We start from the raw sequence: 115343 nt of genomic DNA on the forward strand, positions 1-115343 counted from the left end.
AAATCAGTCCCTCACCGTTTCCGCCAGCTACCCCTACATCTGCTTCACGCGCTTCACCTGGCCCGTTCACGGCACAGCCCATAACGGCTACCTTGAGCGGTACTTTCAGCGTCGAAATCGCGTCCTCCACTTTGGTTGCCAAACCGATCAGATCGATGGCGCAGCGTCCGCAGGATGGGCAGGCAATCACGACAGGGTCGTTATTCACGATATCCAGGCTGCGCAGGATTTGCTTCGCGACCTTGATTTCTTCCACAGGATCAGCTGTGAGCGATACGCGAATCGTATCACCGATTCCCATCGACAGCACGGTCCCAATCCCAACTGAGGATTTAATACTTCCAGAAAACTGAGTACCCGCTTCTGTCACACCCACATGCAAGGGATAATTGCGTTTTTGTGCCATCAAGGAATACGTTTGGATCATCGTTGGCACGTCTGATGATTTTAGCGAAATGACAATGTTGTCATAGTTGAGATCTTCCAAAATTTCTACGTGATCTATCGCGCTTTCCACGATTGCTTCTGGAGACGGATATCCGTACTTCTCCAGCAAGCGCTTCTCTACAGAACCGGAGTTTACCCCGATTCGAATCGGCACGTTGCGTTCCCGGCATGCTTCCACGACGCGTTTCGTTTTTTCTTTGGAGCCGATGTTGCCGGGATTGATCCGAATCTTGTCAATCCCGCTTTCCAGAGCAATCAGAGCCAACTTGTGGTCGAAGTGAATGTCGGCCACAAGCGGCAATGGGGAGCGCTCTTTGATCTGTTTGATGGCGCGAGCCGCATCCTCGTTGATGACGGCCAGGCGTACAATCTGACAACCGACATCATGCAGCCGTTGAATCTGGGCAAGTGTGCTTTCTACATCGCGCGTATCTGCGGTCGTCATCGATTGGATGACCACACTTTTCTGTCCTCCGATCTGCACTCCTCCAACAAATACCGGTTTCGTCTCCTCGCGCTTGTACATTTTGCACCATCCTTTATATTTGTCTGTCATTCATCATCATGTATTACGTCGCTATGCAAACAATCGTTGCAAGTCATTCCAGGTTACAACCAAAATCAAGAGCATCAAAAAGGCGAAGCCAAGGAAGTGAACCATTCCTTCCTTCTGCGGGTCAATTGGACGCCCACGAAGAGCCTCCACAGCGAGGAAGGCAAGTCTCCCTCCATCTAATGCTGGTAGCGGCAATAGGTTAAACAGTCCCAGGTTAATGCTCAATACAGCAGCCCATTGCATCAAGACTGCCATCCCCTGTTGAGCAAACTCTCCCGTCATTTTAAAGATCCCTACTGGTCCACTCAAATCATCCAGACCTACGCCGCCCGTAAACAGCATACCGAGACCTTTCAAAATCATGACCGTAAATTTGTATGTCGAGGTAACTCCGTATTTCAATGCCTCACCAGGTGCAGAAGTCAGGGATTGGGTAACCATGATCTTCCCGATGTTGTTCTCATCTGAAGTCACTTTTAGTGGAACCTTTGAAACTTGACCCTCACGCTCGATTTCGAAAGTCAATTCCTTATTGGGCGACTTGCTGACAATCTCGACGACCTGCTGCCAGGTTTCTACCCGTGTCCCCTCGATAGAGAGCACCTTATCCCCTTTTAACAAACCAGCTGCAGCTGCTGGACCTCCTGCTTTTACCTCACCGATCAAAGGTGCATCATTGGGCACACCGTATGAAAGTCCCAGTGCGACAAACAAGACAAAGGCGAGCAGAAAATTGGCTGCAGGACCGGCAAAAATGGCCCAAAAACGCTGGGACACGCTTTTCCCTTTAAACTGTCTATTCAATGGCGCAATTTGAACCTCACGCCCATCCTTCACCAATTGCGCCTGTGGATGAATAGAGAAATTGCGTTGTTCTCCGTCCACTTCCATCGTCACCGTCAGCGCTTCTTCCAAGTCATAGCGGAGCACGGTACCCGTAATGGCTCTAGCTGAACCGCCACTCTGCGCGCCATCCAACAGAAAATGTGTGACCTTCCCGACAGCGTCGCGTTCGATCGCGATTTCCATATTGGGTTGTAGCATATCCATTTCTGGGTCTTCTCCGGCCATGCGCACCATCCCACCGATGGGCAACAATCGAAGCGTGTATTCCGTTTCTCCCCGTTTCACGCTGAAGATTTTGGGTCCCATACCTAGAGCAAATTCACGACACAAAATGCCCGCTCTTTTGGCTAAAAGAAAGTGACCCAGCTCGTGAAAGAATACAAGAGCACCAAACACGACTACGATCGCAAGAACCGATTCTACGGAATCCAGATTGGGTAAAGGCAATTGAACAGCCACCTTTCATACCAGTATCGTACTGCCTTAACCGTTATTTACGAACGCCCGTGCTTGCGAGCGAGCCCATTGGTCAGCAGCAAAAATCTCTTCCAATGTAGGATTTGCAATTCCTTTGTGAGCATCACAGATTTTCCGTACGATTTGTTCAATCGCCAGAAATCCGATAGAGCCTTTTAGAAACAGATCAACGGCAACCTCGTTGGCCGCATTCAATACAGCCGTGTAGGTACCGCCTGCTTTTCCACACTCATAGGCCAATTGTAACAGAGGATAACGCTCAAAATCCATGACAGCAAAATGAAGCGTACCCAGTTTTACCAAGTTAAGAGGCTCTGTTTGCAACGGCATGCGTGTCGGATAACTGAGCGCGTATTGGATCGGCACTCTCATGTCAGGAGTACCAAGCTGCGCCATGACTGCACTATCCTTGAATTCGACCATCGAATGGATGATGCTTTCATAATGCAGAATGGTATCGATCTGCTTGTACGGCAAATCGAACAGCCAATGTGCTTCAATCACTTCAAGCCCTTTGTTCATCATTGTTGCCGAATCGATGGTGATTTTTGCACCCATGTTCCAATTGGGATGTGCCAATGCTTGTTCAAGTGTTACGTTGGCCAACTCATCACGTGTCAAATGACGAAAGGATCCACCTGATGCTGTGATGATCACTTTCGATACATCTTCACGCCGCTCTCCTTGTAAGCATTGGAAAATAGCCGAATGCTCACTGTCTACTGGAATAATCTGAACACCTTTTTCCTTAGCGGCCTTCATCACTACAGGCCCTGCGCTCACCAGTGTTTCCTTGTTGGCAAGACCAATCGTTTTTCCCTCTTCGATGGCTGCCAAGGTAGGCGCAACCCCAACACTGCCAACTACCGCAGTCATCACAAAGTTGGCTTCTGGATGACGAGCGACCTGCTCCAATCCTTCCGCTCCCACGGCAATTTCTGGCTTGGCTTCAGATCCCAGTAACCCGCGCAGGGCAAACGCAGCTTCCTCCGTACCGACAGAAACAAGTTGTGGCCGAAACTTCTTCACCTGCTCCGCCAGCACCTCCACATTGGTCCCGGCTGCCAAAGCGACAACCGAGAAGCTCTCAGGGTGCTGTTCAACTACGTCTAGTGTGCTTGTTCCAATTGAGCCTGTGGAGCCCAAGAGCGCTATTCGTTTCACGCTACTCACCCTCTATATCTCTTTCTATATGCGTCCCATGTCAGACAATACCTAATAGATGCAACACCGGAAAAACAAGGAGCATGCTGTCGAATCGATCCAACACGCCACCATGGCCTGGAATGATATGCCCAGAGTCCTTTACCCCGTAATGACGCTTGAATGCAGATTCCACCAAATCCCCTAACTGTCCAACGATCCCCGTCACAAGAGCAACGAGTAGGGCGTCTGTGATTGAAATGGAGCCCGTAATAGCGTTGACTCCCATCACTACCACTAGAGCTGCGAGCAGTCCTCCCAGCGCTCCCTCAATTGTCTTGTTCGGACTAATCTCCGGCCAAAGCTTATGTCTCCCCATTGCTTTGCCGATAAAATAAGCTCCCGAATCCGTTGACCAGATGCCAAAAAAGACGAGGATCGTAATCATCAATCCGTCGGGAAGGTTTCGGGCTGCAGCCATGAATGTAAAACCGTAGCCTATGTATAACGCTCCTACAATGGTAAGAGCGATGTGTTCAATGTGAAACTGATTTTTCCGTAATACGGAGTATATCAACAGCATCAGGAAGACGGGCAGCATCAGATCCGGTATGCTGATGTCCACCCAGGCAGAAAAGGCAAGGGATGGCCAGACAATGCTGATCATCAACACATATCCCAAAATCTCTGCCGTCAAGTACTGTTGAAGCCCTGCCATCCTCATAAATTCAAACAGGCCCACAGCGGCCAAAGCTAGAACAAGCAGGGAGTACCACGCATTCCCCAAATAAATCAGGAAAAGAAATGCGATACCGCCAATCAAGCCTGTTAAGATTCGTTGCTTCAACTGATTCCACCTCTCGGCTATACCGCCCCGTAGCGACGAGCTCGGCCTTGGTATTCCACAATGGCTTGATAAAAATGATCTCGGGTAAAATCAGGCCAAAGGACATCCGTAAACCACATTTCTGTGTAGGCTAGTTGCCACAGCATAAAGTTACTTAGACGAATTTCTCCACTGGTTCGAATCAACAAATCAGGGTCTGGAATATCGCTAGTATACAGGTAGCGGGAAATATACTGTTCATTGATCTCTTTCGGGTCGAGTTCTCCTGTTTTGACAAGTTCAGCCAATTCAGCAAAGGCGTTGACGATTTCATCACGTCCCCCGTAATTGAGGGCAAAATTAAGTTGTAAGCCCGTGTTGTCCTTTGTTCTTTTTTCCGCTTCCAAAAGGGCGTCCAACGTATGACCTGGCAGCTTATCCTTGCTCCCAAGCATCCGAATTCGCACCCCCCGTTCAATCAATTCATCCAATTCTGTCGACAAAAATTCTTGTGGAAGCTTCATCAAAAAATCTACCTCGTCACGAGGCCGCTTCCAGTTTTCTGTTGAAAAAGCATACATGGTCATGTAGCGAACGCCGAGTTCGTCTGCTGCTTTGACGACGTCCTTTACCGTTTTCATTCCTGCTCGATGACCGGCCACTCTGGGAAGATTGCGCATATTGGCCCACCGACCGTTGCCGTCCATGATTACTGCTACATGCTCAGGAATCTTGCCGGAACGATCCAGTTCAGTCATATCCAGTTGTTTTTCCTTGCGGGTCCATTTACGCGCTAGATGTTCTAACATAAGTGTTCCCCCGTAATGAGAGATATAGACATACATCCCCCTCCATAGAGGGGGATTCTTCTTTCCTTACACTTCCAAGATATCTTTTTCTTTGTCTTTTACAATTTTGTCTACTTCGGCAATGAATTTATCCGTTGTCTTTTGAATGTTGTCCTGATGACGACGAGATTCGTCTTCAGAGATAGTCGCCGCTTTTTCCAGCTTTTTGATCTCGTCATTGGCATCACGACGAATGTTACGGATCGCTACTTTTGCATCTTCACCGCTTTTTCCAGCCAGTTTCACCAATTCCTTACGACGCTCTTCTGTAAGCGGAGGAATAGCGAGTCGGATAATCACACCGTCGTTGGATGGCGAAATTCCAAGATCAGATTGTTGAATCGCGCGATCGATTTCTTTCAAAGCTGCTTTGTCCCAAGGCTGAATGATAATCATGCGTGGTTCAGGCACGCTGATATTCGCCAGCTGGCTGATCGGTGTCGGTGAACCGTAGTAATCAACCACAACGCGATCCAGCATGGCTGGGTTTGCACGTCCAGCGCGCAGGGTATTGAGATCTTTCTTCAAACTTGCTATCGCTTTATTCATACGATCTTCCATGTCTTTCGTTACATTTTGTGGCATCATTATTCCCCCTTTACTAGAGTACCGATTTTCTCACCCATTACAGCACGGCGAATATTGCCTTCTTCCGAGATGTTGAAGACGATTAACGGAATACTGTTGTCCATGCACAAACTGGATGCTGTAGAGTCCATTACACCTAGTCCCTTATTGAGAACTTCCAGGAAGGTGAGCTTATCGTATTTTTCCGCATTTGGATCCAGGCTAGGATCAGCAGAGTATACGCCATCAACCTTGTTTTTCGCCATCAGGATTACTTCTGCCTCGATCTCAGCAGCCCGCAAAGCTGCAGTGGTATCCGTAGAGAAGTACGGATTGCCTGTACCCGCAGCAAAGATCACGACTCGCATTTTTTCCAGATGACGAATGGCACGTCGACGTATGTATGGCTCAGCTACTTGTCTCATCTCAATGGAGGTTTGTACGCGAGTTGGAACATCCACTTGCTCCAGTCCGTCCTGCAAGGCGAGCGAGTTCATGACTGTAGCCAGCATGCCCATGTAGTCAGCTGTAGCACGGTCCATGCCCTTGGAGCTTCCGGAAAGTCCGCGCCAGATATTGCCGCCACCGACTACGACAGCGACTTGTACTCCCAACTCTACAATTTCCTTGATCTGATTGGCGACGGAGAAAATAATTTTCGGGTCTATCCCGTATCCTAATTCTCCCGCCAGAGCTTCCCCACTTAATTTTAACACAACGCGTTTATAGGCAGGAATTGGCATATGAAACGGCCTCCATTCATGAGTCATTCTCTGTGTATTGCCGGATTCCTTCCGACACACGCGGGCACATCTGCTTTTTACGTGCAGGAGAGTTTCACATATGTGAAACTCTCAGTTCGAAAATAGGGAACACAAAGGTGTTCCCTATTCCCCTTCTTATTGCTTATTCACTTGCGCCATTACTTCAGCAGCGAAATCTTCTTGCTTCTTCTCGATCCCTTCGCCTACTTGGAAGCGAACGAATTCTTTCAAGGTAGCGCCAGCTTCTTTCAGCAGTGCAGCAACCTTCTTGTCTGGATCTTTAACGAATGGTTGTTCAACGAGTACGTACTCTTCGAAGAACTTGGACAGGCGGCCTTCCACCATTTTTTCTACGATATTCGCAGGTTTGCCTTCAGCCAGCGCTTGGTTTTTCAATACTTCGCGCTCGCGTTCGATCTCGTCTTGGGAAACCTCTTCACGGTTTGCAAAGCGTGGGTTGGACGCAGCTGCGTGCATACCCAGATCTCTGGCCAGCGTTTCGTCTTGGGTACCTTCCAGAGTAACCAGAACGCCGATTCTTCCGCCCATGTGCAGGTAAGCACCGAACGCACCAGCATCCGATTTTTCGCTTACGAAGAAGCGACGGAAGGAGATGTTTTCACCGATTGTGGAAATTTTTTCGTTGATAACGTGAGCGAGTGTTTCTCCAGCACCCTTGAAAGGTTGCTCCAAAGCTTCTTCAACCGTAGCAGGGCGTTGGCTAACCACGTGTTCTGCAATGTCTTTCACCAGAGCTTGGAACTCAGGGTTTTTTCCTACGAAGTCTGTTTCGCAGTTCACTTCAACGATTGCTGCAACGTTGCCAGCTACTGCAGTAGCAGTCAAGCCTTCTGCTGCAATACGTCCGGATTTTTTCGCTGCTTTTGCGATACCTTTTTCACGGAGCAAATCGATTGCTTTTTCCATATCGCCTGCTGTTTCTTCCAGCGCGCGTTTGCAATCCATCATACCTGCGCCTGTACGTTCACGCAGTTCTTTAACCGCTTGTGCACTAATTGCCATTGAGAGAAACCTCCTTGATAAGTTACCGTCTAAGTATAGCCTTTCTAACTACCGCTTGCAAAAGACTCATTCATTTCGTCAAAAAAGGGTGGACGGGGGGTTCTGACACCCTCAGTCCACCCTCTCACACATGCTTACGCAGTTGTTGTGGTTTGTTGCTCTGTGCCTTGGTTGCCTTCGAGAAGGGCATCAGCCATTTTCGCAGTAAGCAGTTTTACTGCGCGGATAGCATCGTCATTACCAGGGATCACATAGTCAATCTCGTCTGGATCGCAGTTGGTGTCAACGATCGCAACGATTGGGATACCCAGTTTGCGAGCTTCAGCAACAGCAATGCGCTCTTTGCGTGGGTCGATGACGAACAGAGCGTCCGGCAGTTGATCCATATGAGCGATACCGCCGAGGAATTTTTCCAGGCGATCCATTTCTTTACGAAGTACGATTACTTCTTTTTTAGGCAGAACTTCAAACGTGCCATCTTCTTCCATACGTTTCAGCTCAGCCAAGCGAGATGTACGTTTTTTGATGGTTGTGAAGTTAGTCAGCGTACCACCCAACCAGCGTTGGTTGATGAAGTAGTGACCTGTGCGTTCTGCTTCTTCCTTAACGGATTCTTGTGCTTGTTTCTTCGTACCAACGAAGAGAATTTTTCCGCCGTTTTGGGAGAGCTCACGTACGAAGTTGTAAGCTTCCTCAACTTTTTTAACCGTTTTTTGCAAGTCAATAATGTAGATACCGTTACGTTCGGTGAAGATATAGCGAGCCATTTTCGGGTTCCAACGACGAGTTTGGTGACCAAAGTGAACACCAGCCTCGAGCAATTGTTTCATCGAAATTACTGCCATATTTCACACCTCCTTCAAAATGGTTTTTGTGATGCTTCCCTCCGCCTCACCGCATTTCTCAGCAAAACTACCATATGGTAGCACCGTTACTGGGATTGGTGGACGTGCGAATTTCAACACCGTTAATGAATATATCATATGGGTGTTTCAATTGCAACAAACGAATTCCCTTTTTTTCGCAAAAAAAAAAGCCGCCTATCTCTTGGGCGGTGTAGTGATTAATTTAACGATCTCTTCCTCTGTTGCTGGAACCGAAAGCTCGTAGGTTCCAACGCGGATTCGATTCAGTTTGTTTTGTGACCGCAACTCATCCACAAATGAATTGTCAGCAGGCAAAATGTTTTCTGCAACCAAAATTTGTGCTACCTTTTCAGCCGTAGCCTTGTAAGGGACGGTAAAGGAAGCAGTCTGGGGCGCTGTCGGTGCGTCTGCTACCTGTGGGGGAGCCGTTTCGGTCGCGGATTGTGCCGCTGGTACTTCAACAGGCGAAGAAGCTTCTGGCTCGGGTACAGAAGGAGTCTCAACGTTGTTGACCTGTGGTGGGGTTACCTGATTCACCTCAGGCTTGTCAGGGGAAGAGGGAGGAGTCGCAGCTGGCTTGACGTTTACTTTCTTTTCACCTTGCCACTGCTCGTACTCTTCCTTGTTCAGTACGACCATCTCCATTGCCTTTGCTGCTTCTTTTATCTGATCTTCGGTCATGGCACCAGGTGCTGAAACGGAAACCGGCTTGGGCGCAGTAAGTCCAATGATTGCGGTGGCAACCAGAATCCCTGCACCAAAGCCTGTCAACAATTCTCGTTTACGCATGGGCTTGACCCCTCTCATGCTTTGCTGCCAGCATAAAGATCAGATCAATCTCACCGCGCCCAGCTCCTAGGCGCTTGGCTATCTCATCGGGTGACAAACCCTCTTTTTCCAACTCAAATACTCGGCGATAACGTTCCTTCAAGGCAAGCATATCCACATCCGCTTGTTCCTTCTTTGTACTGCCTGACTCAACAGATACGGACTTGGGCTCTTCTCCTTGGGGGGGATTGCCAAGCCGTTCCAATTCATCAATACGCTTTCGCAATAGTGCCATCTCTTGCAAGAGATCAGAACGAGTCTGCTGTAATTCCGCAGTCGCCATCTCTTGCTGATGCTTGATTTGTTTGCCGAATCGTTGCAAACCACGTTCCAGCTCTGCCTTGTCCGTCGTGCGCTGTGTCAGTAATTCAGGATTGACATCATTTGTCTCTTTTTGCTTGATGATCAAGGCAAGCAGCATGATGACGATCCCTGCTCCGATCAAGATGATATACACTACGTCCATCCTAGCCACCCTTATCTTGGCATGTCTTGATTATTTATCTTCTATAATATACATGGATTATAACGAAATATCGATAAAACGCCCGCGTAAAGGATCACGCATGTCAACGGCTTCTGCCGTTTTCTCCTCGGTCGTCGAGTCTGAACCCGTAGTTGTCAGAATCGCTGCAGGCTCGTCTTTTTTTTCTGCCTTTGTTCGCGTTCACGGATCATGCCTTTTTCCGTATGCTCCACATCTATAGGTCTCTGGCGATTGTGCTCATCCAGTTGCTTACGCTCATCATGTAACAGCACTTGTTCATGAGTGGGGCGTTGGAGTTGTTGCTCCTGAATTCGTCCTACTTCTGTCATGCGAGGAATGGCCACCTGCAATTCAACTGCTTTCAGACTCATTGTGCGTAAGCCCCCTTCTCTCCCTGCAAGATTCACCAGAAGTTACGTAGCGCAGGTTCCCTACATTAGTGTGGCTCCGGTAATCTCCCCGTTTAATACCATGAAGCGAGTTCTGGCATACTCATGCTTGATAAAATGGACCAGCTTCCCAAACGTCATCTTGATACCTGGATACATACAGGTATACACTTCGATAGCGGCTGGCACTTCTCCTACCAATTCCGCTTCTACTTCTTTTTTGCGTGACTCCAAATTCTTTACTTCTTTTTCCAGGACTAAGCGTGTATTCGCAAGCTTGACCTGCATCAGGCGCTTGTCAGCTGGCAATTCGCCACTCACCTGGAGAATCTGATTGATAACCCCTAAGCCTTGATCTGTTTTGCGCAAATTTTCATATACATTTTGCAAATCTTTTTGAATCGAAGCCAATTCCTGGCGAAGCTCCGGCTTCACTCCGACCTCAAGAATAGTAGGTGTCGCGCTTGTATTTCCGTACACACGAGCTGCAATCTTTTCGCCGGCTTGCAAAACGCCACCAATAATGATTCCTTTGGCGCCATTGCACAAAATTTGTTTGCCAGCGCGAACAGTTGAGAACATGATGCTTTGCGAAACAATGACCTGATTTCCAGCAGTCACATTAGCATTTTGAATAAAGGAGGTTTGCACATTGTGTCCCGCTTTGATCGAGCCTTTATCCTGAGCGACAATGCCACTCTTGATTTCAATCGATCCTTGCGCTTCCAGCTCCGCACCTTCAACACTTCCGAGGACACGGATATCGCCAGAAGCTTTTACACGAAAACCATTCAGGACGTTCCCGCGAATGACCACCGTTCCCACAAAATCAATATTGCCGACTCCAAAATCGACATCCCCATTCACTTCAAAAATGGGGAATACGTTCATCTTGTCCCGATCAGTGAAAGAAACCTGTCCGTCTATGGCAGCATAAATCATCGTCCGCTCTTGATTTTGCACGACGTTTTTTCCAGGCTTGAGTACGGGTTCCTTTCCGGCTTTGGGCGCGATGGGCTCTCCGGTAACGGAAGTACCTGGTTTGCCAGCGGTAGCTGGTTTTTTTCTAGCCAAAAGTTGACCCTTCGCCACATTGGGAATACTGGTGAGATTGTAGAAATCGACACGCCCATCTTCCATTTCCTTGGGTCCATCTTCTTCTTGAACCGAAGCCAAGTAAGGGTACTCGATCGAACCATCTACACCATTGACAGGGGGCTCTCCGCTTGCCACGTTCAACAGCACATTCAGAAATTTTTGAGGCATCATACACAAGTTGCTTACAGCATCTTTACGGATTCCATAGGACACTCGATGCTGCTGCAGCGCTTTGTATACATCGGTTTCGGTAATGAGGATATGTTCCAGCTCTGTTTCTTCCGCTCTTAGAATGATTCCGGCTTCCAATTTGTCGGGTGATATTTTTACCTCTAATTGATATTGCCTTGTCCCTTCCATCATTCTACCCCCCTCTTAAATCTTTGGGATTGTTAGGATTGCCGTCGTACGTGTTCCCTCAGAATTTAGATCAACTGAGACTTCCACCTGGATAATGTAGAGCGCAGTCGGAATAACGCCTTGGAGTGAAGTTGAGAAATTCGGGATGGTGACAAGCTCATGATTTCAGCGATCTCTGATAATGTCATTTCTTCGAAGTAAAACAACGAAACCACTATTCTTTCTTTCTCAGGGAGCTTGTCAATTACATTTACCAAGACTTCTTTTAAACTGGAAACTTCTGCAACGGTTTCTGGTCGAGGAGTTGCTTCATCCACGATGTATGAATGTCTGGCTGTTTTTTGTTCTTCCTCGTCTCCCACCGCTTCATCGATCGAGACCATCGTCGCGAGGGACGTCTCATAAAATACTTGCTGCAATTCTTTTTCGCTGATCCCCAAATGTTTGGATACTTCTTCATCGCTCGGCATCCGCAGTGACTGTTGTTCCAAATAGGTATATGCTTCTTCTATTTTTTTTGCCTTGTCTCGAACTGTGCGTGGAATCCAATCATTCTCACGCAATCCATCGATCATGGCACCCCGAATCCGCCACATAGCGTAAGTCTCAAACTGAAGACCACGGGTATGATCAAATTTTGCCAGGGCATCCAGAAGGCCAAAGCGACCGTAGCTGATCAAGTCGTCCTTGTCGACATTCGCAGGCAGGTTGATTGCTACCCGATTTGCCACCTTGTCTACCAATGGCAAGAATTGAGTAACGAGATCCACTTCTGCCTCGCGACTGCCTTCTTGTTTCCACATAACCCATTTATCAAATTCTTTAGCTTTTTCCTGACTGGTTAGCCGTGCCACGAATTAGTCACCAACCTTTACTCATCTGATAAGCGCCTAATAACCTCTGCAACGGTGGTGGGATCCTCAGTTAAGGGATTGCGTTCCGGTTGTGCAAAAGTGAGCGGTGTAAATGAATCCTGCTCATCAGAATCCTCGACCTGCTCACCGGTTGGATGAGTCGATCCAGGAGACTCTGCACTCCCTGCTCCGTCGGCATCGACTGCTGTAGATGCAGGTTCAGAAGGTTGTGCAATCAAACCGAAAAGCCAACGGATTGGGAAAGCAGCAAGGAAAAATAGGAGAAATGCGACGCCGGCACGCTCCAGGGAGACAAGCCAGACGTTACTAACCCATGCGACACCAAATGTTACGACAAAAGCGAGAAGGGCTAATCCTGTATTTATCCAAATAGTTCCCAGCATCACTATACTTCCTTCACACCTTGATTTACGGTTCGGATTTGCAGCACGCCATTGGTAGAGTCAAGCTCGATCGTACGTCCGCAGTTTCCTCCCGTATCTTCCGCCACAATCTTTATTTGTGCTCCCTTTAGCGCCAATTTGCATGCTTCCACATTTCGAGGACCAATCCGCATCATATCGTTGGTGCCTAGAAAAGCAAACATCTGTGCCCCTCCGGCTAATTTCGCAACCATATGGCGAATAGACGCTCCCTCTTTTTGCATTTGCTGGATGAGGTAGGGGATCGCTGTATCTGCATACTTTCCAACAGTAGGCTCCCCGTTTTTTGCAAGAGTAGACTCCGGGAGCATGACGTGGGCCATGCCAGCAACCTTATGAACCTCGTCGTACAGAACAACCCCCACACATGACCCCAAGCCCGTGGTACGTAACCGACTCGGTGGTTTTGCTACACCGAGATCAGCCATACCTATCTTAATAATCTCCATCGAACGGAACTCCTAGTGAACGAAATAGTATCGGTAACGAATCTGGATCTGGTATCAGGAAAAAGTTGCCTTTCACTTGATCATTTCCTTCAAAGAAAGCCGTATCAATCGTGAGTGCGAAATCGCCCGTCTGCCCCAGTGCATACAAGCCATAGCTCAAGATAGCGCCCGCCATATCCACTGCAAGTCCAGGCACAGACGGCTGCAGGTTCAACTGCGTAAAGTCGGCTAATGAAGAAAGATAGGATCCTGTCAGGATATTTCCAATCTCGTGCAATGCGGAGACTTCCATCTCTTCCCATTCCTGAACCGTTTTGCTGATTCCCGTAACCTGGTGTAGCAAATGCGTGGCAGAATCCATATCCAGTATGAAAAACATGTTGCCTGGACTGTCTCCCTCCACTCGGAGGAAAACAGTCACTACTACGTTCTCCGCTCCGCCCACACAATCTGCCACTTCATCAAAGGGGATAATTCGCACTTGCGGTACTTTCATATCGATTTCCTTCTGCATGAGCTTGGAAAGAGCGGTTGCAGCATGTCCGGCTCCGATATTTCCGATTTCGCGCAAGACGTCGAACTGAAAATCCCCAAACTTTGTAAAATTGGCCATTATCCTTATCCCTCAAATGCATCCAATTGATTGATTTCCTCCGTGCTCAGCACCTTGTCCAGGTTGAGCAGGATGAGGAGACGCTTGTCCAGCTTCGCCACTCCTCTCAAATAGGCAGCTTCCACTCCACCAACCACTTCAGGTGGAGGTTCTATCGCATCTACTGGGATATCGATTACGTCGTTGGCGGCATCCACGATTAGGCCAACTTCCAGGTCATTCACTGCAACAATAATAATTCTGGTTGACTCGGAATACTCACTTTCTTCCAAATCAAATCGCTTTCTCAAGTCAATGATCGGCGTCACGACCCCGCGCAGATTGATGACCCCTTTGACGAATTTTGGTGTACGGGGAACCCGGGTGATATGTTCCAATTTCTCAATGGATCTCACCTGCTGTACTTCGACGCCGTACTCCTCGTCCTTTAACCGAAAGACAATCACTTTCACTTCGCCTACGATCTCTTTTTGCTCGAGCATGTGGCTGCCCCTCCTCTACTTGATCAGTGCGTTACAGTCGATAATGAGTGCTACTTGTCCGTCACCCAAAATGGTTGCGCCGGAAATGGCGAAGACATTTACCATGTATTTACCCAGGGATTTCAAGACGATTTCCTGTTGGCCGATAAACGAATCCACAACCAGTCCTGCCATTTTCTCCCCTTTGCGAACAATAACCACTGCTACCTCATCGTCGGTTTCAATCTGGTCGCTAGGTATTTGGAAAATCTCTTGCAGGGAGACGAGAGGAACGACACGACCTCTGAAATCAATGACCTTTTGGCGGTGAGCCATCATGATTTGATCTTTCTTAAAGACTGCGGTTTCGATGATCGAACTGAGAGGAACCGCAAATTTTTCATTTTTCACTTGAACCAGCATAGCGGAGATGATCGAGAGCGTCAGTGGCAATTGCACCAGGAATGTGGTTCCTTTGCCGCGTATGGAATCAACGCCGACACTTCCACCCAGAGACTCGATTTTGGTTTTTACTACATCGAGACCAACGCCACGGCCTGAGATATCGGAAATTACCTCGGCAGTACTGAAGCCGGAAGCAAACAGCAATTCGTGAATTTGCTTATCTGTCATCGTGTCTGCAACTGCCTGAGTAACAATTCCGCGTTCCAGTGCTTTTTTCAACACCTTGTCCTTGTTTATGCCTGCACCATCGTCCTTGACTTCGATAAAGACGTGGTTGCCGCTGTGAAACGCGCGAAGTTCAATCGTTCCTTCTTCCGATTTTCCAGCTTTCTTGCGGTCTATGACGGATTCAATACCGTGGTCAAGCGAGTTTCTAAGCAAGTGGACCAATGGATCCCCAATCTCGTCGATGACAGTGCGGTCCAGCTCTGTTTCAGCTCCGAAGATCTCCAGATTCACTTTTTTGTTCAGGTCCTTTGCCAAATCGCGAATCATCCGCGGGAAGCGGTTGAATACCTGTTCGACTGGAACCATGCGCATAGTCAGGATAATACTTTGCAAATCACCGCTGATACGGCTCATATGTTCAACCGTTTCCTGGAGTTCGGTTTTACCGATCTCACGTGCCAGCTGCTCCAATCGGCCACGATCGATAACCAGTTCGCTAAACAGGTTCATCAGGATATCCAGACGCTCGATATCGACGCGAATGGTTTTTCCTCCAGCAGCAGGTTTACGGCCTGCAGCAGGTTGTGCCGTCTCCTGCTTTTTCGTTTCATTCACTACAGGAGCTGTCGTCTTGGCTACCGGCGTCTCCTGGTCTGTTTTCTTAACCGAAATGACTTCAATCAGAACCTCGTGAATTTCCGAGATATTCTGAATCGCAGTCTTCACTTTTTCCAGTGGATGCATCGTGACGAACACGACTTCAAACGATTGATCGAAACGCTCATTCTCAATCTCCTGAACTGCCGGAGTCGTTTTGATCACATCACCCAAGGATTCGAGCTGGTCGAATACCATATAGGCACGCGCTGCTTTGAGCAAGCAATTGTCATTGAGCGTAACTTTGATCCAGAAAAGATTGTTACCAGCGTCCTTGGATTGCTTCAAAACAGTCTGAGCGTAATCATCCAGCCCGTAATCCCGATCCGAGGATTCAACCGTCGCTTCGATTGCCACAGCTTCAGGCTCTGCAACGGCAGATGCGGCTGCAACCTCTTGCTGTGCTGAAAAATCACCAGAAACAATCGCACGCAGCTGACGTACCGGATTGGATACATCGGCGGATCCATCTCCGCCTTCCGTAATATGGATCACCATGCCCTCAATCAAATCTACGCTTTGAAAAATGACGTCCATAATTTCGCTATTGATAGTCAATTTGTCATTACGGATCAGATCGAGCACATTTTCCGCTTCGTGCGTCAGGCTAGCCATATCTTCAAATCCCATTGTGGCAGACATGCCTTTTAGCGTATGTGCAGATCGGAAAATTTCATTGACAATCTGGATGTTCGTAGGATCGTTTTCTAAAATAAGAAGATTTGCGTTAATCGCTTGCAAGTGCTCTTTTGATTCTTCGATAAACATGTCCAAATACTGATTCATATCCATAGGTGATCCACCTCCCAAAATCAGTGCAAGAGCTTGCACAACAGCTCAGGAATCTTGTCCAAAGGAGCTACGTTGTCGGCTAGACCCGCTTGAACAGCGGATCTTGGCATGCCGTAGACGACACATGTCGATTCGTCTTCAATAATGCTCGTCACGACACCCTTTTCCTTCATAAGTTGCAGACCTTTTGTACCATCATTTCCCATGCCTGTCATGATAATTGCCCATTTGTCGACATTTGTCAATCTGCTGACAGATTCAAATAATACGTCTACGGAAGGGCGATGACCAGCACGAGGCTCCTGTTGGTTTAACCGTGCTTGCAAGCGTCCGTTGTTACTGTGAACTTCAAAATGATAGCCGCCCGGAGCGATATACGCCGTACCTGGCTCCAAGAATTCTCCATCCTGCACCTCTGTTACCTGGATGTTGGATAAAGAATTCAGTCTTTGGGCAAGCGATTTTGTAAAGCCTGCAGGCATGTGCTGCACGATCGCAATCGGCGCTGGGAATTGTGCCGGCAAAGAAGTCAGCACAGTCTGTAGGGCTTTCGGTCCTCCTGTGGATGTACCCAATACAACAAGCTTGGTACCCGCTCCTACGTGTTGACTCAGGCTGACAGGATTCGGCGGTACGACTGGTCGTAAGGGAGGACGAGGTTCAAATCGCGCTGTTGTTTGTGGTACAGGCGGTGTTTCTATGATCTTCTCCACCACGGATGTTCTTCTTCCGCGAAGATTTGACGTGGCGGCAGCTTTTACTCGCTCTATTAAACGGTCTGCTACTTTATGGATATCAAGAGAAATGGGGCCAGAAGGTTTTGTCACAAAATCAAAAGCGCCAAGCTCCAACGCGCGAATCGTGGCATCCGCCCCTTCACGCGTCAAGCTGCTGATCATGACAGTCGGTACCGGATGTTCACTCATCAGTTTCTCTAGTGCTTCCAGTCCGTTCATAATCGGCATCTCGATGTCCAAAGTCAGGACATCGGGTTGCAGCTTTTGGCATTTTTCAATACATTCCAGTCCATTCCTAGCTCGATCGATTACTTCAATATCCGAATCTGTGGATAGAATATCGGAAATCACTTTTCGCATAAACGCTGAATCGTCGGTGACGAGCACTCGAATCTTACTCATAAGCTGTCGCTCCCTTCCAACCTCCTGTTGCCTTATCGAATGAAGTGTTTCAGCTTCGCAATAAATCCTTTCAAACCACTCGGATGAGCCTCTGCTTCCGTGGAACTTTGCAAATACTGCCCCACCAGTCTTCGAATGCTTCGGGATGCTTGCGATTCTGGATATGTAAGGAGAAAAGGACGTTGTTGTTTCACTGCCTTAGAGACATAGGGATCATCAGAGACGTATCCGAGCGAGTGAATGTCCATATTCAGAAAGCGTTTGGCAACCATCGCCAGCTTGTCAGAAGTCATCTTGCCCTCTCGTTCCGACGTTACCCGATTGATCACCAAGCGTATCTTGATATCAGGATTTCGGGAGTGTAGCATTTTAATGACTGCATAGGCATCTGTGATCGCTGGAGGTTCCGGTGTAGTGACGAGAATAACCTCGTCAGATGAGAGCATAAAGCGGATGGATTCTTTGGAAAGTCCAGCTCCAGTATCAAAAATAATCGTATCGGCATACCCATGAAGGGGTTGTAGCTGGTTAAACAAGCGATCTAGCTTGGAATCCTCCAGTTGCATGATCTGTGTAAAGCCTGATCCACCTGCGATGAATTCCAGATCCCCTGGACCCTGCTCCAAAATATCCCATACTGACGTATCTGGCTCCAGTAGATGAAAGAGATGCTTCTTCGGAGAAATCCCCATCAAGACATCTAGATTGGCTAAGCCTAGATCTACATCAAACAAGATGGTTTTATGCCCTTTTTCGATCAAGCCAAGACCGAAATTCAAGCTGAAATTCGACTTGCCTACGCCACCCTTACCACTGGTCACTGTGACCAGTTTCGTTGGGCGTGGCTGATTCGTTCGCTGCATCCGTTCGCGGAGTTGTTCTGCTTGATCGCTCATCCATTTCAATCTCCCATAATCATGGTGGACACCATTCCCGGTTGGGCCACCATAATGTCATCAGGCACGTTTTGTCCTGTCGTGATGTAAGAGAGGGCAAGCCCTGTTTCCGTGGAAACATTCAACATGCTTCCGTAGCTGTGTGTTTCATCCGCTTTGGTAAAGATAATCTGACTGACCGGTACTTCGGAAAAATTTTGGATAATAGCTTTCATGTCACTGTACTTGGATGTCAGACTGAGCACCAGGTAATTCACACTGTTCTTTCCGTGCTGGACGAGCTCGCGAATGCCTTCCACATATTCGTCATTTCGAAAATTACGCCCTGCGGTGTCTACAAAGATCAGGTCGCAATCACTTAAGCGTTCCATCGCTTGGGCCATCTCTTTCGGAGAAAATACAACTTCCAACGGAACATTCAAGATGTTGGCATACGTTTTCAACTGCTCGATGGCTGCCATGCGATAGGTATCCGCTGTGATAAAGCCGATTTTGCGCTTGTCCTGCAGCATACTGTTCGCTGCAAGCTTGGCAATCGTCGTCGTTTTCCCTACACCGGTTGGTCCAAAGAAAAAGGCATATTCGATATTGCGCTCCAGCTTTTGTGACGGTGGCAAATTTGCCGAGAACATAGCAGAGATTTTTTCTCTCGCTGCTCTGAAGGCTTCTTCTTTCGTCCACTCTTGCCCGGGCCTGGAAGAATCCATCAAGGAACGAATGATCTCTGCGGAGATTTCATCGGAAACCTCTTGCTCCATCAATCGATTTCTTACCAATTGGACCGCTTCTGGCAACTGCTGGCTCAAATCGTTCACCAGCAGCTTTTCAAACATCTTGCGCATGTCCCGAACTTCATTTGCCAACAGCTCATTTCCACCATTGGCCGCAGACTGACTTCCTCCATCAATTCGCGAAAGGGTGTTCGTTACGGGTTGGGCTTCTACTGCCGTGATATCCTGTCTCTTTAATTCTGACGATCCCACAGCCTCATCAGTGGAAGGCGTTCGTCCCAGAGCATGCTCATCCTGCGTTCTGGAAGCGACTGCGGTCGTAGCTGCGGTCGCTTCCAAAGGAGCTGCGGTCGGCCTGCGATACGCTTGCTGTGCTGTGTAAGTACCAGCTGTGTTGCGAGACGGTACATCCAATTGCCGATCCGATGCGGTAGGTTTGTTTTCTTCTGATGCTTTTTCGTCAATCGCTGCGATCACTTCGATTCGCTGTTTGCCGAACATACCGAACACACCACCTGTTTTGATCGGTTTGGAGTTCAATATGACCGCATCGCTACCCAGATCCGTTTTGATTCTTTCCAAAGCTTGTGGCATGGAATCGACTATGTACCGTTTCACTCTCACGAAATGTTCACCATCCCTACACTTTGCACTTCAACATGTGGTTCTAATTCGCTGTAAGACAATACCGGAACATCAGGCATCATCCGATCCAGCAGTTGACGAAGATACATCCGAATTGCTGGTGAAGACAAAATAATCGGTTGCTGTCCGGAGTTTACCATCTTGCTCACCTCAGACGACATGACATGGTAGATTCTCTGGGAGGTTTCCGGGTCCATGGCAAGATAGCTTCCCTGCTCAGATTGCTCGATTCGTTCGGAAATCGCCTTTTCCAGACCTGCACCTGCAGTCAATACGCGCAAAGGTTGTCCGGTCTCTGTGTATTGCAAGGTGATCTGGCGAGACATCGCTTGTCTGACGTATTCAGTCAATACCTCTGGATCTTTCGTGTAGACAGCGTGGTCAGCCAACGCTTCCAAAATAACGGGCAGATTGCGGATGGAAACTTTTTCTCGCAAGAGCTTTTGCAGGACCTTTTGCACGTCACCAATCGACAGAGATCCTGGAATCAACTCATCTACCAGTACTGGAGCGGTTTCTCTCACATTGTCAATTAAAGCACGCGTTTCTTGACGGCCAAGTAATTCATGCGCATAGCGTTTTACAATTTCCGTCAAATGCGTCGCTACAACAGATGGAGGATCAACTACCGTGTAACCGGACATCTCAGCTATTTCCTTATTCTCTTCTGTTACCCATAATGCAGGCAATCCAAACGCAGGTTCAACGGTTTCTATTCCGACAATCGAATCATCTTCAATTCCCGGGCTCATGGCCAGATAGTGGTCCAGCATGATTTCCCCTTTGGCTACCTGGTTGCCTTTAATTTTGATCATGTATTCGTTAGGTCGCAGCTGAATATTGTCGCGGATCCGAATGACTGGTACCACAATCCCCATTTCCAACGCGATTTGACGCCGGATCATGATGACACGATCCAGGAGGTCGCCCCCCTGCTTCACGTCTGCGAGAGGAATCAGTCCGTAACCAAACTCGAACTCGATCGGGTCTACCTGCAGGAGATTGACAACGCTCTCTGGGCTTCGGACTTCTTCGATCTGCTGCTCTTCCACCAGATCTGCCGATTCTTGCATATCGACTTTTTGTTTCTGTGCCAGCTTCCATCCTGCAAACGTAAGGATCCCCACAACCGGTATTACGGGCAAAAGACCGATTGGAGTAAACAAACCGAGCATCAGGATACAACCCGAAACGATGTACAGCAGTTTAGGAAAGCTAAACATTTGCTTGGCAATATCTTCTCCCAAGCCCTCGCCTGTTGTGGAGCGTGTGACGATGATACCGGCAGCTGTGGAGATCAGCAACGCTGGAATTTGGCTGACGAGCGCATCCCCGACAGACATGGTCGTGAAGTGAGAGGCAGATTCTGCAAAGCCCATTCCGTGAATTAACATCCCGATGATGAAACCACCGATAATGTTGACGATGAAGATGATAATCCCGGCGATGGCGTCCCCTTTTACAAATTTACTGGCACCATCCATCGAACCGTAAAAATCTGCCTCATTTTCGATTTTTTTGCGTCGCGCTCTCGCATCTGCTTCGGTTATCATTCCTGCGTTCAGGTCAGCGTCAATACTCATCTGTTTACCTGGCATCGCGTCCAAGGTAAAGCGGGCTGCAACTTCGGCTACGCGCTCGGAACCTTTCGTGATAACGATAAACTGAATAATGATCAGGATCAGGAACACTACGAAACCTACCACTTGGTTCCCCCCGACGACAAAGCTTCCGAAGGTCTCAATTACCTTACCACCCTCTCCTTCCGAGAGAATGTTTCGCGTCGTAGATACGTTCAGTGCTAGGCGAAAGAGTGTTGTAATGAGCAATACGGTAGGAAAAATCGAAAATTCCAGAACTTCTTTGGTGTACATCGAGACAAGCAAAATCGTTAACGCAAGGGAGATGTTCAGAATAAGCAGCAAATCGAGCAGTTCTGAAGGGAGTGGGATCACCATCATGACCACAATGCTTATTACAAATAAGACGGTTCCTAGCTCTTTATATTTAAATCCCACTGTAGATCCTCCTTCCACCTATTTCACTTTCCCCTGCAGCTTGTATACGTACGCGAGAATCTCCGCGACCGCTTTAAACAACTCTTCGGGAATTTGTTGTCCTACTTCAACCTGACTATAGAGAGCCCTGGCCAAGGGCTTGTTTTCCATTGTAATGATACGGTGCTTTTTGGCCACCTCCCTGATTTTCAAAGCAAGGTAGTCTTGTCCTTTGGCCACCACCGTTGGAGCACTCATATCGTTCGCATCGTAGCGAATAGCTACAGCGAAGTGAGTGGGGTTGGTAATGATAACATCCGCGTTGGGTACATCCTGCATCATCCGTCGCAATGCCATGCTGCGCTGCCGTTCGCGAATCTTGCCTTTGATTAAAGGATCACCTTCAGCTTGCTTGTGTTCATCTTTCAGGTCCTGCTTGGACATGCGCAGATTTTTTTCGTGCTCATATCGTTGATACACATAATCTAGCACCGCAAAAATAAATAATAGTAAGCCTATGTACACACCGAGCTTGATAACTAGCCCACCCGCGAAGGTAAGTACTGCTCCCAACGAGAGCATCGATAGCTGCACCAATTGTTCCTTCGCGTCCCACAGGATCAAATAAGCTACAAAAATTCCTGCACTAATTTTTAATAAGGATTTAAAAAGTTCTACTAATGAGCGCAGTGAGAAAAGTTTCTTTGCCCCTTTGATCGGATCGATTTTCTCCAGTTTCATTTCCAACGTTTTGGTAGTAAACAACCAACCCACTTGCATGTAATTGACAACCAACGCGACCAGAAACGAGAGCGCCATAACAGGAGCTACGATTTTTACCGCCTCAAAAATAAACTGCATGATGATCACTTTCAGATTTTCCTCATTTACCTGCCATCCTGTGTAGGTGACAAGTGACTCTCTCATGATTCCCTGAAAGGTATCGAGCATCGAAGCACCTAACATAAGAAGAAGGACAAAGAAAGCCGTTAAAGCTATGGAAGGAGAGAGATCAGAGCTTTTCGCTACTTGCCCTTTTTTTCGAGCATCATCCCGCTTTTTTGGCGTAGCTTTTTCTGTCTTTTCTCCATTGAAATACTGCAAGTCAACAGGATAGGCAAATTGTATACGTTTCATGCTTATCCTCCGAGCCATTTCATCATTTCTCCAAGTCCACGGAACATTTTTTCAAACAAAGCATTCAACGTTAGCAGGAAAGCTGGCATCAGCACAATCAAAAGCAAGAAACCGGCAAGCAGCTTCAGTGGCAATCCCACGACAAAGATGTTGAATTGCGGTACTGATTTCGCCACAATCCCTAAGGAAACATCAACAAGGAAAAGGGCAACGACCAATGGTGCAGCTATCATAAATGCACTCAAGAACATCTGAGAAAATACTTTTACAGCTGTCATCATCACTTGCTCACTGCCAAAGGGTGCCCACATTCGATCCACCGGAATAATCTGATAGCTACTAATAATTCCGCGAATCAGCATGTGATGTCCGTCAATACTAAAGAAGTATAGTGTGGCTAAAATGTTTTTAAAGTTCCCTGTTACGGGTATGTAAGCCCCTGTACGTGGGTCTATCACGTTTGCCATCGCTAAACCCATTTGCATATCCATCATCCCGCCCGCTACCTGTACAGCCGTATACATGATTTCACAAATCAAACCTAAAATGACTCCGACAAGCACTTCCTTGAGGACGTGAATGATAAAGGTGAGATCCATCGGTACTTGCTCGACAGGCGGAACATATTGGTAACTGACCAACGCCACGATAAACCCCAGAGCAATTTTAAACTGACTTGGAACGTTACGTATGTTAAAGAACGGTGCTGCGACAAAAAAAGCAGTCATACGGACAAATACAAGCAAAAAAACGGGTAATTGCATTAGAATCAGATTCATACGCTACCCTACAAATCGATGGAGGTTGCCAAGAATCCCCATCGCAAAATCCAACATCGTTTGCAGCATCCAAGGTCCCACCACGAGGATAATGATAAAAACGCCAACGATCTTTGGTACAAAAGCCAGCGTCTGTTCCTGAATCTGAGTCGTTGCCTGAAAAATGCTCACCATCAAACCGATCAAGAGGGCGATCCCGAGTGCAGGTGCTGCCACTATAAGGATGGTATAAACAGCGCTTTGGGCAATTTGCATCAGCAGTTCTTGTGTCATGCCTCTACCTCCTTGTGCGTGCCCTTCGGAATTAGCCAAAACTGGTAAGCAGTGATTTTACGACGAGATACCAGCCATCCACCATGATGAAGAGAAGAATCTTGAACGGCAATGAAATCATGACTGGCGGAAGCATCATCATCCCCATCCCCATTAAAATGCTGGAAATGATCAAATCGATCATAAGAAAAGGGATGAAGATCATAAATCCGATTTGAAACGCTGTCTTCAATTCACTGATGGCATACGCCGGAACGAGTGCGGTGAGCGGAATATCCTCGATCGTTGTCGGCCTTTCCGCCTTCGCATACTCCAGGAAGAGAATCAAATCCTTTTCCCGTGTTTGCTTGGCCATGAATTCTTTAAAAGGAATAATCGCAGCATTTAGTGCCTGATCCTGTGTAAGCTGCCCCTGCATAAAGGGCTGTACAGCCGTTTCATTGACCTGTGCAAACGTAGGAGCCATGATGAAAAAGGTCATGAACAAAGCCAGTGCAATCAACACCTGGTTGGGTGGCATTTGTTGCGTCGCCAATGCATTGCGAACAAATGACAGGACGATGACAATCCGGGTAAAGCTGGTCATCAGTAGCAATATAGCGGGTGCAACGGATAGGACTGTCAATATCAGCAACAGTTGTATTGCCGAGGATGTCTCCTGTGGAGTGCCAGTCCCACCGCCTATTTGCAAATCAATGGTTGGAATAAGCGGTGTGCCCACTGGAGCTGCCAAGACCATATTTGGTATCGCCAGCAACATGAAGGCCATCACCAGCAGCTGCCAAAAAAGTTTCATCGTGTGTCCCCTCTGTCTTGTGCTTCCTCTTTCCCCCACTCATCCTTTTGAGCAAGGTTTTGATTGCTTGCTTTCAATTGCGCGTTCATCAATTGCTGAAAGGTCTTGCCATCTACTTCAGAAGAGAAGTAAAGCTCCTCGTCTGCTTCTTTTTTCTTACCAAATGGCCACCAGGAAAACTGCTTATTTAATGGAGGAATTTCAGCGTCTGCTAAAATGACGTCTGCTTCCTCACCTGGTGGAATTTCCTTGAGCAACTGGACATTTTCACCAACGCCCACGATGTAGAGCCGCTCCCCAATCAAGATGACTTGCAGTGTTTTCCCGTTTCCGAGAGGTGCGGCACTTATGATTTTAATCGGTCCTTGTGTCTGGCCAATCTGTCTTTTACCCAGGAATCGCAGCAAGAAATAGATCAGGACAATAATAAAGCCGAGTGAAAAGATAACTTGTACAAAATATCCCAACATATTTCCTGAATCATTACCGGGAATGGCCGCCGGCTGTTCTTCACCGGCGGGCGCATCACTCGATGTTGACTTTCCACTGTTGATCCCATCGAATACAGAGCCGCCTTCAGCTGTTGCCAAAGTCGGGAGGGAGGCGACAAGCAGCATGGTGAGACAGCAAACCCAGAAGAGTCGCGTCCCTGCATTCCAGATCTTTTTCATTAGCTCAAGGTTTTTTTGATCGCTTCCAAGACGCGATCCGCCTGGAATGGCTTCACGATGAAATCTTTTGCGCCCGCCTGAATCGCATCAATAACCATTGCTTGTTGACCCATCGCGGAACACATGATCACACGCGCATTTGGATCCATTTTTTTGATTTCTTTCAGTGCAGCGATACCGTCCATCTCAGGCATTGTAATATCCATCGTGACGAGGTCAGGACCCAGCTCCTTGTATTTTTCCACTGCCTGTGCACCATCGCTCGCTTCACCCACAATGGTGTAGCCGTTTTTCGACAGAATTTCCTTGATCATCATGCGCATGAATGCAGCGTCATCTACGATTAGTACCTTGTTAGACATGGATAGCTTCCTCCCAATGCTTGGCAATTAATTTTGTTTTATTGCAATTTTTGAACACGATCGAACTGACTGATGATATCGGTCACACGTACACCAAAGTTCTCATCAATAACGACAACTTCGCCTTTGGCAATTAACTTGTTATTTACCAAAATATCGACATGTTCACCTGCCAGCTTGTCCAACTGTATGATGGAACCTGCTGATAAGTCAAGAATTTCTCGAATCAACTTTTTCGTGCGTCCAAGTTCAACTGTAACTTGAAGTGGAATGTCCAAAAGCAAGTTTAAATTCTGCTCTTCTCCCAGTCCCATATGACCACCTCCGAGAGGCGCAAATTGCGCTGGCTTGACGTTTGCCTGATTAACCATCGGATTACCATAGTGCTGTGGTGTTGGTGCCACAGGAGCTGCCTGATATTGTGGTGGATACGGTGCGTAACCAGGTGGTACTGCATAAGCGTCCGGGTATGCAGGCTGTCCTGGATATCCCATTGGCGGTTGTGCGTAGCCCATCGGTGGTTGCTGATACATTGGCTCTGGTTGTGCCGGAGCAACAGGTGGCGCCGCTGGTGGTGCTTGCGTTGGTGCCGCTTGTACGTGTGCAGTAGGCAATGGAAGTGGAATCGCTGGCATTTCCATTTCGGCTACTGCAGCTGCAGCCGCTTCCTCATCTCCACCCACCAGCCGATCGATCATCTTTTTCGCAAAGGCTAGCGGTAGCAATTGCATGATGTTCGAATCGATGAGCTCCCCGTGTTCCCCTACTTTTAAACGGAAGGATACCTTGACGAGTGGACTGTCGTCTTCTGAGAATGTATCTCCGCCTTTTCCTTGCGCCAGATCCATCACATCAATTCCAGGAGGCGTGATGTTGATGAATTGGTTGAACATTGTCGACATGGAGGTGGCAGCAGAACCCATCATTTGGTTCATCGCTTCCTGAACGGCACTGATGTGAAGTTCCGACAGCTCCGTATTATCCGGACGTCCTTCACCGCCCATCATCAGATCAGCAATCACGGCTGCGTCTTCCATACGAATCACAAGCAGGTTGATGCCTTTGAACCCGTCCGTGTATTCAACATGCACAGCGACATGAGGTATCGGAAACTCGTTTTCCAGCTCATTCACACTAACCACGCTTACGGATGGTGTGGTGATGTCTACTTTTTTGCTAAGCAAGGTAGACAATGCTGTCGCTGCACTCCCAAAGGATATGTTTCCGATTTCACCCAGTGCATCCTGCTCGAACGGGGAAAGGTAATCCGTAACGTCTTGGTTAGCGACGACTGCTGTTTCTTCTTCATCATCCTCAACCAAGTTGTTAGCACGCAGCAGCGCGTCAATCTCGTCTTGAGAAAGCATGTCTCTACTCATTGTGTTCCTCCCCCTCCTCTATGACTTCATCAATCTGAACGGCGATCCGACCTTTTTGCGTCCCTGGTTGTCCCAGGAATTTCAATTGCTCGCCCACCTTAATTTTCAGCTTGTTGTCTACCGATTGATCTAGCTGAATGACATCACCTTTTTGCAGCTGCAGGAAATCACCGACCGAGATCGTCGCAGTACCCATTTCAGCAATAATAGGCAGCTTCGCAGTCTTCACTCGCTCTTCCACACGAAGGCGTTCTTCTTCATCTCGTGTTTTCTTCTGTTTGGAGAACCAGTATTGACCAGAGAGCTTCGACATGATCGGCTCTAGTACCACGTGAGGCAAGCACAGGTTGATCATCCCGGTTGTATCACCGATCTTGGTGCTGAAAGAGATAACGGCAACGATTTCGTTGGGAGATACGATCTGCATGAACTGCGGATTCATCTCCAAGCCTTCCAAGTAAGGATCCAGTTCAATAATTTGCTTCCATGCCTCGTGGAATGTGTCAAGTGCTTTTCCGAACACTCTCTCCATCACCGTTGTTTCAATCTCCGTAAGTGCCCCCAGTTTTTCCGGAATGGCACCTTGCCCACCTAATAGTCGGTCGAGCATGGTGTAGGCGATGTTTGGATTCACTTCCAAAACCATGCGACCTTCCAGGGGTGGAGCTTCAAAAATGTTCAGGATGGTCATTTTCGGGATGGAGCGAATAAACTCGTCATACGGCAATTGATCGACGGAGGCAACCGTAATTTGCACGAAGGTACGGAGCTGAGCAGAAAAATAAGTCGTCAACAGCCTCGCGTAGTTTTCATGGATCCGCGTCAAACCGCGAATCTGATCTTTGGAAAATCGCAGGGCGCGCTTAAAGTCATATGCTTTTACCTTGCGCTCAGTCTCTTCTTTTTTCAGCTCATTGGCATCCATTTCTCCAGAAGAAAGGGCAGCCAATAACGCATCAATCTCACTTTGTGAGAGAACCTCGGCCATCTATCGTCACCTCCTTGCTATGTATGCGTACATGTCTTCTAGGACAACACTCGTTTGGTCGTGATTACTTGAATGATCTTGCCTTCTTGCATGACAGAACTGATTTCGTTCATGATTTTGGCTTCCAGCTTGTTGACGCCTTCTGTCCCTTTGATATCCTCTGGTGTCAGACCAGCGAGTGCTTTAATGATCACCTGATTGACTTGAGGGAGACGCTGTTCGAGTTCGGCCTTAGCTTTCGAATCTTCTGCAGTAATGGTAAAACGAACGATGATGTAATTGTTTGTCAAAAGATTGGTCGTAATTTCTCCGGTATCCACCGAGTATTCCTGCATTTCCTTCGCTGATAAGACTTTTACTTCTTTTACATCCTTGCTAGCTGTTTGCGAGGTTGGCGATAAAAAAGTCTGCCAGAGTACGAAGGAAATTACACCTAACAGAGAAATCGCGATGATAATAATTAGTGCCATGTTAAACAATCGATTTTGGAACATCGCAATGCCTCCCGCTATTCATTTAAATCGTCCGGTAATCTGGGTGCTCCCGTCGCCGGATGAACATTTTGATAAAAGGCTTGGACATGCTTAGCGACAGACTCCGCTGATTCCTTGACGATGTATTTTCTGTCGTTGAAAAGAGTAATTACGGTATCCGGTGTAGCCTCTACCGTTTCAATATGTGTAGCATTCAGGTAAAAGGTTGCCCCATTAAAACGTGTCAATTTGATCACTTCAACGTAATCTCCTTTCGCGTGGGAGTTGGGGAAGAGGTTCTACTCCTCCCCTTACTCAGCCACTATGCGATTAACGCTTGAGGTTTACCAACTCTTCCAATACAGTGTCGGAAGTCGTAATGATACGGGAGTTCGCTTGGAATCCACGTTGTGCCACGATCATCTCCGTAAATTCTTCAGACAGGTCTACGTTGGACATTTCCAGCTGACCAGAAATGACGCTTACACGTGCTTCAGCAGCTGTAGTTGGGGTCATCGGATCTTCGTCACGAGGACCAGCGTTCACAGTATTTTCATACAGGGAGTTTCCGATCTTTTTCAGACCACCTGGGTTGTTGAATGTCATCAGACCGATGGTATAAGGCGTATCCAGCGCACCTGTATCATCAACAGTGGTAATCGAGCCATCTTTACCGATGGAATAGGAGATGATTCCATCCGCTTGGTTGATTTGAATGGCTCCGCCACCGGAATCCATCAGTTTTAATCCTTGAGGGTTAACCAAGAAGCCTTGCGAATCGCGTGTAAAGTTACCAGCACGCGTGTAGTACATGGTTTCGCCATCATCAGGGCTGACCATGAAGAAGGCATCCCCCTCGATGGAGAGGTCTGTTGGCAGGTTGGTCGTCATCGGGCTACCTGCATTGAATACAGTGTCAATGGAGGCGATGGATGCTCCCAAACCGATTTGCGTTGGGTTTGTCCCCCCTTTACCGCCATCTTCAGCTGGAGCGCTTGCACCTTGAACGTTTTGGCTCAGGATGTCCTGAAACATCACGCGACCTTTTTTAAAGCCTACGGTATTTACGTTTGCGATGTTGTTACCAATGACATCTAGTTTCGTTTGAAATCCGCGAAGTCCGGAAATACCGGAGTACATGGAACGCAACATGATTTGTTTCCTCCTCTGCTTTTTCTGTGAAAAACGTCTCGACGTTTTTCATTAAAGCTGATGTGACCGCTTGCGGTTAAACACAACAGTCATGACGTTGTGTTTGGCTACCTCTGTCGATCGGTAACCGTAGGCCTCCTCCTTGAAGGTCCAGCCTATCTTACAGTTAGCTAAACAAATATGGCGCTATCGATATTGGTAAACACGTTGTCCCTCATGCTTCCATCATCTACAGCGGTGATGATCTTCCGATTCACGATGCTCACGACATAGGCCACATTGTCCATCAAGATCAACGATTCTTTGGCTCCTTTAGAAGCTGCCTTCTGCACGGCCGTTTCCAGACGTTCGATCTGCGGGGCTTCAAGCGTAATGCCCCGGTCTCGCAGTCGATTGACAGCGTGCTGGCTGAACGTAAGAGGTTTTCCTTTTACCGTTTGACCGAGCGACTCTGTCAGGTACTGTTGAAAAGTGGAGCCATTTCCAGTCGCCGATTGAGGAGCAGCCTTGGCTACGTGATTCGTTGTCGGTGGAAAGTAGGGTTGCGCCACTCGAAATTGGTTCATGGTGCCTCCTCCTTATTTCCAAGCCTAAACGATGTCATCGATCTCACGTGATGTGTCCCCTGGACGGTTCCATTGGCTCGCATTTTCACTTTCGTCCACCAATGTGTCTAGTGAAAATTCTGCTTGATCATCCTGCTGTTTTTGCTCTGATTGTTGTTCCTGCTGCTGTTTTGCCTGCTCTCGTTGCTGTTGGAAGCTGAAGCTATCCGCTTGTTGCTGTTGGGTTACCTCCAAGCGATCCACTTGCAGACCTTGTTGGCTCAATGCTGCTCGCAGCTGTACGAGCTGGTTGTCCAAGATTTCCTTACCTGCTCTTGTTTCAGCAGCAAAGTGCGCGGTAATAACGCCGTTATTCGACGTAATTGTCACGTCCACTTGTCCAAGAGACTGTGGATTCAGGATCAGCTTTGCTGTGTGGATGCCGTTTACCTGTGTCAGATTCATCTGCTTCACAAAGATCTGAGTGACTTGCTCAGGCAGCTGATTGGCTGCTACATGCTGAGCCGGCATTTCTGCACGCTGGAAGCTTTGAGCCACAGGAGCTGGATTTGCCGCCACCACAGGAGCCTGTCCACCAAATTGGGGAAGATTTCCAGCCTCGCTGTTTTCCTGATTGAACAATCCGGAAGACTGTGCGGACAGTTGGACGGTTTGTGACTGGATCCCCGCTTCAGCCTTGTAAGCAGACAACCCTTGGTTGATGCGCAATGGCTGAATGGACTTGTACATGTCCTCTTGACCAACACCTTTAAGTGGCAGGGCGTCGTTTCGAACCAATTGTTGATTTCGCTTTGGATCATTCACAGCCTGTTCACCGTTCAGCTTGGCGAGAAGTGTAGCTAGCTGCTTCATTTCATCGGTCGCTGGCTCGTTTTGAGTCAATTTTGTCAGAAGCTGTTTCAGATCCTCGCCCACTTGCGGGAAGGGCACTTGAACTTTTTGCCCCAGTTGCTCAATCACCTTGCCATTATTGGCAATAAACGCTTCCAGCTCCTGATTGCCTTGGTCATTCACAGCAAGCATTTGTTGGAGGAGAGCCATCAATTCTTCAAGAGCCTTCATCTCTTCCTCACTCAACCCCTGACCGAGTAAAGCGCCTTCCTCTTCGGCCTGCATATTCTGCAGGGCAAAACCCATTTGCAGAGAGAAAAGCTCCCCTAGACCAGATACACCTGGGCTTCCGCTCGTTCCTGCTTGCGCATTAATCGTACCAGAAGCACCGTTTGGCAGCGAAGTATTGGCTACAATCATCTCATTCACCTCCTTGTTTGTTTAAAATTTGTTGCTTATGATAACGACTCGAGTGACACGTGGACACTCTATTGTCGCAGCAACTCCTCCGAGATCCGCGCTGCCAGATTGTCATTGCTTTTCTTGTCTTCCTTGGCAATCGCAGAAAGAGTCTGTGCTCGTCTCGCCTCAGGCATCGACGATAACAGAGTCAATGCTTTGGTCTTGTTCGTCTGCATCATTGCGCGAATCACAGCTGCTGAATCCTCTGCAGGCATCTGCGCGAACGTATTGGCAAACGTATCGTCGACATTGCTTGACGATCCTTCGCGTGTTTCGCTCAGGGCTTTGGTTAGCACCTGCACACGTTCTTGCAAGGCAGCAATGTCATCGTCCTTGTTGACGACAGAGTCTTTCAACAGAATGGATATGTCAGCCGCCAGCTTTGGTTCCATCTTGGCCAAAATTTCTGCTCGCTGGTTTGGCTTCATTTTAGTCATAACGGTGACCGACTCTTCCAAACTAAGATTTCCGATGATTGCTGCTGCATTTTTAGCGGACATCGTCGTATACACCTTGGCTAAATCCTGGTATTGCTGTTGACGCTCAGCTTCAGTGGCTTGCTTGTCTTCCAGCATTTTGTTTAAATCCTGCACCTGTTTTTCCAGCGATTGTATCGTGACGTCTTTTTTTGCCGTTTCACTTTGCAAGGCAGTGATCGCTTGCTGATTGTTTGTCTGCTCGGTTTGTAGAGCTACAACCTGTTGATTCAGATCCTGTTTCTCCTCTGTCTTAGGAGCAGCCACGTAATCGTCCGGGACAATCTTTTCCACGTACGGTATCGTGTTTGCCCACTGGAGTACGTTCCCCAGTACATTCACGCCTAGAAAGCTGAGGAGTACACCACCAAGGAGGCTGGCAAACAGAGCTGGAATGACAATCATGTAAAAGAACCATTCCCACCTGCTGTACTCCCGTTCTTCTTGGATCTCTTCCATTTGGTACCTCCTCAGTTGCTTCGCCGAAGGTAGAGCTGTGTGCCGATTTCGTCCAACTCTTTTTGTTCCTTCAGCTTTTGTGCGTCGAGAAATTGAGTGAGAGAACGCTCCCGCATGCGCTGCCAGAGCTGTGATTCCTTCATCCGCTCAGTCAAACTGGATTGGCAACGCTCCACCTCTTGCTCACAACCTCGCAGCGTTCTTTTCTGGTTGGAAATGGAGCGCTCTACGGATTGTCGATACTGCGTAAGCATGATGAGGTCGGCCGCACTGCACTGCTGCGCCTGGACCTCTTCCAGCTTGAGGGTCATATCGTCATGGTGCTCGTGCAATCGTACCAGCTTCCACTCTTCCTCGTTCTTGCGCTGAAGCGATTTACCGAAAGCCCACTCCGCCTGCTCCTTCTCCTTTTCTTTCAGATCAAGAACTTTTTGGAGATGAAAGGTAAAACTTTTCACGCTAGTTCACTCCTCCAAAATGGGCTGTTAATGCTTTTATGGTTCCTGCTAGATCTGATGGCTCGTGGGTACCTTGCGCTGTAAAATCCCGTATGATGTCCCGATAGCGGATCGCAGCATCAATTTCTCGATTCGTACCTGGTTTGTAGGCGCCAATGTTGATCAAATCTTCCGCTTCCCGAAAGGTTGCCATGTGCCGCTTTAGCTGGCGGGCTGCCTCCTGGTGGGAATCACTCGCGATCTCCGTCATGACACGACTCACGCTTTGCAGCACATCGATCGCAGGAAATTGACCTTTTTGAGCAATTTTCCGATCCAATACGATATGTCCATCCAAAATCCCGCGAACAGCATCCGCGATCGGATCGTTCATGTCGTCTGAGTCAACCAGTACCGTGTAAAAGGCCGTAATGCTTCCCCGATCTGCTGTACCAGCACGCTCCAACAGCTTAGGCAGTAGAGCAAATACAGAAGGCGTATATCCTCTCGTCGCGGGCGGCTCACCGATGGCAAGTCCGATCTCGCGCTGTGCCATCGCAAAACGTGTCACAGAGTCCATCATCAGCATCACATTCATGCCGCGATCGCGAAAGTATTCCGCGATGGAAGTAGCGATCATGGCACCCTTGATCCGAATCATAGCGGGTTGATCGGAGGTAGCGACTATCACAACCGAGCGTTTTAAGCCTTCTTCTCCGAGGTCTCGCTCGATAAATTCCATGACCTCGCGTCCACGTTCACCAATCAGGGCAATGACGTTGATATCAGCCGTCGTATTTCGGGCGATCATCCCCATCAGTGTACTCTTCCCTACCCCGGATCCGGCGAAAATACCCACCCGCTGACCTTTACCAATCGTCAGCAGTCCGTCGATCGCTCGGACACCTACGCTCAAAGGTTCTTTGATACGCGGTCTGAGGATGGGATTAGGCGGCATGTTGTTGGTTGGATAGGAAGCCAATCCAAATGGCAAAGACCCTTGATATGGCCTTCCCAGACCGTCCAGAATGCTCCCTAGAATCTCCGGACCGACTTTGACATCCAGCGAGCGACCCGTCGCTACAACATCACAGCCTGGCCCAATCTCCGTCAGTTCACCCAGAGGCATAAGCAATACCTTGTTATCCCTAAAACCTACTACCTCAGCGATGATCGGTTCCTGCCTGTGGTGCGGGGTAATATGACAGATCTCACCGAGTCTGACTTCTGGCCCTTCGGATTCGATGGTCAAACCAACGACCTGTGTGACCTTGCCATTCACACGCATGGTATCCATTGCTTGCAATGCTTGTCGGTACCGAGATAGATCTAGGATGGTCATGCATGGTCACTTCCTTGGGCAATCTCCAGCAAAACGCGTTTGATTTCACTTAGCTGTGTGTCGACACGAGCATCTACGCTGCCGAGCTGTGTACGGATGACACATCCTCCGTCTTGAACGGTGTAGTCAGGGTAGATGGAGAGTTCAGCTTGTCCATCCAACAAGGCGAGCAGCTGAGCGCGGTTCTCCTGCACGCTTTCGAAGTATTTGTGGTTCACACATACCGTGATGTTTCCATGTACACGCGATCGTCTCAAAACCTTTTTCGCCATTTCGAGCACGAGTTCGGGCTGCTGCTCCAGCTCGATACCGATTACTTTTTGTGCAACCTCCAAGCTAAGCTCTACGAGGAACGGTTCTGCTTCTGCCACGATCTGTTCTTTGTTGGTATACGCTTGCTCCAGGATTGATCGCGCCTGCGTAACGGCATCGGTCTCTTCCTCATACGCTTGACGGTGACCTTCCGAGCGTCCCTCTTCAAAACCTGACTGATAGGCGCTCTCTCTCACCTCTTGAAACAAGGTGTCTGCTTCCTCACGTTTTTGTTGCCACCAAAGCTCGATCTCTTGCATGGCTTGTTGCTTAAGTTGTTCTCCTTGCTCTGAAGCCTGTCTCAATATCGTTTGAGCGGTTTCTTCCGCATCCTGAACAATCGTTTTTGCTTCGATTTCGGCTTGATTTAAAATTTCTTGATTTTTTTGCAACCTTTCAGGATCCACTTCCGTCTGTAGGATTACAGGCGTCACCGAGAGGAGGAAAGAATCGTCTGAGGGCTTGTAATTCGCGCTCTTGATGATCCTAGACAATGATATCATCTCCTCCACCGCGTGCGATGATGATTTCACCCGCCTCTTCTAGGCGACGGATAATCGCAACGATACGAGATTGAGCCTCTTCGACGTCGCGAAGTCGGACAGGTCCCATGAACTCCATTTCTTCTTTGAACGTGTCGGCCATCCGTTTGGACATGTTGCGGAAAATAACTTCACGCACTTCTTCGCTCGAAACCTTGAGTGAAAGCTGCAGGTCTGCATTTTCCACATCGCGAATGACACGCTGAATGGAACGATTGTCCAAAGTTGCAATATCTTCGAAGACGAACATGCGCTTCTTGATTTCCTCGGCCAACTCCGGGTCCTGAATTTCCAGGGAATCGAGAATCGTGCGCTCGGTTCCGCGGTCTACGCCGTTGAGTACTGCAACGATGGATTCGATGCCCCCTGCTTGCGTATAGTCCTGTGTAACTGTTGCAGATAGCTTTTGCTCCAGAACCTGCTCTACCTGTGCAATCACTTCTGGAGAGGTGCTGTCCATCATCGCAATGCGTTTGGCTACCTCTGCCTGACGTTCTTGCGGCAACGCAGAGAGGATCATAGCAGCCTGCTGCGCCTCAAGGTAAGAGAGTACCAATGCAATCGTCTGTGGATGCTCATTCTGAATAAAGTTTAAAATCTGACCCGGATCTGCCTTTCTGGCAAAATCAAATGGTCTGACCTGCAGGTTTGCCGTCAAGCGATTGATGATATCCATCGCTTTGGTTTCACCCAGCGCTTTTTGCAGAATTTCTTTGGCGTAGGTAATACCGCCTTGGGCAATCACTTCTTTTGCTACTGCAATCTGATGAAACTCGGATAAGATCTTGTCTTTTTCGTCGGTATCCACTTTACGGACATTGGCAATTTCCAATGTCAGTTGCTCAATCTCATCTTCACGTAAGTGTTTGAACACCTGTGCTGAGATTTCGGGCCCCAGCGAGATGAGCAGGATAGCCGCCTTCTGTCGTCCAGTCAACTCTTTAGCGCCGCGAGCCATACCCTTTCACTCCTTAATCTTCTGCTAACCATGTACGAAGCAGTACGACGAATTCATCTGGCTTGCTTCGCGCCAATTTTTCAAGTTGCTTTCTGACGACAACCTGATCGTTATCCTCTTGATACATCAAGTCAGGGATTTCCATCGGTTGTGTATCTGCCAACAGTTCAGAATCTTCCTCTTTCATCATTTGAGACTGACGACGTCTGCGATAGAGCAGGAACGCAACGGCTGCAAGTGCCAGTGCTGCGATACCACCTACAGTCCAAAGCAAAGCAGGATCGAGTGAAGTAGAGTCCGCTACATTGACTTTACCCGAGAATTCTCGTGGCAAAACAGAAATGTGCTGATCTAGCTCTTCCTGAGTAAGTTCGATTCCGTTATTACTCAAGGTTACGCGTACAACATTGCGAAGAACCTGTTTGATGCTTTCGATGGTCGCATCGTCCAACTGACCGCCTGCCGGTGGTTCTACACCTACGTTGATGGTCATATCCTCAATCTTGTACGGGCTCATGACCACATTGCGCGTTATCCGATTCACTTCACGATTGATCGTATCGTTCAATTCCTCATATTGGCTGTTCGTGCCTTGAGGATTGTTGCCTGGGTAACTTGGTACAGCATTATCCCCTGTCCCGGCAATACCGCCTGGAGGGTTTCCTTGTCCTGAAAAAGCTTTCGATAAACGTTGAGAAGAAATGATAAGTCCTTCGTTATTTTCTTTGTCAGGTGCTTCCACGAGATTTTCTACGCGGTTTTCCTTGTCAAAGTTCATTTTGATAAACGTATGGACGATCACTTTGTCTCTGCCCATAATCGTACCAAGCAAATTGTACAGGTTTTGCTGGATTTTCTTTTCGACTTCCGCCCTGATCTCTTCTTGCTGTTTAAAACTGCTCAAAGAAGTTTCGTTTTCATTTCCATCTGTGCGTTCCAATGGATTGGAGTATTGGTCCATGATTGCAATTGCTTCCATTGGCAATTTCGGAACGCTTCGAGATACGAGTAGGTAGAGCGAGTTGATTTGCTTTTGATCCAGAGTCATCCCTGGTTCGACGTCTACAATAACAGAAGCGGTTGCCGTGTCAGCTGTCTGTGTGACCCACAAGCTTTCTTGTGGCAATGTCACCATCACCTGTGCACTTCTAACCCCTTTGACACGTTCTAGCAATTTTCGCAGTTCTTGTTGTAGTGCCTCTTTTTTCATCACATCGAATTGACGGTCCGTCATACCCAATGTACTTGAAAACAATTCGGTGTTAAATCCGGCTTGACTCGGTATGCCTTGGGCAGCCAAATCCACGATGACATCCTGCGCCATCTTCTCCGGCACTTCAATGCCAGTACCGCCACCCGTAATTTTGTATGGGATCTGCTTGCTCTCCAGTTCTTGCTTGATCGCTCCGATTTCTTTTTCGCTCAGCTGTTGATTATAGAGTGGCTTGTAAACCGGTTGAGAAGCGATGAATATGTATAGGCCAAGTGATGCGAGCAAGAAAAAGGATATCCCGACGATCATCCATTTTTGTTTCTTTGAAAACTGGCTCCATTTAGCACTAAGCTTTTCTCTGTATAAAGCTATACGTTCGTTCATGATTCACCTCTCGAAGGATACCAACAACTCTTAGATAGACATCCGCATGATCTCTTGATAGGATTCGATAACCTTGTTTCTTACCTGCATGGTCAGATCGAGCATGACGGATGCTTTTTGGCTAGCAATCGTAACCTGATGAAGCTCCACATTACCAGTGGCATATGCGTCTTGCATTCTGGAGGACGCTACTTGTGCTTGATTTACATCATTCAAAGCGTCTGAAAGAAATGAAGAAAAACCTTTGGTTACCTCAGCAGGTGTTTGTACACTCTGCACATTTTGTGTCCGAATAGGACTCAGTTGTGAGATCGCATTGATGTCCATACTCTATTTTCACCTACCTTATCTGATTTCAAGTGCTTTCATCAGCATGCTTTTCGTTGCATTTTGAACAGTCACATTCGCCTCGTAGGATCTGGAGGCGGAAATCAAGTCCACCATTTCTTTCATGTAGTCCACGTTTGGTTTCAGAACATAGCCTTCCGCATCTGCGTCCGGATGTGTAGGATCAAACACGCGCTTGAGCGGCGTGTTGTCTTCTCGAATCGAAGTTACGCGCACCCCGTGCTCGGAACCTTGACCCGTTACAGTCCCTACTGCAGCTTGCAGGAAATTGTCGAAGCTCTGGGCCGACTTTGGGGACAATTCAACCATTTTTCTTTTGTACGGCTGCCATTGCCCGTTTACGTATGTAGCTCTTGTTGTTTCAGCATTTGCGATGTTGGCGGCAATCGTATCAAGGCGCAGCCGATTGGCTGTAAGTGCAGAGGCACTAGTGTTCAATCCTTGAAACAAATTCATTCCCTATTTCCCCCCACCTTGAATCACATTTTTTAGTTTTTGGAAATGACCGGCCGTAAATTGTGTCAAGCCGTTGTACCAGATTTGGTTTCTTGCGTGGAGATTCATCTCTGATTCAAAGTCAACGTCATTTCCATTGTTTTGCATGACGTTATTTTGATTCGATACAATCTGTGGCATTGGAAGACTTCCCGCATTGCCAAATGCAATGTGTTGTGCGTGAGTTCTATATGCTTCCAGCTTTTGCTGTCCTCCCACACCGCTTAACTCTTGCTGCAAGAGTTCCTCGAATACCACTTGACTGCTCTTGAATTGAGGAGTATCTATGTTTGCGATGTTGTTTGCGATCGTGCGATGTCTAAGCGTTGCAGCATCCAGCGATCGCTCTAGGATCTGCAAATGATAGCTTTCCAGCATGTTTTCTCCCCCAATGTGATCTTATTTACGGAATTTCCACAAATGCACCGATTATTCCACTATTTTCGACATCTTGCTCGTTATCATCATAGCAAAATCACAATTGCGGAAAAAGCCCCTTTTTCATGTACTTTCCTAAAATGATTCAATGGGACTAAATAAGAAACGCCTTATTGTCAATACGATGTTTTTTAGATGAAATATTGGTGAATGTCAGATTCTTGCAGGATATTATACCCTATTATTTTCTACAAAATTTGCCAGCAGCATATCACAAGCTCATTATGCGTAGGTATATTTACCCAGTAAAAAAGGCGCAGCAACCGAAGTTGCCACGCCTTTATAGCATGATAATACTGGACTTCATTTGTCTTAGGAGCTTTTCAGTTTCTCTAGTTCTGGCAGTAATTTTTCGTTCAGGACTTTGATGAACGTACCTTTCATACCCAGGGAGCGAGATTCGATGACACCTGCGCTCTCCAATTTACGCAATGCATTCACAATCACCGAACGTGTAATACCTACGCGGTCCGCAATTTTGGAGGCAACCAGTAAGCCTTCTTTTCCTTCAAGCTCCTCAAAAATGTGCTCAACCGCTTCCAACTCACTGTAGGAAAGGGAACCAATCGCCATTTGAACGACTGCTTTGCTGCGCGCTTCTTCTTCAATCGCTTCGGAACGCTCACGCAGAATCTCCATTCCTACCACAGTTGCCCCTACTTCAGCGAGAATCATGTCATCATCTACGAATTGATCGTTGATTCTTCCCAAAATCAGTGTTCCCAATCGGTCGCCACCACCCATAATCGGAACGAGCGTTGTCCAACCAGTACGGAATACTTCTTTCATTTCTACCGGGAAAATCGTGTACGGGCTGTCGACATCCAGGTTAGCCGATGTCTCTTCTACTTTCAAGAGACCTTGGCTGTAATCTTCCGGGAAACGGCGCTCTTCCAGCATTTTGCGCATACGAGCGTTATCCATTTCTTGGTGAATAGCAAAGCCGAGCAATTTTCCTTTGCGGCTGACGACGAATGTATTGGCTTCGATCACATCGCTCAATACTTGCGCCATTTCATTGAAGTTTACGGCATGCCCTGCAGATTTCTGCAGCATGCGATTAATTCTTCTTGTTTTCGACAATAGATCCATTGGTATTTATCCTCCCAAGGTAAATGTTGCACCCATTCTGCCCTTACAAAATATATTGGCTCAAATCTTTGTTTCCGGCGATTGTTCCCAATTTTTGCTGAACGTAATCTGGGGTTATTTTTACTACTTCTAGATGAATATCTGGAGCTTCAAAGGAGAGATCCTCCAGCAGCTTTTCCAAAATCGTGTGCAAGCGCCTTGCTCCGATATTATCTGTTGATTGGTTTACTTCCGCTGCCATTTTCGCTAATTCTTGAATGGCTTCTGGCGTGAATTCTACATGGACACCTTCTGTTTCCAGCAGCGCCGTGTACTGTTTCAGCAAAGCGTTTTTCGGCTCTGTCAAAATCCTGACAAAATCCTCGACTCTCAAACTAGTCAATTCCACGCGGATCGGAAAGCGACCTTGCAACTCCGGAATTAAATCCGATGGCTTCGCAATGTGAAAAGCTCCTGCTGCAATGAAGAGGACATAATCTGTCTTAACTGGGCCGTATTTCGTCATAATGGTGGACCCTTCGACAATCGGAAGAATATCTCGTTGTACCCCTTCTCTCGAAACGTCTGGGCCGCGCCCATCCTTGCCTGCAATCTTGTCAATCTCATCGATAAAGATGATTCCATGCTGCTCGGCCCGTCGGACTGATTCTTGTGTAACTTCGTCCATATCCACCAGTTTTTGCGCTTCCTGCTGAATTAATACCTTTCGGGCATCTTTAATTCGCAATTTTCGTTTCTTCGTCCGCTTTGGCAATAGGTTACCCAGCATATCCTGCATTTGCATGCCCATTTGTTCTGTACCCGGCATTTGGAACATGTCAAACATGGTTGGCGACTGATCTTCTACATCGATCTCGATGATCTGGTCTTCCAGCTGTCCATTATCCAGCTGCCAAGCGACTTGTCTTCTTTGCTGCTGAAGGGATGCTTCATCGGTATCGGTGTGATTCTGCTGCTGTTGCTGCTGACCACCAAAAAACATTTCAAGTGGATTTTTAAAGGAGCTCTGCTGCTTGCGCGAAGGTACGAGAACCTCTACAATCGCCTCGTTCGCCAGCTTTTCAGCCTTCTCCTTAACCTCTTCCATCTTTTCCTGTTTTACCGTGCGGATGGATGCTTCTACGAGATCGCGTACCATCGATTCTACATCGCGTCCTACATATCCAACCTCGGTAAATTTGGTCGCTTCGACCTTAATAAAGGGAGCACCGGTCAGTTTTGCAATTCTGCGCGCAATCTCTGTTTTCCCCACACCTGTTGGTCCGATCATCAGGATGTTTTTTGGAACGACATCGTCTATCATTTGTTCTGGCAACCGGCTCCGGCGATAGCGATTGCGGAGAGCTACTGCAATGGCTTTCTTTGCTTGAGCCTGCCCGACAATGTATTTATCCAAATGCTCTACAATTTTACGCGGGGTTAACTGCTCAAAATTCAGCACACAATGACCTCCCTTTCGATCAGTTCAACTCATCCACGACGAGGTTGTTGTTGGTGAAGACGCAGATATCAGCTGCTGTTTGTAAGGATGCTTCTGCAATTTCCCGAGCACTCAGATGAGGCGCGTACCTTTTCAAAGCTCGACCAGCGGCCAATGCAAAGCTCCCGCCTGATCCAATTGCCAAGATTCCATCGTCCGGTTCGATGATTTCCCCGTTTCCTGAAATGAGCAAGATATGCTCCCTATTCACCACGATCATCATCGCTTCGAGTCGGTGCAGAACTTTATCCATTCGCCATTCCTTTGCCAGTTCTACAGCAGCTCGCTGCAGATTGCCGTGGTATTCTTCCAGTTTTCCTTCAAATTTTTCAAACAGCGTAATCGCGTCTGCAACAGATCCAGCAAAACCGGCCAATACCTCGCCTCTGTAGAGACGTCTTACTTTTTTGGCACCGTGCTTCATGACCATACTGTTGCCAAAGGTGACTTGACCATCTCCGGCCATCGCTACGGAACCGTTGTGTTGAACGGCAAATATTGTGGTGGCGTGAAACTGTTCCATATCGGATTCCTCCCGATCATGATTTGGTGGAACCGGAATCGCGCGTCATCGCGCGAGGGTGAGCGGTGTCGTATACATGGCGCAGCCGCTCCTTGGTCACATGCGTATATACCTGTGTCGTCGATACATTGACATGACCCAGCAATTCCTGAACAGTACGCAGATCAGCTCCACCGTTCAGCATATGGGTAGCAAATGTGTGACGAAACGTATGAGGAGACACGCGCAGGTGTAGCGCATAGGTCTCTACATATTTGTCTACGGTCCGGCGAACGCTTCGATCCGATAATGGCTCCCCCCGGTAATTCACAACCAGGTAGCCGTGATCTTCCTTACCCGCCATCAGTTTTTCTCTTCCATATTCTAGGTATTGCCGAAGAACGTCACAAGCATAACTTCCTATCGGAACATATCGTTCTTTTGCTCCTTTACCGAAAACCAGAGCGACTCCCATAGACGGATTCACATTATCTACAGATAGCATGACCAATTCGGACACGCGCATGCCGCTGGCATAGAGCAGTTCAAAAATCAGTCGATCGCGTATCCCTAATGGAGTAGACATGTCAGGAAGGTCAAAAAACGCCTGTACTTCTTGTGGATACAAAAAGGAAGGGAGTTTCTTCTCCATTTTTGGAGTCGAGACCAGTTGAAAAGGGTTTTGTTCTAATTGACCTTCACGCAATAAAAAACGACACAGGCTTCGCAAACTAGAGAGCTTGCGGGCAATACTTCGGCGTGAGAGCCCCTTTTTAGCCAAGAGTGCCAAGAATGAGCGACCATGCAAATAAGAAACAGCAGCAAATGCAGTGATTTGGTGCTGTTCCATAAAGGCGACAAATTCTCTGATATCTGCCACGTATTGCTTCACCGTGTGAGGAGAGGCGTTTTTTTCGATTCGCAAATAACGAGTAAACATCGAAATCTCCGCTTCATGCTGCTGCGAAATATCCATATGGGATGCACCCTCCTCGAAGCACCTATATAGTAACACAGTGGAAAATCAGATTTCAACGCAAATTGTGTCGTTATTGTGTAAAATTCTGAATTATGTCTAGCGCCCGCTCAGCAAGTTTTTCGTTTTTCTCCCGTTTGTTGCGAATTCGTTCTGGCCATTCGGGTACCAGTCCAAAGTTCGCGTTCATCGGTTGAAAATGCTTAGGGTCAGCCGTCGTAATGTAACGCGCCATACTTCCCATAATCGTTTCTGGTGGTAGGACTAGAAGCTCTTCCCCTTTTGCCAGGCGTGCTGCGTTAATCCCAGCCAGAAGGCCCGAAGCAGCTGACTCTACATATCCTTCGACACCTGTCATTTGACCTGCAAAAAACAGCGTGTCACGATCCTTGTATTGATAGGTCGGTTTCAGCAGCTTTGGCGAGTTGATGAACGTATTGCGATGCATCACGCCATATCGAACGATCTCGCAGTTTTCCAGACCCGGAATCAAGGAGAATACGCGTTTTTGTTCCGGCCATTTCAGATGGGTTTGAAAACCAACGATGTTGTAAAGTGTAGCTGCACCATTATCCTGACGAAGCTGAACCACTGCATACGGCTTTCTTCCTGTGTGCGGGTCTGTCAGCCCTACAGGCTTCAACGGTCCAAACACCATGGTTTTACGACCGCGTTTGGCCATGACTTCAATCGGCATGCAGCCTTCAAAGAAGATCTCTTTCTCAAAGTCCTTCAATGGTACGGCCTCAGCGGCAATCAACTCGTCGTAGAAACGATTAAACTCTTCTTCCGTCATCGGGCAATTCAGATAGGCTGCTTCACCTTTGTCATAGCGAGAAGCCATGAACACTTTGTTCATATCGATCGAGTCTTTTTCAATGATCGGCGCTGCTGCATCGTAGAAGTACAGATACTCTTCACCTGTCAGATTCTTCAGTTGCTGCGAAAGGGATGGTGAAGTGAGTGGTCCCGTTGCAATTACGACAATCCCTTCAGGAATCTCCGTAATTTCTTCCTTCACGACTTCAATCAATGGATGAGTGCTGACGGCATTGGTCACGTATTCAGCGAATTCATGGCGATCCACCGCGAGAGCTCCACCAGCTGGAACGGCACAGCGGTCGGCTGCTCCAATAATGACGGAGCTGAACCGACGCATTTCTTCTTTTAATACACCGACAGCGTTTGTCAGTGCATTTGCGCGGAGGGAATTACTGCAAACCAGTTCTGCAAATTTGTCCGTATGGTGGGCTGGCGTCTGTGTCTTTGGTCTCATTTCATATAATCGAACCGGGACTCCGGCCTGGGCAATTTGCCAGGCGGCTTCACTTCCTGCCAGGCCAGCGCCCACGACGGTTATTGGTGCTTGTGTCATGCTGTTAATCCTCCAAGCCTTTAAAAAATCTGATCAAGAATCTGCTTCTTCCTGATAGTCACAGTTGGTACATACGATACTGACACCCTGCTTTTTGCGTTTCTTTTCCACGAGCAAATGCGAGCATTTCGGACACGGGCGTGCAATCGGTTTGTCCCATGATACAAAATCACATTCAGGATAGCGATTGCAACCATAGAAAATCCGGCTCTTCTTAGATTTACGTTCGATGATCGATCCGGTTTCACATTGCGGGCACTTCACGCCGATTTCTTTGACGATTGCTTTCGTGTTTCTGCAATCCGGGAATCCCGAGCATGCCAGAAACTTGCCGAATCGCCCCAGCTTGTAAACCATGACTCTTCCGCACAGCTCGCACATCTCATCGGATTCTTCATCTTTAATCTCAATTTCTTTCATCTCTTCTTCTGCAAAAGCAACACGCTTGGCAAAATCGCCATAGAACGAATCCAGAACTTTTACCCACTCGGTAACGCCTTCCTCGATGCTGTCCAAACCCGACTCCATATTTGCCGTGAATTCCACGTCAAGGATTTCAGGAAAAAACTCTTCCATTAAAGTAATGACGATTTCACCAAGCTCCGTGGGGACAAAGCGCTTCTCCTCTAGAGCAACATACCCGCGTTTTTGTATGGTTTCCATAGTAGGGGCATACGTGGAGGGACGTCCAATCCCTTTTTCCTCCAGCGTCTTGACAAGGCGGGCTTCAGAGTAGCGTGGTGGTGGTTGAGTGAAATGTTGATTCGACTCCAAATCCAGCAGCTCCAAAACCTGACCTTCTTCAATCGGTGGCAAGAAGCTTTCCTCTTCGTTGCCATCATCATTTCCTTCTATGTAGACCTTCATGAACCCAGGAAATTTCACTTTGGAGCCTGTCGCCCTGAAAACAACGCCGCCTGCTTCGATGTCCACACTCATGGTATCCAGCACTGCAGATGACATCTGGCTAGCTAGGAAACGCTCCCAGATCAATCGATACAAGCGCAGTTGGTCCCGCGACAAAAACTGTTTGATTTCATCCGGAGTACGCATGACTGCAGTTGGGCGAATCGCTTCATGGGCATCCTGAGCATTTTCATTCTTGGTTTGTGCACGGGGCTCTGCCAACACATAATCAGGTCCGTATTTTTCTAGTATGTACTCTTTTGCTTCGTTTTGTGCAGTCGTAGAGATACGGGTAGAGTCTGTACGCATATAAGTAATCAAACCTACAGCGCCTTCCTTGTTTCCTACATCGATCCCCTCATACAGCTCTTGCGCAATCCTCATCGTCTTGGCTGTACGGAAATTGAGCTTTCTTGCCGCTTCCTGCTGAAGTGAACTGGTGATGAAAGGAGCAGCAGGGTTGCGTCTACGCTCCCGCTTGGTCACTTTCTGCACAACATACTTCTGGTCTTTGATTCGATCAAAAACTTGTTTTACATCTTCTTCAGAGGAAAGCTCTACTTTTTCTTCGCCATAGCCATAAAACTTTGCTTCAAATTCCTTGCCCATGCTCAACAGCTTGCTTGCAATGGTCCAATACTCTTCAGGTTCGAACTGTTGAATTTCTCGTTCGCGATCCATGATGAGCTTTACCGTAACAGACTGAACGCGTCCAGCGCTCAAGCCCTTTCGAACCTTTTTCCAGAGAATTGGACTGATGTTGTAGCCGACTAGACGGTCCAGTATGCGTCTGGCCTGCTGTGCATTCACCAGGTCCATATTGATATGCCGAGGATGCTTGAATGCTTCCTTAATCGCATCCTTGGTGATCTCGTTGAAAACAACCCGAAGAGGCTGATCCAGATCGAGGCCCAAGTATTGTGCCAAATGCCAAGCGATTGCTTCCCCTTCGCGATCCGGGTCAGCTGCGAGATAGACTTTTTTTACTTTTTTCGCTGCGTCCTTCAGAGCTTTTAATACGTCTCCCTTGCCGCGAATCGTTATGTATTTCGGTTCAAAGCCACGTGTAACGTCAACTGCCGTTTGACTCTTCGGAAGATCGCGCACATGGCCCATAGATGCTTTTACAATATATTTGCTACCCAGGTATTTCCCAATAGTTTTCGCTTTCGCAGGGGATTCTACGATTACGAGCGTGTCAGCCATTTTTTTCCTCCCCTTTTAGTAAGGAATCTCCCCTATTATTAATGATGCCTATCCGATTTGTCAAACATCTGAACGCGTCTGGCAGCATGAGGATTGTACTTTGGTCATTACCTACGAGCGAAATAACCACCCGGCAAACTAATCACAATCCCTTTGCTTTCAAGTACAAGAAGTGTTTGATGCAGCATTTTGCGCTCGGAAATCGAAGCGCGCTCCAGAAGCTGATCGGCATGCACACCCTCTTCTGTCAGCAGATCGTAGACGGCTTGCTCCCTATCATCCATCGACACTTTTCGTGTTCTTTCTATATTAATAGATGTTTTGCTGTCCATGAATAAGTGCGGCCACTCCTCCCAAATATCCTTGCTCGTTGTCACTAGCTTTGCACCTTGCTTGATCAAATTATTCGTACCAGCGCTCATTTCTGAGAAAATGGGCCCTGGTACCACAAAAACGTCCTTTCCCTGCTCCAAAGCACAATCGGCAGTGATCAATGAGCCGCTTCGTTCTGCTGCTTCTACAACAAGAACCCCGAGACTAAGGCCGCTAATGATGCGATTTCGATCCGCAAACAATCCAGGGACAGAAGGTGTACCTGGCGCATATTCAGAGAGAATGAGCCCGAATGATTCCATCTGCTCATACAGCTTTCTATGACCTGTGGGATAGATCTGATCGATGCCACAGCCCATCACACCAATCGTTTTACCTCCTGCTTTTAACGCTGCTACATGCGCCTCTCCATCAATTCCGTAGGCTAACCCGGAGACAATGACGAATCCCCTCTGCGCCAAATCCTTTGCGAAATGAGCACAGGCTGCACGGCCGTATGGTGTTGGTTTTCTCGATCCTACGACACCCACAGCAGGATATTCATGCAACAAGGAAAGATCCCCACGATAAAAAAAGGCGAGCGGAGGGTCTGGAATCTGAGAAACCTGACGAGGAAAGGCTTGATCCAGAAAGCAAAGGTACTGAATTTCATCCGTCATCCGCTCCCATGAAAGCCGTAAGATCCATTCTATTGGCGAGCTTTTCCCCAACGATTTAGTCATTGCTTCCTTCAGCTTCAGTTGATCAATCAGGTAATCCCATTCGTCCATCGCCGCTGCAAAAGATCCGTACGCCTCATAAATAGCCCAAATTCTTTTTCTGCCCAGACCCGGAATTTTCAACAAAAAGTACAAGATATCCCGTTCGTTCACGCTATTCCACTGCATGATTACACGCTCCCCGCTCGTACCTTTGGATTGTTTTCCAATTGTAACGAATAACAGCGAGCTGCTCAAAAATATTTCTATCCGTCGAAATCGATGACGTACGACTCGACAACAGACTGCATTTTACGCCATAACAAAACGGACTAGCCTGAGCCAGTCCGTTTTGAATTGCGACATATATGGCTTATTTAGACAAAACTTTGTCCAACATGCCACGCTCGGTCAGTACTTCTACCAATGTTTCACCAATAGCTGCAGGGGTTTTCGCTACGCGAACACCGCAAGATTCCAGCTTGGCAATTTTCTCAGCAGCCGTACCTTTACCACCGGAAATAATTGCGCCAGCATGACCCATGCGTTTTCCTGGAGGAGCTGTTTGGCCACCGATGAAGCCCACTACTGGCTTCTTCATGTTAGCAGCGATCCAGTCAGCTGCTTCCTCTTCCGCAGTACCACCGATCTCACCGATCATGATAACCGCTTCTGTATCAGGGTCTTCATTGAACATTTTCAGGACGTCGATGAACTCCATACCTTTTACAGGGTCACCACCGATACCTACAGCAGTAGATTGACCGATTCCACGAGTAGAGGTTTGATGTACCGCTTCATAGGTCAACGTGCCAGAGCGGGATACGATTCCCACTTTACCTGGTGTATGGATATATCCTGGCATGATGCCGATTTTGCACTCGCCTGGAGTGATGACGCCTGGGCAGTTAGGACCAATCAGCTTGGTCTTTTTGCCTTCCATGTAACGTTTTACTTTTACCATGTCGAGAACTGGGATACCTTCTGTAATGCAGATTACGAGATCCAGTTCAGCGTCTACTGCTTCCATGATCGCGTCAGCAGCGAAAGGAGGAGCTACGTAGATCACAGATGCATTTGCACCCGTTTTTTCGACAGCTTCCGCCACCGTGTTGAAAATTGGAATACCGTCAACTTCAGTGCCACCTTTACCCGGTGTTACACCGCCAACCATTTGTGTACCGTATTCAACTGCACCGCGAGTGTGGAACAAACCGGTTGCACCTGTAATCCCTTGTGTAATGACTTTTGTATTTTTATTTACGAGAATACTCATCGCGTATTTTTCCCACCTTTTTATACGTATCTGATCGCTTAATTTACTTCACCAAAGATACGATTTTCTCTGCGCCATCCGCCATGGATTCAGCAGCTACGATATTCAAACCGGATTCATTCAGGATTTTCTTCCCGAGCTCCACGTTGGTACCTTCCAGGCGAACAACGAGTGGTTTGTCCAATTTGATTTGTTTCGCTGCATTTACAACGCCGTTTGCGATGACGTCGCATTTCATGATGCCGCCGAAGATGTTGACAAAAATACCTTTTACTTTTTCGTCACGAAGGATGATTTTGAACGCTTCCGTAACTTTTTCTTCAGTAGCTCCGCCACCTACATCAAGGAAGTTGGCAGGATCTCCACCGTAGAATTTCACGATGTCCATTGTAGCCATCGCCAGACCTGCACCGTTTACCATGCATCCGATGTTACCATCGAGTGCGATGTACGCGAGGTCATATTTGGAAGCTTCAATTTCCTTCTCATCTTCTTCATCCAGGTCGCGAAGAGCCACGATGTCAGCATGACGATAGAGAGCGTTACTGTCAAAGTTCAGTTTGGCATCGAGAGCCATTACTTCACCGTCGCCAGTAACAACCAGTGGGTTGATTTCTGCAATCGAGCAATCTTTGTCAACAAATGCTTGATAGAGGCTCATCATGAACTTCGCAGCTTTGTTGATCAGTTCTTTTGGAATGTTAATGGCATAAGCCAGTCGGCGAGCTTGGAAAGCGTTCAGACCAGTTACCGGGTCAATGACTTCCTTGAAGATTTTTTCTGGGGAGTGTTCTGCCACTTCCTCGATCTCCGTACCGCCTTCTTCAGACGCCATCATCACTACGCTGCCTGTTGCACGGTCAACGACTACACCAACGTAGTATTCTTTTTTGATGTCGCAACCTTGCTCGATCAAAAGGCGCTTTACTTCTTTTCCTTCTGGGCCAGTTTGGTGAGTCACCAGGACTTTACCCAGAATTTCTTGGGCGTATGTACGAACCTCATCGAGGTTTTTCGCAACTTTTACGCCACCCGCTTTACCGCGGCCACCTGCATGAATCTGAGCTTTTACTACGTTGATCTGTGTTCCGAGTGCTTTGGCAGCTTCTACTGCCTCGTCCACTGTGAAGGCAACGCGTCCTTCCGGAACCTTCACACCGTACTGTTTAAGTATCTCTTTACCTTGATACTCATGAATGTTCATTCTCCATCCTCCTATGGCAGATAAAGATCGGCAGGTTATTTGACTGGTAAAAAAACATCCTGTCCCAGTCAATTCCTCCACTATCAGTGCAACAGTTTCTATTCTACGATAAAACTTTCAAAAGTGGTAGTAATATGTTCTCATATATCCTGACCATTCACACTCATCTTCATGAGTTCATTCGTTATTTTCTAGAAGAATCAAGGAGTTTCAGAATATTATAGTCTAAATTATTGTGAGAAAACCATGATTGATCAAGTTTAAAAGTGAGAGGATACATTTCGATCGTGCGCTTCGTATCGCTGGAAACAAAATGAAGGACGTACTGTTTTACTCCTGGTTGACTCGGTGCATCAGGAAGAGGAGTAGCGCTTTTGATTAGGCGAACGATCTGATGTGCCTTCCCCTGTTCCTTGGTTGTGGTTGTCACATCGTACTCATGATCTTCAACATCGGTCCTTCCTGCTTTTTCAATGCGCAGCTTGTTCGCCTTGAATAGCTTTTCGTAGATATCGTCCGTTTTTTCTTTTGGTGGAAGCCAGGAGGTCAATTGGGAAAAAAGGGCACCTTCTACATGAAAAGTGAGCGTCTCCCTGCCAAATGGAATCGAGATCAAGGTAGGCGTTAGAACCGTAACCTCCAAAGGTTTTTCGTTGGAGTGAATACGCATCCTGTAATACGGGTGCAACGGATACTGTTTTACCCCCTGTTCCAATTCGGGGTCAGCAGAACGCAGCAGTTGTTTGACTGCATCTCTTTCTGAATCCTGCAACAATTTGGTCGATGAAAGGTCCTCGGCCGACAAGTAGATGTTGTTCATCTCTTGGGCTAGAATACCAGTACCTACTTGCTTATGTACCCATTGGTAAAAGGTCTTTGCACCATTTCCTCGAAATGTACGATCTCCATACTGACTGGCTTTTTCACCGATAGGGACAACTAAGGGTGCCAAATCCTTCCTGTACAGTACTAATGTAAAGCGAACTTCTCCCTGGTCGAGCGGTTCAGTAGATACCTCTAGATCTTGACCTTGCTCCGTGAGTTCCTTCATAAAAACAGGCAGTTCCAGTGCAACTTCCTGTCCATCCGTTGACATGACGGTCACCTTTTCAACCGCCCCCAATTCCGTTTCAATGCTCCCTCTCATGTCGGTTTTGATCCCTTGATTATCCTGGGAACATCCCGTCAGTACTAAGCCGGCTACAAGTAGTGGAAATAGGTAAGCACGAAAAGACGATTTCATGCAATCTAGCCTCCCTCGCGTGTGTTCTGTCTACTGAAGCTACAGAAGTCCCAATCGACGGCTGATCTCACTGCCAAGTTTTCGCTTCACATATATTTCGCCGATTTGATGCGGATCTTTTACAACCACCGAGCGATTGTTGGTCCGAATGACTACGTACTTTTCCCCATTTTTATCAAGTCCGCAAATCAGTTCAGAGGAAACCTCTACAAAGATGATGACAACATACTTATCCATTACCTTTTTCAAGGAAATTTTAGGGAAAGGAGTGAGAAATGGTGTCGTTTTATCCTGGATGTACTGTGTTATGGCAAGCACGTATTTATCCGGGTCTCCGTATTGCTCTACTTCATGATTGACTCCAACAATACTCCCTTCGTCTGTGATCCCCAAAAACAGATTTCCGTTGTTTGAATTGGCAAAGGCCACTACACTTTTTATAATTCCACTTTTGGATAACAAGAAATCGCGTTTGAATTCGATCATGTCGTTCTCACCCAATTGGATCGCAACCTGCGGGTCTTCGACTCGGCCCAAATAGCGGAAACGGCTGATGGCACCCAAACGATAGACGTACTCCTCAAAAATATCTGACGGCAAAGAGATATCTTCCAGGACTGCATCTGTGTTTTGCCACAGCTTGTAGGTCCGGGGTGAAAAGCACATGTCAAACAATACTCTGCTCCCTAACGAACGGATGTTCATTCCGATGGAAGCAGGTCTCTTCAGAGAAGGTTGATAAGGAGGATCGCTTTCTACTTGAAGGACCCCTGCGTACAGCAGCATATCAAAATAATGACGAGGCAATTTCGCCCTATGCTTTAACAATTCCCGTTCAGGTGTGGCTCGTGCTGTCAGGTGATAGAAGTCAAAATGAACTTCTACATCATCCAGGGAAAGGACAACGGCTAAAAACGAATACAGATGGCGCATGAAATTCCCTCGTTTTATGTTATTTGTCATCTCTCGTTTGTTGGTCATATTTTAACGCAATCATCTGTTAATTGACTAGTCATTTCTCACTATTGTCTCCTTTAGACCTATGTCTACAGAACTACTAAAGGCGAGGAACACTCGGCAAAAAGAGTGTCACTCGCCTTATTTGCTGCACGGAAAAGTCATGATGCATCTACGCTTGATAAGTTTGTAGGATGGTTTGAAGTTTGAAGGACAAGCCCATCTCTCCTTTAATCTTCAGCTTCCCCATCATAAATGCCGTTGTAGGATTCATGTTCCCCTGAACCAGCTTGATAAAATTTTCATCGGATAATTCCAGGGTACATCTAGCCTCCTCCAACGCTTCCTTCGAGTATGTAGCCTGATTATTCCCAATTTTCACCTGATACGTTCCAGCTTCTTCACCACTTAGCTGAAAGTGGTAGACAACCGACATCCCTTGAATCCCTTTTGGATCCGCATTGATTTTATCCAACAAATCCGTGATGGTTTTCTCGACGGACATATGTCACCCTCCCTCGTCTATTTTGTATATTTTTAGCATTTTTCCCCAAATAAATCTACCATGGCTTATTCCAAGATATGTGCAGCGACGACCGCGTTTGGGTGGAATGATATTCTGATAAGCAAAAGTCCCTACACAATAAAGAAATAAGCCGGTACATTCCGGCTTATTTCACTCGAACTGCAGTACCTGTTGCAATCACCATCATCATACCTTCACGCAGTGTTTCAAAGTCCAGGTCAACACCAATGACAGCATTCGCTCCTAGTGTACGTGCTTTTTCCGTCATCTCCCGGATCGCCATCTCGCGTCCTTCTGCCAGTTTGCTCTCATACGTACCACTTCTTCCACCGATAATGTCCGTAATTCCCGCGAGAAAATCTCGGACAACGTTGGCCCCCATGATCACTTCGCCACTCACGATGTCAAGATAGGCTTCAATTTCTTTCCCTTGCAAGGTACTGGTAGTTGTTACGATCATTTCTGACAGCCTCCTAATATCCATATTATCCATTTCACTGAGTAGTACGATTCAAGGAAAGCAGAGTTGCACTTTTCTGCAGGGCCTACTACCTCATCATCAGAAAGTGTATGTATTGTCGAGAACCCCTATACCCCGATTTCCACAGGGGCTGGGTTAATAAGGTCTGCTCACACTCCGGTTTTTGGCAGACGTCGATAACAGACTCGCCCTCTCCATCAATTCACGAAGCGAAAGAGAGAAAAAATCGGAATCTAGGTAGCCATTTACATGTCCTACAGCTGCAGATATTTGGACGTGGCGGATATCGATTGGCTTTTCCATGATTTCCAAGTAGGAAAAAACATGATTGTCATCAGCCGTAGATATCACAACAAACTCATCTCCCGCATATCTGCTTAAAAAGTCATACCGATCATCCATCAAATCGGATAGAACATTCGAATACTCACGGATTACATCATTTCCAAAAGGATGACCGTAAAGCTTGTTGATTTGACCAAAGTTGTTTAAATCAATAAACAACAGATGAAACGGGGTCCCTTCTTTCAATAAGCGTTCCCCAATGGACTGAATGTAGGGAGCGCGGAATAAGCCAGTCAATGGATCTGTATATTCCGCAATTCTCATCAATACAGCTTCTCTCGTTACTCTTCCAACCAATCTTTCCTCGTCCAAAATCAATATTTCTTCGATTCCGGAATTTCTGATAAGCCGATCAGCATCCCAAATGCTCTGATCCACCGACATGTTGATTGTCTCGGAAGTCATGGCATCTGCAACAATTCGATTGGGATGGGAAGAACGAACATCTCTTGAAGTCATAATTCCGATAACATCGTCATGTTCGACTACGATCAAAGAGCTGACATGATTCTCGTTCATTCGCTCTGCCGCATGGGCAACACTTTTTTCAGAGGTTATGGTATGAAGATCGGTCGTCATGATATCGGATACGATCATGACAGCTCCACCTCGCGTTGAACCGTCACGGCTATTTTTAATTCAGACCGCAACACCATCGAATCGCTGATCATTCGCTCAGCTTCCTCTAGGATAATGTTCATGAGTCGTTTTTCATCAATCATTTGCAATAGCGTATTGCGCAACAAAATGGCTTCAATTTTGGGATGATCCATTTTCAATAGTGTAAACTGCTCTGGTGAGAGTGCCTCCGCCATTCTTCTCACTGCCTCAGGTCCAATGGGGGCTTTCCTCCCGATAATTAATAAATCCTGCATCGGTGGTACTTCGAATTCCGATATTTTAAGGGAAAGCGTCGCTTTCCTGGAATATACGTTCCTATCACTCATTTCACTATCCTCCACATTCATCCTAAGGTCCCTTTCAACCTTCCGGGTTTCCCAAACAAATAGCCCTGGCCGTTTTTCACCCCTAGTCGTGCAGCACAGTCGAAATCCTCATTATTCTCTACGCCTTCCAGAATGAGTTGAATGTCATTTTGGCAAAACTCTACAAACAATCGTACCACTTGCTGCTTGTCCTTCGAGACAGAGAGCAGCTTGGAATAATAACGATCAACCTTAATATAATCTGGCGCCAGATCATGAATATTGCGAAACGTATCCGTTCCATCCCCAACATCATCAAGTGCGATTAAAAAACCTCGTCTCCGCAAGTCTGATACTCTTTGGATAAAGACCGAATCATGACGCAGTTCGCTTTTCATAATGGATTCATTGATTTCCAACACGGTACGATTGAGGAAGGGCAAGTAAGCAGCGGAGAATTCCTCCACAAAAGGAAGAAATGAAGTTTCCATAATTGTCGATGGAAACACATTTACAAAGAGTAGCCCATTTTTATGATTTGCCGGTAATTGGAAAAAGGCAGAAATAGCATAATACAAAGATTGCATATCCAATTCTGCCAGCTTATGTTTCTCTACCGCATCCTGAAAAAACGCTTCCGGATGAATGCCCGCCGCATTGCGAAACAATGCTTCATAACCCAATCTCGATTTCCCTAAAAAATCACATATAGGCTGGAACTCGTGATAGTATTCTTGTTTCTTAAACTTTTCCGCAACACGATCCATCAAATGTCCTTTCCCTTTCCAAGTAAATGATGTGATGGGCAAAAGAAGAAGCTACTGCATCCATGAAGGAGCCACTCAAATGGTTCCGAGTGATTGAATAACCAACCAATATGTACAAACGGATGAACAGTCCGAATTCGTGTACTGTCAATTATTCCTAACAAAAAAAGGATCATTGTCGAATTGCAATTCGACATTATAAGCCTTTATCCCTACTTTTATTCGCTAAATTTTTGCAAAATCCTCTCCAAAAAGTACTATTTACCTCCAAGTAACCTGTACGTTACAAAAATGTCACTTTTTTCATTATGGCACCATTACATGCTTCATCAAGGATTTCTTTTTAGATCGTTTAGTGGGGCGTCTTTTTCCTGTGGATGAAAAGTAAGGTTGCTCGTTGTTTTTTAATGGGGATATCGGGATCTCAGTGGAAGATAGTCGAGAAATATATGGTCACCAATTGTGGCCTGACGGTAATCTAGTCAAATGGGATTCGGGCAGTTAACCCGAACAAAGAAGTGGAATAACGTATAAGAAAAAGATTGTAGATAGTCTGAATATAGAATGGGAAAGGATGAATCCAGATGACTTCCTCAACCATGTCTTCCCTTCGTGTACCTGTTGGTCACACTTTTCCGCTCTTGCTGGCTGCCAATCCATCCACTGGCTATCAGTGGGAGCTTTCCACTCCTGTAGATCCCCGTTTTCTTGTTTTGCTTTCCAATCAGTATGTTCCAAATGAACGATCAGCACGAGTTGGCCAGAGTGGTCATCAGGTTTTCCGTTTTCAATCCTTGCATACAGGGATGACTTCCATTGCGCTCAAGTATTGCAGACCTTGGGACACCGGTGATTGTGCAGCTTTTGCTTTTTATACGGTTGAGATTTTCTAAATCTTTATACAAACCAAACTCGGCCATTTGGGGTCAATTTGCGATGCCGCGATCCAAAGCCCGATATCGAATCGCCTCTGCTACATGGGCCGCTTCAATTTTTGCAGTGCCATCCAAATCCGCAATGGTTCTCGCCACTTTGACGATCCGGTCGTAGGCTCGCGCACTCAGACCCAACCTATCAAATGCAAGCTGCAGCAATTCTTGACCTTCTTTATTTAGACTAGCATACCGACGTATTTCTCCGCCATTCATCGTACTGTTAAAGGGACTGCCCGGCCGATGGGAATATCGTTCCAATTGGATGAGGCGCGCCTGTTCTACTCGTTTTTGGATATCGAGAGTGGATTCTTCTTCTACTCGTTCGTGCAATAACTGAACGGGCACTCGTGGAACTTCCAAATGTAAATCGATGCGGTCGAGCAGAGGTCCAGATAATTTGGAGCGGTATTTCTGAATTTGCAGTGGTGAGCAGGAACAGGCTTGTTGGTCACGAGTCCCGAAGAATCCACACGGACAAGGGTTGCACGACCCAATGAGCAAAAATCGAGCGGGGAATGTAAATACCTGTTTGGAGCGGCCAATCGTGACTACTCCCGCTTCCAAAGGTTGACGTAATACTTCTAAGACGTGGCGTGAAAACTCAGGCATTTCATCGAGAAAAAGGATTCCTCCATGGGAAAGGCTGCATTCACCGGGACGAGGGATTTGCGCTCCTCCCCCAATCAGAGCTGTTGCTGTAATCGTATGATGTGGTGAACGAAAAGGTCGTTCACTAATCAAACCGCTCGTACGTGTCAATTGCCCTGCGATACTGTATATTTTGGTCACTTCATATGACTCGTCCATGGTCATTTGCGGCATAATCCCAGGAAGGCAATTCGCCAATAAAGTCTTACCCGAGCCAGGTGGCCCGACAAGAATGACATTATGAAAGCCTGCTGCAGCGATTTCCAAACCGCGTTTCACGAATTGCTGTCCATAGACATGACTGAAGTCTGGACAGCCGTTTTCACCGCGCAACCGGATCGCTTTTTTCGTGTTTTTCTCGTAGGTAGTGTTATTTTCCCATTCCTCAATCCAAAATCGAGTTGCCTCGCGTAAATGTTGGGCAGGCAAGACGGCCATATCCACCAGGTGGGCTTCTGCTTCGTTTTGGGCAGGTAGGATGACATGAGTAAAGCCGTTTCTTTTCGCTTCCAGCAGTATCGGTAATACACCTGTTACAGGACGCAGCGAACCGTCCAACGCCAATTCTCCAAGGATCAGAATCTTCCCTTCACGGGGTGGAATTTGTTTGGAGGCAAGCAGGATGCCGATCGCGATAGCCAGATCAAAACCGGAGCCTTCTTTACGCTGATCAGCCGGGGCCAGATTTACCGTAATGCGCTGCATCGGGTAGTCATAACCAGCATTTCGAATTGCTGCCCGGACACGGTCCCGTGCTTCTTTAACGGCCGAACCTCCTAATCCGACCAGGTCGAACTGCGGTAGTCCATTGGCGATATCTGTTTCGACTGAAACCATCATGCCATCAATTCCAAGAATGGCTCCGGAATAGCTGCAAGCGTACATACGTTTCCCCTCCTGCTTTTAGGATAGAAAAAGAAAGGGAGGGATGGCAAGATTATTTGAGAGGTTTTGGGGAGTGTTACTAACTCAACTTTCGCAGAGCGAAAATGAGCGTATTCCCTTGGTACAACAAGTTTAAAGCCGATTTTAGAATGCTCCTTGAAAAATAGAAAAACACCACTCTGTTTGGTAATATGAAAGTGACTAAACAATCACTACCATACAGAAGAGGTGTCCTCTCTATGATAGAGCAAAAACAACAAAACAATCAACTGCCTGCCGAAATCCAAATAACATGGAATAAACTGGAAGCGCTGCAACACTTGAAAACCGCAGTTTTTAAAAAGAATTTTGGTTTTACCTGCTCGTATCTATTCCAGTTAGTGTTTGTACTCTTGTTTCATCACAAGAACTGGTTTCGCTTGTTGGAAAGTGAGAAAGGTGATCTGTTTCCCGGCAAGGATACGGTGTACCGCTTTCTCAACCATAGCGGTTATGCGTGGCGTCGCTATTTGACACTACTCAGTTGCACCACCATTGACAAAGTGCAAGCCCTCACATCAATAAATCGTGTATCGGTTTTTGTAGTCGACGATTCCATGTTTGAACGTAACCGCAGCAAGGTTGTCGAGATGCTGTCTCGATTCAAAGACCATGCGACAGGTTGCTATTACAAAGGCTTTCGCATGCTCACGCTGGGATGGTCTGACGGTCACACGTTTATTCCGGTAGATTTTTCTTTACTCGCTTCTCTAAAATCTCAAATCAACGGAATGATGGAGGGAATCGACAAGCGAACATCGGGCTATAAGCGCCGCTTAGAAGCGCTGTTGCCTGCCCCGGAAGTTATTCCTGCCATGATCGACCGAGTTATCCAATCAGGCATGAGTGCCTCTTACGTGCTTATGAACAGTTGGTTTACGCACGCTCCCTTAATCCAAGCGATTCGTACGCGTGGTTTGGACGTAATCGGAATGGTGAAGGCAGACAATAAACGCTACCTTGTCGGTCAGCGTCGCCTATCGTTACAGGAACTTTATCATACGGCAACACCTGTACGAAGAAAAAAGAAAGTATTCTGCGTTCCATTCACACAGAATTGTCTCCGGGTATCCCTGTCATCATGGTGTTTGTGCGCCACCGCTCGAATAAAAAGCAGTGGCTCGCTATATTGTGTACGGATTTGCTTAGAAGCAGCTCATTGACCTCATCGAGGACATAGTTCAAAAGGTAAACCAAAAGATCACAAAACTGATTCAAGCACAAAATGCTATGTCTTTCATTTTAAAATTCTCTTCTCTGTACAAGCTACTCTCCCCCTCTACTATTTTAAGTTCTCTGTATCATTTTCGCCCATTTTTCTTTCAATACCGTTCGTATAAGCTATAGTCTAATCCGACCATATCGAACTGCCATATCCCATAGACAGACGATATCTGTTTCAACTGAATCCATTGTGCTGTCAATTCCAAGAAGCCTCCGGAATAGCTGCGCGTACACACCTTTCCTGCTTTAATGCTAAGAAAGATAAGGAAGTCGTTTTAGCATGCAAGCCGTATGGGGCACGTTCACTATATTGAAATATAATAAAACAAGACCTACTGAACTTCCAATCATTCAGTAGGTCTCTTCGTTTCTTATTTCACCTTCACTTTAATCTCCACTTCTTCACCCTTATATTCTGCAGTGATGACAGCAGAGCCTTTCTTTTTCCCAGTCACTACACCATCTTTTACTGTAGCAACAGAGGATTTCGACGTACTCCATTTAACATCAGAGCCGGATACTTTTTTACCATTGTAGGTTACTCGGATGGTTTCTGTTTTCCTGACCTTGACGGAGATACTATCGTCATCCACCTCGAGGCTATCAGCGTCTTCCACCGTCACTTCGATGGTTGTTTTTGCGCCTTTATAGGTCGCAGTAATGGTAGCCGTACCTTTTGCCTTTGCTTTGATCGTACCTTTATCTACCGAAGCGACTGAGGATTTCGAGGTTCCCCATTCTGCTTTTGAATTGTTCAGTGTGTCCCCATCGTACTTCAGTTTTACTTTCTTGGTGTCACCTTTTTTCAGGGTGATTTTGGTTTGAGTGGCTTCCAGCTTTGATTTGCTTTCTTCTACGGTGACTTGAATATCAACGAACTCATCTTTATAGAATGCGGTAATTGTCGCGGTACCTTTGGCTTTGGCTGTGACCACACCATCATTAACAGATGCGATCGATGATTTTGAAGAACTCCAGACTGCTTTTGAACCCGAAACGGTTGCGCCATCATATTTCAAACGGATGGTTTGCTTTTCATCCGCTTTGAGCGTTATTTTCGATTCTGTCGCTTCTAGTTTTGCTTTGCTGTTTTCAACCTTCACTTCGATATCGACGCTCTCGCCCTTATAGACGGCATTTATGGTTGCGGTACCTACTCCTTTTGCAGTTACTACGCCGTCTTTTACAGTCGCAACGGATGATTTAGAAGAACTCCAAGCCGCTTTCGAGCCTGTAACGTTGGCTCCATCGTATTTCAGTCGAAGCGTCTGAGTGTCGCCCTTCTTCAGCGTAACCTTGGTTTGTGTCGCTTCCAGCAGGGCTTTATCGTCCTGTACGGTTATCTCAACATCGGCAAACTCACCTTTATATACCGCAGTAATCGTTGCTTTTCCTTTTGCCTTTGCCGTTACTACTCCGTTGTTGACTGTAGCTACTGCTGAATTAGAAGTAGCCCATCCAGCGCTCGAACCCGTTACATTTGTCCCATCGTACTTCAACTGAATCGTTTTCGTTTCTCCCTTTTTCAAAGACACTTGCTTTTGCGTCGCTTCCAGCTTCGCCGTATCTTCTACGGTGACGGTGACTTTTACGGATTCATTCTTATATTTTGCAGTGATCGTCGCTGTCCCTTTAGCTTTTGCAGTGACCACACCATTTTTCACCGTTGCGATCGAGGAGTTCGAGGTCGTCCAAGTTGCATTGGAGCCAGTTAATGCCTTTCCGTTGTAGGTCAACCCAATCGTGCTGGTTTTTCCTTTTTTGATCGTCACTTTGCTTTGTTTTGCGACAAGACCTGCATCTTCATTGACTGTTACGCTGATCGTAACGGATTTGCCGCTGTATTTCGCTGTAATGGTTGCCGTGCCTTTGCCTTTTGCTGTAATCGTGCCGGTGTTACTCACTGTTGCCACAGTAGATTTCGAGGTAGTCCAGGTTGCTTTAGTGGAATTCAGTGAAGAACCACCGTAGGTCAGCGTAACTTTCTTCGTGTCTCCTTTATCCAAGGTGACTTTGCTGATGTTCGCTTTCAAGGTGTTCGCGCTCTGTACCGACGACGCCTGAATTTCAGATGAAGCAGGCGCGATTTCTTGTGCGTGAGACATTACGGGTATAGATAAATGAATGCTGCTTGCTAGGACCGCCGCCAAGATCCATTTGGACAATATATTTCTCGTTTTTCGTTGCATGATAAACCTCCTAAATATTCCTGCTACTTGATTAGACGTTTGTCACTGGAAAATGTAACGCATAAAAGAAAATAATAACACTGTTTCTTTGAATTTTTTTTGAAAAACTTGTCCGTCTTCGAATTTTTCAAAAAAAAAGCCTTCCAGCCTGGCTGGAGGGCAAAGATTGATGCTTGGAGGAGTTTCATCGCGTCGAGTACAGTACATCATACGTCAAGGTGCGGAGTGTTGCTGTAGACGAATCCCCAATCACTACGGTCTCAAGCGCCCGTTTTTCCATTCCAGCACATCTTTATTTCTTTTAAAAAGCATATTCGATGTGCTGGATCTGCGTAGTCTTGTCCTTTAGATCTCCGGTTGGGCAATGGATCGCGATAACATCCATGCGGAAGGCTGGAAATGAGTGTGAGTGGCTCTGCAAGTACGAAAGGGCTAGCTCCCGCAGTTTGTTTCTTTTTCTCCAGGTGACAGATTCTCCTGCCGTACCATATGTAGGTTGCGTTCTCGTCCGAACCTCGACGAAGACCAGCGTATGCCCATCAAGTGCAATGATGTCGATCTCGCCCTGTCGGGAACGCACATTTCTGTCCAGAATGTGATAGCCCTTTTCCTGTAAAAAAAGACCTGCAAGCTCTTCACCTTTTTGTCCCAGGATTCGCCTTTTGTCCCTCATCTATTTCTTTTTTCCTCCCTTATCCAAGCGGTATACAAAAGCAAGGACTTCCGCTACAACCTGATACAACTCCGGAGGAATTTGTTGGTTCAAGTCCAGCTTGCCCAGTACTTCAACCAGCGAAGGATCCTCCTGAACAGGAACGTTGTTGTCCTTGGCAGCTTTCAAAATATTCTCGGCGATGTAGCCAGTTCCCTTGGCCACCACTCGGGGCGCTTCCATCGTTCCGGCCTGATATTTGAGCGCTACCGCCTGTTTGCGCATATGCTTGTCTGGAGCAGTCTCCTGATTCATACTCGCAGGTCCACCCCTTTGTAATCGGTCATCAGGGTAGCCTTTGCGGCAGACACTGTGGTCGATTTACCCTGCTGCTCAGGAATGGGTTGTACGCGCATCGAGGATAACGAGTAGCCAATCTCTTGAAGCTGATCGGTGAATCCTCCCTTGATGACATGGGCCAATGCTTCTATTCCAGGGGTGTCATTAAAAATTTGAAGATTGACGATTTTTTTGACAATGTTCACATCGATCATGGTCGTACCTAATGCTTGCAGATTGAGATGGAAGAATAGTCGGCAGTTCTCTGCATCCAAATGGCCTGAGCCTTTTTTCTTGGATTCGATTTGTACGTACGCGGTTTCTTCGCCTTGCTCGGTTCGCAGAGGAATTTGCATCACGATTTGAGACAAGGATTGATTAGCTGGCTGCGTCAGCATGAGTTGTTGTCCTGTCACCTGCTGCAAAAGCTGGTCTGCAGCTTCACGCAATGCGACTGGTATGTTCGAATTGCTTTGCGTCAGCTGGAGCAGCATCGCTTTCACGCTCTCCATCTGCTTTTGGACACCAGCGTCCCAAGAGATTGACCCAGCTAGAGCTTGTCCCATCAATTCTCGTTCATGTGCGAATCCCAGTTGCTGAAACAGCTGCTGGATCGGATTTGAACGGCCCGCAGTTTGCGCTGTATGAAGGTTTGCTTCGATTGGACGACTAACATTATCCGTCACAGGTTGCAGAGTAGATCCGACAACGCTTCCTTGTGCAGGCTGAGTGGTTTGCTGCACTTGTGTGGGTGTTACCGTACCTTCTCCGGCAAAAGCGCTGTTGGAACCTGTCGATGCAGTAGGATTAAAAACAGGCTGAACCGGAATTTGTCCTGGTGGACTCTGGCTTTGCAATGGATTGCTGTGGGAGCTGGCGACGCTTGGCTGACTTCCCATCGTCTGAACAGGCGGCAGCTGCATCATTACACCATGCTGCGTGTGAGGCGATCCCGCCTGCTGGGATGCTGCCTGATTAGCAGAAGCTGGCACATTTGTTGGCTGCTGGTTGCCTAGCTGCTGCGGTTGATTGACTTCATTGCCACGAATGCCGGAAGATTGCGCCGGTCTGTCCTGTTGTTCCACTTTTCCGTTATCTAGGATCTGTACAGGCAGACCCGCTATTTTCTCTTTCAATTGGGTGACGAGCTGGCGTAGATCCCCGACAGTTGCCTGCACCGCTTGAGTCTGGCCTTGAACCTGACCTTGTGCTTGTGGCTGAGGCTGCACTTGTCCCTGTCCGGCCGAATTCGTAGCGCCTGAACCGACTTGTCCGGTTTGTGCAGGGGACAGATTCTCATTTACCTCCAAAAAAAGTGCGGCTTGCTGCAGAAAGTTTTGCATCAATGTGCTCATCGGACGCTCGGAAAAAAAAGCCTTGAGCCCCGCTACCGTATCAGGTGTCAGCGGCAAATTTCGCTTCATAGCTGTCATGAAGGCTTGAATCGTCGCATTGTCCAAGCCCAGCTTTTGTGCCACCCCGGTAAAAGCCTGGACCGTCTCCTTGGTGACAGGCAGATTCCCGTTCATCAAAGCCTGCACGATGGCTCGACTTTCTTTTGTTTCAGGCAACCCGAGTGAACGCATCAGTCCTTCCAACGTCGCCCCGCCCTTGCCTTTTCCCTCCGCAGGGGTGTCCAGAACCTTTAACGTGACGACATCAGATGAAGGCTGAACCTGCAGCCATGCCTTTTGACCAGGCTCCAGATTGGCTTCCAGTTTGGCCTGAACCTGAATGGGGCCGATCTGTACCAAAGCCATTTGATTCGGATAGTGCTTGATTACAGTGCCTTTGAATACCTGTCCCGGAGTAAGCTCAATCGGCTTGGGAGCAGCAACGTTTGCTTTCTGGGTCATCGATTGGATCAATTGCGATGGGGAAAACATGATGAATCTCCTCCTTTAAGACAGGGAACAAGGACTTCTTCACGCCTGCGCGGTTACTCCCGTAAAGGTCAACCGGTGAATGGGAGTAGGGCCATGACGCAAAATTGCAGCTAGGTGCTCTGCTGTTCCGTATCCAGCGTGTTTTTCAAAACCGTATTCCGGGTATTGTCTCCCATACTCGGCCATCATTTTGTCTCGTGTGACTTTGGCTACGATCGATGCAGCTGCAATCGAGACGCTTTTGGCGTCACCACCGATGATCGGCAACTGCTCACAGTCCAGTCCAGCTAACTGTACAGCGTCCAACAAACAAGCGTCCGGTTTGATCCCAGCATCCTCAATGGCGAGATGCATGGCTTCCTTCGTCGCTGCGAGAATGTTGATCTCGTCAATGCGTGGTGCATCCACAATGCCAATGCCGACAGCCCAGGCATCTCGCATGATCACTTCATAGAAGGCTTCCCTCGTCGCTGCTGGCACTTTTTTGGAATCATTCAATCCAGGCAAATAGAAATCAGGCGGCAGGCAAACAGCACTTGCTACTACTGGCCCAGCAAGAGGACCGCGCCCTACTTCGTCTACTCCAAAAAGATGGACATGCCCTTTTTCACGCAGCATACGCTCATACTGCGTCATCTCCGTCCACATCCTGGCCAGCTTTTCCCGGCGAGCGGCAGCAGCCTCGATTTGCCGGACCAGGTCCTGCACGCCTTTACGCTGATCTGCTTTCATCCATTCTAGAAAATCTTTAGGTACCTCGTCCAATTTTTCGATTTTTTCCCGTATTTCCTTTATCGACAGTTCCGCCAGTTCCATTCACTCATTTCTCCTTATGTACGGTCCGATTCTCCTACTTGATACAGAAAAAAACCGCCTATCCAACAGATAGACAGTTTTCCGACAATGGCATCGCCTACTCGGGAAAGGATACCGGCTTGCCAATCGGCTCTTCCATCTCCCAATCGATCGGACGCTCCAGTGTTACGCGTCCCAGCTTTCCAGAACGCAGCTCACGCAAAAACAGCTCAGCGGCTTTATCGTAGTCAATTTGTCCTCCAGACACGAGACAACCGCGTTTTTTGCCGATTTCCTCCAGCATGGTGACTTTATCCTCTGGCAGCTCCTTTAGCTTAAAGCGTTCTATGAGTCGTTCTGGATAGTAATGCATCATATACGCGATCACGAAGAGAGCTACTTCCGTAAAATCGATCAGCTCGTCTTTGATCGCTCCACTGGCTGCCAATCGAAGACCAACCATTTGATCTTCAAACTTGGGCCATAAAATACCCGGCGTGTCCAGCAGCTCTAGCGTATCGCCCATCTTCACCCATTGCTGAGCCTTGGTAACGGCGGGACGATCGCCAGTCTGGGCAACAGCCCGTTTTGACAAACGATTGATCAGCGAGGATTTTCCTACATTTGGGATACCCAAGATCATGATCCGGATCGCTCGTGCTTGCATGCCCTTCTCCGCCCGTTTCGCTAGCATTTCACTAGCCTGCTCTCGGCATAGCTCAGGCAGCTTGTTCACGCCTTTTCCACTCAAAGCGTCAATCGGCAAGGTCCGAACCCCAAGTCCACGAAAATAGGAAATCCACTCTTCTGTCGCCTTTTCGTCCGCCAAATCCGCTTTATTCAACAAGATCAGCCTTGGTTTATCACTGACAATCTCATCAATCATCGGATTTCGACTCGATAAAGGAAGACGTGCATCCAACAGCTCGATAACCACGTCAATCAAGGCCAGCTTTTCTGTTACCTGTCGTCGTGCTTTCGCCATATGTCCGGGAAACCATTGAATGGTCATGATGTCTCACCTGCCTTGAAATTGACTTTTTTCAACGTGTCATCCGAATTTGTCCGATCGGCCAAAATGTGAATTCGGCACGGCCAACCACTGTGCTGGTCGCGATTGGACCGATCACGCGGCTATCCTCACTGTTCAATCGGTTGTCACCCATGACGAACAAGTGTCCCTCTGGAACCTCTACAGGCGGGAAATCATGGGTAAAATGAAGCTCCCCCTGTTCCTTTGCCCGTTCTTCTTTTCGCTCTAGATAAGGTTCTTCTACTATTTTACCATTCACCAGTAGCTGATCATCCTTTACTTCTACACGATCGCCTGCTACAGCAATGACCCGTTTGATGTAATCACGCGTTTCATCCGCATGAAAGACGATGATCTCCCCTGGCTTAGGGTCTTGAATCAAATAAATGGCTTTATTGACAACGAGTTTTTCATTGTTATGTAAGGTGGTTTCCATCGAAGCGCCCTGAACGATAAACGGGGCAAACAGGAACGTACGAATGAGAAGGGCTAAGAGTATCGCAATGACAAGCGCCTTGATCCATTCCCATGACTCGTTTTTCTTAGCGCGGCTGGAGGTTACTTCTTCACTCATCTATGATCCTCCTCAAGCAAGCTTGTCTACCCTTGAAACGGTAAGAAAACCTCTATCGAGGCCATTTCAATGACGTGCGACCGCGTTTTAGAGGTAGGTTATTCTTGCAGTATCGGGACGTTTTACTCACAGAAGTTTATACTTTCCGATACTGTAAGAAAACCTCTATCGAGGCCATTTCAATGACGTGCGACCGCGTTTTAGAGGTAGGTTATTCTTGCAGTATAACCTCTATCGTGACCACCTCACCCGGAGGCAGCCGCTTGTAGAGGCAGGCTACTCTTGCCGAATCGGGGAAATCACTCGGAGGAGTGTTCTTATCCGATATTGAAAAAAAGGCCTGGCTTGCAGGCCAGTGCCTTTTCTATGGGTGAACAAACGCTTATCGGCGAATTTCCTTAATGCGAGCTGCTTTACCCACACGGTCACGCAGATAGTACAGTTTCGCGCGACGCACTTTACCATGACGCACGATCTCGATCTTGTCGATCTTAGGCGTGTGCACCGGGAACGTACGCTCAACACCTACGCCGTAAGAAATCTTACGAGCAGTAAAGGTTTCGCTAATACCAGTACCACGACGACGAATAACTACGCCTTCGAACAACTGGATACGCTCACGCTGACCCTCGATAACCTTAACGTGTACACGTACAGTGTCACCAGGTCGGAACGCAGGAATGTCCTGTTTCAATTGCTCTTTTTCCAATTCACGGATCACTTGGTTCATTTAAATTCCCTCCTTCCGATCAGACGTTCTTACTCGCCTATAATAGTGATTCAGTCTCATGGGACTGAGGAACGAGTAGCGGACCGCCTTAGTCAGCGGGCAAAATTGCCACAAGAAATATAGTACCATATGGGCTGGCAATTCACAAGGTAAATTCTAGAGTTTGTCCTGCATTTTTTTCTCTTCCTCGATTTCCTTCAGCCACTTTTTCATCTCTGTCGTCAATTCCAGCTTCTCAAGTAAATCAGGTCTGCGCTCGTAGGTACGCCGCAGCGACTCCTTCAGACGCCAATTGACGATATTGGCATGATGACCGGACAATAGAATATCGGGTACCTTCCAGCCGCGAAATTCTGCTGGCCTCGTGTAATGCGGATATTCCAGTAGGCCTGTAGAGAAGGAATCCTCTACAGCTGATGTCTGGTTTCCGAGAGCTCCGGGCTGCAGGCGCACGACACTGTCGATCACGACCATGGCGGCAAGCTCTCCGCCAGTCAGGACGTAGTCCCCGATCGAAATCTCGTCCGTAACAAGGTGTTCACGGATGCGCTCATCATATCCTTCATAATGCCCGCAAATAAAGACGAGATGCTCTTCCATCGACAGTTCTTCCGCCAGTTTTTGGTTGTACGGCACCCCTTGTGGACACATGAGGATGACACGAGGCTTCTTCTCTCCTGCCACCGCTTCAACTGCACGAAACAGTGGCTCAGGCTTTAGGACCATGCCGCCCCCTCCGCCATAAGGCGTATCATCCACGGTTCCATGCTTGCTTTCTGAGAAATCGCGAAAATTGTTCACTTCAAACTGAACAATCCCTTTTTCCTGCGCTTTGCCCAGAATGCTGCTGGAAAGCACACCAGAAAACATCTCTGGAAAAAGCGTAAGAATGTTAATCTGCATGAAGGGCCCTCCTCACAACAAGCCTTCCATCAAATGACAGACCACTCGCTTGTTCGCAACATCGACTTCTTTGATGCAATCATCTATGTACGGCAGCAATACTTCGCCACGCATTCCTTTGACCACCCAGACATCGTTGGCTCCTGTCTGAAGCACATCCGTGATCTTGCCCAGCTCCTCGCCCTCATCCGTGATGACCTCACACCCGATCAGCTCATGGATGTAAAATTCATCCTCTTCCAGCTCCATCAGATCAGACTCGGGAATCTTCAGCTCGCCACCCTTGTATTTCTCGATGTCATTGATGTTGGTGTACCCTTGAAAGCTCAGAATCTCAAATTCTTTGTGTGTACGACGAGTAGATACCTTCAGCTTTAACGGTCGGTCCATGCTCGGATGAAACAAAAACAGCTCGTTCCCTTTGCGAAAACGCTCATCCGGAAAATCACTGGTAGAAATCACGCGTACTTCTCCGCGCAATCCATGCGTGTTCACCAGCTTGCCTACTGTAAAATAACGCTCTTGATCCAATCCCTTCACTCCTCCTCATCAAGCCTAGGTGCCTCTTGCGTTCCTTTCCGAATTTCGTGCACCCGACCATCTTTTAACAGGATTTCCGTTCCAGCCATGATTTCATCCCAGACATCTCCAATTTGTATGGTCACAGGACTTTGCACGGTCTGATATTCCAGTTCACTCCCGATTGGCAGTTTTTCTGCCCGTAACAGCTGATACTGCAGATTCTCCAGTTTTTCCTGGCGTTGCCGTTCCTCGCGAGCAATTTTTTCTTGCGCCAGAGAATAGCGCTCCGCCGACTTCCTCTTAGCATCTGCGAGAATTTTTTTCGCTTGAAACTGCCAGCGCTGCCATTCATCCTTCTGCTGTTGAATCTGTCTTTGGTACTGATCGATCAATATGGCTCTCGCTGCTTCTGTCATCAGGATTTTCACCTGTATGGGACGATAAATCGTGAGCACGCTCGACACTCCTCTCGACGCAAGAAATCTACCTGGCAAGTCACGTTCTTGGACTGAATCTGCTGGTTGTCTCATAAAACATGATTCACGTAAAAAAAGACTGGGAAACTCCCAGCCTTTTCTCAGACAATCTCAACCGTGACGCGCTTGTCCGTATCTACGGATGCTGCCATCACGACGGTGCGCAGGGCTTTGGCGATACGTCCCTGTTTGCCGATAATTTTCCCCATATCATCAGGATGAACCGACAATTCAAATACGAGAGTACGCTCCTTGTCCACTGCATTCACACGAACCTCATGCGGATGATCGACGAGAGCCTTTGCGATCGTTTCGACCAGTGCTTTCATCATCAGACCTCCAGATGATCGGCTTATTTGCCGTATTTGGTTTCGTGTACTTTTGCCATTACGCCTTCTTTGGAGAGCAGGTTGCGAACTGTGTCAGTTGGAGCTGCACCGTTCAGGATCCATTGTACCGCTTTTTCGGTATCAATGTTCACTACTGCCGGTTGAGCAACCGGGTTGTAGTAACCAATCTCTTCAATGAAACGGCCATCGCGAGGGGAACGGGAATCAGCTACTACTACACGGTAGAAAGGAGCTTTCTTAGAACCCATGCGTTTCAGACGGATTTTTACTGCCATGTTGTTTCACCTCCTGTATGGATCAACGCAATTACACAATCACGTTGGTGCTGCTATATCTGAACCATCGCGCCAGTGGCCCAAGCCAGGAGCGCGAAGAGATCATGCGATTTTACTTGAACGGGGGTTTGAAATTGAACGGGAAGTTCATGCCGCCCTGATTGCCACCCTTGCCTTTGCCCATGAATGGAAGGCCCATGCCGCCTTTTTTCTTTGACTTCTTCATCATTTTTTCAGCGGTGCCGGAGAACTGCTTCATCATCTTTTTCATATCCTCGAATTGCTTGATGAACCGGTTCACTTCCTGAATGCTCGTGCCGCTGCCTGCCGCAATGCGCTTGCGTCGGCTGGCGTTCAGCATGTCTGGGTTGGCTCGCTCTGCTTTGGTCATGGATTTGGCGATCGCTTCCACGCGAGCAATCTGCTTTTCGTCCACGTTCATTTTGCCCTTCATCTTGTTCATTCCTGGCAGCATGCCGAGAATGTCTTCAAAAGGACCCAGATTGCGAAGCTGCTGCATGGAGTCCAGGAACATGTCAAAGGTGAATTCCCCTTGACGCATCTGACGTTCCATGTCGCGCGCCTTTTCTTCATCGACGTTGGCTTGTGCCTTTTCAATCAGGCTCAGCACGTCGCCCATTCCGAGAATGCGGGATGCCATGCGGTCTGGATGGAAGGCCTCGAGCGCATCCATTTTTTCGCCCATTGCCGCGAATTTGATCGGCTTGCCAGTGACTGCCTTGACGGAAAGTGCCGCTCCACCGCGAGTATCGCCATCCAGCTTGGTCAGAACTACACCCGTCAGCTCCAACTGGCTGTTGAAGCTCTCTGCCACATTGACCGCATCTTGACCGGTCATAGCATCGACGACGAGCAAGATCTCATCGGGCTTGGCTACCTCTCGAACCTGCTTCAGCTCTTCCATCAACGCCTCGTCGATATGCAGACGACCTGCCGTATCGATCAAAACCACATCGAGGTGATTGGCTTTGGCATGCTCGATAGCCTGCCGTGCAATCTCTACAGGGCTTACCTGATCACCGAGTGCGAAAACGGGGATGTTTAGCTGTTCGCCCAAAACCTGCAGCTGCTTGATCGCTGCCGGACGGTAAATATCGCCTGCTACCATCAACGGCTTGCGGTTTTGTTTGGTCAAATATTTGGCGAGTTTTCCTGTCGTAGTCGTCTTACCAGCCCCTTGCAAGCCTGCCATCATAATGACAGTCGGAGGTCGGTGAGACATGGTCAGTTGGGCTACATTGCCGCCCATCAGCTCAACCAGCTCTTCGTTGACGATCTTGATGACCATCTGTCCAGGGGTCAGACTCTTCATGACTTCCTGTCCAACTGCGCGTTCTTTGACGCGAGCAACGAACTCTTTTACTACTTTAAAATTCACATCTGCTTCCAGCAGGGCCAGGCGAACTTCACGCATCGCTTCATTGACGATTGTCTCGTCAATCTTGCCTCTGCCTCGCAGCTTGTCAAACGCGTTCTGCAGCCGATTGGCCAAGCTCTCAAACGCCATGCGAGCCCTCCTAATCCATCTCTGACAGTTGGTGGAGCAAAGTGTTCAGTTCTTCTCTTGTCGTACTGTTCGGCAACTCCTGGGCAAGCTCCTGCATTCGGTTCAGCACGATCATGCGCTGTTCATGCTTCCATGCGAGCTTCAGCTTCTCATCGTATTCGAAGAGCTGCTTCTCAGCCCGCTTGATATGATCATAAACGGCTTGCCGACTCACCTCGTGCATTTCAGCGATCTCGCCGAGCGACAAATCATCCAGATAATACAGCTCCAGATATTCGCGCTGCTTTCCTTTGAGTAAGGGAGCGTAAAAGTCAAACAAGAGATTGACTTGATTGGTTTTTTCCAGCATCGAACCAATCCTTTGCTATGAGGTACTCGACTCCAAAACTGTAAAGATTATTTCTTTACAGCACGTAGATTATAGTACCCAATTCCACACCTAGTGTCAAGCTTTTTTGTTGACATTCATTTTTACGTAGTCTGCATCTGCCGATTAGTCGTTTTCCTTCTGCTCATCCGCTTCCTGCTGAATTAGTCCAGCGAACAAGGCATGGACGAATTGCTCCGGATCAAATGGCTGCAGGTCATCCATTTTTTCACCCAATCCTACATACTTCACCGGGATGTTCAGCTCGTTGCGAATCGCGATGACAATTCCGCCTTTTGCTGTGCCATCCAGCTTCGTCAAGACGATTCCCGTAACCCCTGCGGATTGGCCGAACGTCTTCGCCTGTGACAGCGCATTCTGTCCTGTGGTGGCATCGAGCACCAGCAAAACTTCATGCGGGGCACCTGGCAGCTCGCGGGCGAGGACGCGGTGGACTTTTGCCAGCTCCTCCATCAGGTTCACTTTGTTTTGCAAGCGGCCTGCTGTATCGCAGAGCAGAACATCGACATTGCGGGACTTGGCAGCCTGAATCGCATCGTAAATCACGGCTGCAGGATCAGAGCCCTGCTGTTGCTTGATCACTTCCACGCCTACGCGATCTCCCCAGACCTCGAGCTGTTCGATGGCTGCTGCACGGAACGTATCCCCTGCCGCAAGCAGCACTTTTTTATCCTGCTGTTTGAACATATGCGCCATTTTTCCGATCGTGGTCGTCTTTCCTACGCCGTTTACCCCGACGAACAAAATGACGTTCAGTCTGCCTGCTTCCACATTTAAAGAGGTGTCGGCTACCTCGTCGTTCTTCAGCAGGGCAACCAGCCTTTCGGAGAGAATGGGCTGCAGGTCGATTGCGTTTTCGATTTTATGCTTGCGCACCTCTGTACGCAGGTCGTCAATCAACTCCATGACGGTATTGACACCCACATCGGAGGTAATCAGGATTTCTTCCAGTTCGTCAAAAAAGTCATCGTCAATCTTTTTATAGCGACGGACGAGATTCTCTACCTGTTCAACCAGTAAATCTCTGGTCTTGGAAAGTCCATCGGTAAATTTCTGGGTGACTTCTTCCGACTTTTGTACAATCGCGTCGCGAAGGCGTTTGAAAAAGCTCATCTTCATCTTCCTTTGAATGATAGTTTCGAGTGAAGCACGTCTTACGAAGCGGATTCGATGAACTTGCTGCTCTCTTCTAGTTTAACGGAAACCAGCTTGGAGACGCCACCCTCCTGCATCGTAATGCCGTACAGGACATCTGCACTCTCCATGGTTCCTTTGCGGTGGGTGACACAGATGAACTGTGTCTGATTGCTGAAATGGTGCATGTATTCGGCAAAGCGATTGACGTTGGCCTCGTCCAATGCCGCTTCCACTTCGTCCAATACGCAGAAAGGAACCGGCTTGACGCGCAATATCGCGAATAGCAGCGCCATCGCTGTCAGAGCACGTTCTCCACCGGACAAGAGAGCCAGGTTTTGCAGCTTTTTACCTGGTGGCTGGGCGACGATATCGATCCCTGTTTCCAAGAGATTTTCAGGGTTGGAGAGCAGAAGATCAGCCCGTCCTCCACCGAACAATTGAACAAAAACGTCTCGGAACTGCTCCTGAATGGCGTCAAAGGTCTCCTTAAATCTTCTGGACATCTCAGTATCCATTTCCAAAATAACTTGGTAAAGCATATCCTTGGCCTCGTTCAGATCGGCTTCCTGCGTACTTAGGAACTGTTGACGTTCATGCAAGCGCTCGTATTCCTCGATGGCGCCCAGATTCACCGTACCGAGTGCGGCGATTTGCTTTTTCAAGCGGTTGACGATTTGGATCTCATCTGCGATCTCACCACGCGGCGGGTATTTCTGTTTCGCCAGATCGTAGCTCATTTCGTATTCTTCGGAGAGTTTATTCAACAGGTGGTCTAGCTCAACCTCACTGCGATTTACTTTGACCTCTTCCTGATGCAGCTTCTCTTCTATGGTTTTCACTTCTTTGCGAATTTCCTTTACTTCTTGTTCCAGCTGTTCCTGACGATGGAACAGTGTCGCTCGCTCATTTCGACGCTCCTGAATCAAGCCAGCAACACGATCCTTGTCCTGACGCAGCTCGGCAATCGTCTCATCCAGCTTCGAGCCAGAAGATTCGTTGGTCTGCTCCAGATCATCCAAAGAGGCGAGTGTGGCGTTCTGTTCGTCCCATTCTTTTTGCAAGGACTCCTTTTGTTCCTGGAGGCGTTCTGTCTGCTCGAGACGAGACTGGTATTCCTGTTTGACCTGGGCGTCCAATACTTTCAGGCTGGTGATCTTTTGATTCATCTCTTCCTTGGATTCGAGCTGTTCCTGACGCTTGGCTTCCGCATTGGCAATCTGCTCTGTCAAAACCTTTTCTTCCTCTGTCAGCTTGACCAGCTTGGCCTCCGTCTCTTGCTGTTTCTGGTGCGCCTCTTCACGCTCACGCTGATACCCATCGATCTCCTGCTCAACAAGCTTGGCTCGCTCTCCAATCGATCTTCCCTCGGAATCTGTCTGCTGGAGATGACCCTTTACTTCCTGCTCCTTTAATCGCAGCGACTCGCCTTGCGTTCGAAGCTCTTCCTGCTCCTGCTCCTTTTGGCGCAGCGCCTGCGCCAGTTGCTCCATCAAGGTAGTATGCCCAGAAATTTCCTGATCAATCTGTTGCATCTGGGCTTCCAGCTCTTCTGCCTGACGGTTTCGGCCCAAGAGATTGGTCGTATTCTTTTTCAGTGCGCCACCTGTCATGGAACCGCCGGCGTTGACGATATCCCCTTCCAGGGTAACGACACGGTAGCGATAGCCAAGTGAGCGAGCGACCTGGTTGGCCTGTTCCAGCGTTTTCGTCACGATGACATTACCCAGCAGAGACTCAAATATCGGTCGGTAGGTCTCTTCGAAAGTGACCAATTCACTTGCAATACCGACTACGCCCGCTTCTTTTTCCAGACGACGCTTGTCCTCTGCCTGGACGCTTCGCGAACGAATGACATCGAGAGGCAAAAAGGTTGCACGTCCTGCATTGTGCTGCTTCAAATAAGCGATCGCAGCGCGTCCTGCCGCTTCATTTTCCACGACGACGTTTTGCAGAGCACCGCCAAGGGCCACTTCCAATGCGGTCTCCACCTGCTGCGGCACAACGACAAGCTCGGCCACCGCTCCATGAATCCCGGAAAATCCGCGCTCGCGTGCTTTCAGAATCTCCTTGACACCCTGCTGGAAGCCAGCAAACTCAGTCTGCATCTCTTTCAACAGGTCAAAACGCGACTTCGCGGATTCGCGCTTCTGCTCCAGCTGGCGAAGCTCCCTGCGAGCTTGTTCGGACCGTTCCTGTGCCTCTCGTACCTGCTCCATCAGTTCTTTGTATCTAGCGAGCGTATCCTGAATCGCCTGATCAATATCGCGCAGCTGCGCTTCCAGTGCACTTCGCTTTTCCTGTCGCTGTGCTTCTTCTAGCTCCAGCCGATCCTTCTCGGTGTGCTGGCGATCTATACGTGCCTGGCTGGTCTGCACGAGCTGCTGCTGGTGACGAATATCATTACGCAGGTTGGCCATCTCGTTTAGCTTTTCAAAATAATCGCCCTTGAGGCGTTCCACATCATCTGTCAGCGATTGAACCATCGCATAGAATTGGTCCTCTGCCTCTTTCAGTGCAGTCTGGGCATCGCTCATTTTACGTTTGGCTTCATCTGCACGCTGCTGCTCTTCGGCCAGCTCGGTCTCCAGTGTATGCTGTTTTTCCGTGATTCGATGCATGTGTTCCATCGTCTGCTGGCGGTTGGCACTCAGGTTGCGCATGCGCTCACGAAGCACCTCTCGCTGTCCCTCGACCTTCTCGGCTTCCTCACTGACAGTCAACAAAACTTGCTGAAGCTCTTCGATCGATTGATCTATCTGGGAAACGTGAAAACGAGCCTGCTCCAAATCTGCTTCCTGCTTGGACGCATCGGTGCTTTGGACGACCAGCAGCTCCTGCAGCTGTTGTACACGCGAAGACGCTTCTTCCCATTTTTGATGAGCAGCTTCAATCTGCTGCACATAGAGTGCTACTTCGTGCTCGACCAGATTGCGATGCAATTCCTTATAGGTCCGAGCTGTCTGTGCTTGCTCCTGCAACGGGCCGATCTGCTCCGAAATCTCACTGACGATATCGTGAATGCGAACGAGATTTTGCTCGGTATCCGCCAGCTTTTTCTCAGCCTCACGCTTGCGGGTCTTATATTTTACAATTCCTGCGGCTTCTTCAAAGATCCCTCTGCGGTCTTCGGATTTGGTGCTGAGAATTTCCTCGATCTTCCCTTGCCCAATGATCGAGTACGCTTCTTTTCCCAACCCGGTATCCATGAAAAGCTCCATGATATCCTTCAACCGACAGGAGCGATTGTTTATGTAGTATTCACTATCACCCGAACGGTAGACCCGACGTGTCACGGACACCTCCGAATACTCGACATCGAGTGAACGATCTGTATTGTCCAGCGTTAAGGTAACTTCAGCAAAATTAACCGGCTTACGGGTATCACTACCGGCAAAAATAATATCTTCCATCTTCGCCCCGCGCAGGGATTTGGCACTCTGCTCGCCAAGCACCCAGCGAATCGAATCAGACACGTTACTTTTCCCGCTCCCGTTTGGGCCGACGACAGCCGTCACCCCAGGAACGAATTCCAGCTCTGTCCGATCGGCAAAGGATTTGAACCCTGCCAGTTCCAGGCGTTTCAAATACATACTGACGGTCCTCCTTAAAATCTCGAAAAAGCTGGCCCTTCTTATTTGATGCTGTTTCAGAAGGGTTCATAGATTTCTGTTCCATCTTACTATACGAAATGTTTCACCGATCGTTTCTTTATCGGCAAAGAGTGGCTCCCCCAAAAGAAAGCCCCTGTATGAACAGGAGCTTCTGTCACGAAGAAAGCATTCTCTATCAGTTTATCATAGTGGGCGATATCACGCAGTAATTTCCCATTTCTTTGGTCAAAAATCAATACAAAAAAGCCGTACGTCCCCATCAAGGAATCGTACGACTTTTCGTTTTACTGCCTGCTTCGTTTTTCTATTTTGCGCCCAGCCTGATCAATGCTCGAGCTGCAGCTTGTTGTTCGGCTTCCTTTTTGGAACGACCTGTTCCAACTCCCAGCGCACGGCTATTCAGCAGGACTTCAGAGACAAATTCACGGTTATGTGCCGGTCCTTTTTCCTCTACGATCCGATATTGGATGTCTCCCAGATTATCTTGTTGTACAAATTCCTGCAATTGGCTCTTGAAGTCTGTAACCTGGGCAAACTCCCCTTTATCTACCCGAGGATAGACGTATTTTTCCATGAAGGCAAAAACAGCATCCAATCCTTGATCCAGGTACAGGGCCCCGACAAATGCTTCAAACACGTCTGCCAACAAGGCAGGTCGCTGTCTTCCTCCTGTCAGCTCTTCCCCTTTTCCCAGCAGAACGAGATCGCCAAACTGAAGCAGTTCGGCAAACTTGACCAGAGACGGTTCACAGACAATCGCTGCGCGAAGTTTCGTCATTTCCCCTTCGCTCATCTTGGGAAATGTTTTGTAAAGAAACTGGGAAACAGTCAATTCAAGCACGGCATCGCCTAAAAACTCCAGCCGCTCATTATCCTGTATCCGTTTGCCACGTTGCTCGTTCACGTAGGAAGAATGGGTGAATGCCTGCCGCAATACGCTTTCGTCATGAAAGCGAACGCCGATTTTTTCTTGCAGCCGTGCAAAATTCATCACCCTCACCACCAATTCAGGAGACTCCCACCTTTTTCGCTCAGTAGGACTCATTTATGCCTCGTATCGTTTTAAGATTATGGTTGCATTGTGTCCGCCAAATCCAAAGGTATTGGACAAGACGATATTGACATCCGCTTTACGTGCTTTGTTCGGCACGTAATCCAGATCACACTCCGGATCCGGGTTCTCCAGGTTGATCGTAGGCGGCAGAATCTGATCGCGCAAGGCGTATGCAGAAGCAATCGCTTCAATTCCGCCCGTAGCACCCAGCAAGTGGCCAGTCATCGACTTGGTCGAGCTGACTGCCAGCTTGTATGCATGCTCACCAAATACCGCTTTGATCGCCTGGGTCTCTGCGATATCTCCAAGATCCGTGGAGGTTCCGTGTGCATTAATATAATCTACTTCTTCTGGTGCTATCCCTGCATCTTTCAATGCATTTCTCATGCAGCGGGCAGCGCCATCGCCTTCAGGAGCTGGCGACGTGATGTGAAAAGCATCTGCGCTCATGCCATAGCCGATCACTTCCGCGAGAATGTTAGCACCACGTTTTTTCGCAAATTCAAGCTCTTCCAGAATGACAACGCCTGCACCTTCACCCATGACAAATCCGTCACGGCCTTGATCAAACGGGCGGCTTGCTTTTTCCGGTTCGTCGTTACGAGTAGACATCGCTTTGGCTGAGCAGAATCCTGCGAATGCCATCGGGCGGATTGTTGCTTCTGCCCCACCTGCGATCATTGCGTCCGCATGATCAAACTGAATCAGTCTCAGCGCGTCACCAATTGCATTGGTACCAGTCGCACAAGCGGTAATGGCACTGGAGGTTGGTCCTTTAGCCCCGAATTGAATCGAAACAGCGCCAGAAGCCATGTTTGCAATCAGCATCGGAATGAAAAACGGACTTACGCGGCGCGGTCCTTTTTCCAGGAGCACGCTATGCTGATCTTCCCAAGTGGACAATCCACCAATTCCCGATCCGATGTATACACCCACTCGTTCCGCATTTTCTGCCGTGATTTCCAGCTTGGAATCTTCCACAGCCATCTTGGCAGCGGCAAGTCCAAACTGAACGAATCGGTCTGTACGTCGGATCTCTTTTTTATCCATGTATTGCTCCGGATCAAAATCCGTCACTTCACCCGCTATTTTCGTTGGATAGTCCGTTACATCAAAGGATGTCACAGGCTTGATGCCGGACTTTCCTTCAAGCAGACTGTTCCAAAAGGTTTCCTTATCATTGCCCACCGGTGAGATGACGCCAACGCCGGTAATAACCACTCTACGTTTCATTACGATCACCTCTATAATAAAGTCAGTTCTAAGACTCTGTTTCGTATTTATAATCAACACATCTGCCTGTTCGGGCAAAATGCCAATTCCTCATAATAAGCGTCAATGAAGGAGAAGTCCCGCATAAAAACGGGACTTCCAACTGATGGATCTACTTGTGAGATTCTATGTATTTAACAACCTCACCAACAGTAGTAATCTTTTCAGCATCTTCGTCAGAAATCTCCAAATCGAACTCGTCTTCCAGTTCCATCACGAGTTCCACTACATCCAGGGAGTCAGCGCCCAGATCTTCTTTGAAAGAAGCTTCCAAAACGATTTTGGACTCATCTACACCCAGACGATCGACGATGATTTTCTTCACACGCTCCAATGTATCTGCCATTCACCTTCACCCCCTCTCCCGTATTATAGTGGATGAGCTTCTAAAAAACCAGTTCGGAGCGGGCAGGAAATTGACATGATGTCACTTCAATTTCCTGCAGCAGCTCGAAGGATGATTACATGTACATACCGCCGTCTACATGCAAGGTCTGACCCGTCATGTAGTTGGCTGAATCAGAAGCCAAGAACAGAACCACAGAAGCGATATCATCGGTTTGTCCCAATCGTCCAAGCGGAATCTGACCAACGAGATTCGCCTTTACATCCTCTGGCAGCACGGCTGTCATTTCAGTATCAATAAAACCAGGCGCTACAGCGTTCACCGTAATACCACGTGTTGCCAGCTCTCTTGCAGCGGTTTTGGTCAAACCGATTACACCAGCCTTTGCTGCCACGTAGTTTGCCTGCCCTGCATTGCCGAGCACACCGACAACCGAGGTGATGTTGATGATCTTGCCGGAACGCTGCTTCATCATCGGACGGGTAGCTGCCTTGACGCAGTTGAAAACACCCTTCAGATTGGTATCAATGACAGCATCCCATTCTTCTTCCTTCATGCGCATCAGCAAATTGTCGCGGGTGATCCCAGCATTGTTCACGAGAATATCGATATTCCCGAAATGCTCCAGCGCGGTTTTAAACATTTCATTCACGTCTTCGCTGTCGGACACATTAGCGCGTACCATAATCGCTTCACGTCCCAGCGCTTTCACCTGTTCTACGGTTTCACTCGCAGCCGCTTCACTGCCAGCGTAGTTGACCACGATGTTGGCACCCGCCTGTGCGAGCTTCAAAGCGATTGCGCGACCTATTCCACGTGATGCTCCTGTAACCAGTGTCGTTTTCCCTGTTAGCATAGATTCCCTCCGTTCAACAGCTCATTTAGTGATTCCATATCTTGAACCGAGATAATGGTTGTTTCAGCTGGCGCTATTTTTTTGATCAAACCAGACAGTACCTTGCCAGGACCAATCTCGATAAAAGTCGTAACGCCTTGCTCGACCATCCATTGCACGGAATCCTCCCAAAGCACGGGGGCGGATACTTGTTCAATGAGGCTATTGACGATGACTTGTGACTCAGCTACAGGACGAGCAGTCACGTTGGCTACGACTGGCACCTTTGCATCGTTGACCGATACGTTTGCCAGAACACCGTGCAGTTTGTCTGCTGCCGGGCTCATCAGACTGGAGTGGAAAGGTCCGCTGACATTGAGCGGCAGAACTCTTTTCGCTCCTGCCTCTTTTGCTTTTTCACCAGCTAGCTTGACACCTTCAGCAGACCCGGAGATCACGATTTGACCTGGACTGTTGAGGTTGGCCAATTGAACAGGATGACCGGAAGCCGTCACTTCCTCACAAACAGCGTGCAAAGCTGTACGATCGAGGTTGAGTACCGCTGCCATCGCACCTTCACCGGCAGGGACTGCTTCCTCCATGAATTGTCCACGTGCGCGAACGGTTTTTACTGCGTCCGCAAAAGAAATCGCTTCTGCTGCCACCAGTGCCGAATATTCTCCAAGACTGTGTCCTGCCACATAATCGGGAGTGAAGTCAGGACGTTTTTCCCGAAGCGCAGCCAGTACAGCAACGCTAGCCGTCAATATGGCAGGCTGGGTGTTCGCAGTCAGCTTCAGCTCTTCTTCCGGGCCTGCAAAGCAAAGCTGCGAGAGTGGAAAGCCAAGCGCGTCGTCGGCTTGCAAAAAGATCTGGCGAGCCGCTTCTGACTGTTCTGACAGAGCCTGCCCCATCCCCACAAACTGCGAGCCTTGACCTGGAAAAACAAAAGCTATTTTACCCATTTACTCGTCGCTCCCTTCTGCTGGTGTCGTGCACCATTTCAACAGGGTAGCTCCCCATGTCAAACCGCCACCAAATCCGACGAGGATGACGTTGTCTCCTTCTTTTACACGTCCTGCTTCGATGGCTTCGTCCAATGCAACTGGGATGGACGCGGAAGACATATTGCCGTAACGATCCAGGTTGATCACGACTTTTTCCTCAGACAATCCAAAACGTTGGACAGCAGAGTCGATAATCCGTTTATTGGCCTGATGTGGTACCAGCAGATCAATCTCATCGCGTGCTACACCGGCTTTGGATAGGACAGCTTCTGTCGCAGAATTCATCACTCGTACCGCAAACTTGAAGACTTCTCCACCCGCCATAGAAAGGTAATGCAAATTGTTTTCAATCGATTCAACGGATGCCGGAATTCTAGAACCACCGGCAGGCTGGCACAGAAGCGAACCGCCCGAGCCATCCGCTCCCAATTCGAACGATTGGAATCCGTATCCATCTTTTACTTGTCCAAGGACAGCTGCACCAGATCCGTCTCCAAACAAGACGCAGGTATTGCGGTCTTTGTAGTTGGTGATTTTGGAGAGGGTTTCTACCCCAACAACGAGCACATACTTGTACATGCCGTTTGCGATAAACTGGGTCGCGGTCGTAATTCCATACAGAAATCCGGTACATGCTGCTGACAGATCCATCGCTGCTGCCTTGGTTGCACCCAGCTTATCTTGAAGCAGGCACGCTGTAGAAGGAAAACTCATGTCAGGAGTGACGGTCGCCACAATAATCATGTCTAGTTGTTCCGCGCTGATATTCGCCTTTTTCAACGCTCGTTTTGCTGCTTCAAAAGCCAAATCCGAGGAGGCCTGCTCCTCCGAGCAAATACGTCGCTCGCGAATTCCCGTACGGGAGACGATCCATTCGTCTGTGGTGTCCACCATTTTTTCCAAATCAAAGTTAGACAGTACTCTCTCAGGTGTATAAGAGCCTGTTCCCAATATGCCAACAGAGCGTAATCCCTTCATCCGTCCTCACTCGCTTTCCTTCATACTCGTTAATAGAGCTTGTTGAATCACGGTATTCACGTCGTGATTCACAAATCGCGCCGCACTTAAAATCGCGTTTTTGATCGCTTTTTCTCCAGAAGAGCCGTGCGCCTTGATCACAGGGCTCCCCAGTCCCAATAGAGGAGCGCCGCCGTATTCCGCATAATCCATATTCTTCTTAAAACGAACAAGAGCAGGCTTCAAAATCGCTGCTCCTACCTTATTAATCAGGCTGGAAGTAAACTCCTGCTTGAGTACGGAAAAGATTGTGGAGGCTGCGCCTTCGATCGATTTGAGCAAGACATTGCCCACAAACCCATCGCAAACCAGCACATCACAAGCTCCTTCCATGACGTCCCTGGCTTCCACGTTGCCCACGAAGTTCAGATCTGCCTCTTTCAACAGCGGAAAAACCGTTTTCGTCAAGTCATTGCCTTTTGCCTCTTCCGTACCCACGTTTAGCAAACCGACAGTCGGTCGTTCAAAGCCCAGTACCTTTTCGGCATACAAGCTGCCCATCACGGCGTATTGCACCAAATGGGCCGGTTTGGCATCCATATTGGCGCCCACGTCCAAGGTGAGGGTCACTCTTCCCTTGCGATTGGGAATGTATGCCGCCAAGGCCGGGCGTTCGATGCCTTCCATTCTTTTGGCGTACAGAAGACCTGCTGTCATCAATGCGCCTGTGTTTCCCGCAGAGATGGCAGCATCGACTTTTTTATCACCCGACATGCTGACGGCTACAACCAATGACGAATCTTTTTTCCTGCGAACAGCACGTACCGGTTCATCGTCTGCTTCAATGATTTCAGTCGTGTGAACGATTTCTATGTTTGCCGGCATTTCGCCTGGCATATGACTGCGAATGGCTTGCTCATCGCCAACGAGGACGACCGTAATCGCCGAATTTTCCTTCGCTGCTGCAAGCGCTCCACATACTGTACTGCGCGGTGCTAGGTCTCCGCCCATCGCATCTAGTGCAATTCGCAACCGTGTCTCCTCCTTCTTCTGCCTCTACCCTGACGTTGTGACACCTGACATCCCTACTACGCGGAACGTGGCTGTAAACACCAGTTCCCCTTGTACCTTAGTCTCCACCCTGACTTTGCTTTCATCGCCTTCACGACTTCGCACAATTGCCTTGGCTACCAGCTTTTCACCTAAACGCGCCGGACGCACAAAACGAATTCTCGCTGTCGCTGTCAAAGCAACATCGGCATTGATCACCGCAACCGCCAATGAATTGGCTTGGGCAAATATGTAGTGTCCACGCGCGATCTGTGTACGCGAAAAGACATGCTCTTCCTTGATCTCCAGTACTGAGATTGCCTGGGCATCCAACTGCAGGTCGATGACTTCACCAATCACTTCATCGATCCCCAGAGATTTGACCGGGTCCAGATGCTGTTCAGCTACTGACTTGATGCGCTCTCTCAGCTCTGGAATCCCCAATTCCAAACGATCTAACCGTATTGTTTGAATACTGACGTGAAATAACTCTGCCAAATCCTCGTCCGTAGCAAAAGGATTTTCTTGTAAATACTGGACTAATCGCGTCTGTCGATCTTTCTTCGGCAAGCGGGCGATGCTCGACACCCCCCCATCTATACTTAAGCGCTCAGCTATGGTTACGAGCAGTTTTTAATACCTGGTACTAAGTCAGTATAAGGGAGAAGAAGTGGATTGACAAGAAATAAAACACGCAGGACCGAATTCGCTCACGTCAGAAATTGTTGATACGTTGGTTTTTTGCGGTGTTCGGAAAAAACAATAGCCGTCTATGGCAGTCTCGAACAAGACCTCCCATAAGACGGCCGTTTTACTAGCAGTGAATCAAGATTGTCCTTGGGAAATGACGAGCCCAGGTTCCCGGATGATCCCGCCATCTTTTGCAGGGTACAATGCACAGGGCTTAACAGAAGATAGTGGAGGAAGAGACAAGTGTATGGGGCAGTGTTGTGCGGGTGTCTCATGCTAAAGTGTATCAGCTGGCGGGGGGCCTTTTCTGATGCAAACCTTGACGATCTCTTTTTCTACCCATTTGAAGGCAAGCGACCGGTCCGCGTTGAAGTTCGCTTCTTCTGCAAATACGGTACAGAGGATATCCGCTCCCACGATATGGAAGGTGTCACCTTCATTGGCGTCTTCGCGATCAATCACACATTGGAACGGAACGTCATCTTCTCTTGTCTGATTGTTTCCTTTTGCGTCAACGTAACGGATCGTCTTGCGAACTACGCCGCAGATCACTACTTTTTCAGGGCATACCTTTTCAATTCCTGCCACTACCACCTTTTCCTCGGATGCTGTTCCTACTCTAGCAGGCGGCACAAGCTGCGTCTTCCTTTCGATCACAACCTGACAGCAGGATTGTATATTCACTACAGGACACACCTGTTGCGGTGGTGGCATCCTTTCACCAAAGATGGCCAATCCTGCAACGGAAAAGAAACCATTTGCTTTAAATTGGGTAAGAATATTTCCGGAAGCAATATCAAATTTATAAACATTGAACGTGGATAATCCGGCAGTCCAGAATGATGTTCCGTCTGAATCAAGATTCATGGCGAAGAAGAAGTTCTCGTCGGCGGGATTGGGGGTGTCGTAGATTTGAAGGGTATTGCCTGATGCATCTACTCCCACACTCTTTAAGCTCATCGCAGTTCGGACAACGGGAGGTTACGCCTGAGCCTCGACAAAACTTCTTTCAGATCAATTGGACAGGAATGGTGATTCCGTTCAGTATATGAACAAACCATTACGCTTGAATGGGGCAAATCTATGAAGACAGGTGCATAAATTACAGCAAAAAGTAGGGCTGACCGATGCATAGGTAGAATGTAAACCCTATTTTCACACAAAAAAAGCAAGGTGATTGCTCACCTCACTTTTTGCAGCGAATCTTACTTCGCTACTTTCACGCCTTTGTAGTGACCGCAGCTTGGGCAAACGCGATGCGCAAGCTTGTATTCGCTACAATTATCGCATTTGATCATGCCTGGAATCTCTAATTTGAAGTGCGTACGACGCATTCTTTTACGGGTTTTGGAAGTTCTCCGTTGAGGTACTGCCATCTTCCTTACACCTCCTTCAACTGACAAATGCTAAGATGCTCTATTGGGTGGATCGTATAGGCAAAACGCTTGCTTATACCATCCTTCAAAAATGAGAAAATCCATTCAAGTGAAAGGCATCCCATCTTGAAAACGAATATGGTCTTACTTGTTGTCCTTGAACAAGTCAGCCAACCCAGCCAAGCGCGGGTCGATCCGCTCGTTTGAACACGTACAAGGAGAGTCATTGCGATTCACACCGCAAGTTGGACAAAGACCTTTGCAGTCCTCCTCACAGAGCGGGAAGGTAGGCATCGCGAGCAAGAAGTCTTCCTGCAACAGCGTGTCCAGTTCAATCTGGTCACCCTCCAACGGATGGATATCGCTATCTTCATCATCTTCCAGTACCGGATCATCTGCTAAGGCAAACGTCTCGGAAAAAGGAATCGATGCATGCTGCGTAAAAGGATTCAAGCAGCGGGCACAGATAAAATCGATGTCCGCTTTCATATCACCTTTTACATAGTAGAGATTGCCCAGCTTTACAGCATCTCCTTCAACCTCTACAGGAGTCAAACTGCGAATCTCGTGATGTCGATTTTTCAAATCAACCGCATCAAGGGTCACCTGAAACGAAAGTGGCTCTCCCTTTCGATGATCCAACTCTGTCAACTTAATGTTCATAGCCCTTCACCTCAAGCACAACAAGGATGATTATAGACCTTGCCCCATTGCTTTGTCAACCATTTTCCCTTGACAGCATGCAAGTGAGCTAGGATTGTTTCGGTTTCTGTTTTTGATCCTGTAAAAAGGCAAGGGCATCGTCAATGTTCTTGACCGGAACCACTTGCATCGAGGTACCAATCCGTTCTGCCGTTTGAACGGCTTCCTTGTAATTGGAGTTGGGATCAGCCTCGTCCTCAGGTGCAAAAAAGAACTCTGCACCGGCCTTGTCAGCTGCCATAATTTTGTGGCTGATGCCTCCGATTTTCCCTACCGCACCATCTAAAGCAATCGTACCTGTACCGGCAATTTTATACCCTTTGGTTAAGTCTAGATCCGTATTCAACTGATCGTAGATCTCCAAAGCCATCATCAGGCCTGCAGATGGACCCCCGATACCTTGGGAGGCGATCGTCACCTTTTTTGGAATGACGATGCTCTGCTTGTTGTCCGGCCGTACACCTATGCCCACATTCTGCGAGTTGGGTAGTGGTTTCAAGGTTAACATCGTTTTGGCTTCTTGTCCATCACGGGTGTAAGTGATTTCGACCTGATCTCCGGCTTTTTTTCCTGAAAGCTGCTGCAACAGATCTGTCGCCTGGGGTGTCCGGACTCCATCTACGGCCGTAATGACATCTCCGATCTTCAAAACTCCTTTGGCTGCAAACCCTTCGATCGTGCCCATGATCCAGACACCCTGATTTTCAACCTGAACATCGTACCCAGCCAAGCGAAATGCAACCGCTTCAGCAATTTTTTGGGAATTATCCATGACGGCTTGCTCTCTCTTCACAAAATCCTCGTTGTTCTCGCCCTCGCTCACGACCAGCTGCTTCTGCATCAGATCCGCTTCATCGGAGATATTGGCGTACACATACCATCCCAGATTGGCTTCGCCCATGCGGACAGTAGTCAGCATGAAAGATCCTGTCTCATCTTTTTTTCCATCCTCGACATCGATCATGGGACCCAGCGCAATCGCGGAGCCAGGTCTCGTGACGTAGTAATTGGTTGGAACAAAAAGCGAGATTCCTAGCAAAATCACGACTATCGTGAAAAACCATCGTATGCCTCTGGCCTTTCTAGGATGGGATGTGCGGGCGATTCGATGATCTTCACTCATTATCGTTTGCCTCCCAGTTTGCGATCATTTCCAATATCCGTTCGATATGCTCTGTAGCAGCACTTTCCCCCCGGTCAATGATTTCCTCGACACCGGAATAAGCAATACTACTATAGTGTCCAACATCAGGACGGATTACGAGATCAGCCGTGAGGATACGGCTGCGAAAGATTTCCCGCTCCATCACGTCTATCGTCTGAACGATCACATCAAAAATAGAACTGATTTTCATCGATGTGTCCAGCTGGGCGACATCTACGGCAATCACAATATCCGCTCCCATATCACGGAGAACGGTAACAGGGACCCGATCGATAACACCGCCGTCAACCAATAGTCTGCCATCCACCCGTTCCGGTACAAAGATACCCGGTATAGAGATACTCGCTCGCACGGCCTGATCGACAGGTCCTTCACGAAAAACGACCCTCTCCCCTATTTCAATATCGGTGGCCACGATCGCAAGCGGTATTTTCAGCTCTTCAATTCGCTTTCCGTGCGTCAACAATTGAATCAGCTGTTTGATTTTATCCCCTGTAACAAATCCCATACTGGGAACTGTCAGATCGACCAAATGCTTTCGTCTCAGATTCATTGCCAGCTTGCCCATCATGTAGGGGTCTATTCCATTGGCGTAAACAGCCGCGATCAAGCTGCCCATGCTGCTGCCGGCGAGCAGGTCAATTTTGATCCCGTGCGCCTCGAGAACCTTCAGCACTCCAATATGTGCAAAGCCACGAGCGCCTCCCGACCCCAATGCCAAGCCTACCAGCGGTTTTCGTTTCGTTGCCACGCACCATCCCCCCTCTAAACAAACATATGTGGGGAACCGCCGATCTTTCGTGTCAGAAGATGCAAGCCTGCGCATAGTTTCCCTGTCCATCACGTAGACATGTACTACTGTTGCTTGTACAGGAGGAGCCCATGTCACGTCACTCTCCCATTCTCACAATGTTGCTCGCCGTCTCGACGATTGCCCTTGTTTTTATGTTGGTGGCACATTCACAAATCTCATTTGAAGCTGCGGTTCGCGGCCTGAAAATCTGGTGGGAAGTGGTTTTCCCATCCACTTTGCCGTTTATCGTGCTTTCCGAGGTATTAATGGGTCTTGGTGTAGTTCATTTCTTCGGAGTGCTGCTGGAGCCTTTGATGCGCCCCTTGTTTAATGTCCCGGGCACGGGTGGCTTTGTCATTGCGATGGGCTTTTCATCCGGTTACCCCGTCGCAGCAAAGCTGACAACCCGACTGCGGGAGCAAGGAAATGTTACGAAAGCGGAAGGAGAGCGTCTCGTCGCGTTTACGACCACCGGCGATCCCCTTTTCGTGATGGGCGCCGTAGCCATTGGCTTTTTTCACAGTGAGCAGATGGGCATTATACTCTCGCTAACCCATTACCTTTCGGCTGTCCTGCTAGGCATTTTGTTCAGGCTGCACGCTCCGTCCGCGACAATCAGCAAGCCATTGGAAAAAACGAGGATGGCCTTGCCAATACGGGCCTTGCAAGCGATGCACCGTGCGAGACTCGCTGATCGCCGCCCTTTCGGCAAGCTGATGGGGGACGCGGTACAATCAGCCTTGACCACGCTGTTTATGATCGGAGGATTCATCATCGTCTTCTCGGTCATCATCCAATTGTTTCAAGCCATTCATCTCACTGCGTTCATCATCCAGGTGCTCGCGTTTGTACTTGGTCCATTTGGCGTTCCACCCGCTCTATCGCAATCCATCGTTTCCGGATTGTTTGAGGTCACACTTGGCGCACAAGCAGCGAGCGAAGCACCTGCAGCTGTTCCCATCGTTTGGAAAGCGGCAATTGCGAGCGCTGTACTCTCCTGGGGCGGCTTAAGTGTTCACGCTCAAGTGGCAAGCATTCTCAGCGCAACGGATATCCGCGTCATGCCTTATTTGATAGGCCGCTCCATCCATGCGTTACTGGCTGCCGTTTTGACGTTCATCCTCTGGGGACCGCTCACTTCCTTGGCATGGCTGAAAGAAAAAAGCGTTCCTGTCTTTCTGCCAAGCACCACGGGGTTGACAGTCTCTCACTGGTGGGATGCCTTTCTGTACTCCGGGGTCATAGCCGTTATTGGTACTTCTCTACTGCTTCTGGGCAGTATGCTTGTTCGATTTTTGCACAGCCATAAAATACGTTGACGACTTCCGGATCAGCCACCCAGCTTTTCCTTCAACGCTTTTTCAACAACTGGCGGAACCAGATCGCTCACGCTCGCCTTGTAACTGGCTACTTCTTTCACGATGCTGGAGCTGAGGTAGGAATACTGGTTATTGGTCATCATGAAAAAGGTTTCCACCTCTTCATCCAGCTTTTTATTAATAGATGCAACCTGCATCTCATATTCAAAATCAGATACAGCGCGCAAGCCACGGATGATCACTCGTGCTCCCCGTTTTTTCATGTAATCGATCAGCAAGCCCTCAAAGGAGTCGATTTCTACATTGTCCATGCCTGCTGTCGCCTGACGCAAAAGCTCTACTCTCTCTTCGACGGAAAACAGGGATTTTTTCTTGGAATTGACGAGGACAGCCACGATCACCTTGTCAAAGATCTTGGAACTGCGGGAAATAATGTCAAGATGTCCATAGGTAACGGGGTCAAAGCTTCCGGAACATACTGCGATGGTCATGACAAATCGATCCTCCCTTATGTAGCCGCCTCTTCGGCAGGCTCATCTCTTTCTTCTTCAAAATAATACAAGGTTACTGCTGTATCTCCGTAGATAGCTGCACGATGCTGGATGCAATGGCCCACGACTTCCGGCAGCGTAATATCTACGTCATGCTCGGCCACGATCCAGGCTCCATCTGAGAGCAGCTTCAATTCCTGCATAAGCTCTATCTCACCCGTAATGTTTTGCTGAGCATACGGCGGGTCCAAAAATACCAGATCAAACGCCATGCCTCGCTTAGCGAGCACGCGGAGCGCTCGGCTCGCATCATTCTTGTACAGCTCCGCCTGGTTGTCCAAGCGACACGCAGAAACGTTTTGTTGCACAATGGAAAACGCCCTGGCATCCCTCTCGACAAAGACAGCTCGTTCTGCTCCCCTGCTCAAGGCTTCGATGCCAAGGCCACCTGTACCGGCATACAAATCCAATGCCCATCCACCGTCAAAATAGGGGCCAATCATGTTGAAAATCGATTCTTTTACCTTATCAGTCGTCGGGCGCGTTCCTTTTCCTGGAACAGCCGTCAGTCTTCGTCCTCTGTGTTCGCCAGCGATAACGCGCATATTTCCCACCTGTCAGCTCATATGTATTGGGTCTTCAAAAAGACCAGAAAAGATTGATTTCATACTATCACATCCGTCCCAAGCCAGTAAAATTTTTCATATACATAAATCCTTGCCGTCGAATGTATAGCTGATGAAAGAAATGGAAAGGATGTTGGATAGCGACGCATTGTTGTCGCTGACAACCGCGGAGAAGACTTACGTTTCCCCATAAGCTCTTCCTCCGGTTTCTCCTCTCCCATAATTGAAAGGCTGTTCACTTGCGCGCACGGTGTGTCTGATAGGAGCATTCCGTGCCACCTCTTCCCGTGTTGGGAGAAGTTGAACGGCTACCTCATCGTTTTTGGCGATGAGGTATTTTTTTGTCCAGATACGGCATACTACCTTCACCTTTGTCGTAAAGGAGGTTCCATTCATGGCAGAAAAACAGCCGTCCAAGCAAAAACTCGAAGCCTCAAAAGCACAATCCATTGCCGATCAAACAGGCGAAGGCGTGGAACAAGCAAGAAAAATGCAATCAGAGGCTGACCAATCAGATATTGTGAAGCACGGACAATAAGAAAACCTGTATCGTGGAATTGCGTTTCAGAGGCAGGTTATCCTTGCAGTATCAGGACGTGTTGCTCTCACCAATACTGTAAATGAAGAAAGAAGCCAGCCCGTAGCGTAAAGGGCTGGCTTCCTGAGCTTTTCAATCCACCTTCGACTGTTAACGCACCATTTTTAGATGAGCTACATGGTGGCGTCCATGCCAGGCGTATACCCCGATGCTTTGCCATACGGTAATGACCCCTGAGTCAGGATGGATAAATGTCCGCTGCAGCTCTGTATCACTGAGGCTCCGCAATAGAACCACCCAGCGGGCATGCAAGGCTTCGAGCAGCTGGAGGGATATTTCGACTGGCATGGTGTAGTCAGCCAGCTCTGCCCAGCTTCCTCTTCGTGCTGGAATTTTCCGATTGGATATCTTTCATCCATATGATCTCCTCCTGAGTCCTTCCATTTACTACCAATACTCTTCTCGACTGGTCCTGTTCCCACCTTCATTTCCCTTCTGAAAAATGCAGCGCATTGGTGGATACTAGACCTATGCACGGTCGAACAGGAGGGATAAGATGCACACGGTCTGGAAAGGTTCCATCAGCTTCGGATTGGTCAATATCCCGATCCGGATGTTTACAGCTACAGAGGAACGTGACATTCGATTTCGCCAGCTGCATAAGGAATGTCACACGCCGATCAAATACACAAAGATGTGTCCGCACTGCGATCGCGAAGTGGAAGCTAGCGATATTGTTCGTGGCTTTGAATACGAAAAGGGCCATTTCGTGATTATCGATGATGCGGATCTGGAAGCAATCACACCTGATACCCGCAGAGCCATCGAAATTCTTGACTTCGTGGACCTGAAGGAAATCGATCCGGTGTACTTTGACAAAAGCTATTTTCTCGCGCCACAGGATACAGGAGAAAAAGCGTACGCCCTGCTGCGTGCAGCGATGGAACAAACCGGCAAAATCGCTGTAGCACAGGTGACAATGCGCAACCGGCAAAGCCTCGCGGTCGTCCGCTTGTACGAGCATTGCATCATGCTGGAGACGATTTTCTATCCCGATGAGGTTCGTTCTGTACAAAAGGTTCCCGCCTTGCCCGAAGCCGACATGCAACTGGCAGAAAACGAACTGAAAATGGCAAGCGAGCTGATCAGCAATATGACCACTCCTTTTGATCCTGCCAAATATACAGACGAGTACCGTACTCAACTGCAAGCCATGATTGAGAAAAAGCTGGAGGGCAAGGAGATTGCTACATCTCCGGCAGCACCTCGTGCCAATGTCATTGATTTGATGCAAGCACTGAAGGAAAGCCTGGCTGCGACAGGAGGAGCCGAGGCGCAAGTCCCTGTGAAAATGGCGACAGAACCAACGCCGGAAAAACCAGCTGCCAAGCCAAAGAAGGAGCGGAAGCGCACTATGGGTACCGCAGCTGACGAGTCACAAAAACCGAAAAAAGCTACTGCCTCTGGTGCAGCCTTGACCACAACGACCAAAACGCTGCGTCGTAAAAAAGAATCGGCAACGCCGTAAGAGACTGCTGTGATTGCTTGAGAAAACTTGGCTGCACCAAGATTTTTTTGCTTTTGCGCTTTAGCGCACTTAAACTTTCCGATCGTACAAAAAAGCCCGGAGCTAATCCCGGGCTTTTTCCAATAGCTTTTCTTCACAAGGCTCGATATGGATGTGAACATCGTGTATCTTATGCTCCAGTCTCATCCGTTCCTCGATCACCTCCGTAATCGTGTGACTCTCGACTACACTCAGGTCCGGGTCGACAAGAACGACGACATCCACCAGCACACTGCTTCCATGATAGCGTGCCTTGATGTCACTGATGCTTACGACTCCAGGAATGTCCGCGATGGAGGTGCGCAAGTCTTCCAGCTTGGCTTGATCAAAACCATCCGTCAAACGGTGCACGGTCTCACGGAAGATCCCCCACCCTGTCTTGATGATCAAAATACCGACTACCAGTGCCGCGAGTGGATCGAGCCAGAGGAGTTGGAACTGTGCTCCGGCAATCCCTACAAAGGTTCCAATACTGACAAGAGCATCCGAACGATTATCCGCTGCTGCGGCCATCAACGCTTGGCTGTTGGTTTTCTTGGCAAGCTCCCGATTATAGCGGTAAACGCCAAACATAATAATCGAAGTTACGAGTGCAGTATAGCCGGCAATCATACCGGGAGCAGTCTGATTAGGTGCAAACATCGACGGGATTGCACCGGAAATGACATCGATCCCCACAAAGAGCATGATGAACGATGCGACGAGAGCTGCGATCGTCTCAGCCCGAAAGTGTCCATATGGATGATCTTGATCAGGAGGCTTTCTTGAAATACGCAGTCCGATCAGCACAGCTACAGATGCGATGACATCGGTTGTATTGTTTAAGCCATCCGCCATCAAAGCCTCTGAGCCCGCTATGATCGCTACGCCAATTTTTAATACGGAACAAAATATATAGGCGATAATGCTTACCCACGCCCCGCGTTCCCCTTGCTTTAAATTCGAATACACATCCACACACGATCACCTCTAACTGAACTCCAACCTTTTGGGAAGGGATTCGGACGCTCCATGCGTCCACCCTCATCGCTGCAGTTTTCGTAGCGAACTTCATCGTATCAGACAGCATTCATGTGGGTCTACAGAAACAGTTTTAGTCCGATTCACGAGTATAGGGAGCAGGAAAATGTGTTGCGCGGTGGCAATCTTTTGGCACGAGGATCACTTCTAGTTAGGTACCTGATTAGGATACCCCTTTTTGCTGACTCTTCACCGTTCCATTTCTTCGATCGTTCCATTTTTATCTTCGTCACGAACGCGCTTGTTAAAGCGATTTTTTGACATTCCTATGTATACATTACGCTCGGTCAAAAAAAAGGAATCCCTCCAAACGTGCAGGAGAGATCCAATATTATCGACTTATGGATGTGGTTGTACTTTGTATGGGAAGTCCTTCTTTATAATAAAGAGAAGGGGATAACAGAACAAAAAAAATGTGAACCTGCGGAAAGCCGCGCTCTGCCAAAATCTGATGAATCGATTGAGCAATTGCATCGTGCTTTTCCTGAGCTCTGGGAAACATGAAGATTTCCACAGACAGCGGGCTATTGGTAATCGCTTCGACCTGCAGCGACTCAAGCTTTACTTTTTCTAGCGCAACCTCGGCATGATGAGCAAAGCTCTCTACAATCTCAGGCGAGATGGCATGCAAAAAATCAGATTCAAACCCTTTAAATCGAATAAAAGGCAAGACAATTCCTTCTTTCCCGAGCGTATGATAGAGATTTGACAACTACCGCCATTATACGCATGAAAAATATTATCTATCAACAAAAACGTTTGGGCAAAACAGATCTAGGGGCTATAGCAGAGAATGATATCCGACAATACGAAGGTGTGGTGGACGTACCACGAATGTCAGCGTTCACTCAGCCTGCTATAGCCCGTTCAAAAAAGAAACATGTTGGCAGATCACACTTTCTACTTGTAGTATACCCTCCCTATTTATACATAATCAACCAAAAAGTAAGAAAAAGTGTAGAACGGACCTTTCTTTTCGTAGTATCTGGTCTATTGGATCTGCATCAACGTGCACTCCTCTTTGGACATTTCGACGATCCCTTGAAGGGTGGGATGTCTCATCGTGTGGGCTGGGGTCCATTCCATATATTCGACTTTCACAACAATCTCCGGCTTCACCCACAGGGCATCACGACTTCTCTTCGGTTCGTTGCTGAAGGGAGAACGCTCGATGATCAAGGGCCTCAAGCGCTCTGTCAGCTCCTCCCAACCTTTGCGGCTGAATGTACCGGTTCCTGCATGTCCGATGTACAGCAAGGCACCCGTGTCATTGTACAATCCAAGCAACAGTGCGTTTGCTACCCCGTCTTGAAGGGTAACACCACCAATCACGGCATAAAGGTCTCGAAAGATCTTCTTTTTTTGCCAGCGCTTGTCTTTTCCATCACTTACATATGTACTATTTAGATCTTTACAAACGATCCCTTCCATTTCATGCTTCAGCATGACATCGAACAGAGCCTGTCCATCCGCAAAATTTTGTACAATCTGTATATACGCTTGCGGGATAATGATGTCTCGCAGGAGCTGCTGTCTTTGGGCAAGCGTTCTTTCATGCACCCATTCGCCATCGACATACAATACATCAAAAACCATGTAGGTGACTGGCGTTTGCTTGGTTGCCAACCGGACACTTTGCTCCCTTCGCACACTGTCCCTTTTCATAATTTCATGAAAGGATGGCCTGCTGCTGTCCAAAGCAATCATTTCCCCATCCAAAATAAAGGACGAAGCCGAACAGTAAGCTTTGGGATCTTGCAACTCAGGATACTGCATGGTTCGATCATTTTGCCTCCTGTTGATGAGACGCACTTCTCCTCCCTCGCAGTACGACAATATTCTCACGCCATCCCACTTGATTTGAGCGACCCAGTTTTCACCGGTCGGGATTTGGTTCACCGCGATCGGCTCAAAGGGAATGATAGGCTTTAACACCACATGACCTCCCTCACTTGCTTTTTTCGCTATTGTGCCCGTATCTTGCAATCCCACAACAAAGAGCATCTTCCAGGAAGATGCTCTTCATCGGATGCCTTTTGAAAGCTCAATGCTTATTGCCAGTAGATGCAATGGTTGTCCTGGTTCGATGCAAATAATGATTAACCACTTGCATCTGACAGTAACTTGCAACCATGGCAATGAACAACAAACAGATAATGACAATCACGACAATTTGACCAACCGACTTATCCATCTCAAAAAACCACTTGCCGATAGATACGGCTATGAGACAGCCGACAATGGATAGATTGGACGTCCAGCTCATCGCTCGGTAAAACCGCGAATAGCGATTATCCGGAGGAATTCCTGTTTTCTCGTGAGCCCGCTTTGATCCTTGGATTCTGGATCGGAAAAAGAGAAACAGCAGCAACGGAACCTGGATGATCAATACCATCGTCGAGTAGGCATAGCCCACAAAAACCTCCATCTCTTCTACATGTTGAAAGGAAAGGAGCGAAGTAACCACAAGCAGGAAGCCTACAGGAGGATTGTACGGCTTGTGCTGACGTTCGCCACCAAAAGTACCAATTCCCGTTAGCAAAGCGAGATACGCAATAATCACCTTGATCGTAAAGGCAGGAAACCACAAGCTTAACATAAATATTTCGACCCGATCGAGAAAATCGGTCACATGGATCTGTTGGACGAGGGAAAGCACCGGATAATTTAACCGACTGGCGATCGTATACCCCATGACACCCAGCAGAACAAGAAGGATCAGGCTGGACATGAAACCGACAATGATAACGCCATGCTTGAATGCAGCAAAAAATAGCTGTGGCTGGATAAAAACCGGCAGGAACGCTCCAAACAGAATGATATCTCCGTACACTCCCATAGACATGTAATTGCTTATGAGTATTTGTTTCACTCCGCTGCTCAGCATCGGTTCGAATCTCTCCGGACTAAACTCATTAGCTAGAAATAAAAAGAGCAGGAAGTTTACGATGATGTGGGTGGGAAAGTAGATTTCATTCACACGTGCTGCTACTTCCAAGGTGCGATAGGACATCAGCAGGAGAACAAAGACAAGCAAGATGATCTCAAGTGGCGTTTGCGGCAGCAAGCTCGCTTGAATAAAAAATGATAATCCTTTTACATCTACCGTTAAAATAGTCAAGATGTACAGGACCAGGATGAGATTGATGAAGCCGCCGAACCACTTCCCGCAGATCAGGAACATGATTTCGAAAATGTTCTTCCCTGGGTATATGTGTACTAATTCCATCAAGACGTAACAGATAAAAATCGCGTATATCATGGGAAGCAATTGGGAAAACCAGGCGTCCATCTTTGCGACTTGTACCAGTGACTGATAAAAAGTGATCATGCTTCCTGTCAATAAAACGCTGCCCACCAACCATGCTACCTGCCGATGGCTTACGACTTGCTTTTGAAGCATGCCTACCATCTCCTCTTATCTATATGTCGCCCACTTTTTCACGTATGGTGATATCCATTCTTTTAAATAGTGACTTGGCATCAGCTGCAGGTTTGGGAAGTACAAAGCAACAAAACCCAGGATGGCGAGAATATAGAGAAAGACGACAATTCCTCGCTGCCTTGAAGTCATGTATTTGCGTTTCCTGAGGAATTGAAGGAGCATTATGATCACCAAGCAAATAAAAACGAACTGAAAGATATTATTCACGCGGATCTTCCTTCATAATATTGTTCGTCGTTTGGCCAATATTGGTCGCCTGTACTTTACTATGAATCGTGTAGGTTATATCAGGCAGCTCATCCCGCCATTTATCACGATATGTGGTTTTCCAGGTTTTCGGGTGATGACGGGCCAATACCATGCCCAGTCCGATCGGGTCCGATTTCGTTGCTTTTGAATGCTCCAGGATTATCTTGATTTTATTTTCAATCTCCTCAGATACTCTTTTTTCCATCAGGTCAATGCTGTTCTCATTGTCAAAATTCAGTGTCGTCATGTTTTCGGTGATTACAATCGACGACTTCAGATGAATATCGTAGTGTACGCGTCCTTGCTTGATGACAGGTCGTATCTTGGTTTCTCCCCTCAGGACTTCGGTATTGATCCACTCGTTACTATTGAGTTTGACAATCATGGAAAAAGGATTGAAATAGCGCTGAAACCAACGCAAACCCACGGAATCAGAACGGCTGAGTATTTTGATCAGCTTGTCCTTGCGAAACACCGCTACCCCCATTGCTTCAACCTCTTTGCTCTTTCCTTTGGGATGGGATTGAACGGGTTCAAACACGGGCAAGAACGGATCCAAGCCTTTATGATTTGCCATTTGAGCCAGATCCTTCATCGAGACTGGAATGGTCACCGACTTAACCAATTCGCGCAGCGCCTCCCCTGAAAAACGCTCAAATTGAGGCTGAGCACTCAATAAATCCATTCCCTTTCCTTTGGTAATCACTACAAAAGAAGTCAATCGATGTTCCGGAAAGCGAGTGACGATATCCAATGGATTACTCAACCCGTTTCTAGCCAATTCTTCCCCCAAAATGACGACTCGATAATGCGCGAAGTAGAGAAGCCTCGACATCCGCGACTGTAAGATGCCATAAGCTTCGCGGATCGTTTTGCCAACTGCTGAATCCACATAAAAGCTTTTGTCTCCGCTAGTCCCGCCCCCTTCACCAGAAGGACCTCCCAAGCTGCTCACGAGTGGCACCTGTACCGCCAGTCGGTATTTGCCGTCCCCTTCCTTGTCGATGGACATCGCAATCACAAACCCAATATCGTTTACTTCTCGCCTGTCCCAGCAACCCGTCAACAGCACACTACAAAACAACATGATGGAGAGACAGAACGCGATAGAGCGGGGGCAGGGTTGATGCCCCCCTGGCTCAATCATCATTGCTCTCCCGTTTTTCGGCATCTTCTTCTGAGCGACGTGCTTTTGCAATAAAATCTCCCCCTATCCTCCTGGCGTTTTGGATGCCTAGGAAACCAGGTCGATACACCAATTTCGACCAAGGAGCGCGTACCAGTACATCTTTCAAATCACCGACAGACATTGGGGCAATGGGAGAAAGATAGGGGATACCAAAGGATCGCAGACTTGCCATGTGTCCCACAATGACCAGAAGCCCCACAAGAACCCCGTAAATCCCTAGTACTGCAGCGGCAACCATCAGCGGAAAGCGAAGCAGTCGTATGGCGATAGCCGCGTTAAAATGAGGAATGGTAAACGAGGCAATTCCCGTAATCGAAACCACGATGACCATCGGTGCAGAAACAATCCCGGCCTGAACTGCTCCTTGCCCGACGACCAAGGCACCTAAAATACTGACCGCTTGTCCTACGGTTTTGGGTAAACGGATACCGGCTTCTCGCAGAGCTTCAAAGGCAATTTCCATAATAAAAACCTCGACGATCGCAGGAAACGGGATAGCTTCACGCGCTGCTGCAATACTGAGCAATAGCGTGGTCGGGAGCATCTGCTGATGGTAGGTCGTGACCGCTACATACAGAGCAGGGGTTACTAGCGAGATAGCCAGAAAGAGGTATCGAAGCCAACGCAGGAACGTAGACATTTGAAAACGTTCATAATGGTCCTCGCTCGCTTGCATCATCATCCAAAAAGTTGTCGGAGCAAGCAGCACCATCGGCGTTCCGTCTACAAAAATGGCGACTCGCCCCTCCAGGAGGGCAGCCGCTACCGTATCCGGTCTTTCCGAATACATCAGCTGTGGAAACGGAGAGTACTCATTGTCCTGAATCAGTGCTTCCAGATAGCCGCTCTCCAGAATAGCATCTATCTCGATCCGACTGATTCGATGGGTCACTTCATTGACGAGCTTTGGATCTACGATACCTTCCAAAAAAGCGACGACCACGTTTGTATTCGACTCCCTGCCGACAACGAGAGACTTCATTTTCAAGCGCGGCGTCTTCAGCTTTCGTCGCAGCATCGAGGTGTTGGTCCGAATATTTTCGATAAATCCTTCTCTCGGCCCGCGAACGACGGATTCTCCCTCTGGCTCGTTTACAGATCGCTTTTCCGCTCCCCGTATCCCCAATGCAAGTCCCTCGTCGTTGCCTTCTACAAGAATCCCTGTATCACCCGACAAGACGGCTTGCAATAATCCTTTGTAATCCTTCACCTTGTCAATCTGGGACACTGGCAGCCATTGCGATTCGATGTACGAGACATCTGCACTGCCGTCTTCGAGGATCATCAGGCTTTTCAATGCCTCATTTACCTCTTGTGTATTGATAAGTCCGTCTACGAAAACGGCAATGGCGTGAACGCTGTTTTTGAGCTGAAATTTACGGATGACAAAATCCGAGCAGTCGGAAAACATGCGCTCCAATATCCCGATGTTGTCATCGAGCACGGGCGAAATCGGGACCCCTTCCAACTCACTCAGGCTGCACGCTTCAAGGTGCAGATCATTCTGTTCTTCTTCCCGTCCTTTATTCAGAAACTTTTTAAAGTCCATTTTTTCACCAACCAATAGAAATCTACCGATATTATGGTTCTTCGGCTGGAATAATATGCATTTTGCTGGATCGTATATGGTTTTTGACATGAGGGGCAAAGTAGGAAAAAACGCGTCACTTGGAAAGCAGGTGCGGAAATGAGCCTGGTCATCCCGCAATACGAGCTGACTTTGAATGGCCATACCTTAGCCATCACCAATCCCGACAAACCGCTTTGGCCAAAAGCCCATGTCACCAAGCTGGATTACATACGCTATTTGCTGCAAGTCGCACCAGCCCTTTTAGCCTATAGCAAGCAGCGCCTATTGACTGTCATCCGCTATCCCCATGGCGTAGAGGACAAGAGCTTTTATCAAAAAAATACGCCTGACTACGCCCCTGACTGGATCCATACCCACGAGTGGGAAAACACCCGTTACACATTGTGCGACGATGAGGCCACTTTGATCTGGATGGCCAATCAAGCGGCATTGGAGTATCATGTTTCATTTCATCTCGCTACGGATGAGATCCCGACAGAGCTCGTGTTTGATCTCGACCCTTCAACCCCTGACTTTTCTGTCGTCATCGAGGCTGCCTTGCTCTTAAAAGAGTTGCTGGACGAATTAGGATTACCCTCCATTCCCAAAACCTCCGGGGCAAGTGGACTGCAGATTTACATTCCCATTGAACGCCGCTACACATTTGAACAAACGCGCGTTGTCGGACAGTTCATCGCCAATTACCTGGTAGAAAAGCATCCGACACTCGTGACAATCGAACGCCTGGTCAAAAACCGGGGAACCAAGCTGTATATCGATTACTTGCAGCATTGGCGAGGAAAGACCTTGCCTGCTCCATACTCAACACGTGCTAGGGAACAGGCAACTGTCTCTACCCCTCTTCGCTGGGAAGAGGTCGGCAGCATTCATCCGACTGACTTTACAGTCGATACAGTACCAGCGCGCCTTTTGAAAAACGGGGATTTATTCGCCTCTGTATCCGCTCCTCGCACACAGGCGTCCCTGGACCCGATTCTCTCTTTTTTACAGCCGTGAAAGTGTCCATCCGCCCGGTCAATCTGTTGGAATCCAGCCTTCATTCTGTGCTATACTGTGCAGAGATCGTTTACAGGTCAAGGAGGAAATTTCATGATCGATCCGGTAGCTATTGCGCTCGGGCCCATCAAGATCCACTGGTACGGGATTATAATGGGGCTTGCTTTTTTACTAGGTACGTATCTAGCACGATACAACGCCAAAAAGTCGGGGATTGATGCGGACCATGTTTTGAATATGGTGGTACTGATCATTCCCGCAGCTATTATTTGTGCACGTGCTTATTACGTCATTTTTGAGTGGAGTCAGTACAAAGACAATCTGCTCAGCATCTTTGCTGTCTGGGAGGGCGGATTGGCCATTCACGGCGGACTGATCGGCGGCGTTCTCGCAGGAGCTTGGTACGTTCGCAAGCATAAACTATCCTTCCTTCTTGTTGGGGATGTCTTGATACCGAGTGTAATCCTTGGTCAAGCGATAGGGCGTTGGGGCAACTTCATCAACCGGGAGGCGCATGGAGATGTAGCCAGCGAACAGTTCATGCAATACTTCCCAGCTTTTATCCGTGATCAGATGTACATTCAGGGACAATATTATCACCCGACATTCTTGTATGAATCCTTATGGAATCTGGTTGTTTTCGCCATTCTCCTGCTGACCCTCTATTACTGGAAGAAATTCAATGGTCAAGTCCTGTTCAGCTATATGATCCTGTACTCCATTGGACGCTTCTTCATTGAAGGTATGCGCACAGACAGTCTCTTGATCGCGGACACACTGCGTGTAGCGCAATTGATCAGCTTGCTGTTGATCGCGCTGGGGATCATTCTGATGCTCGTATTCGCCAGAAAAAGCTTACATTCCAAACAATCGGGTAATTCCATTGAATAAACAGCAAACTCGACTAAGCCACTTTTTCTTCATGAGAAAGTGGCTTTATCTATCTCTACTATTGAGCGCCTTGTCTGAATAATCGTAAAGCAGGCGATACTAGACGATAATGACGAAAGGAGTGATCTGGATGGATGATGCGCTGCTGGAGGATTACCTGAATCGTAAAGTGCGCATACATTTTGCCCCCGACATGATCGGTGCCGGTTTATCCCCATATGAGGAAGGCAAGCTGTATGATTACAGCAGCAATGGGGTATTGTTGGAGAAAAGTGACGGATCGATTGATTATGTTCCCTTCTCTTCTATACGTCTTGTGCAAATCCGGCCAAAAGCAGGATTGTGGGAGCGCTTGACCGGAACGGACTAACACTCGACCGGACACAAGGATAAAAAAAGACACCTGCTAACGAAACATTTGTTAGCAGGTGTCTACTATTTTAGAGGAACACGTCAAGAACTACGTAGCAAGCCGCTGCAAGCGCACCTGTAATGGGCAAGGTAATCACCCAAGTGATCAGGATTCGTCCAGCAACTCCCCATTTGACTGCGGATACTTTCTGGGAAGCCCCTACCCCGAGAATGGCCGAAGTAATCACGTGGGTAGTACTGACTGGCAGCTTCAGCGCCGTAAAAATCGTAATGATTAAGGCAGAAGACAGGTCGGCAGAGAAACCGCTGATCGGTTTGATCTTCATGATCTTGCCGCCCAGCGTCTTGATGATGCGCCAGCCACCGAAAGCGGTACCCAACGCCATCGCAACAGCTGCAGACAGCTTTACCCAAAGTGGGATGACGAATTCACCGGGCTCTTGAACCAAGAATCCTCCAGAGATCATAGCCAGCGTAATGACACCCATCGTTTTTTGAGCATCGTTGGCGCCGTGGCTAAACGCCTGCCAGGAGGCCGACATCACCTGCATAAAACGGAATTTCCGATTGGTTTTATGGTACGCTGTGTTGGCTACAATCAAGGAAACGATTTTGATGACGATAAAACCTACAACAAACGCCACGATCGGAGATACGATCAGAGCTTGTACGATGCTGATGAAGCCTTCTGCATTGATGGAATCAAAACCGGCAGCACCTATTGCTGCTCCTGCTACGCCACCAATCAGGGCGTGTGAAGAGGAACTCGGTATACCGAAGTACCAGGTAATGATATTCCATAGAATAGCTGCCATCAGAGCTGCCAGTACAACGATCAAGCCGTTTTCCAGCTTGAACGGGTCCGTAATGCCTCCTCCGATCGTCTTCGCAACCCCTGTGTAACTCAATGCACCAATCAGGTTACAGAGGGAGGCAATGATGATCGCCGTACGAGGACTCAAGGCCCTGGTCGATACTGATGTAGCAATCGCGTTGGCTGTGTCATGAAAGCCGTTAATGAAGTCAAAACTTAGCGCCATGACGACAACGAGAATGAGCAAAATCAGGTCAGGCGACAAATCAGGCATTCTTTAGCACAATCCCTTCTACCAGGTTCGAGACATCCTCAGCGAAGTCCGCACAGTCTTCCAGCTTGTCGTAAATCTCTTTGAGCTTGATAGCTTCGATTGGATTGGCATTTGGCGCATTCAATAGATCAGAAACCATTTTACGGTAGTTCGAATCCGATTCATGCTCCAAGTCCTTGATCTCGCGAGCGATTTTTTCCACTACCTGGTGATCCAGTTTGCGCAGGGTACGAATCAGCTCAATCAACTTCGCTGAACATTTCACCAAGATGTTAGCCTGTGCCAACACACGTGGATCTGGCTGTTGGACTTGGTAGAGATACATCCGATCCGCTACACCATCAATGTAGTCGATCATCGAATCCATTGTATGAGCAAGTTGATGAATATCTTCGCGCTCGAGCGGAGTGATAAATGTGGAGTTCAAAGCGTTCATGATTTGACGAACGATTTCATCCCCTTCTTTTTCGACAGCCTTAATTGCCTTAACTTTAGCTTCTACGTCCTGATAGTTTCCCACCATTTCATAGAAAAGATGAGTTCCTTTGTGCACCGTGGCAATCTGCTGTTCAAACAGATCGAAGAAGATGTGCTTTTTTGATTTCAACATACGTCTCCTACTCACTCCTTTGGTAAAATCACACCTAGAAGATTATATCGAACATCAGTGTGAACGTAAATTTAAAATCAAGGCAAAATATGTGTTTTTTTATTTAAAGTATTGTTAAGTTTTTGTAAATCCTCTTTACAATATTCGATTGATTCCTTTTAGGATCGTCCTATTTCCACAAAAAAACACCCGAATTTCTACAAAATCGAGTGTTAAGCTGGGCCTCCCCCTCTTTAATTGGAAGCAGCGAGGATACAGTCTTTTTTCTTTTTGGCTTCATACATGAGATTATCGGCCATGAGTGTCAATTCCCCAGAGTCGGAAGCATGGGTAGGATAAGTAGCTACACCTATACTGACTGTAAGCCCGCCAAGATGATGACGAATCTGGTTCTGAATCTGCTCTCCTGCTGCAAGTCCCGCCTTCGTATCACAGTGATCGAGCAAAACTACGAACTCCTCTCCACCCCAACGCCCCACAAGATCTTCCTTTCCTACACAGGACTGGAGGATCTGGGCAAATCGATAAAGGAGCTTGTCCCCTTCAATATGACCGTGCTTGTCGTTAAACTTTTTAAAATTATCCAGATCAAGAAACAACAGTGTGACTGGGTATTTCCCGCGCCTTGCCAGATCTACCTCTTGGTCCAGTCTTTCGAGAAAGCGACGATTCACTAGTACACCGGTAAGTGAATCGTGATAAGCCAATTGTCGCAATTGATCCATCTGCTTCCCTGTCTGGTAGCCGATGATCAGTTGAAGCGCTGCCGCTATCGAAACTAGTGACACGGCTATTTCCCCTTGAGGGAATCCATAGGCAACAAGCCAGATCGCAACGAGTATACACGAGCTTCCCAAACCAATCCAACGTGCGTCCAATGATATCCCCCTCTAGTCAAAACCGCTCCACAGTGAACGAAAATGATCTGATAGACCTATTTTAACAGACTAGAAATAGTACTTTAATAGTAGGAATATTTTACCTATTTTCTCGTTTGAGTTCAAGCGAAAAAACACTGTTTACTAGTTTTATTTTCTGAATATTTTGGTAATTATTGCAATTTGTAACCCTCTTTCATTTCATTTCGCGCTCGTATATACTTACCAAAAAAATACTTTACCGGAAAGAAGGTATTGACCAGATGGTTTGGTTGCACAACCTCATTCAGCGTTATGACCCGACGATCTGGATACGCGTCATCGGGACGATTCTCACAACTTTTGCTGGTTTCATGCTCCGCCCTTTTCTTGCTTTTTATCTCTATGACAAAATGGATGGGAATCTCCTGGTTGCCGCTATGGTGACCAGCTTGCAGCCTCTGACCGGTATCATCTCCAATCTCTTTGCAGGCAGCCTCTCTGATAAATACGGCAGAAAGCCCTTGATGGTGGCCGCTCTCCTAATCGAAGCCGTCTCGATGGCCGGCTATATCTGGGCAGAATCTCTGATTACATTCGCTGCCCTCACCATCTTGAATGGAATCGGGGCTTCTCTTTTCTGGCCCGCAGCAAGCGCGCAGGTGACAGATGTCGTTCCCGAGGATAAACGAAGCGAAGTATTTGCCCTTCTGCATACAGCCTTGAACCTTGGGGCAGCTGCTGGACCATTGATCGGTGTAGCGATCTACAAAATCAACCCCGGGATTGCCTTTGGCTTCTGTGCATTCATGCTGCTGGTATACTGTGCCTTGATTGTCTGGAAGATTCCTGAAACTCTCCCGAAAGAGGTCCGGGAAGCAGCGAGAAAGCCCGCTTCGTCTCCTGAAGCTGCTCCTCGCATGCGCATCATGGAGCATCCTACATTGATTGCCATGACAATCGCTGCTATACCGGTTTCGTTGTTGTACTCTCAGGTAGAAATCATCTTGCCTCAACATTTGAGGACGCAATTTGATGATTTTCTGACGGTATTTGCCACATTGATGACGATCAATGGAGCCCTAGTCGTCTGCTGCCAGTTAGCCATCGCCAAATACGCGGAGCGCTTTCCTGCCCATCGCGTCATTCTCATTGCCTACTGCTTCCTGGCCTGTGTCGGTTTTGGCTACGGATGGGCTCCCGGCTTCCTGCTGCTGATTCTGGCTGAGATCATTTTCACCATTGGCGAAATGCTGTATGGGCCGCAAATCCAAAAATCGATCTCGATGCTGGCTCCAGAAGCCTATCGCGGTCGCTATTTTTCCTTGTTCGGGCTGAATTACGGTATCACGGGTACGTTGGGCCCCTCCGTCGGTGCAGTCGCATTTCGCAATATCGGCGGTGCGTTCTGGTTTTCGCTGATCGGACTTCTCCTCTTCGTCGCAGGGCTGTTCCAGTATCGCAATGTGAAAAAAGCCGTAGCGGGACAAAGCTCTATCCAGAGCACGACAGACATATCCTCATGATCTAAAAAAGCCTGATGCTTATGTAAAAACAAGCGTCAGGCTTTTTTCATGAGTTTCCTTCCCGATAATCTGGGGATACGGTTACGAATGAAAAATAAGAGTACACAGCAACATGATAGCACGCACCTTAAATCCCTTTTACCATGAATTGGATTCCTCTTTCAGGGGGAAACTGAGAACACTTACCAAAACGGGAGTGAATGCTGCTATGCCCCGTATTGAGGCTGTTGCTACTGTTGTACCGCCACACGTTGTCAATCAAGAAGAATCGATGCTTCTAGCCCGTCAATTTTTTCAGGAAGCTTTTCCTGACATTGACCGATTGCTCGGTATTTTTTCACACAGTCAGATTCGAAAGCGCCACTTTTGCATGCCCATCGACTGGTTTTCCCAGGATCGAATCTTCGCGGAAAAGAATCAATTGTATGTAGAAAATGCAGAAGCTTTGGCTGTAGAAGCGGTTTCTCGCTGCTTGGAAAAAGCATTGGTTCCTGCTGATACGATCGATTGCCTCATGTTCGTATCGAGTACAGGTATCGCCACGCCCAGTATGGACTCCAGACTCGTAAACAGGCTAGGTCTGCGTCCAGACATCACCAGAGTCCCGCTATGGGGATTAGGGTGTGCTGGCGGAGCGATGGGATTGTCACGGGCATGCGAATACGCCAGGGCTTATCCGCAAAAACGTGTGCTGCTTGTCAGTGTCGAGCTCTGTGGGCTTACCTTTATACGGCAAGATATGTCGAAAAGCAACCTGGTCGCGACCTGCCTGTTTGGGGATGGTGCTGCCGCTGTATTAGTAGATGGGGACGAAGTCGCGACTTCCTCTGCTGTTCCGAGGCTAAGTTTTTGCGGATCCCGTACGACTACTTGGCCGGACACGCTGGATGTGATGGGCTGGGAGGTCACAGAGCCAGGTCTGCGCGTTATTTTTTCACGCGATATTCCTACCTTGATCAAACAATCCATGAAGGAAAATGTAGATAGCTTTCTACATCCGCTCGATACATCCATCGATCAGTTACGTCATTTCATTTTCCATCCCGGAGGAGCAAAGGTGCTGACAGCCTATCAGCAGTCTCTGGGCATCTCCCAAGACGCGACACGGCTATCGGAGGAAGTGCTCTACAACTTTGGAAATATGTCTTCTCCCACCGTTCTTTTTGTTTTGGAAAAAAGCATGGAACAGCACTGGGAAGTCGGCGACAGAGGGTTGATGGCCGCACTTGGCCCCGGATTCAGCTCCGAGCTGCTCCTGCTGGAAGCGAGGTAGTTAGCCATGCTCTTTTTTTGGTCTGTCCTGTGTATCGTTCTTTTACAGCGGATCAGCGAATTGCTCCTGGCTGCAAAGAATGCACGCTGGATTCGTGCTAGTGGCGGCTATGAGGTCGGTTCCTCCCACTATAAGTACATTGTTGTTCTGCATATTACTTTTTTTATCAGCTTGATCTTGGAGGTCATGTACAAAAGGGAGCTTCACAGCCTGCCTTCCTGGTGGATGGTACCCTTCACTTTCTTTGTCCTGGCACAGCTGATGCGCTATTGGTGCATAGCAAGCCTCGGGCGTCATTGGAACACCCGGATACTCATTCTTCCAGGTGCTGAACCGCTCCGGCTTGGACCGTACCGTTTTCTGCGTCACCCGAATTATTGGGTGGTAGCGATTGAGCTTTTGACACTGCCGGTCACCTTTCTTGCATTTACTACAGCGATCGTCTTTACCCTGTTAAACGCCTGGATTTTATTGCGGATCAGGATTCCCTTGGAGACGCAAGCAGTCTATCAACGTCAACGATCAAAATAAAATCCTCTATGCAGCCACGTAAAAACCTCGATTCCCAAAAAGGATCGAGGTTCTTTTTGCAAATTGAGGTTTATCAAGCGCGATTTCGAGGTATAGAAAAAAGCAGAAGAAATCACTGCTCGGTCCGATCCATGATCGGGGACCCTTTGAAAGGGTTCGTTTTCCTTTTGCACCATTCAAAAACCATTACCTAGAGGTGGATAACCAATGAATCGCACATCCATGCATGAGCCTCTTGAGACAAAGAGAATGATCGTTCGGGAATTTATTGATTTGATCCAAACCATTCCCGATGACGAAGAACAAGCTACTGTTCAAAAATTTCTTCGCTATTTGCAAAGCCTGCTGCGGATCAAGCAAGTCGTACCGCCGGTTGTTGAGATCATGACTGTCGTCAAGCACACCAAGCCAGTTCTGTTTCATGCTGCCCGCCGAACCGTTTTAAAATCAAGCAATCTGTTCATGCTGTTCCAGCTGGACATGAGCTTCCCGCTGGCTCAAGAGCGCTTAGAAGATTATCTGAAGTAACCTTTATTCTGCACCCAGGTTTTCGGGATTGAGGATTTCCAGTTCCGGGATGACAAATCGTCCATCTTTGCGAATCAAGACGTCATCAAACCAGATTTCTCCACCACCCCAATCTGGACGCTGGATCGATACCATATCCCAGTGGACAGAGGACTTGTTTCCGTTGTATGCCGTATCATAGCATTGTCCCGGAGTAAAATGGAAGCTTCCGTCAATTTTTTCATCGAAAAGAATGTCTTTCATCGGATTGCGGATAAACGGATTCACTCCGATAGCAAACTCCCCGATATAACGCGCCCCTTCATCTGTGTCGAGAATTTGATTGAGTCGCTCTGTATCGTTCGCTGATGCATCCACAATCTTTCCATTCTCAAAGGTAAGGCGTACATTTTCAAACGTGAAGCCATTGTAAGGCGTCGGCGCATTGTGGGTAATCGTACCGTTGACGGAATCGCGCACCGGTGCCGTGTATACTTCTCCATCCGGGATGTTGCGCAAGCCTGAGCATTTTACGGCTGGAATATCCTTAATGGAGAAAGAAAGATCTGTTCCGGGACCGGTGATCCGTACACGGTCTGTTCGGTTCATCAGCTCGACCAAGCTGTCCATTGCTTTATCCATCTTGGCGTAATCCATCGTACATACCTGGAAGTAGAAATCCTCGAAAGCGGCCGTGGACATATTCGCCAGCTGCGCCATCGACGGGTTCGGATAGCGAAGAACGACCCACTTGGTTTGAGGAACGCGTATGTCCATGACAGGCAATTCGTATAGACGAGCGTACATCCCCAGTTTGTCTCCCGGCACGTCAGCCATTTCATTGATATTGCTTGCTGCACGGATGCCAATGTACCCATCCATTTTTTCCATGAAGGTTTTTTCATGGTCCGCCATTACTGCGAGTTGCTCTTCGTTGCAATTCATCGCGATGTCTCTGCTGATCATCGGATTGACCAACTGAACGTAAGGATTCCCGCCTGCTTGGTAAATTTCTTTTACCAAAGCACTCACCAAATCCGGTACCTCGCCTTTTGCATGAATCAAAATATTCTCTTCTGGCTGTACGCGAACCGAATAATTTACCAATATATGCGCCAATCTCTCCAAACGAGGATCCTTCATTTCGGCACACCCCTTTTTCAATTTTCTGATTCCTCTTGTATTTTTAACGATAAATCCTCATATGTCAATAAAATTTATTTTAATGAAAAGAGAAAATACCAGCCGTTTTCAGGCTGGCTCAGCTTTATGGATTCCTTTCTCCATCTTCAATCGTACCCATTTTGTAGCTGTCGCTGATCTGTTCTTGTGTGATTGCCTGGCCGTCCTCTACCTGATTCTCCTGTTCAATCCGATCGTTTGAGGTGCTCTTCTCATTGTGTCGTTCTTGCAATTTCGTACCCTCCTCTCGATTTCTCCTCTAGTTTGTACGAATCGCGCATCTTTCACACGTCACAGAGGAGAACAGACAGCAAAGAGAAAACGCCTTGCTCGTATGGAGCAAAGCGTTCGCGAGATTTTGATTAATCTTCAGAATCAGCGTTTGGAACGAGCCAGCTCCAGTCGGAACGGCTTCCGGAAGGTTGGAAATTATCCTGTTTAATCGTCACTGATTCACCCTCTACTGGTGCTGCTACCCAGCCATGTTGAACTGCTGGCTTTTCTTCTTTTGGAGTTACGATCACGTATTCATCGATTACAGGCATGGTGATCCAGCCTGTTGGGGCTACCTTTTCAGTAGAAGACTGGGAAATGAAGTATTCATTTTGAACAGGCATTACGATCCAGCCATGTTGCACAAGTGTATTGACTTGATCTTGATTCAACAGCACGAACTCGCCTTCTTTAGGTGCAGCAACCCAACCTGTAGGTGTAACTGCTCCTTCGTTCGCTTTTGCAGAATAAATGAAGTACTCGTCCTCCTTAGGCATGTCAATCCAAGCCCCGGCAGCTGTCGAAGGGGCAGATGCCTGAACGTGTGCAGGTGCTTCTTCAGCTGCAGGCGCTTCAACTGTAGCCTCTTCTTCTACATCTGTAGCATCTTCAGTAGCCTCTGCGTCAGTTGCTTCTTCTGCTTGTACTTCCGCTTGTGTTGCTGTTTCCGTTGCGGTAACTTCTTCGGCACAGGCAGCTTGAGCGAACAAAGACGCTCCCAGTACAAAGGTTCCCATCATCAGTGTGCTGCTTTTTCTCATTGTGTACACTCCCGTTTCGTAGTGCACCTTGCCCACCATCATGTCCCTGTGGTTCTTCAAACGGAAATGCTACATACTTTGCTTCATTTTCTCAAGGCAATAGGTAAAGTTATCCAGTTCTTCATCCGTGAGGTGCTCTGTCAAATTTTTGACCAAGCATCGCCTTCTTTCCAATAGCTCTTCCATCATAGGGATAGCTTTTGGAGCCAATGTGACCCACACTACACGGCGATCTTCTTCATCACGGACGCGTTCTACAAAACTGGCTTTCACCAATCGATTGAGCGCAATGGTAGTAGCACTATTCGACTGCCTTAATATGCTCGCCAGATCAGATACGGTGCTTCGTTTTACTTCTAAAAGCACACGCAACAAAATGAACTGTTTGGGACTGATCTCTTGTTCCTCGATCAGCCACTGACTAATAAAGAATCGGGCCATTTCGGAAAACACTCGATCGAGTTCCTCTAGTTTACTGGCGCGGGACATATCGCTCACATCATCACCTATTTTCAGAATTTGTCTACTATATTTATAAAAATATTATAGTCTTCATAGATGAAGAGCAAGCATAAACTCTGCATCATTCTGAAAGTGGTGTTATGTAAATGATGCGACAAAGTGTTTACTACTTAATATTTTTAGTGTAAAACTATTTTCAAGTTCATCTTACAATAAAGGGAAAGATCAGGCAATAGTGGAAGTTGTCAAATTCGTGACAGTTGAAATTCCTTTTTTCCCAAACCCATTCATTCCCATGAATCTTCTTTCGTATCCTTTCGCAAAGCATGTATAATAAAACATGGGCGGTGTAAGACACCCGAGCATGTCCTACACATTACCGCGCGAAAAACCACATACATAGGAGATCATATTGATGGAACAAACCCCTCATGAGACGAAATGGAGATCGGAACTCTTTGATTGGCTTAAATCGTTTGTCTTGATTGGTGCGATCACTGCCTTCATCTACGTCTTCATCATGGCTCCCTACGTCGTCCAGGGACGTTCGATGGAGAGCACGTTGCATGACCGCGAACGCGTGATCGTCAATAAAGCCATCTACTATTTGCAAGACCCTAAACCAGGTGACATCGTCATCATTCATCCAGATGCCAGCGGAGACAATTGGATCAAGCGTGTCATTGCTGTTGCAGGCGATACGGTAGAAGCAAAGGATGATCAGTTGTACGTAAACGGTCAGGTGTTGGCAGAAGATTATCTGACAGAAAACAAGCAGAAGGCCTCTGCCGCTGGGGTCACCCTGACAGAAGACTTTGGTCCGGTAACGATCGAATCAGGAAGCGTCTTTGTCATGGGAGATAACCGCAGCAACAGCATGGACAGTCGCATGATTGGACCCGTGCAGCTGGATCATGTGGTTGGCCGCGCTGAAGTCGTGTATTGGCCTCTTCCCAGCATCCGTGTACCTAAATAGCGAATCAAGCGTCCTCAACAAAAAAAGCCGCTATCCAAGCGGCTTTTTTTGCATCTATGTGCTTATGACGGGCTGGAATTCGAAAAGTACTCCTCCAACGTAATCCCTTTCGAAGTGATTTCCTCTGCAATCTCCTGACCGACGTAACGGAGATGCCAAGGTTCGTATGCATATCCCGTGATATCTTCCTTGCCCTTCGGATAGCGAATAATAAACCCATGCTGCGCACAGTTTTTCTCCAGCCATTGTCCCTCCGGGGTATCAGCAAAGCTTTGCTCTAATCGAGTTACGCTGTCAGCTCCAGACACGTCCATTGCAAGACCTGTTTGATGCTCACTTTTTCCTGGTACTGCGCTGAATGCAGCAGCATGTGCCTCGCCTTGTGTCTTGACGTACGTATCGTAGAGTGATTTTTGCGTGCGATAGGAGCGGTAACCCGATACGGCGTACAGCTCTATTCCGTCCTGCTTCGCATGTGCAAATAACGATTCCAGCGCTTTTGCAGGTGCTTCACGGAGCTTTCTCTTTTCTACCTTGTCTGCATAAGGGAATAAAACATTGGGTTCTACAAGGTCAGCCGGGATGTAGTCAGCAGGCAAAGAGCGCTGCTTGTTCACAATGACATGATATTCATCCGGATTCGTTACGGTGGGGACCCCATCTACCGTCTGGATTGTCTCTTCCAAGGTTGGTCTGTTTACCGGTTTCTTCTCATCATCGGACTCCTGTGGAGTAGCAGATGTTGTTTCGCTGGCTGATGGATCATTTCCGGGAGTGGGATCTGCCGCAGTGGACGGAGGTGTCTGCCCCTCCTTGCCATCCAGTATTCCAAGCGATGGAGCCTCACAGCCTCCTATGAGAGCTGCGGACAGCAAAGCTGCCAGCGCCATACCCATGCGATTCTTCTTCATCCTGATTCCTCCTGATCAATTCAGACCCTTATGTACATTTTTGCCAAAAAAAGCAGTCATCCGCCGCAGAAATGATCTTCTACGGCATGATGACCAGATTGCTTACCACGGCACGCTCACGTCCGCCTGATGGTTTGTTCAGCAATTTCCCCTTGTAGTAAAAAGCGCTTGAACCTCCACCATCCAGGTTGTAAGCGTCAACCACATGGAATTCCTGCAATTTTTTCTGTGCTTCTTCCAGGGTGACTCCATTGCTCCACCCTTCTCGTCTGCCGTCAATTACGATCATGAGCAAATCTCCGTTGTCAAAATGACCAATGAGGGTTCGGGGTTGTCGTGCATTTGCCCAATCTTTCGGAATCGGCAATCGTTTGCCATCCTGCAGTAGCCTTGGCAAAAAGCTGGCTCCCTGCAAGATCCCCTGCTGGGTGATTTGTTCCTGCTTCGTAATATTCGTCCCGACGAGATGACCCTTGTTATTGAATCCGACAAAGCTCAGGTTCTTGTTATCGGAAAACGTCCGAATCGTTCCATCCACAACGGTGATTCCCAACGGAACCAGGTTGCCTTGCTTGTCAGCCATGAAGCCACCGGCATTGATCGCGAGGATGGCACCCGTGCGCTTTCCGGCCTGACTGGTCGTTTCACCTTTGCTCTTCACGGAGTTATTCGCCAATACCATTTTCAATGCCTTCGGATCATTCAGGCGCACCTTCGCCATATAGCCCCGGTACCCCGCTTCAGTCAACGAGTATACTTTGACTGTCGAATTCTTGCCGAAAGATTGACCGATCGGCTTGCCCAGCATGTTGGACAATATCGTATCCAGTACATCTTCTGATTGTTTGGTATGCGAGATACTGGCCGCCAGCAAATTGTTAATCTTCTGGTTTTGCTGTTCGTATTCTTTCTTCTCTTTCTCTGCTGCATCGCGAATGCCTTGGATCGCCAGCTCTGTGCCTTCTATGGTTTCCCTTGTTTCATCCAGCCTCTCCTGCAGCGCCGCTACCTGCTCAGACGACTGTTCTACCGGCAGCGTCAGTCCTTCCAATGTGAGCTTGTCCACAGGATTTACCTGTGAAAAAGCAACCAGAAAACCTAACGCTGGCGCTAAGAGAAACGCAAAAAAACGATTAACCTTACCAAGCACGGGCTGCATCCTCCAGTTTTTTCAGCGACGCTTTCAAATCAACCAGCTGTGTATTCAACTGATCAATCCGTTCTTGCAAGGCCTGTTTTGTCTTGTCTGTCCCACCAATAGTCTCACCCGTCATCTGCAGTTCTTCCTGGATGTGAGCCAAACCACTGGCAACTTCCGACATTTCATCCTGGACGAGCGTCAGTTGCTCTCCCATTGCTTTCATCTGTTCCTGATTCTTCTCTTGCACTTGCGTAATTCGCTGATTCACAAACTGCTGCTGCTTGTCCAACGTATGCATCGCAAAGGCGTAGCCACCATAGGCAAGAGCTGCCCATAGCAATACCGCCAAAACGGTTGGCATCAAGTTTCGCTTACCTTGTGTTCGGGAGGGATTCAACGTATTGAACAGACTGCTGAAAAGTCCGCCTCTCTTACGTCTTCTCTCCTGCTTCCCATCTGTGGGGAGTGGTAGTGTAGTTGACGGTGTCGATGAAGCTTGGAAGTATTTATCGCTCATCGGCTACCCCCTCCTTTCTGTGAAAAACGTCTCGACGTCTTTCATAAAAGTGGATGTGACCGCTTGCGGTCAAACAACACGGTTGTGACAAAGAATGCAAATCTATTATATCATAGAACAAAATTCGGGTGCTCATTTGCGAATATTGGAAAAATTAGTAGATTTACGCCAAAAACCACCTTGTGCACTACAAGGTGGTTTATCAATCCTACTCGTTTCCTATCTTTCACACTTACTTACCCAATTGCCATTCCTTGCGTAGCTCCCAGTACAGACGCTGCAAAAATACGATGGGGTCCGCTTCTACCTGCTCTCTCCCGTTCCACTCTAGCTTTTCGATAAACCGCTCGGCAATTTGTGCGCCCAGCTCTTTTTGTTTCTCCGAAGATAAGGAATCGAGGCGAGTGACAAAAGTAGAGAGCAATTGCCAGTCTTCACGTGTAATGGCTTGCTTCTGCCGATCATCGAGCAAAAGAGGTGCACCCACCCCTTCTTTTTGCTGGGCTTTTTGCTTTCTAGAGGGGGGTACGTTCTGTCCCCCTTCAGCCACAACGATGGTACCTGCTACCAAATCGCCAATTCTTTTATCTTTAGGATGAAAAAAAGAGACCAAAGCACCAAGAAAATATCCGCTCGGCAACACATCAATGATGCGAAACAAATTGCG

124 protein-coding genes and 1 pseudogene (2 of these 125 cut by a window edge) are annotated in these 115343 nt (G+C 47.9%); 13 read left to right on the plus strand and 112 right to left on the minus strand.

Annotated features, from left to right (window positions below; all coding sequences use genetic code 11):
- The 61 genes from ispG to EDM52_RS03280 all read right to left on the minus strand — a co-directional run.
- Window positions 1-973, minus strand: the 5' portion of a protein-coding gene (gene ispG, locus EDM52_RS02980; RefSeq protein ID WP_122907516.1) for a flavodoxin-dependent (E)-4-hydroxy-3-methylbut-2-enyl-diphosphate synthase. The gene continues 110 nt to the left of window position 1, outside the view; 973 of the gene's 1083 nt are visible here — the first part of the coding sequence; it begins with the start codon at window positions 971-973; its stop codon lies off the left edge, out of view.
- Window positions 974-1024: 51 nt separating this feature from the next.
- Window positions 1025-2296 carry an RIP metalloprotease RseP gene (gene rseP, locus EDM52_RS02985; RefSeq protein ID WP_122907517.1) on the minus strand — a complete coding sequence of 424 codons (1272 nt, stop codon included), beginning with the start codon at window positions 2294-2296 and terminating at the stop codon, window positions 1025-1027.
- Between the two features lie 36 nt (window positions 2297-2332).
- The gene (locus tag EDM52_RS02990) at window positions 2333-3490 is read right to left on the minus strand and encodes a 1-deoxy-D-xylulose-5-phosphate reductoisomerase (protein ID WP_122907518.1); all 1158 of its coding nucleotides are present in this window, start codon (window positions 3488-3490) and stop codon (window positions 2333-2335) included.
- 40 nt (window positions 3491-3530) lie between these two features.
- Window positions 3531-4316, minus strand: coding sequence for a phosphatidate cytidylyltransferase (locus tag EDM52_RS02995; RefSeq protein WP_122907519.1), 786 nt, complete (start codon window positions 4314-4316; stop codon window positions 3531-3533).
- 17 nt (window positions 4317-4333) lie between these two features.
- Window positions 4334-5104, minus strand: a complete 771-nt coding sequence (locus tag EDM52_RS03000; protein WP_122907520.1) for an isoprenyl transferase — start codon at window positions 5102-5104, stop codon at window positions 4334-4336.
- 66 nt (window positions 5105-5170) lie between these two features.
- Window positions 5171-5728: a ribosome recycling factor gene (frr, locus tag EDM52_RS03005; protein ID WP_122907521.1), complete on the minus strand. Its 558-nt coding sequence runs from the start codon at window positions 5726-5728 to the stop codon at window positions 5171-5173.
- Window positions 5729-5730: 2 nt separating this feature from the next.
- The gene (gene pyrH, locus EDM52_RS03010; RefSeq protein WP_122907522.1) at window positions 5731-6453 is read right to left on the minus strand and encodes a UMP kinase; all 723 of its coding nucleotides are present in this window, start codon (window positions 6451-6453) and stop codon (window positions 5731-5733) included.
- Between the two features lie 156 nt (window positions 6454-6609).
- A complete protein-coding gene (gene tsf, locus EDM52_RS03015; protein WP_122907523.1) occupies window positions 6610-7497 on the minus strand; it encodes a translation elongation factor Ts in 888 nt (295 codons plus the stop codon).
- 134 nt (window positions 7498-7631) lie between these two features.
- On the minus strand, window positions 7632-8342 hold the full coding sequence (gene rpsB, locus EDM52_RS03020) for a 30S ribosomal protein S2 (RefSeq protein WP_122907524.1): 711 nt from the start codon (window positions 8340-8342) through the stop codon (window positions 7632-7634).
- A 195-nt stretch (window positions 8343-8537) separates the two neighbouring features.
- The gene (locus tag EDM52_RS03025) at window positions 8538-9152 is read right to left on the minus strand and encodes a DNA polymerase III subunit gamma/tau (RefSeq protein ID WP_122907525.1); all 615 of its coding nucleotides are present in this window, start codon (window positions 9150-9152) and stop codon (window positions 8538-8540) included.
- A complete protein-coding gene (locus EDM52_RS03030) occupies window positions 9145-9657 on the minus strand; it encodes a DUF6115 domain-containing protein (protein WP_122907526.1) in 513 nt (170 codons plus the stop codon). The genes EDM52_RS03025 and EDM52_RS03030 overlap by 8 nt, the downstream gene beginning before the upstream one ends.
- Before the next feature lie 155 nt (window positions 9658-9812).
- On the minus strand, window positions 9813-10049 hold the full coding sequence (locus tag EDM52_RS03035; protein ID WP_245996495.1) for a hypothetical protein: 237 nt from the start codon (window positions 10047-10049) through the stop codon (window positions 9813-9815).
- Window positions 10050-10109: 60 nt separating this feature from the next.
- Window positions 10110-11528, minus strand: coding sequence for a DUF342 domain-containing protein (locus EDM52_RS03040; RefSeq protein WP_122907527.1), 1419 nt, complete (start codon window positions 11526-11528; stop codon window positions 10110-10112).
- A gap of 62 nt (window positions 11529-11590) precedes the next feature.
- Complete coding sequence (locus EDM52_RS03045) at window positions 11591-12379, minus strand: FliA/WhiG family RNA polymerase sigma factor (RefSeq protein ID WP_122907528.1); 789 nt, start codon at window positions 12377-12379, stop codon at window positions 11591-11593.
- Window positions 12380-12396: 17 nt separating this feature from the next.
- On the minus strand, window positions 12397-12783 hold the full coding sequence (locus EDM52_RS03050) for a hypothetical protein (protein WP_122907529.1): 387 nt from the start codon (window positions 12781-12783) through the stop codon (window positions 12397-12399).
- Window positions 12784-12785: 2 nt separating this feature from the next.
- The gene (locus EDM52_RS03055) at window positions 12786-13271 is read right to left on the minus strand and encodes a chemotaxis protein CheD (protein WP_122907530.1); all 486 of its coding nucleotides are present in this window, start codon (window positions 13269-13271) and stop codon (window positions 12786-12788) included.
- Complete coding sequence (locus EDM52_RS03060) at window positions 13258-13884, minus strand: chemotaxis protein CheC (RefSeq protein ID WP_122907531.1); 627 nt, start codon at window positions 13882-13884, stop codon at window positions 13258-13260. The genes EDM52_RS03055 and EDM52_RS03060 overlap by 14 nt, the downstream gene beginning before the upstream one ends.
- A gap of 5 nt (window positions 13885-13889) precedes the next feature.
- A complete protein-coding gene (locus tag EDM52_RS03065) occupies window positions 13890-14366 on the minus strand; it encodes a chemotaxis protein CheW (RefSeq protein WP_122907532.1) in 477 nt (158 codons plus the stop codon).
- A 15-nt stretch (window positions 14367-14381) separates the two neighbouring features.
- Complete coding sequence (locus EDM52_RS03070; RefSeq protein ID WP_122907533.1) at window positions 14382-16427, minus strand: chemotaxis protein CheA; 2046 nt, start codon at window positions 16425-16427, stop codon at window positions 14382-14384.
- 20 nt (window positions 16428-16447) lie between these two features.
- Complete coding sequence (locus EDM52_RS03075; protein ID WP_122907534.1) at window positions 16448-17566, minus strand: protein-glutamate methylesterase/protein-glutamine glutaminase; 1119 nt, start codon at window positions 17564-17566, stop codon at window positions 16448-16450.
- A gap of 32 nt (window positions 17567-17598) precedes the next feature.
- Window positions 17599-18462: a MinD/ParA family protein gene (locus tag EDM52_RS03080; protein WP_122907535.1), complete on the minus strand. Its 864-nt coding sequence runs from the start codon at window positions 18460-18462 to the stop codon at window positions 17599-17601.
- 5 nt (window positions 18463-18467) lie between these two features.
- Entirely contained in the window at window positions 18468-19817 is a 1350-nt protein-coding gene (gene flhF, locus EDM52_RS03085; protein WP_122907536.1) for a flagellar biosynthesis GTPase FlhF, read from the minus strand.
- Window positions 19814-21856 (minus strand): flagellar biosynthesis protein FlhA, encoded by a 2043-nt coding sequence (gene flhA / locus EDM52_RS03090; RefSeq protein ID WP_122907537.1) that lies wholly within the window; start codon window positions 21854-21856, stop codon window positions 19814-19816. Before flhA ends, flhF begins: the two co-directional genes overlap by 4 nt.
- A gap of 18 nt (window positions 21857-21874) precedes the next feature.
- Window positions 21875-22972: a flagellar biosynthesis protein FlhB gene (gene flhB, locus EDM52_RS03095; RefSeq protein ID WP_122907538.1), complete on the minus strand. Its 1098-nt coding sequence runs from the start codon at window positions 22970-22972 to the stop codon at window positions 21875-21877.
- 2 nt (window positions 22973-22974) lie between these two features.
- Window positions 22975-23751 (minus strand): flagellar biosynthetic protein FliR, encoded by a 777-nt coding sequence (fliR, locus tag EDM52_RS03100; RefSeq protein ID WP_122907539.1) that lies wholly within the window; start codon window positions 23749-23751, stop codon window positions 22975-22977.
- A 3-nt stretch (window positions 23752-23754) separates the two neighbouring features.
- Window positions 23755-24024, minus strand: coding sequence for a flagellar biosynthesis protein FliQ (gene fliQ, locus EDM52_RS03105; protein ID WP_122907540.1), 270 nt, complete (start codon window positions 24022-24024; stop codon window positions 23755-23757).
- Window positions 24025-24055: 31 nt separating this feature from the next.
- Window positions 24056-24820, minus strand: coding sequence for a flagellar type III secretion system pore protein FliP (gene fliP / locus EDM52_RS03110; protein WP_122907541.1), 765 nt, complete (start codon window positions 24818-24820; stop codon window positions 24056-24058).
- Window positions 24817-25491 carry a flagellar biosynthetic protein FliO gene (locus tag EDM52_RS03115; RefSeq protein WP_122907542.1) on the minus strand — a complete coding sequence of 225 codons (675 nt, stop codon included), beginning with the start codon at window positions 25489-25491 and terminating at the stop codon, window positions 24817-24819. Before EDM52_RS03115 ends, fliP begins: the two co-directional genes overlap by 4 nt.
- Window positions 25491-25853: a response regulator gene (locus EDM52_RS03120; protein ID WP_122907543.1), complete on the minus strand. Its 363-nt coding sequence runs from the start codon at window positions 25851-25853 to the stop codon at window positions 25491-25493. Before EDM52_RS03120 ends, EDM52_RS03115 begins: the two co-directional genes overlap by 1 nt.
- A gap of 38 nt (window positions 25854-25891) precedes the next feature.
- Window positions 25892-27232: a flagellar motor switch phosphatase FliY gene (gene fliY, locus EDM52_RS03125; protein WP_122907544.1), complete on the minus strand. Its 1341-nt coding sequence runs from the start codon at window positions 27230-27232 to the stop codon at window positions 25892-25894.
- Window positions 27225-28220: a flagellar motor switch protein FliM gene (gene fliM, locus EDM52_RS03130; protein WP_122907545.1), complete on the minus strand. Its 996-nt coding sequence runs from the start codon at window positions 28218-28220 to the stop codon at window positions 27225-27227. Before fliM ends, fliY begins: the two co-directional genes overlap by 8 nt.
- Before the next feature lie 38 nt (window positions 28221-28258).
- Window positions 28259-28714, minus strand: a complete 456-nt coding sequence (locus tag EDM52_RS03135; protein WP_122907546.1) for a flagellar basal body-associated FliL family protein — start codon at window positions 28712-28714, stop codon at window positions 28259-28261.
- Window positions 28715-28728: 14 nt separating this feature from the next.
- Window positions 28729-28950 (minus strand): flagellar FlbD family protein, encoded by a 222-nt coding sequence (locus tag EDM52_RS03140; RefSeq protein ID WP_122907547.1) that lies wholly within the window; start codon window positions 28948-28950, stop codon window positions 28729-28731.
- A 73-nt stretch (window positions 28951-29023) separates the two neighbouring features.
- The gene (gene flgG / locus EDM52_RS03145; RefSeq protein ID WP_122907548.1) at window positions 29024-29845 is read right to left on the minus strand and encodes a flagellar basal body rod protein FlgG; all 822 of its coding nucleotides are present in this window, start codon (window positions 29843-29845) and stop codon (window positions 29024-29026) included.
- 170 nt (window positions 29846-30015) lie between these two features.
- On the minus strand, window positions 30016-30411 hold the full coding sequence (locus tag EDM52_RS03150) for a TIGR02530 family flagellar biosynthesis protein (protein ID WP_122907549.1): 396 nt from the start codon (window positions 30409-30411) through the stop codon (window positions 30016-30018).
- A 24-nt stretch (window positions 30412-30435) separates the two neighbouring features.
- On the minus strand, window positions 30436-31662 hold the full coding sequence (locus EDM52_RS03155; RefSeq protein ID WP_122907550.1) for a flagellar hook-length control protein FliK: 1227 nt from the start codon (window positions 31660-31662) through the stop codon (window positions 30436-30438).
- Window positions 31663-31730: 68 nt separating this feature from the next.
- Complete coding sequence (locus tag EDM52_RS03160) at window positions 31731-32639, minus strand: MotE family protein (protein ID WP_122907551.1); 909 nt, start codon at window positions 32637-32639, stop codon at window positions 31731-31733.
- An 11-nt stretch (window positions 32640-32650) separates the two neighbouring features.
- Window positions 32651-33097 carry a flagellar export protein FliJ gene (gene fliJ, locus EDM52_RS03165; protein ID WP_122907552.1) on the minus strand — a complete coding sequence of 149 codons (447 nt, stop codon included), beginning with the start codon at window positions 33095-33097 and terminating at the stop codon, window positions 32651-32653.
- A 1-nt stretch (window position 33098) separates the two neighbouring features.
- Window positions 33099-34418 (minus strand): flagellar protein export ATPase FliI, encoded by a 1320-nt coding sequence (gene fliI, locus EDM52_RS03170; RefSeq protein WP_122907553.1) that lies wholly within the window; start codon window positions 34416-34418, stop codon window positions 33099-33101.
- A complete protein-coding gene (locus EDM52_RS03175; protein WP_122907554.1) occupies window positions 34415-35233 on the minus strand; it encodes a FliH/SctL family protein in 819 nt (272 codons plus the stop codon). The genes fliI and EDM52_RS03175 overlap by 4 nt, the downstream gene beginning before the upstream one ends.
- Window positions 35217-36230: a flagellar motor switch protein FliG gene (gene fliG / locus EDM52_RS03180; RefSeq protein ID WP_122907555.1), complete on the minus strand. Its 1014-nt coding sequence runs from the start codon at window positions 36228-36230 to the stop codon at window positions 35217-35219. Before fliG ends, EDM52_RS03175 begins: the two co-directional genes overlap by 17 nt.
- Before the next feature lie 13 nt (window positions 36231-36243).
- Entirely contained in the window at window positions 36244-37827 is a 1584-nt protein-coding gene (gene fliF / locus EDM52_RS03185; RefSeq protein WP_122907556.1) for a flagellar basal-body MS-ring/collar protein FliF, read from the minus strand.
- 30 nt (window positions 37828-37857) lie between these two features.
- Window positions 37858-38154 (minus strand): flagellar hook-basal body complex protein FliE, encoded by a 297-nt coding sequence (gene fliE, locus EDM52_RS03190; protein WP_122907557.1) that lies wholly within the window; start codon window positions 38152-38154, stop codon window positions 37858-37860.
- A gap of 18 nt (window positions 38155-38172) precedes the next feature.
- On the minus strand, window positions 38173-38631 hold the full coding sequence (gene flgC / locus EDM52_RS03195; RefSeq protein WP_122907558.1) for a flagellar basal body rod protein FlgC: 459 nt from the start codon (window positions 38629-38631) through the stop codon (window positions 38173-38175).
- Between the two features lie 3 nt (window positions 38632-38634).
- A complete protein-coding gene (flgB, locus tag EDM52_RS03200) occupies window positions 38635-39048 on the minus strand; it encodes a flagellar basal body rod protein FlgB (protein ID WP_122907559.1) in 414 nt (137 codons plus the stop codon).
- A 372-nt stretch (window positions 39049-39420) separates the two neighbouring features.
- The gene (gene codY, locus EDM52_RS03205; RefSeq protein ID WP_122907560.1) at window positions 39421-40200 is read right to left on the minus strand and encodes a GTP-sensing pleiotropic transcriptional regulator CodY; all 780 of its coding nucleotides are present in this window, start codon (window positions 40198-40200) and stop codon (window positions 39421-39423) included.
- A 43-nt stretch (window positions 40201-40243) separates the two neighbouring features.
- The gene (hslU, locus tag EDM52_RS03210; RefSeq protein WP_122907561.1) at window positions 40244-41641 is read right to left on the minus strand and encodes an ATP-dependent protease ATPase subunit HslU; all 1398 of its coding nucleotides are present in this window, start codon (window positions 41639-41641) and stop codon (window positions 40244-40246) included.
- A gap of 19 nt (window positions 41642-41660) precedes the next feature.
- Window positions 41661-42203 (minus strand): ATP-dependent protease subunit HslV, encoded by a 543-nt coding sequence (gene hslV / locus EDM52_RS03215; protein ID WP_122907562.1) that lies wholly within the window; start codon window positions 42201-42203, stop codon window positions 41661-41663.
- Between the two features lie 16 nt (window positions 42204-42219).
- On the minus strand, window positions 42220-43158 hold the full coding sequence (gene xerC / locus EDM52_RS03220; protein ID WP_122907563.1) for a tyrosine recombinase XerC: 939 nt from the start codon (window positions 43156-43158) through the stop codon (window positions 42220-42222).
- A 73-nt stretch (window positions 43159-43231) separates the two neighbouring features.
- Window positions 43232-44533, minus strand: a complete 1302-nt coding sequence (trmFO, locus tag EDM52_RS03225; RefSeq protein ID WP_122907564.1) for an FADH(2)-oxidizing methylenetetrahydrofolate--tRNA-(uracil(54)-C(5))-methyltransferase TrmFO — start codon at window positions 44531-44533, stop codon at window positions 43232-43234.
- 33 nt (window positions 44534-44566) lie between these two features.
- The gene (gene topA / locus EDM52_RS03230; RefSeq protein ID WP_122907565.1) at window positions 44567-46645 is read right to left on the minus strand and encodes a type I DNA topoisomerase; all 2079 of its coding nucleotides are present in this window, start codon (window positions 46643-46645) and stop codon (window positions 44567-44569) included.
- 107 nt (window positions 46646-46752) lie between these two features.
- Window positions 46753-47865 (minus strand): DNA-processing protein DprA, encoded by a 1113-nt coding sequence (dprA, locus tag EDM52_RS03235; RefSeq protein ID WP_122907566.1) that lies wholly within the window; start codon window positions 47863-47865, stop codon window positions 46753-46755.
- Between the two features lie 184 nt (window positions 47866-48049).
- Window positions 48050-48952 carry a succinate--CoA ligase subunit alpha gene (gene sucD / locus EDM52_RS03240; RefSeq protein ID WP_122907567.1) on the minus strand — a complete coding sequence of 301 codons (903 nt, stop codon included), beginning with the start codon at window positions 48950-48952 and terminating at the stop codon, window positions 48050-48052.
- Window positions 48953-48995: 43 nt separating this feature from the next.
- Window positions 48996-50156, minus strand: a complete 1161-nt coding sequence (gene sucC, locus EDM52_RS03245) for an ADP-forming succinate--CoA ligase subunit beta (RefSeq protein WP_122907568.1) — start codon at window positions 50154-50156, stop codon at window positions 48996-48998.
- A gap of 184 nt (window positions 50157-50340) precedes the next feature.
- Window positions 50341-51399 carry a hypothetical protein gene (locus EDM52_RS03250; RefSeq protein ID WP_122907569.1) on the minus strand — a complete coding sequence of 353 codons (1059 nt, stop codon included), beginning with the start codon at window positions 51397-51399 and terminating at the stop codon, window positions 50341-50343.
- Between the two features lie 39 nt (window positions 51400-51438).
- The gene (locus EDM52_RS03255) at window positions 51439-52332 is read right to left on the minus strand and encodes an AlbA family DNA-binding domain-containing protein (protein WP_122907570.1); all 894 of its coding nucleotides are present in this window, start codon (window positions 52330-52332) and stop codon (window positions 51439-51441) included.
- A 196-nt stretch (window positions 52333-52528) separates the two neighbouring features.
- The gene (locus EDM52_RS03260; RefSeq protein WP_122907571.1) at window positions 52529-52861 is read right to left on the minus strand and encodes an SCP2 sterol-binding domain-containing protein; all 333 of its coding nucleotides are present in this window, start codon (window positions 52859-52861) and stop codon (window positions 52529-52531) included.
- A 166-nt stretch (window positions 52862-53027) separates the two neighbouring features.
- On the minus strand, window positions 53028-53342 hold the full coding sequence (locus EDM52_RS03265; protein WP_122907572.1) for a YbjQ family protein: 315 nt from the start codon (window positions 53340-53342) through the stop codon (window positions 53028-53030).
- A gap of 156 nt (window positions 53343-53498) precedes the next feature.
- Window positions 53499-54305, minus strand: a complete 807-nt coding sequence (locus EDM52_RS03270) for a GGDEF domain-containing protein (protein WP_122907573.1) — start codon at window positions 54303-54305, stop codon at window positions 53499-53501.
- On the minus strand, window positions 54302-54655 hold the full coding sequence (locus EDM52_RS03275) for a hypothetical protein (protein ID WP_122907574.1): 354 nt from the start codon (window positions 54653-54655) through the stop codon (window positions 54302-54304). The genes EDM52_RS03270 and EDM52_RS03275 overlap by 4 nt, the downstream gene beginning before the upstream one ends.
- Before the next feature lie 17 nt (window positions 54656-54672).
- Window positions 54673-55401, minus strand: coding sequence for an EAL domain-containing protein (locus EDM52_RS03280; RefSeq protein WP_122907575.1), 729 nt, complete (start codon window positions 55399-55401; stop codon window positions 54673-54675).
- Between the two features lie 584 nt (window positions 55402-55985).
- On the opposite strand from EDM52_RS03280, the gene EDM52_RS03285 reads away from it, so the two are divergent.
- The gene (locus tag EDM52_RS03285; protein WP_122907576.1) at window positions 55986-56294 is read left to right on the plus strand and encodes a protease inhibitor I42 family protein; all 309 of its coding nucleotides are present in this window, start codon (window positions 55986-55988) and stop codon (window positions 56292-56294) included.
- 33 nt (window positions 56295-56327) lie between these two features.
- On the opposite strand, the gene EDM52_RS03290 is transcribed toward EDM52_RS03285, so the two are convergent.
- A complete protein-coding gene (locus EDM52_RS03290; RefSeq protein WP_122907577.1) occupies window positions 56328-57869 on the minus strand; it encodes a YifB family Mg chelatase-like AAA ATPase in 1542 nt (513 codons plus the stop codon).
- A 239-nt stretch (window positions 57870-58108) separates the two neighbouring features.
- Between EDM52_RS03290 and EDM52_RS03295 the strand changes: the two are divergent.
- A pseudogene (locus tag EDM52_RS03295) lies at window positions 58109-59052 on the plus strand (IS4 family transposase); the annotation flags it as partial.
- Between the two features lie 451 nt (window positions 59053-59503).
- Here EDM52_RS03295 and EDM52_RS03300 read toward each other — a convergent pair.
- From EDM52_RS03300 to EDM52_RS03445, 30 genes are all read right to left on the minus strand, one after another.
- Window positions 59504-61321 (minus strand): Ig-like domain-containing protein, encoded by a 1818-nt coding sequence (locus EDM52_RS03300; RefSeq protein ID WP_245996496.1) that lies wholly within the window; start codon window positions 61319-61321, stop codon window positions 59504-59506.
- Window positions 61322-61622: 301 nt separating this feature from the next.
- A complete protein-coding gene (locus EDM52_RS03305) occupies window positions 61623-61994 on the minus strand; it encodes a YraN family protein (protein ID WP_122907579.1) in 372 nt (123 codons plus the stop codon).
- Window positions 61995-62288 carry an EscU/YscU/HrcU family type III secretion system export apparatus switch protein gene (locus EDM52_RS03310; RefSeq protein ID WP_122907580.1) on the minus strand — a complete coding sequence of 98 codons (294 nt, stop codon included), beginning with the start codon at window positions 62286-62288 and terminating at the stop codon, window positions 61995-61997.
- On the minus strand, window positions 62285-64198 hold the full coding sequence (locus tag EDM52_RS03315; RefSeq protein WP_122907581.1) for a hypothetical protein: 1914 nt from the start codon (window positions 64196-64198) through the stop codon (window positions 62285-62287). The genes EDM52_RS03310 and EDM52_RS03315 overlap by 4 nt, the downstream gene beginning before the upstream one ends.
- A gap of 39 nt (window positions 64199-64237) precedes the next feature.
- Window positions 64238-65014 carry a ribonuclease HII gene (locus tag EDM52_RS03320; RefSeq protein ID WP_122907582.1) on the minus strand — a complete coding sequence of 259 codons (777 nt, stop codon included), beginning with the start codon at window positions 65012-65014 and terminating at the stop codon, window positions 64238-64240.
- 97 nt (window positions 65015-65111) lie between these two features.
- Window positions 65112-66005 carry a ribosome biogenesis GTPase YlqF gene (ylqF, locus tag EDM52_RS03325; RefSeq protein WP_122907583.1) on the minus strand — a complete coding sequence of 298 codons (894 nt, stop codon included), beginning with the start codon at window positions 66003-66005 and terminating at the stop codon, window positions 65112-65114.
- Window positions 66006-66036: 31 nt separating this feature from the next.
- The gene (gene lepB, locus EDM52_RS03330) at window positions 66037-66600 is read right to left on the minus strand and encodes a signal peptidase I (RefSeq protein ID WP_122907584.1); all 564 of its coding nucleotides are present in this window, start codon (window positions 66598-66600) and stop codon (window positions 66037-66039) included.
- Window positions 66601-66982: 382 nt separating this feature from the next.
- Window positions 66983-67330 carry a 50S ribosomal protein L19 gene (gene rplS / locus EDM52_RS03335; RefSeq protein ID WP_122907585.1) on the minus strand — a complete coding sequence of 116 codons (348 nt, stop codon included), beginning with the start codon at window positions 67328-67330 and terminating at the stop codon, window positions 66983-66985.
- A 156-nt stretch (window positions 67331-67486) separates the two neighbouring features.
- Window positions 67487-68233 (minus strand): tRNA (guanosine(37)-N1)-methyltransferase TrmD, encoded by a 747-nt coding sequence (gene trmD / locus EDM52_RS03340; RefSeq protein WP_122907586.1) that lies wholly within the window; start codon window positions 68231-68233, stop codon window positions 67487-67489.
- A gap of 12 nt (window positions 68234-68245) precedes the next feature.
- Window positions 68246-68764, minus strand: a complete 519-nt coding sequence (gene rimM / locus EDM52_RS03345; protein ID WP_122907587.1) for a ribosome maturation factor RimM — start codon at window positions 68762-68764, stop codon at window positions 68246-68248.
- A gap of 5 nt (window positions 68765-68769) precedes the next feature.
- The gene (locus EDM52_RS03350; protein WP_122907588.1) at window positions 68770-69210 is read right to left on the minus strand and encodes a YlqD family protein; all 441 of its coding nucleotides are present in this window, start codon (window positions 69208-69210) and stop codon (window positions 68770-68772) included.
- Between the two features lie 122 nt (window positions 69211-69332).
- The gene (locus EDM52_RS03355) at window positions 69333-69560 is read right to left on the minus strand and encodes a KH domain-containing protein (RefSeq protein ID WP_122907589.1); all 228 of its coding nucleotides are present in this window, start codon (window positions 69558-69560) and stop codon (window positions 69333-69335) included.
- A 23-nt stretch (window positions 69561-69583) separates the two neighbouring features.
- The gene (gene rpsP, locus EDM52_RS03360) at window positions 69584-69856 is read right to left on the minus strand and encodes a 30S ribosomal protein S16 (protein WP_122907590.1); all 273 of its coding nucleotides are present in this window, start codon (window positions 69854-69856) and stop codon (window positions 69584-69586) included.
- 112 nt (window positions 69857-69968) lie between these two features.
- A complete protein-coding gene (ffh, locus tag EDM52_RS03365; protein WP_122907591.1) occupies window positions 69969-71384 on the minus strand; it encodes a signal recognition particle protein in 1416 nt (471 codons plus the stop codon).
- Between the two features lie 10 nt (window positions 71385-71394).
- Complete coding sequence (locus EDM52_RS03370; RefSeq protein ID WP_122907592.1) at window positions 71395-71733, minus strand: putative DNA-binding protein; 339 nt, start codon at window positions 71731-71733, stop codon at window positions 71395-71397.
- Between the two features lie 144 nt (window positions 71734-71877).
- Window positions 71878-72885 (minus strand): signal recognition particle-docking protein FtsY, encoded by a 1008-nt coding sequence (gene ftsY / locus EDM52_RS03375; protein ID WP_221175536.1) that lies wholly within the window; start codon window positions 72883-72885, stop codon window positions 71878-71880.
- A 41-nt stretch (window positions 72886-72926) separates the two neighbouring features.
- The gene (gene smc, locus EDM52_RS03380; RefSeq protein WP_122907594.1) at window positions 72927-76499 is read right to left on the minus strand and encodes a chromosome segregation protein SMC; all 3573 of its coding nucleotides are present in this window, start codon (window positions 76497-76499) and stop codon (window positions 72927-72929) included.
- A gap of 325 nt (window positions 76500-76824) precedes the next feature.
- Window positions 76825-77511 (minus strand): ribonuclease III, encoded by a 687-nt coding sequence (gene rnc / locus EDM52_RS03385; protein ID WP_245996499.1) that lies wholly within the window; start codon window positions 77509-77511, stop codon window positions 76825-76827.
- A gap of 54 nt (window positions 77512-77565) precedes the next feature.
- Entirely contained in the window at window positions 77566-78807 is a 1242-nt protein-coding gene (gene fabF / locus EDM52_RS03390; protein ID WP_122907596.1) for a beta-ketoacyl-ACP synthase II, read from the minus strand.
- Between the two features lie 151 nt (window positions 78808-78958).
- The gene (gene acpP, locus EDM52_RS03395; RefSeq protein WP_122907597.1) at window positions 78959-79192 is read right to left on the minus strand and encodes an acyl carrier protein; all 234 of its coding nucleotides are present in this window, start codon (window positions 79190-79192) and stop codon (window positions 78959-78961) included.
- A gap of 115 nt (window positions 79193-79307) precedes the next feature.
- A complete protein-coding gene (gene fabG, locus EDM52_RS03400; protein ID WP_122907598.1) occupies window positions 79308-80048 on the minus strand; it encodes a 3-oxoacyl-[acyl-carrier-protein] reductase in 741 nt (246 codons plus the stop codon).
- The gene (gene fabD, locus EDM52_RS03405; RefSeq protein ID WP_122907599.1) at window positions 80042-80992 is read right to left on the minus strand and encodes an ACP S-malonyltransferase; all 951 of its coding nucleotides are present in this window, start codon (window positions 80990-80992) and stop codon (window positions 80042-80044) included. Before fabD ends, fabG begins: the two co-directional genes overlap by 7 nt.
- On the minus strand, window positions 80993-82012 hold the full coding sequence (locus EDM52_RS03410; protein ID WP_122907600.1) for a beta-ketoacyl-ACP synthase III: 1020 nt from the start codon (window positions 82010-82012) through the stop codon (window positions 80993-80995).
- A gap of 6 nt (window positions 82013-82018) precedes the next feature.
- Window positions 82019-83023, minus strand: coding sequence for a phosphate acyltransferase PlsX (gene plsX / locus EDM52_RS03415; RefSeq protein WP_122907601.1), 1005 nt, complete (start codon window positions 83021-83023; stop codon window positions 82019-82021).
- A 24-nt stretch (window positions 83024-83047) separates the two neighbouring features.
- Window positions 83048-83629: a transcription factor FapR gene (gene fapR, locus EDM52_RS03420; protein WP_122907602.1), complete on the minus strand. Its 582-nt coding sequence runs from the start codon at window positions 83627-83629 to the stop codon at window positions 83048-83050.
- A 378-nt stretch (window positions 83630-84007) separates the two neighbouring features.
- A complete protein-coding gene (locus tag EDM52_RS03425) occupies window positions 84008-84691 on the minus strand; it encodes a hypothetical protein (RefSeq protein WP_148038724.1) in 684 nt (227 codons plus the stop codon).
- Window positions 84692-84936: 245 nt separating this feature from the next.
- Complete coding sequence (gene rpmF, locus EDM52_RS03430) at window positions 84937-85107, minus strand: 50S ribosomal protein L32 (protein WP_005834357.1); 171 nt, start codon at window positions 85105-85107, stop codon at window positions 84937-84939.
- A 144-nt stretch (window positions 85108-85251) separates the two neighbouring features.
- Entirely contained in the window at window positions 85252-85770 is a 519-nt protein-coding gene (locus tag EDM52_RS03435) for a YceD family protein (protein ID WP_122907604.1), read from the minus strand.
- Between the two features lie 88 nt (window positions 85771-85858).
- Window positions 85859-86932 carry a SepM family pheromone-processing serine protease gene (locus tag EDM52_RS03440; protein ID WP_122907605.1) on the minus strand — a complete coding sequence of 358 codons (1074 nt, stop codon included), beginning with the start codon at window positions 86930-86932 and terminating at the stop codon, window positions 85859-85861.
- Window positions 86925-87725: a patatin-like phospholipase family protein gene (locus tag EDM52_RS03445; protein ID WP_122907606.1), complete on the minus strand. Its 801-nt coding sequence runs from the start codon at window positions 87723-87725 to the stop codon at window positions 86925-86927. The genes EDM52_RS03440 and EDM52_RS03445 overlap by 8 nt, the downstream gene beginning before the upstream one ends.
- A 131-nt stretch (window positions 87726-87856) precedes the next feature.
- Between EDM52_RS03445 and ylbJ the strand changes: the two genes are divergently transcribed.
- The gene (gene ylbJ / locus EDM52_RS03450; RefSeq protein ID WP_122907607.1) at window positions 87857-89086 is read left to right on the plus strand and encodes a sporulation integral membrane protein YlbJ; all 1230 of its coding nucleotides are present in this window, start codon (window positions 87857-87859) and stop codon (window positions 89084-89086) included.
- A gap of 11 nt (window positions 89087-89097) precedes the next feature.
- On the opposite strand, the gene coaD is transcribed toward ylbJ, so the two are convergent.
- Window positions 89098-89577, minus strand: a complete 480-nt coding sequence (coaD, locus tag EDM52_RS03455; RefSeq protein ID WP_122907608.1) for a pantetheine-phosphate adenylyltransferase — start codon at window positions 89575-89577, stop codon at window positions 89098-89100.
- 17 nt (window positions 89578-89594) lie between these two features.
- Window positions 89595-90182: a 16S rRNA (guanine(966)-N(2))-methyltransferase RsmD gene (gene rsmD / locus EDM52_RS03460; RefSeq protein ID WP_122907609.1), complete on the minus strand. Its 588-nt coding sequence runs from the start codon at window positions 90180-90182 to the stop codon at window positions 89595-89597.
- Between the two features lie 415 nt (window positions 90183-90597).
- Between rsmD and EDM52_RS24485 the strand changes: the two genes are divergently transcribed.
- Window positions 90598-90741: a hypothetical protein gene (locus EDM52_RS24485; protein WP_183184809.1), complete on the plus strand. Its 144-nt coding sequence runs from the start codon at window positions 90598-90600 to the stop codon at window positions 90739-90741.
- Between the two features lie 150 nt (window positions 90742-90891).
- On the opposite strand, the gene EDM52_RS03470 is transcribed toward EDM52_RS24485, so the two are convergent.
- Window positions 90892-91149, minus strand: coding sequence for a DinB family protein (locus EDM52_RS03470; RefSeq protein WP_338068282.1), 258 nt, complete (start codon window positions 91147-91149; stop codon window positions 90892-90894).
- Window positions 91150-91297: 148 nt separating this feature from the next.
- Between EDM52_RS03470 and ku the strand changes: the two genes are divergently transcribed.
- On the plus strand, window positions 91298-92269 hold the full coding sequence (gene ku, locus EDM52_RS03475; protein WP_122907612.1) for a non-homologous end joining protein Ku: 972 nt from the start codon (window positions 91298-91300) through the stop codon (window positions 92267-92269).
- Window positions 92270-92371: 102 nt separating this feature from the next.
- Here the strand turns inward: ku and EDM52_RS03480 are convergent, their stop codons facing one another.
- From EDM52_RS03480 to EDM52_RS03510, 6 genes are all read right to left on the minus strand, one after another.
- Window positions 92372-93265, minus strand: a complete 894-nt coding sequence (locus EDM52_RS03480; protein ID WP_122907613.1) for a cation diffusion facilitator family transporter — start codon at window positions 93263-93265, stop codon at window positions 92372-92374.
- A gap of 394 nt (window positions 93266-93659) precedes the next feature.
- On the minus strand, window positions 93660-93998 hold the full coding sequence (locus EDM52_RS03485) for a DUF1904 family protein (RefSeq protein WP_122907614.1): 339 nt from the start codon (window positions 93996-93998) through the stop codon (window positions 93660-93662).
- A gap of 320 nt (window positions 93999-94318) precedes the next feature.
- Complete coding sequence (ligD, locus tag EDM52_RS03490) at window positions 94319-95263, minus strand: non-homologous end-joining DNA ligase (protein WP_338068281.1); 945 nt, start codon at window positions 95261-95263, stop codon at window positions 94319-94321.
- 109 nt (window positions 95264-95372) lie between these two features.
- Window positions 95373-96731: a GerAB/ArcD/ProY family transporter gene (locus EDM52_RS03495; RefSeq protein WP_122907615.1), complete on the minus strand. Its 1359-nt coding sequence runs from the start codon at window positions 96729-96731 to the stop codon at window positions 95373-95375.
- A 241-nt stretch (window positions 96732-96972) separates the two neighbouring features.
- A complete protein-coding gene (locus tag EDM52_RS03505; protein ID WP_122907647.1) occupies window positions 96973-98109 on the minus strand; it encodes a Ger(x)C family spore germination protein in 1137 nt (378 codons plus the stop codon).
- A 52-nt stretch (window positions 98110-98161) separates the two neighbouring features.
- Window positions 98162-99760: a spore germination protein gene (locus EDM52_RS03510; RefSeq protein ID WP_122907617.1), complete on the minus strand. Its 1599-nt coding sequence runs from the start codon at window positions 99758-99760 to the stop codon at window positions 98162-98164.
- 138 nt (window positions 99761-99898) lie between these two features.
- On the opposite strand from EDM52_RS03510, the gene ligD (EDM52_RS03515) reads away from it, so the two are divergent.
- From ligD (EDM52_RS03515) to EDM52_RS03525, 3 genes are all read left to right on the plus strand, one after another.
- The gene (gene ligD / locus EDM52_RS03515; RefSeq protein WP_122907618.1) at window positions 99899-100798 is read left to right on the plus strand and encodes a non-homologous end-joining DNA ligase; all 900 of its coding nucleotides are present in this window, start codon (window positions 99899-99901) and stop codon (window positions 100796-100798) included.
- Window positions 100799-100891: 93 nt separating this feature from the next.
- Window positions 100892-101689 (plus strand): prolipoprotein diacylglyceryl transferase, encoded by a 798-nt coding sequence (gene lgt / locus EDM52_RS03520; RefSeq protein ID WP_122907619.1) that lies wholly within the window; start codon window positions 100892-100894, stop codon window positions 101687-101689.
- 130 nt (window positions 101690-101819) lie between these two features.
- A complete protein-coding gene (locus tag EDM52_RS03525; RefSeq protein WP_122907620.1) occupies window positions 101820-102059 on the plus strand; it encodes a hypothetical protein in 240 nt (79 codons plus the stop codon).
- 70 nt (window positions 102060-102129) lie between these two features.
- On the opposite strand, the gene EDM52_RS03530 is transcribed toward EDM52_RS03525, so the two are convergent.
- From EDM52_RS03530 to EDM52_RS03540, 3 genes are all read right to left on the minus strand, one after another.
- Complete coding sequence (locus EDM52_RS03530; RefSeq protein ID WP_122907621.1) at window positions 102130-103149, minus strand: inorganic phosphate transporter; 1020 nt, start codon at window positions 103147-103149, stop codon at window positions 102130-102132.
- Window positions 103142-103759 (minus strand): DUF47 domain-containing protein, encoded by a 618-nt coding sequence (locus EDM52_RS03535; RefSeq protein ID WP_122907622.1) that lies wholly within the window; start codon window positions 103757-103759, stop codon window positions 103142-103144. The genes EDM52_RS03530 and EDM52_RS03535 overlap by 8 nt, the downstream gene beginning before the upstream one ends.
- A 233-nt stretch (window positions 103760-103992) precedes the next feature.
- Complete coding sequence (locus EDM52_RS03540; protein ID WP_122907623.1) at window positions 103993-104637, minus strand: GGDEF domain-containing protein; 645 nt, start codon at window positions 104635-104637, stop codon at window positions 103993-103995.
- Between the two features lie 263 nt (window positions 104638-104900).
- Here EDM52_RS03540 and EDM52_RS03545 point away from each other — a divergent pair, with 263 nt between their 5' ends.
- The 4 genes from EDM52_RS03545 to EDM52_RS03565 all read left to right on the plus strand — a co-directional run bounded on the left by EDM52_RS03545 (window position 104901) and on the right by EDM52_RS03565 (window position 108474).
- Window positions 104901-106142 (plus strand): MDR family MFS transporter, encoded by a 1242-nt coding sequence (locus tag EDM52_RS03545; RefSeq protein ID WP_122907624.1) that lies wholly within the window; start codon window positions 104901-104903, stop codon window positions 106140-106142.
- A 208-nt stretch (window positions 106143-106350) separates the two neighbouring features.
- Window positions 106351-107415, plus strand: a complete 1065-nt coding sequence (locus tag EDM52_RS03550; protein ID WP_122907648.1) for a type III polyketide synthase — start codon at window positions 106351-106353, stop codon at window positions 107413-107415.
- A 6-nt stretch (window positions 107416-107421) separates the two neighbouring features.
- A complete protein-coding gene (locus EDM52_RS03555; RefSeq protein WP_122907625.1) occupies window positions 107422-107946 on the plus strand; it encodes an isoprenylcysteine carboxyl methyltransferase family protein in 525 nt (174 codons plus the stop codon).
- A 207-nt stretch (window positions 107947-108153) separates the two neighbouring features.
- Window positions 108154-108474 carry a hypothetical protein gene (locus EDM52_RS03565; protein ID WP_122907627.1) on the plus strand — a complete coding sequence of 107 codons (321 nt, stop codon included), beginning with the start codon at window positions 108154-108156 and terminating at the stop codon, window positions 108472-108474.
- Window positions 108475-108477: 3 nt separating this feature from the next.
- Here the strand turns inward: EDM52_RS03565 and EDM52_RS03570 are convergent, their stop codons facing one another.
- The 4 genes from EDM52_RS03570 to EDM52_RS03585 all read right to left on the minus strand — a co-directional run bounded on the left by EDM52_RS03570 (window position 108478) and on the right by EDM52_RS03585 (window position 111167).
- Entirely contained in the window at window positions 108478-109596 is a 1119-nt protein-coding gene (locus EDM52_RS03570; protein WP_122907628.1) for an aminopeptidase, read from the minus strand.
- A gap of 124 nt (window positions 109597-109720) precedes the next feature.
- Entirely contained in the window at window positions 109721-109867 is a 147-nt protein-coding gene (locus EDM52_RS03575; protein ID WP_122907629.1) for a DUF4025 domain-containing protein, read from the minus strand.
- Window positions 109868-109997: 130 nt separating this feature from the next.
- The gene (locus EDM52_RS03580; protein ID WP_122907630.1) at window positions 109998-110669 is read right to left on the minus strand and encodes a hypothetical protein; all 672 of its coding nucleotides are present in this window, start codon (window positions 110667-110669) and stop codon (window positions 109998-110000) included.
- A 69-nt stretch (window positions 110670-110738) separates the two neighbouring features.
- A complete protein-coding gene (locus EDM52_RS03585) occupies window positions 110739-111167 on the minus strand; it encodes a MarR family winged helix-turn-helix transcriptional regulator (RefSeq protein WP_122907631.1) in 429 nt (142 codons plus the stop codon).
- Between the two features lie 379 nt (window positions 111168-111546).
- On the opposite strand from EDM52_RS03585, the gene lepB (EDM52_RS03590) reads away from it, so the two are divergent.
- On the plus strand, window positions 111547-112107 hold the full coding sequence (gene lepB / locus EDM52_RS03590) for a signal peptidase I (protein ID WP_122907632.1): 561 nt from the start codon (window positions 111547-111549) through the stop codon (window positions 112105-112107).
- A gap of 62 nt (window positions 112108-112169) precedes the next feature.
- On the opposite strand, the gene EDM52_RS03595 is transcribed toward lepB (EDM52_RS03590), so the two are convergent.
- From EDM52_RS03595 to EDM52_RS03610, 4 genes are all read right to left on the minus strand, one after another.
- Window positions 112170-113018, minus strand: coding sequence for a M15 family metallopeptidase (locus EDM52_RS03595; RefSeq protein WP_122907633.1), 849 nt, complete (start codon window positions 113016-113018; stop codon window positions 112170-112172).
- A gap of 79 nt (window positions 113019-113097) precedes the next feature.
- Window positions 113098-114177, minus strand: a complete 1080-nt coding sequence (locus tag EDM52_RS03600) for a phosphodiester glycosidase family protein (protein ID WP_122907634.1) — start codon at window positions 114175-114177, stop codon at window positions 113098-113100.
- A complete protein-coding gene (locus EDM52_RS03605; RefSeq protein WP_122907635.1) occupies window positions 114158-114676 on the minus strand; it encodes a hypothetical protein in 519 nt (172 codons plus the stop codon). Before EDM52_RS03605 ends, EDM52_RS03600 begins: the two co-directional genes overlap by 20 nt.
- Before the next feature lie 232 nt (window positions 114677-114908).
- Window positions 114909-115343 carry the 3' portion of an RDD family protein gene (locus EDM52_RS03610; RefSeq protein ID WP_122907636.1) on the minus strand. Its footprint extends 381 nt past the window's final position, so only the last 435 of its 816 coding nucleotides appear in the window; its start codon lies off the right edge, out of view — the gene reads right to left on this strand; it ends in the stop codon at window positions 114909-114911.

Origin of the sequence: Brevibacillus invocatus, assembly GCF_003710915.1 — a bacterium.
GTDB lineage: Bacteria > Bacillota > Bacilli > Brevibacillales > Brevibacillaceae > Brevibacillus > Brevibacillus invocatus.

Bases quoted from the DNA above. Each gene is read 5' to 3' on its own strand.
- EDM52_RS03000 (WP_122907520.1), bottom strand. From the start codon at position 5,104: ATGTTAGAACATCTAGCGCGTAAATGGACCCGCAAGGAAAAACAACTG.
- frr (WP_122907521.1), bottom strand. From the start codon at position 5,728: ATGCCACAAAATGTAACGAAAGACATGGAAGATCGTATGAATAAAGCG.
- pyrH (WP_122907522.1), bottom strand. From the start codon at position 6,453: ATGCCAATTCCTGCCTATAAACGCGTTGTGTTAAAATTAAGTGGGGAA.
- tsf (WP_122907523.1), bottom strand. From the start codon at position 7,497: ATGGCAATTAGTGCACAAGCGGTTAAAGAACTGCGTGAACGTACAGGC.
- rpsB (WP_122907524.1), bottom strand. From the start codon at position 8,342: ATGGCAGTAATTTCGATGAAACAATTGCTCGAGGCTGGTGTTCACTTT.
- EDM52_RS03025 (WP_122907525.1), bottom strand. From the start codon at position 9,152: ATGCGTAAACGAGAATTGTTGACAGGCTTTGGTGCAGGGATTCTGGTT.
- EDM52_RS03030 (WP_122907526.1), bottom strand. From the start codon at position 9,657: ATGGACGTAGTGTATATCATCTTGATCGGAGCAGGGATCGTCATCATG.
- EDM52_RS03035 (WP_245996495.1), bottom strand. From the start codon at position 10,049: ATGAGTCTGAAAGCAGTTGAATTGCAGGTGGCCATTCCTCGCATGACA.
- EDM52_RS03040 (WP_122907527.1), bottom strand. From the start codon at position 11,528: ATGATGGAAGGGACAAGGCAATATCAATTAGAGGTAAAAATATCACCC.
- EDM52_RS03050 (WP_122907529.1), bottom strand. From the start codon at position 12,783: ATGCTGGGAACTATTTGGATAAATACAGGATTAGCCCTTCTCGCTTTT.
- EDM52_RS03055 (WP_122907530.1), bottom strand. From the start codon at position 13,271: ATGGAGATTATTAAGATAGGTATGGCTGATCTCGGTGTAGCAAAACCA.
- EDM52_RS03060 (WP_122907531.1), bottom strand. From the start codon at position 13,884: ATGGCCAATTTTACAAAGTTTGGGGATTTTCAGTTCGACGTCTTGCGC.
- EDM52_RS03065 (WP_122907532.1), bottom strand. From the start codon at position 14,366: ATGCTCGAGCAAAAAGAGATCGTAGGCGAAGTGAAAGTGATTGTCTTT.
- EDM52_RS03070 (WP_122907533.1), bottom strand. From the start codon at position 16,427: ATGGATATGAATCAGTATTTGGACATGTTTATCGAAGAATCAAAAGAG.
- EDM52_RS03075 (WP_122907534.1), bottom strand. From the start codon at position 17,566: ATGAGTAAGATTCGAGTGCTCGTCACCGACGATTCAGCGTTTATGCGA.
- EDM52_RS03080 (WP_122907535.1), bottom strand. From the start codon at position 18,462: ATGAGCGATCAAGCAGAACAACTCCGCGAACGGATGCAGCGAACGAAT.
- flhB (WP_122907538.1), bottom strand. From the start codon at position 22,972: ATGAAACGTATACAATTTGCCTATCCTGTTGACTTGCAGTATTTCAAT.
- fliR (WP_122907539.1), bottom strand. From the start codon at position 23,751: ATGAATCTGATTCTAATGCAATTACCCGTTTTTTTGCTTGTATTTGTC.
- fliQ (WP_122907540.1), bottom strand. From the start codon at position 24,024: ATGACACAAGAACTGCTGATGCAAATTGCCCAAAGCGCTGTTTATACC.
- fliP (WP_122907541.1), bottom strand. From the start codon at position 24,820: ATGAAACTTTTTTGGCAGCTGCTGGTGATGGCCTTCATGTTGCTGGCG.
- EDM52_RS03115 (WP_122907542.1), bottom strand. From the start codon at position 25,491: ATGAAAAAGATCTGGAATGCAGGGACGCGACTCTTCTGGGTTTGCTGT.
- EDM52_RS03120 (WP_122907543.1), bottom strand. From the start codon at position 25,853: ATGTCTAACAAGGTACTAATCGTAGATGACGCTGCATTCATGCGCATG.
- fliY (WP_122907544.1), bottom strand. From the start codon at position 27,232: ATGAGTAGAGACATGCTTTCTCAAGACGAGATTGACGCGCTGCTGCGT.
- fliM (WP_122907545.1), bottom strand. From the start codon at position 28,220: ATGGCCGAGGTTCTCTCACAAAGTGAGATTGATGCGTTATTGGCTGCC.
- EDM52_RS03135 (WP_122907546.1), bottom strand. From the start codon at position 28,714: ATGTTCCAAAATCGATTGTTTAACATGGCACTAATTATTATCATCGCG.
- flgG (WP_122907548.1), bottom strand. From the start codon at position 29,845: ATGTTGCGTTCCATGTACTCCGGTATTTCCGGACTTCGCGGATTTCAA.
- EDM52_RS03150 (WP_122907549.1), bottom strand. From the start codon at position 30,411: ATGAACCAATTTCGAGTGGCGCAACCCTACTTTCCACCGACAACGAAT.
- EDM52_RS03155 (WP_122907550.1), bottom strand. From the start codon at position 31,662: ATGATTGTAGCCAATACTTCGCTGCCAAACGGTGCTTCTGGTACGATT.
- EDM52_RS03160 (WP_122907551.1), bottom strand. From the start codon at position 32,639: ATGGAAGAGATCCAAGAAGAACGGGAGTACAGCAGGTGGGAATGGTTC.
- fliI (WP_122907553.1), bottom strand. From the start codon at position 34,418: ATGACCATCCTAGATCTATCTCGGTACCGACAAGCATTGCAAGCAATG.
- EDM52_RS03175 (WP_122907554.1), bottom strand. From the start codon at position 35,233: ATGATATCATTGTCTAGGATCATCAAGAGCGCGAATTACAAGCCCTCA.
- fliG (WP_122907555.1), bottom strand. From the start codon at position 36,230: ATGGCTCGCGGCGCTAAAGAGTTGACTGGACGACAGAAGGCGGCTATC.
- fliF (WP_122907556.1), bottom strand. From the start codon at position 37,827: ATGAACGAACGTATAGCTTTATACAGAGAAAAGCTTAGTGCTAAATGG.
- fliE (WP_122907557.1), bottom strand. From the start codon at position 38,154: ATGGACATCAATGCGATCTCACAACTGAGTCCTATTCGGACACAAAAT.
- flgC (WP_122907558.1), bottom strand. From the start codon at position 38,631: ATGAATTTGTTTCAAGGATTGAACACTAGTGCCTCTGCACTTACAGCC.
- flgB (WP_122907559.1), bottom strand. From the start codon at position 39,048: ATGCTGGAAAGCTATCATTTGCAGATCCTAGAGCGATCGCTGGATGCT.
- codY (WP_122907560.1), bottom strand. From the start codon at position 40,200: ATGGATCTATTGTCGAAAACAAGAAGAATTAATCGCATGCTGCAGAAA.
- hslV (WP_122907562.1), bottom strand. From the start codon at position 42,203: ATGGAACAGTTTCACGCCACCACAATATTTGCCGTTCAACACAACGGT.
- xerC (WP_122907563.1), bottom strand. From the start codon at position 43,158: ATGGATATTTCGCAGCAGCATGAAGCGGAGATTTCGATGTTTACTCGT.
- trmFO (WP_122907564.1), bottom strand. From the start codon at position 44,533: ATGACACAAGCACCAATAACCGTCGTGGGCGCTGGCCTGGCAGGAAGT.
- topA (WP_122907565.1), bottom strand. From the start codon at position 46,645: ATGGCTGACACGCTCGTAATCGTAGAATCCCCTGCGAAAGCGAAAACT.
- dprA (WP_122907566.1), bottom strand. From the start codon at position 47,865: ATGCAGTGGAATAGCGTGAACGAACGGGATATCTTGTACTTTTTGTTG.
- sucD (WP_122907567.1), bottom strand. From the start codon at position 48,952: ATGAGTATTCTCGTAAATAAAAATACAAAAGTCATTACACAAGGGATT.
- sucC (WP_122907568.1), bottom strand. From the start codon at position 50,156: ATGAACATTCATGAGTATCAAGGTAAAGAGATACTTAAACAGTACGGT.
- EDM52_RS03250 (WP_122907569.1), bottom strand. From the start codon at position 51,399: ATGAAATCGTCTTTTCGTGCTTACCTATTTCCACTACTTGTAGCCGGC.
- EDM52_RS03255 (WP_122907570.1), bottom strand. From the start codon at position 52,332: ATGCGCCATCTGTATTCGTTTTTAGCCGTTGTCCTTTCCCTGGATGAT.
- EDM52_RS03260 (WP_122907571.1), bottom strand. From the start codon at position 52,861: ATGTCCGTCGAGAAAACCATCACGGATTTGTTGGATAAAATCAATGCG.
- EDM52_RS03265 (WP_122907572.1), bottom strand. From the start codon at position 53,342: ATGATCGTAACAACTACCAGTACCTTGCAAGGGAAAGAAATTGAAGCC.
- EDM52_RS03270 (WP_122907573.1), bottom strand. From the start codon at position 54,305: ATGATCGTATCCGATATCATGACGACCGATCTTCATACCATAACCTCT.
- EDM52_RS03275 (WP_122907574.1), bottom strand. From the start codon at position 54,655: ATGAGTGATAGGAACGTATATTCCAGGAAAGCGACGCTTTCCCTTAAA.
- EDM52_RS03280 (WP_122907575.1), bottom strand. From the start codon at position 55,401: ATGGATCGTGTTGCGGAAAAGTTTAAGAAACAAGAATACTATCACGAG.
- EDM52_RS03285 (WP_122907576.1), top strand. From the start codon at position 55,986: ATGACTTCCTCAACCATGTCTTCCCTTCGTGTACCTGTTGGTCACACT.
- EDM52_RS03290 (WP_122907577.1), bottom strand. From the start codon at position 57,869: ATGTACGCTTGCAGCTATTCCGGAGCCATTCTTGGAATTGATGGCATG.
- EDM52_RS03300 (WP_245996496.1), bottom strand. From the start codon at position 61,321: ATGCAACGAAAAACGAGAAATATATTGTCCAAATGGATCTTGGCGGCG.
- EDM52_RS03305 (WP_122907579.1), bottom strand. From the start codon at position 61,994: ATGAGGGACAAAAGGCGAATCCTGGGACAAAAAGGTGAAGAGCTTGCA.
- EDM52_RS03310 (WP_122907580.1), bottom strand. From the start codon at position 62,288: ATGAATCAGGAGACTGCTCCAGACAAGCATATGCGCAAACAGGCGGTA.
- EDM52_RS03315 (WP_122907581.1), bottom strand. From the start codon at position 64,198: ATGTTTTCCCCATCGCAATTGATCCAATCGATGACCCAGAAAGCAAAC.
- EDM52_RS03320 (WP_122907582.1), bottom strand. From the start codon at position 65,014: ATGGAACTGGCGGAACTGTCGATAAAGGAAATACGGGAAAAAATCGAA.
- ylqF (WP_122907583.1), bottom strand. From the start codon at position 66,005: ATGACCATTCAATGGTTTCCCGGACATATGGCGAAAGCACGACGACAG.
- lepB (WP_122907584.1), bottom strand. From the start codon at position 66,600: ATGAGTGAAGAAGTAACCTCCAGCCGCGCTAAGAAAAACGAGTCATGG.
- rplS (WP_122907585.1), bottom strand. From the start codon at position 67,330: ATGAACCAAGTGATCCGTGAATTGGAAAAAGAGCAATTGAAACAGGAC.
- trmD (WP_122907586.1), bottom strand. From the start codon at position 68,233: ATGCAGATTAACATTCTTACGCTTTTTCCAGAGATGTTTTCTGGTGTG.
- EDM52_RS03355 (WP_122907589.1), bottom strand. From the start codon at position 69,560: ATGAAAGCACTGGTCGAAACGATCGCAAAGGCTCTCGTCGATCATCCG.
- rpsP (WP_122907590.1), bottom strand. From the start codon at position 69,856: ATGGCAGTAAAAATCCGTCTGAAACGCATGGGTTCTAAGAAAGCTCCT.
- ffh (WP_122907591.1), bottom strand. From the start codon at position 71,384: ATGGCGTTTGAGAGCTTGGCCAATCGGCTGCAGAACGCGTTTGACAAG.
- EDM52_RS03370 (WP_122907592.1), bottom strand. From the start codon at position 71,733: ATGCTGGAAAAAACCAATCAAGTCAATCTCTTGTTTGACTTTTACGCT.
- ftsY (WP_221175536.1), bottom strand. From the start codon at position 72,885: ATGAGCTTTTTCAAACGCCTTCGCGACGCGATTGTACAAAAGTCGGAA.
- smc (WP_122907594.1), bottom strand. From the start codon at position 76,499: ATGTATTTGAAACGCCTGGAACTGGCAGGGTTCAAATCCTTTGCCGAT.
- rnc (WP_245996499.1), bottom strand. From the start codon at position 77,511: ATGAATTTTGCACGGCTGCAAGAAAAAATCGGCGTTCGCTTTCATGAC.
- fabF (WP_122907596.1), bottom strand. From the start codon at position 78,807: ATGAAACGTAGAGTGGTTATTACCGGCGTTGGCGTCATCTCACCGGTG.
- acpP (WP_122907597.1), bottom strand. From the start codon at position 79,192: ATGGCAGATACATTGGAGCGTGTGAAGAAAATCATCGTCGATCGTCTG.
- fabG (WP_122907598.1), bottom strand. From the start codon at position 80,048: ATGCTAACAGGGAAAACGACACTGGTTACAGGAGCATCACGTGGAATA.
- fabD (WP_122907599.1), bottom strand. From the start codon at position 80,992: ATGGGTAAAATAGCTTTTGTTTTTCCAGGTCAAGGCTCGCAGTTTGTG.
- EDM52_RS03410 (WP_122907600.1), bottom strand. From the start codon at position 82,012: ATGAAGGGATTACGCTCTGTTGGCATATTGGGAACAGGCTCTTATACA.
- EDM52_RS03425 (WP_148038724.1), bottom strand. From the start codon at position 84,691: ATGAGCTTAAAGAGTGTGGGAGTAGATGCATCAGGCAATACCCTTCAA.
- rpmF (WP_005834357.1), bottom strand. From the start codon at position 85,107: ATGGCAGTACCTCAACGGAGAACTTCCAAAACCCGTAAAAGAATGCGT.
- EDM52_RS03435 (WP_122907604.1), bottom strand. From the start codon at position 85,770: ATGAACATTAAGTTGACAGAGTTGGATCATCGAAAGGGAGAGCCACTT.
- EDM52_RS03440 (WP_122907605.1), bottom strand. From the start codon at position 86,932: ATGAGTGAAGATCATCGAATCGCCCGCACATCCCATCCTAGAAAGGCC.
- ylbJ (WP_122907607.1), top strand. From the start codon at position 87,857: ATGTCACGTCACTCTCCCATTCTCACAATGTTGCTCGCCGTCTCGACG.
- coaD (WP_122907608.1), bottom strand. From the start codon at position 89,577: ATGACCATCGCAGTATGTTCCGGAAGCTTTGACCCCGTTACCTATGGA.
- rsmD (WP_122907609.1), bottom strand. From the start codon at position 90,182: ATGCGCGTTATCGCTGGCGAACACAGAGGACGAAGACTGACGGCTGTT.
- EDM52_RS24485 (WP_183184809.1), top strand. From the start codon at position 90,598: ATGGCAGAAAAACAGCCGTCCAAGCAAAAACTCGAAGCCTCAAAAGCA.
- ku (WP_122907612.1), top strand. From the start codon at position 91,298: ATGCACACGGTCTGGAAAGGTTCCATCAGCTTCGGATTGGTCAATATC.
- EDM52_RS03495 (WP_122907615.1), bottom strand. From the start codon at position 96,731: ATGCTTCAAAAGCAAGTCGTAAGCCATCGGCAGGTAGCATGGTTGGTG.
- EDM52_RS03505 (WP_122907647.1), bottom strand. From the start codon at position 98,109: ATGTTGTTTTGTAGTGTGCTGTTGACGGGTTGCTGGGACAGGCGAGAA.
- EDM52_RS03510 (WP_122907617.1), bottom strand. From the start codon at position 99,760: ATGGACTTTAAAAAGTTTCTGAATAAAGGACGGGAAGAAGAACAGAAT.
- ligD (WP_122907618.1), top strand. From the start codon at position 99,899: ATGAGCCTGGTCATCCCGCAATACGAGCTGACTTTGAATGGCCATACC.
- lgt (WP_122907619.1), top strand. From the start codon at position 100,892: ATGATCGATCCGGTAGCTATTGCGCTCGGGCCCATCAAGATCCACTGG.
- EDM52_RS03525 (WP_122907620.1), top strand. From the start codon at position 101,820: ATGGATGATGCGCTGCTGGAGGATTACCTGAATCGTAAAGTGCGCATA.
- EDM52_RS03530 (WP_122907621.1), bottom strand. From the start codon at position 103,149: ATGCCTGATTTGTCGCCTGACCTGATTTTGCTCATTCTCGTTGTCGTC.
- EDM52_RS03535 (WP_122907622.1), bottom strand. From the start codon at position 103,759: ATGTTGAAATCAAAAAAGCACATCTTCTTCGATCTGTTTGAACAGCAG.
- EDM52_RS03545 (WP_122907624.1), top strand. From the start codon at position 104,901: ATGGTTTGGTTGCACAACCTCATTCAGCGTTATGACCCGACGATCTGG.
- EDM52_RS03550 (WP_122907648.1), top strand. From the start codon at position 106,351: ATGCCCCGTATTGAGGCTGTTGCTACTGTTGTACCGCCACACGTTGTC.
- EDM52_RS03555 (WP_122907625.1), top strand. From the start codon at position 107,422: ATGCTCTTTTTTTGGTCTGTCCTGTGTATCGTTCTTTTACAGCGGATC.
- EDM52_RS03565 (WP_122907627.1), top strand. From the start codon at position 108,154: ATGAATCGCACATCCATGCATGAGCCTCTTGAGACAAAGAGAATGATC.
- EDM52_RS03570 (WP_122907628.1), bottom strand. From the start codon at position 109,596: ATGAAGGATCCTCGTTTGGAGAGATTGGCGCATATATTGGTAAATTAT.
- EDM52_RS03580 (WP_122907630.1), bottom strand. From the start codon at position 110,669: ATGAGAAAAAGCAGCACACTGATGATGGGAACCTTTGTACTGGGAGCG.
- lepB (WP_122907632.1), top strand. From the start codon at position 111,547: ATGGAACAAACCCCTCATGAGACGAAATGGAGATCGGAACTCTTTGAT.
- EDM52_RS03595 (WP_122907633.1), bottom strand. From the start codon at position 113,018: ATGAAGAAGAATCGCATGGGTATGGCGCTGGCAGCTTTGCTGTCCGCA.
- EDM52_RS03600 (WP_122907634.1), bottom strand. From the start codon at position 114,177: ATGCAGCCCGTGCTTGGTAAGGTTAATCGTTTTTTTGCGTTTCTCTTA.
- EDM52_RS03605 (WP_122907635.1), bottom strand. From the start codon at position 114,676: ATGAGCGATAAATACTTCCAAGCTTCATCGACACCGTCAACTACACTA.